Source organism: Roseivirga seohaensis (assembly GCF_001592945.1).
In the GTDB taxonomy this organism is placed as follows: domain Bacteria; phylum Bacteroidota; class Bacteroidia; order Cytophagales; family Cyclobacteriaceae; genus Roseivirga; species Roseivirga seohaensis.
In genome coordinates, this window is record NZ_LRPB01000002.1 from 57,672 (window position 1) to 173,014 (window position 115,343).

Here is a 115,343-nt window from a genome sequence, read left to right on the forward strand (position 1 = left end):
TTAGCGAGTTTTGGACGGAGCCAAGGGAGTTTACTTCTGCAAATTTGGGCGAAAATGAAGTAGACCTTTTTGTGTCAGATATGTCTGGGAATTATACTTCTACCAAAGCCAAACTGACGATTCTTCCATTTGATACTTCTTGCAAAAAAGAACTTTGGGCGGTTAAATCAGGCGATTGGAACGACCCAAATATTTGGTCGAACAAGGAAAATGGAGAAGCAATTGGTGTGGTGCCTTGCGAAAGTTCTACCGTGAATATTAAAGGCCAAAAAGTAAATTTTGTGATTGAAGGGGAGGTTGCCGTAAAAACGGTTAACCTTTTAGAAGGTAGCGAGCCTACAGAATTATATATTCAAGTGGGTAGTTTGAAAGTGAAAGAAGCGATAAGCGAAAAAGGAAACGTGACCCTGAAGCAAAGCGAAATAGGGAAATTGGAAGTGATAAAGGAGTAGTTTTAAACCACCAGACCCAATACTCAGTTGATTTCCGATAAACTCAAAGATTTTTTAGACGCTAAGGTTGAGCAATTCAATCAACCGAATTTTATTGAAAACGATCCAATCGTAATTCCTCATCAGTTTTCTAAAAAGGAAGACATAGAAATTACTGGTTTTTGGGCTTCTGTATTGGCTTGGGGTCAGCGTGTTACTATCATTAACAAGTGCAATGAGTTGTTTGGCCTGATGGATAACGCTCCGCATGATTTTATAATGAATCATAAGGATTCTGATTTAAAGCGTTTGCTGAATTTCAAGCATCGTACTTTCAATACCACCGATACGCTATATTTTATTGCCTTCTTTAAAGATTTCTACAGCCAACATGATTCACTTGAACAAGCTTTTTTGGCAGGAATAAAGCTTGGAGATACAGATATGGCCAACAGCCTTATTCACTTTCATAATACCTTTTTTGCTTTGCCCGATGCCCCTGAGCGCACCCGGAAACATATAGCCACGCCTGCCAGAAAATCAGCTTGTAAAAGGCTGAATATGTACCTGAGGTGGATGGTACGACAAGACGATAAAGGTGTTGATTTTGGGATATGGAAGAATATTTCACCAAGCCAATTGGTGTGCCCCTGCGATGTTCATGTAGATAGAATTGCTAGAAAATTAGGGCTAATCACCAGAAAGCAAACCGATTGGCGAACCGCCATTGAACTTACCGAGAACCTTAAAACGCTAAACCCGAATGACCCCGTGAAATATGATTTCGCACTTTTTGGTTTGGGGGTAATAGAAGGTTTTGAGCATGAGGTGATGCCGTTTTAGCCACATGTATTCTAGAGTTCGTACAGAACCTCTGTGTATAATTAAGTTTTCAGTTTAAATTAACGACTTATGTATGGCCTTAAGCAACTCTTTTTTTTGTGTATAACAATTCTTGGATTCCTTTCTGTTATATCTTGCTCTAAGTCGAATAACCCTTCGCAAGTGTTAAATACCGTGGAGATAGGGTCACAAGACGTGATCAAGACGTGGGATTTAGATTTTGAAAAAAATGATATTCAATTTTACCCCTTAGTGAATGATAAGCAATTGCTCATAGGCAATGTTCAGTATATGGATTTTTTAGGGACAAATGTGGTTTTGTTCGACAATCGTATTCACCAAATCCTGATTTTTAATTCGTCTTATGAGCTTATAAAAAGAATAGAGTCAAGAGGAGAGGGGCCAGGTGAATTCAAGTTTTTAGAATGCTTTTTTGTTGATAAGGAGAGGGGAGAAATAGTCATATTTGATTCGAGGCTATTTAAATTTTTGACTTATGATGCTAAAGGTCAGTTCATCAGAGAAAAAAAGGTGGAGTATTTTGCCAGAGACCTGTTCAAAGTTGGTAAGAAGTGGCTGATTAACAATGCTTGGAGTGATGATAAATCCAATCCTTACCAAATATTTGTCGCAGATGAGGACTTTGAAATCATAGATAAGCTTAAGCCTCAAGACAAAAGCATTGTTTCCACTATAGCTAACCCAGCCCCTTTCATAAAGACAGAGTCTAACGATATCATTTTTTACGAACCGCTTTCTGATACGATATATCAATTAAATTCTTCGTTGGATCAACTTATCCCTCTCCTTGTTTTCGATTTTCAAGGTTTGGAGTACACGGAAGACTTGCTGTATTCTAATCGTATTAGAGAATTTATTGACAAGGTAGGAAGCGGCAAATACAAAGGTTGGATCAGGGGTTTGTTGATTAGCGGTGATGATATGCTTTTTCAATTTTACGAGACAAACGGATCGAAGAAATTGAAAAACGTAATGGCATTGTATCAAGAAGAGCAACTAAAACTATTTTCTCAATTCACCATTGGTGGAGGCTTAAAGCTGTTTTATCCTAAACTAATAAAGGACGGTAGATACTTTAGTGTGCTGTCTTCTGAAACGATAGAGAACTTTAAGGAAGAGGATTTAGTAGGGGGTAATCTTTCCTTTGAGGTTTCTGAACTTCTGAAAAATGCTAAGAATAACGGTTATACATACATTGTTTCATTCAAATTGTGATTATTAGGGGGCGTCTTTAACTGTAAATTTTGGATATTATAACTTTCCTTTTAAACCCTTATTACACCCTAATTTTAGGATACCGCAATTAATATTTACTATTTTTGCACCATGTCTGAAGAAGCTGTGAACAAAGAAAATCAGGGGACGCAAAGGCAGAAATACAGCGAGAAAGAAGCCGCTCGTGTTTTTGATCAGGAATTCATGCCACATGTTAATTCCATGTACAATTTTGCGTATCGACTTACATTCGATGAGGATGATGCTAAAGACCTAGTACAAGATACTTATTTAAAGGCTTTTAGGTTTATCAACTCATTCGAGCAAGGAACTAATGCCAAAGCGTGGTTGTTCCGCATTTTGAAAAACAGCTTTATTAACGAGTTCCGTAAAAAGAGCAAGCAGCCCGCTAAGGTTGATTATAATGAAGTTGAGTCATACTACAATTCTGATGATGTAGATGAAAGCATCACCACCGATTTAAGGGTTGAAACTGTTCAACACATGATTGGTGATGAAATCACACTGGCAATGAACAGCATTCCAGTAGATTTTAGAACAGTGATTATTCTAAGTGATTTAGAAGGGTTTACCTACGAGGAAATGTCTAAGATTTTGGATATTCCAATTGGAACCGTTCGTTCTAGGTTGCATAGGGCAAGAAACATGCTGAAGGAAAAACTTTCTTCGTACGCAAAAGAAATGGGATATAACAAATAAAATGATAGCCATGAGTGAGTTCTCAGACTGGTTCAAAAATAGTTTCAAAGAGTGTTATTGTGACAGGGGTAACTTGGTGGATGAAAAGAGATTTTCTGAAATTATTCAGTTAGTGCTAGATAACGAAGCAGACGAAGAGTCGCGCGCCATCTTTGAAGAAAAAATTAGAACCTGTGTTAAATCAAACGGTAATTACGAAAGGGAAAAATGTGTGCAAGAAACCATAAAGCAAAAGCTTTGTGAACACAAGCAGGAAATCCCTGAAGACCTTGCCAATACCATAAAAAAGAGCATCGGTCTGTAACATGGGCAAAGGAAAAGCATTCATCTTCACCGCACCTTCTGGGTCGGGTAAAACTACCATTGTAAAGCACCTACTTGCAACTAACCCACAGCTAGGTTTCTCAATATCGGCCAGTACACGCGATAAACGCGGCCGTTCCGAAGAAAACGGAAAGGACTATTACTTCCTCAGCAAAGAAGAATTTCGTCAGAAGATTGAAGACGATGCTTTTGTGGAATGGGAAGAAGTGTATACCGGCAACTATTACGGCACTTTAAAATCAGAAGTAGAGCGCATTTGGGCCGAAGGTCGTCATGTGGTTTTTGATGTTGAAGTGAAAGGAGCCTTAAAGCTGAAGCAATATTTTGGCGATGACGCCCTAGCCGTCTTTGTTAAAGTGCCTTCTATGGAAGAACTAAAAAGACGATTAACAGGCAGAGGTACTGAATCGGCCGAAAGTCTTTCGCAGCGGTTTTATCGTGCGGAATTCGAAATGACATTTGAAAACAAATTTGATGTTACTTTAGTCAATGAAAACTTAGAAGAATCTTTTGCAAACGCAGAGATTTTAGTTTCTGACTTCCTAAACAAATAAGATTTTGCGCATCGGTCTCTTTTTTGGTTCATTCAACCCTATTCATATTGGTCATTTGGTAATTGCCGATGTTATGGCCGACCAGACTGATTTGGGTCAGGTGTGGTTTGTGGTAAGCCCGCAAAACCCTTTCAAAAGCTCCAAAACCCTCCTTCACGAATTCGACCGACTGAAAATGGTAGAATTGGCCGTGGCCGATAACTTTAAATTCCGGGCTTCTGATGTGGAGTTTCACATGCCCAAACCTAGCTATACAGCCGATACTCTCGCTTATCTTTCCGACAAACACCCCGAACACGAGTTTGTGTTGATTATTGGAGAAGACAACTTAGTGCATTTTCACAAGTGGAAAAACTATCAGGCCATTTTAGACAATTATGGCCTTTATGTGTATCCACGTCCGCAAGTAGATCGCTCTAAAATTAAAGTAGCGCACGAAAATATTAAGTATGTGGAATCGCCAATGCTAGACATTTCCGCTACATTTATTCGCGATGCCATTCGCAATGAACACTCCGTTCAATACCTTCTTCCAGAAAACGTAGCCGACTACATTCGCTTCAAAAAATTCTATCAATAAGAATTAGGGAAATGGGTTTAAGATTTTTTTTCAAACCCAGACGCCAAACTTGTTGTTCTTCACGTCTATTAACAAAGCAGATAATGAACCTAAGAAAAAGAGGTACTTTATTTGCAGGTCAACACAAAACTCAAACCATGTTAAAACAACAATTTTTTGTAGCCTTATTGCTGCTATTTTCATTCCCTTCAATGGCGCAAGGCATTAAAGGAACTATTAAAGACGAGAACGGAGAAGCACTTCCCTTTGCTTCTATTTATGTGAAAGAAGTCGGTTCGGGCACCTCATCTAACCTCGATGGCTTTTACGAATACCGACTTCAGCCAGGAAATTATCAAGTTACATACCAGTTTATGGGCTATGCTACCGTAATCAAGAATATAAAGGTAGGTGCTGGTTTCGAGACGGTCGATATCGTTATGAAGCCACAGGTCATCAATTTGGCATCGGTTACGGTGGAGGCTAATGCTGAAGACCCTTCTTACACGATTATGCGCAAGGCCATTGCCAAAGCGGAATATCATTTATTGCAAAACGACAGTTATTCGGCAGAGGTGTATATGAAGGGAACAGGCCAAATCACCAAAGTGCCTTGGCTTTTGAGAAAAACTTTTGAGAAAGAAGGAATTGATACTTCGCAAGTGTACACGTCCGAATCGGTTAGTGAGATCTATTTCGAAAGGCCGAATACCTTTAAAGAGAAGGTGATCTCGGTAAGAACTACGGGCCAAGAAAGCGATAATGCCAACCCAAACGCCTATATCAACAGCAGTTTTTATCTACCAGAAGTTGTGAATGCAGTTTCTCCTTTAAGCCCCCGAGCTTTTTCCTATTACAAGTTTAAATATGAGGGCAGCTTTAGAGAACGCGGCTATGAAATCAATAAGATTAGAGTAACGCCACGTTCCAAAGGCGATGATTTATTTGAAGGGGTGATTTATATCAGAGAAGACTTTTGGAACATTCACTCCCTCGATTTAACCACCAGCCTAATGGGCTTTCAAATTAGAATTGAGCAGATTTTCGCGCCTATAAAAGGCGAAATCTGGATGCCCGTTACGCAGAAGTTTGAATTCTCGGGTTCCATTTTTGGCTTGGCTGGCAGCTATAATTACTTGGCTTCGGTAAGTGATTACACCGTAACCGAAAATGAAGATTTAGACCCTTCGGTAATTCTTATCGATGAGAAAATAGAGGCTGCTCCAGAAGAAATCAAAGCCATTAAATCGGGTAATGTAGAAGAGGGCGTAAATCAAGTATTCAAAGAAGATCAAGAAGTTTCGCGCAAGCAGTTTAAAAAACTGATGAAGGAATACGACAAGGAAGAACGCAAAGAAGCCGGTGAAGTAGATGTAGTTTCTGATTACTACTTCAACATCGACTCTTTAGCCACCAAAAAAGATTCGTTGTATTGGGTAACCAGAAGGCCAGTGCCCTTAACGAAAAAAGAAATTGTGGGCTATCAGCGCGAAGACAGTACCTATTTTGCAGACAAGGCTAAAGCAGAAGCAGATACACTTCGACTAAAAAATGGAGCGAAATTTAAAATTGGAGATGTGCTTTTCGGCAGCTATTACAAATTGGGCGATCGATTGAGGTTTGATTTTGCGGGTTTTGTACCAAGACTTCGCTTTAATACCGTGGAGGGATTGAACCTAGATTTCACAGGTACATTTTCATGGCGACAAGATACCACAGCTCGTTTAAGAATTTCGCCTTTTGTACGCTATGGTTTTTCTGGAGAACAGCTTTATACCAAGGTAGAAAGCGTTTTTGGAATTGGTAAAAATGAACAGCGAGGTACTTTCAGAGTGCAAGGTGGAAATTACATTGAGCAGTTTAACCCTACTGCCATTGATGATTTGAGCAATTCGCTCTATAGCCTTTTGGCCGAAAAGAACTTTGCCAAATACTACGAAAAAACTTACGCAAATGTCAGTTTTGCCAAGCGTTTCCGCTACCGTTATACCATTGGCGCTAAGCTAGAATGGGCCAGCAGAAGTGAGCTGTTCAATACCACCGATTATAGCATTTTTGATGTAGAAAATCGTGAATATAAAACCAATCAGCCTACCAATAACGAAACCATTGTGGGCGGTTTTGTAGACAGTAAAGCCCTGATCTCTAGTTTTGCCTTTACTGTAAAGCCTTGGTTGAAATTCAGAAAATATAATGGCCGATTGATTCCTTTAGAGGATTCTTCACCAACCTTTAGGCTTTCCTACAAAAAAGCATTTAACGATGTTTTGGGCAGCAACACACAGTTCGATCAGGTAGAATTTGGCTTGAAAACCACCTTCGATTTAGGAGTAAGGGCAAAAATTGACATTGAAGGAGAGGCAGGTAAATTCTTCAATACCTCTCAAATGATTTTTACAGATTTTAAGCATTTCCAAGGTAACCGACTTCCTTTTAGTCCTATGAGTGTTACTGGAGGTTATCGACTGCTCGATTATTATAAATACAGTACTTCCGATGATTATGCTTCTATTTTTACGCACATCAGATTTAGAAAATTTGTGTTTACGCAGTTGCCAATGCTCAGATTAAGTGGGCTGAAAGAGAATTTGTTTGTAAACTATTTAGCCACGCCAACTTCTGATAATTACACCGAACTGGGGTATACCATCGATAATATTTTCAGAGTATTGCGGGTGGAGTTCATTCAATCATTTCAAGGCTGGAAAGCGAAAGATTTTGGTGTGCGCATAGGAGTAGCGGCAATTATCGGAAACAGCAATGATTAATAGGAGCTTTAGGCTTTTCTCTATATAAAAAAACCTTTTTCTAACCCACTAAACTTTGTAGTTTCGGCACCATAATAAAAAATCATGAAAGGACTATTAATAGCATTATTGTTGACAGTAGGAGTAGGATCGGCTTTTGGTCAGTATCAGGAAAAAGTACATTACACGGTGGTGTCTGAAACCGCTACTGTTGCCCCAACAGTAACTGAGTTTTTCTCAATGTATTGCGGTCACTGTTTTCAGTTTGAACCTATGATGCCACAACTGAAAGCGGGTTTGAAAATGGGTACAAAATTCGAAAAATCGCATGTTGATTACATCCCGCATGATAACCCAACAATGCAAGCAGGAATTGTTCAGGCATTTGTAATTATGGAGAATATGGGTGCTAAGGGCGCAGAATTACTTCAGTATTTTTTCGATCAAATTCATGTTAAAATGAGAACGGTTGACGACATGAGCACCCTTAAAAAGATGTTTGAAGAAAAGGGCGTGAGCAAGGCTGAAGTAGATAAATATTTTGCCGATAAAACCTTACAAGCCAAAGCCAAAAAAATGGCTAGAGAATGGGAAGCCAAAGGTATTGCCAGCGTACCATCTTTAGTAGTAAATGGAAAATACTTGGTGAATATGGGGAGCGTAAAAAGTCTTCCAGAATTACTGGCCCTTGTAAACTACTTGGTAGATAAAAAATAATTAGTAAGTCGTTAAGGTTTACTTGATAAGTTTAGCATCGGGTCTCTTTTAAAAAAAGGAGACCCGATCTTTGTTTATAGTCCACCCACAAAAATCCACTTGCACAATTCCTCAGCATGTTTCATCTTTCTTCAAACCTTACAACCATGAAGAAACTCCTTTTTCTATTATTCATTTCACTTCTTTATTCCTGTCAGCCCAAGGCTACCGATGAAGTAAGTCGGTGGGAAGCACAGGCAGACAATGTGACCATTATTCGTGACGATTTTGGTGTGCCACATATTTACGGTAAAACCGATGCAGATGCGGTTTTTGGCTTGCTTTACGCCCAATGCGAAGATGATTTTGCGCGTGTAGAACGTAACTACGTTTGGGCCACTGGCCGTTTGGCCGAAATGGAAGGCGAAGATGCACTTTACAGTGACTTACGCGCCAGACTGTACATGACAGTGGAAGAGGCCAAAGCCGCTTATGACGCTTCTCCAAAATGGCTTCAAGAACTTTGTGATGCCTATGCAGATGGAATCAATTATTACTTACACACTCACCCAGAAGTACAGCCTAAAGTGCTTACGCGTTTCGAGCCGTGGTTTCCGATGTTCTTTAGCGAAGGCTCTATTGGTGGCGATATCGAAAGTATTTCTACCCGCAGGGTGAAATCGTTTTACGAAAATGACCAGTCTTTGGCACTTACCGAATTTGGCGATGGCCTTACACACCCCGATCCTTATGAAGAACCAAAAGGGTCGAACGGTTTTGCAATTTCTGGCGAACATACCGCTTCTGGCAATGCCATGTTATTGATCAATCCGCACACTTCTTTTTACTTCCGCCCAGAGGTTCACGTAGTGAGCGAAGAAGGCTTGAATGCTTATGGCGCAGTAACCTGGGGGCAGTTTTTTGTGTACCAAGGTTTTAACGATAGAATGGGGTGGATGCACACTTCCACTGCGGTTGATTTTATTGATGAATTTGTAGAAGAGGTTTCGGAAGTAGACGGAAAACTGAAGTACAAGTACGGTGAAGAAATGCGCGATGTAGAGGTTTCGGAAGTGACCTTGAAATACAAAGAGGGCAACGAAATGAAGGAAAGGACTTTTCCGATGTACCGAACCCATCATGGGCCAGTAACTCATAAGTTAGACGACAAATGGGTAGTGACTAAAATCAATTGGGACCCTGTGAATGCGCTTACTCAGAGTTATACCCGCACCAAACTTAAAACCAATGAGGAGTTCAGAAAAATGATGGACATCAGAACCAACTCATCTAACAATACGGTCTATGCCGATGCCGATGGAAATATTGCTTATTATCACGGCAACTTTATTCCAAAAAGAGACCCTCAATTTGATTATTCTAAACCGGTAGACGGAAGTAACCCTGCCACCGACTGGCAAGGAAAACATACTGTTGACGAGGTAATTACAATTTTTAACCCTGCCAACGGATGGATTCAGAACTGTAACTCTACACCATTTACTGCCGCACTAGAGTTCAGCCCTAAAAAGGAAGATTACCCAGTGTATATGGCACCAGACGAGGAAAATTTTAGAGGTGTACATGCCGTAAAAGTATTGAAAGAAGCGAAAGATTTAACCCTAGACGGCTTAATCGAATTGGCTTACGATCCTTACTTGCCTGCTTTTGAAAAACTGATTCCGGGTTTGGTAGAAGCTTATGATAAGAGCGCAAACAAGAACCCAGACTTAAAACCTGCCATTGAGGTGTTGAGAAACTGGGATTTAAGAACTTCAAAGGAATCAGTGGCCATGTCTATTGCTTATTACTATGGTTCGCTTTACAGCAGAATGGGCAAAAACCCTGAGCGTTTAAGCGGAAATGAGCGCGTGGATTATTACGGAACAGGTTCACCTTTTTCTGAAAGGCTTGAGATTTTCGAAGCATCTATCAAAGAATTGGAAGATGATTTCGGAACATGGAATACGCCTTGGGGCGAAATCAATAGGTTCCAGCGATTGAATGGCGACATCGACTTGAAGTACGATGACAATAAAGAAAGTATTGCCATTGGTATGGCTTCCGCCCGATGGGGAGCGTTGGCCTCTTTTGGGGCAAGCAAAAAGGCGGGTACGAATCGTATCTATGGCTCTTCGGGCAATAGCTTTGTGGCCGTGGTAGAGTTTGGCGACAAAGTAAAAGCCAAGAGCATATTGGCAGGTGGCCAAAGTGGTGATCCAGCCTCTCCGCATTTCTACGACCAAGCCCAGCGTTATGCCGATGCCGAGTTTAAAGATGTAGCCTATTACAAAGAAGATGTAGAAGCCCGCGCTGCAGAAACCTACAAGCCAGGCAAAAGAAAATAGATTTGAATTTAGATGGATGAGATGAAAAGGAGCTGAAGGAATTCAGCTCTTTTTTTGTTGGTGAAAAGCACGGACAGAGGCGGAGCCAATCGGACCTATAACCCTGCCTGACGATAATTAGCGAGCCCCGTTTACTATCATTTGGACATAGGTGTCCGAGTTAAAGACAGCGATTTTTGATTTCTTATAATCTTTTGTGTTTCGGGTCACTATTGCATTGATCCCTTTTTCAGAAACAGCGACAGAGTGTTGAATGGCATCTTCGAAATCTTTGAATTCGCTCGTGACAGCGTTTGAAATATCCTTACCTGACACACTTAGCACCTCAACTATTTCTAGGAGTTCGCCAATGACGGCCCTTGTTTTTCTATCCCCAAGTTCTTTCCTTAAAATATAATGGACGTTGTTAAAGCATAATGAAGAAGTGTACACCTTCAATTCGTTCTTGTCGGCCAAGTCAAATAGGATAGATGCCGCGACCGCATGAGGTTGCCTGTCAATGAGCAAGTCAATAATCACATCGGTGTCAATAAATATTTTAGAGGCCATGTTTAGTGTTCCTAGCTTCGTTCAAAACATCCTTGTAATTGAAGTCCGAGTCTACTTTTAAAACTCCTCGTAGCTTTTTTACACGTGGCGATAATTGCTCCTTTCCATCTTCTGCTTTTGAGCCAGTGATGTATTTAAAATAATTCTCCACCATTTCAGATAGGCTTTTGCCTTTATCCGCAGCATACTTCTTGGCCTGTTCTATAACCTCCTTGTCTAGTGTAAGTGTTAATTTAGTACTCATGGCACGTGTGTTTATCCTGTAATCTATACGTGCAATTTAGTTAATAGTTCTTGTGAGTTCCAAATAGGGAGTAAGGATTAGTTTCTTTTTACCAACAGGGGCGGAAGTAATAGCCTCGAATCTTTATTAAACCTACCCTGCCTGCTTTCCTTCCTTGAGGTAACGAAAGGTCTAGAAGCTTAATCGTTGAAATTAGTAGAGTAATAAAAGCGAAGGATTGTATTAACATGGTTACCAAATGCTTGTACCTATCTTATCGGTTAGAAACCGACCTATCAATCCTCCCCGATACAATCGAGGAGGAGTTGGGAATTACAATTTAAGTATCATATAATCCTGAGGTGACTTAGTTATAAATCACTCTACTAAGTATTTAGTTGTAAATAAGAAAGTGCTTACGTAAATTGGCTTTTGGTTTAAAATCTCAAAATATGAAAGCATTCATTTCATTTAGTTTTATTGGGTTATTGTTGATGGGTTCGCCCAAAGAAATCGTGATGCGGCACGATGTAGACGATTCAGAATACGTGGCCTTGGGCGCAAAGTATGGTGGTTCGGCTGTGCGTTTAAATGCCGGTTGCGGCACATTTATTCAACCCAATTGGATCCTTACCGCAGGGCATGTTTTGGAAAGCCCAAGGGTGGGGGAAGATGTCACCGTAAACGGAGTAAAATACGCCATCAAAAGAAAAATCATTCACCCTGATTATAACCTCAGGGGAGCCGTCAATCATGACATTGCGCTGATAGAACTGGAAGAAAATGTACCCAATGTAGAGTTGGCCATTCTTTATGAAAAGTCGGATGAAGTAGGCAAAGAAATCATTTTTGCAGGCACGGGCTGGGCTGGCACTGGCGACAAAGGAATGGTAGACGGAGCCATTAACAAAGACCGAAAACTCAGGGCCGCCCAAAACTTAATTGATGGCACCAAACCTAGTTATATCCGCTTCACTTTTGATGCACCAGACTCAGAAAATGTACTTCCTTTAGAAGGCATCAGCGGCCCAGGCGATAGTGGAGGCCCAGCTCTTTGGTTCGATGGCGATCAGGCTTATATTCTGGGCGTAAGTTCCCATCAAGACGGTCGTGATACCGGAAAACCCGAAGGGGTATATGGCGTGTACGAATATTACACCCGAGTAAGCGAATACCTACCGTGGATCAATAAGGTGATGGGGAGTTGATTAGTCAAGCTTCCTGTCAATCCCCCAGCCCCCTTGGCCAAGGGGGATGTTGTGACGATATCTTTTCCTTCCAAACATATGGCTTTGGTTTCTGCGCAGATGTTATAAGCTTACTAAAGCTGCTCAATCGAAGCTTTCCCCCTTTATTAAAGGGGGGTAGGGGGATTTGCCTGCTTCACCGCCAACGCCCAATAACTATCATGGATTATGAGGTGATTTTTTAAGCTTCCGGTCAATCCCCCAGCCCCCCCCTCACCAAGGGGGAGGTGATGACGATGCCTGTTACTTTTAAATATATGTTCTTGGTGTTTCTGAGCAACGCAAATGTTTTAAGTTGACTGAAACTGCTCAATCGAAGCTTTTCCCCTTTATTAAAGGGGGGTAGGGGGATTTGCCTGCTTTACTGCTAATCTCCAATAATTACCAGATCAATGAGGTAATGGGGAAATTGATAATTCAATTTTTTGGTAAGTCCCCCTCCAACCTCCCCCACCTCGCTTTGCTGAAGCTTCGCGAAGGCAAGGGGGAAGGACAGACTATCGCCTACTTCACCATCAATATTCAAGCACCCCACACTCCCCACTACTCATAACCCAATACCCTTTACTCCTAACTAATAACTAATCCCTCTTAACTAATCATTTTGCTTAACAGCCCATAAAACCCTAATTTCCACTCATAAATTCAACGAACCCTAAGCCCCAAGTTCAATGCATATTAATTCAAAATTACCCAATGTAGGTACTACCATTTTCGCTACCATGTCTAAAATGGCGAAAGACTATAATGCTTTGAATCTATCGCAGGGTTTTCCTGATTTTCCAGTGTCGCCCGAATTGATTGAAGGCGTTCATCACTATATGAAGGCTGGTTTTAACCAGTACCCACCCATGACGGGTATGCCACAGCTGCGCGAAAGAATTGCCGAGAAAATCGAAAAGTCATACAGTGCAAAAGTGAATCTAGACACCGAAATTACCTTGACCGCTGGCGCCATAGAAGCGATCAATGCCACCATTACCTCCTTAGTAAACAAGGGTGATGAAGTGATTATTATGGATCCGGCTTACGATGCTTACGAGCCAATAATCACCCTGAATGGTGGTGTCACAATTCCTGTTTCGTTAAAGCAGCCCAACTTTGTCATTGACTGGGAAACCGTGAGGGAGAAGGTAAATGCGAAGACAAGAATGATCATCATCAACTCTCCGCATAACCCCACAGGCGCTATGATTGAGGCCAGTGACTTGGAGGTTTTAGCTGAGATTACGCGCGACACTAACATTGTCGTGCTTTCAGATGAAGTCTATGAGCATATTGTATTTGATGGGCGAGCGCACGAATCGGTTTTAAAGCATGAAGAACTGAGGCAGCGGTCGGTGGCTACGTTCTCTTTCGGAAAAACCTTCCATGCCACTGGCTGGCGCATTGGTTATATGGTGGCACCCGATTGGATTACTGCGGAGGTAAGAAAAGTACATCAGTACATGGCTTTTACGGTGCACACCCCCAGCCAATTGGCCATTGCCGATTATTTGGAAAACGCTGATCATTACAATAACCTTGGCGCTTTTTATCAGCAAAAACGCGACTTGTTTTTGGATTTGATCAAAGATTCTCGCTTTGAATCGCTGCCCTCTAATGGCACCTATTTTCAGCTGTTGAGTTATAAAAGTATTTCCGAAAAGCCAGATTTAGAAATGGCCGAATGGCTGACCAAGGAAAAAGGCATCGCCTCCATTCCAATTTCAGTTTTTTACGACACCAAAGAAGACAATAAAATGCTCCGGTTCTGCTTTGCAAAAAGTGAAGAAACCTTGATAAAAGCGGCAGAAATTCTTTGTGCGATTTAAAATATAGGATTACTTACTTGGGTTGTGAAGTCTCCATGCTTGATTGACAATGGCGAATTTTCTGCTTCGGAGAAAGTGTCTATGACCCCGAAACTTCGGGGCTTTCTTTCCCTGAGGTTACGAAGGGTCTAGAGTTTAATTATAGTTCCTTCGCTGTGTTTAGGATAGAAAACTATGAAGCAGTTATCAGTTGATCAAATGTGTGATTAACACAATTAAAGTGCTTTAAATTTTGGATTATTAATCGGTTCTATTAACTAAACTCCCCTTAACTTAGCCCCATGCAAGATCTACGAATTTCCCTTGTTCAAAGCGATATCCACTGGCACGAAATAGGCGCCAACTTAGCGATGTACGAAGAGAAAATCTGGAGCCTGAAAGGCAAAACTGATTTGGTTTTACTTCCAGAAATGTTTCAAACAGGCTTTTCAATACAAAACACTGAGCTAGCCGAGCCTATGAATTTCACCACCTTTAAATGGATGAAACAAATGGCATCTCAAATCGATGCCGTCATTGCTGGCTCATTTATGGTGAAGGAAGAGGGGAAAGTGTTCAATCGTTTGATCTGGATGCAGCCCAATGGCGAATGGCAGAAATACGATAAGCGCCATTTGTTCCGAATGGCCGATGAGCACGACCACTTTGATTTTGGTACCGAACGCCTCATTGTAGAATGGCGGGGCTGGAAGATTTGTCCGATGGTCTGTTACGATTTGCGTTTTCCGGTTTGGTCCAGAAACCGAAATTTAGAATACGATTTGCTCCTGTATGTGGCCAATTGGCCAGCCGTGCGTGTCAATGCTTGGGATACCTTGCTGAAAGCCAGGGCCATTGAAAACGTAAGCTATACCGCTGGGCTCAATCGAGTAGGAACAGATGGCAACGGAATTGAATACAACGGTCATTCAGGTGTTTATTCACCCAAAGGCGAAACCTTGGCGTTCTCTGACCCCGAAGCTTCGGAGGGAGAGATTATCACGCTGGCCTTAAGCCGAGAAGACTTGGATAATTTCCGAACTAAATTCCCTGCACACCTAGATGCCGATGATTTTGAAATCAAGAAGCCTGGATTATAATAATTCGACTGTTACGTCCTGAACCAGATTGATTCAATATTTAATAGCGGAGCTACTTTTATAGTCTCAACAATTGCTTAATCACCGTATAAAAACTGTTGTATGGTTTTTCATCCTGATCCCGAAGTTTCGGGAGAAGGATCTATAGATTTCGTAATCTGAATAAGTACGGCTAACTAATGATTTAGAAACCGACTAATTTGAACTAACGATTCCTCAACACCATCATACTCAAAAACCTCCTTCTTCATCATTTTTGCCATTTTATCAAACATTAAATGCTCTCCTTTAATCAAAATAAAAGGGGCAATGGCTTTGTACCGAAGGACTTTTTCAATCAAAGGAGCGCAGCTGCCGAGCTTCTCATTTTGATGACAATCCAAAAATAAAACTACCTTTTTGGCTTCCTGTAAAAACGAAACCCCTTGGCTAATCACAAAAGGTTCGGAGTGAGAGTCGGCTTCGAAAATCAGCGCATCGGGAAATTCCGTTTTCATCATTTCCACCCATTCGTTGCTGAATTGAATTTGTTCAATGGGCTTTATTTGAAGGTGAATGAACAGGGTCATTTCTGAACTAAAATGCGTTGCACTGTCGGTTTATTGGTTCCATTTGAAACCCGAATAAGGTAGACACCAGCGGCCAGTGGTTCCGTGTTTATTTCTTTTGAAAGTCCTGCTGAGATGGGCAGGTTAGAGAAAATCATTTCGCCTTTAATGCTGTACATTTCGGCCAGTGCATTAGTGTCCGTTCTAATATAAAAACTGCTAGTGGTGGGGTTCGGAAAAAGCGTAAGCTGTATGGCATTGCCTTCCGATCCGTTCTCTGCAATACTTTCATTTTTCAACACAGAAATTCCCCCTCGGTTATTCCCAATAAATAAGGTGGGTTTTCCATCACCAAAAAGATCGGCAGCTGTCATCCATGAAATTTGGCCAATGGCAGTAGTTGTTTTGTCATTGAGCAGGTCGTTGCTCAATATGTTTTTTGTGACTGAACTGGGAATAAAATCGGTATTGATTGTTCCTGAAAGAATACTGATTTGACCCGAAACATCAGTTTTGATCAATTCCGTTTCGCCATTATTATCCAGGTCTGTGATGATTATATTGGGGTATAAAGCTTCGAAATTTGCAGCAATGCCTCCGTAGTTCTGAATTACATCATCAAAAATGAAATTGCCCTTATTTACATAGAGATTTAAAGCGCCAAAACGTGTGCCCAGCAGTAAATCTAAACTTCCATTCTTGTTGACATCATAAAAATAAGCATTGTCATTTTCACCAATCGAAATCGAAATATCTACGGCACTGGCAAAGGAGAAATTTCCTTCGTTCAGTCGATACTGAAGTTTGGCTTCGTTACTCGCGGTGGTCGATTGATAAATAAGATCCTGTGTTCCATTTCCATCAATATCCGCAAACTGAATTTTGATGTTTCTGAGGTTCTGAGCTTTCAAGCCAAGAAAGTCATCGTCTATCAACTGAAAAGCAGGAGCAAACTTACCCCCCTTATTTTCAAATAAGTAAATTGAAGCGATAAAACCATTTGTAGTCACTTGGCCTCTGTTGCTGATAAAGAGGTCGTAGTCGCCATCGCCATCATAATCAGCAAAGGCGGGAAAGGTATTTTCGCCCAAATCGAGCATTTCGTTTTGCAAGAACGGTACTGAATTTCCAGAAAAGTCGGGTTGAAGATTAGTGCCTAAATTGGAATATACTTTAGATGTATTGCTGAAATCTACACTGTTCAGTACGTTGCCGTCCGCATTGCTCGAAACCAATAAATCCTTGTTTCCATCAAAATTAATATCCTCTAAAAATGCATTGGGGAAGATTTGAAAGCCAGCAGGATTGGGTGCAGGATAGCTGCTGAAGGAAGTCATTAAGGCATTTTGGGCATCGCCAACATTCTCCATATAATAGAGTGTTTGGCAGAACTCGTCAGAGGTGATCAGGTCTAAGTCCCCATCTCCTTCTGCATCGAATAGTAAAATGGTTTTTCCTCCTGCATGTTCCAATTCTGCAGGGCTGAAAATATCATTGCTGGTATTGGCCGCCCCACTAAAATTGCATGGAGCGCCAGAAAAGGCAAAATTATTACACTCGCATTCTGCGAATTCGCCCCATCTTCTGGTTTCACGTGTAAAAGTAAGCTCATCGCAATTATTATTGATTTCCATACTCGTGTTTTTATAGAAGTCAATCGTGCTCGCGGTGGTAAATCGGTAAGAAAGAATGTCTAGGTCGCCATCGCCATCAACATCAGCAATGCCCGGAATGTCGGAAGCGTTCACTTGAATGTTGATGCCAGCATCGAAGCGAAGAAAGTCTACCGCCTGTTCCCATTCTGGAAGGTTGCCTGAACTAATATTTTTGAAAACGGTAATTCCCTGAGGTACAGAAGTGAAAATATCCATTTTGCCATCACAATTATAGTCGGCTAAAATAAGCCAATGATTAATTTCGGTAGGGAAGAGGTTTTTGTATTCCGGAGCCCAAACAAATTCATTGTTCTTGGCCAAGTAGGTTGTCAGTTCGCCCGACATTCTGTGATAAACAATGAGGTCTTCAATGCCGTCACCATCCAAGTCCATTTTCTGAAACTGAGCAGAATTGATACCCCCTTCCCAAGCGCGGTCTAATGTTTCTCCATTTATGGTTAAAGGAATGTCATTTTCATAGCGAAATGAAAACTGCGCAAACAGATTTAAGTTGAAGAATAATAAAATTGCCGAAAAGAGAAATTTCATATCAAGGGTACTGCAAAGTTAAAGATTTCAACGATTGCTAATGTAGGAACGGCATAGCTCGACAATCTGTATTATCTTGTCGTGCAATTTGACTGACAAAGATTTCAAAACCTATGAACATCGCTTCACTTTACGAAAAATTTAAGGCCTCAACAGGTATCTGTACTGATACGCGGAAGATTGAAAAAGGGAATCTCTTTTTCGCACTGAAAGGCCCCAACTTCAACGCAAATAAATTGGCCGCACAAGCGCTTGAGCTAGGAGCATCTGCTGCTGTAATTGACGATGCTGAATACAATACGGACTCCCGCTGTGTGTTGGTAGACGATGCTTTGGAAACGCTTCAGGCATTGGCCAACTATCATAGAAAGCAGTTGAATATTCCTATTATCGCCATTACGGGGTCGAATGGAAAAACGACAACCAAAGAGCTAACAAGAAACGTTTTGGCTACGAAGTACAAGGTTTTTGCCACCATTGGTAACCTTAATAACCATATAGGGGTGCCGCTTACTTTGCTGAGCATTGGGCCTGATATTGAGGTGGCCATTGTAGAAATGGGTGCTAATCATGTGGGTGAAATTGCGGCTTTGTGTAAAATAGCAGAGCCCACTCATGGCTTGATTACCAATATTGGGAAGGCGCATTTAGAAGGTTTTGGAGGTTTTGAAGGGGTGATCAGAGGGAAGACTGAAATGTATCATTGGCTGATTGAAAGTGGAGGAACCATCTTTGTGAACTCTCAGAATGAAATTCTTTCGAACATCGCCCAGCGAAGAATTGAATCGCCCATTTACTATCCAGCTAAAGGTGATTATTTAGAGTTGAGTTTAATTGAAGCCAAACCGAATATTGTTTTCGAAGATGCTGATGGTGAGCGAACTACCACAACATTAAGTGGCGCATATAACTTTGAAAATATTGCTACTGCGCTTTGCGTGGGAAAATTCTTTGAAGTAGATATGGACAAAGCCAAAAACGCAGTGGCCAATTATACCCCAGATAATAATCGGTCTCAAATTTTAGAAAAGGGAAGCAATACCATAATTATGGATGCTTACAATGCCAATCCTACTTCGATGAAGGCGGCATTAGAAAATTTGAGCTTATTAGGTACTGATAACAAAATGGCCATTTTGGGCGATATGTTAGAGTTAGGAGAAACCAGCCTAGTAGAACATTCTGCAATTGGTACATTGACTTCGGAACTAGGAATAGCAGAGGTGATTTTTTGCGGACCACATATGAAGGCGGCTAAAGATGCAAATCCAAAAGCTTTGTATTTCGAAACAAAGGCGGCATTAAACAACCACCTAATGGCCAATACGATTGAAAACAGAACTATTCTTTTAAAAGGGTCTAGAGGGATGGGGCTGGAATCATTGTTAGATTTTATTGAGTAAAAAAATAGAGGAACGGCACCACCCGTTCCTCAACCTCAACCTAAGAAACTAGTGACATATAGCTTAACCATCTAATAATGCCACTTGTTAACATTCAGCGTTTAAACACTAAGGTGTCTGAACGCCTCTACTCATTATCTTCACTTTCTTCTCTTCAATTTTAAAATTGAGACCCATTGGGCTACAAACTAATTGAAGCGCTTCAGTTAAATTTTTGTTGTTGAAATAGCCTGTATAAGGCCTGTCTTGAATATCGTTTAAGTCAAATTCAAGACTTACATCATATTGCCTTTCTAATTCTTCAAAAACCTCCGATAGCATTACACTTTCAAAGTCGAAGTCGCCCCTTCTCCAATTATCTATATAAGAAGGGGAAATAGGTGCAACATTCTTAAATTTACCGCCTTTGGTGGCCAGAATTTGCCCTGGGGTAATTATTTGATAATCACCACTAGGCTTGATAATCACCTTTACTTTACCTGTTTTACAAGCTACTTCAAGAATATCTTTTCTTTCTTTAACATTAAAGCTAGTTCCTAAAACCACTACATCGCCAAGGTTGGTTTCAACGGTAAAGTCACTTCCTTTTTTCACTTCGAAAAAGGCTTCCCCACTTAACTCTAAAGTTCGTTCCTCCTGCCATTGCCTTTCCGAGAATGAAATTTTTGAGCCCGCGTTCAAGTAAACGATTGAACTGTCGGGCAAGTAAACGGTTTGCACCTCAGCAAATGAGGTTGCTATAATTGTTTGATTGGTACTTGTTGAGGATTGTTTGAAAATGAAAAATGCGCCAATGGCTAAGATTAATGAAGCCGCAATTCCCATCCAGTACGACCTGTAAAGTGGAATTACTTTTTGAGATTTTTCTTCTGAAATCTTTTTTTCAAGTTCGGCCCAAGCGTTATGCTTGGTTTTTTTACTAGGTGCATCAAAACCACTCGTTTTACTCAAAGCTTTGAGTAAAACCGAATCTGAGTCAATTGAATGCGCTTTTTGAAGAAATTCCTCCGTAGAAATTTCACCATTAAGCCACGCTGACTCGTGTTGATTAGTGTTTTGGTTTTGGTGCATTTGGGGATAATACACGTGTATAAACACATACCCTACCTTAAGGTCTAGAAAAAATTAAAAATAAAGGTTGAGAAATATCGATGGGGTGAAGTCAAGTAATACAATATCTCTATAAAGTTCACTTGGTTCTTCTCTGTTGTTAATTGCGCGTTCTATGGCGCTAACATTTAACCTTCGGTTCTGAATGTTTTTATGGTTGTAGGCATTGAGTATTGAAATGCCAAAGTCTCCTCTAACGTCTTCATTTTCAAATTTTAGGGCTGCAGAAATATCTAGCCTATGGTAAGTTGGTAGTCGTTCTACTGTTTTATTCAGGTTTAGAATTTCGTAATTAATTGCTGTGCCCCCATTGTCTCGAATAAAGTTGAGTTCAGGTTTGAAAAATGGCCTTCCGCTACCATATAGAAAAGTAGCAGACACATTGAATTTTTTAAACTCCAACACGTTAACAAATTTCGCCTCGTTACGCTGGTCTAACCTCGATGGAATACTTTGTCCATCATTAATCTGAGGATAAATACTACTCGATTTACTACGCGTATAGGATAACCAGCCGTGGTATGGCCCTACTTTTTTCTGGATCAGTACATCAAGGCCTCTGATTTTTTCTTCACCAACAGATTCTGTCACTAAGGGTTGAGTGTCATTTGGCATGTTTTGGTCAAACATGTGTGAAACTGTATACTCTACCAAGCCAGAAACATTTTTTTGGTAATACTCCATGTCTACCATAAAGCCATTCTTCGAGTAGTTTATTCCGCCAATCAAGTGCTCAGAGTTTAAGGCGCCAAATGCAGTGTTGCATGCTAAATTCCATCCATCCTGAAGGTTAGAGCGAGGGTCGTCATAGAGTACTTGTCTGGCCAGTTGGTAATATTGGCCATTCGATAATTTTAGTTTTATTGAAGGACTAATCTGATAGGTCAAGCCTAGTCGTCTGCCAAAGTAGTTTTTGTGAGTTAGGTTTGTAGCGGTATATCTGAAGCCCGCATTAAGTCGCAGTTTTTTATTAAGTCGCAGTTCATCTGAGGCATAAAGGGCGAAAATGCCACCCGATTGCTCGCGTTCCCCAAAAGGTAGTTGTATTTGCTCGTCAATGGTTACATCATTAATGGTGGTTATAGCCGACACGTTTAGGCCAAAATCGAGATGGTGCCTTTCTTTGAACTTAAGTTCATTTTTATAATTGATTTGAAAGTCTGATACATCATTGAGTCGTGTGGCACTATATGCATTTGTAACCTGACTGTTTTCATTTCGCTCTTCGCTTTCAAAAAGGTAATCGAAGTTATGTCCTGAGTACGCCACCTGAAAACTTGAGTAGTAATTTTTGCTCCAGTTTCTAGACCAAATGCCGCCTATACCAAGGTTTCCCCATTCTGCGATTTCGTCTGTATTTTCCGTTATTATACTCGTTCCAGAGCCTGTAATTTGATCGAAGTCGGTATAGAGTTCATCTCTGCCCCAGTACAACGAAAAACTGGCAATATCTCTTTTTGAGATGTTGTAGGTGGTTTTCAGGTTGACATCATAAAAATGGAAATTTGGTCTAAGCGAATTGTCATTTCCTTGGTCATCTACTTGGTTTGAGTTTTCTCGGTAGTTTTTGTAAAGCTTCTTAAATAGGCTACTTCTGATCACGTCAGTATAGGCTCTTCTTGTACTAAAGTGTATGGCACCTTTGCCTTCGTTTAAAGGAGCGTTTATGCTCATTCGTGCACTTAAAAGGTTTATTCCGAAAGAATATTCTGGTTTATTAAAGTTCCCAGATTTGCCAGTGATGTCTACTACTCCAGAAATTCGGCCACCATATTTTGGCCCAAAGCCCCCTTTGTATACTTGAATATCTCGAACTGCATCAGGGTTAATGGCGCTAAATACCCCAAAAAAATGATCGAGTCGATAAATAGTAAATCCGTCTAATAACACAAGATTTTGGCTTGATGGGCTATTTCGAATGCTAAGTTCTGATGAAGTTTCGTCTGTACCGCTAATTCCTGGCAACAGTTGCAATGACCTGAAAATATCTAATTCTCCTAAACTCGGTAGCGATGAGAGACTGTTTGGGTCTATAGAGATTTGGCTGATTTCTTCTCCATACTGAATTGTGTTGTCAGACCTAAGGTCAACAACCGTGAACTCAGCTAAATCTACAGTATTTTCGGCCATAGAAATACGGAGCGTCTGTTTGGATTTATTAGGGTCTAGTTTTACCGTGTTCTTTTTGTAGCCCAAATAAGTTACTTCTATTGTAGAGGTGTCGGTAGGTACCTGACTCAAAGAAAAGAAACCGTCTTTATTCGATATGGTTCCTCTGTTCTCTCCCGCTACTCTAATCAATGCATTTGGCAACATTTCGCCAGTTTGAGCATCTTGAATCATTCCAAAAACGGTCAGATCGAATAAGCTTGGTGTTTGAAGGTCAATATTAATTTGACCAGGTGTGAGAATTATTTTACCATTAAGTACTTGATAGTTTATTCCTTTTGAAGGAAGGATTTCATCAAGGAAAGCAGATAAAGACCTGTTGGTAAATTGGCCATCTATATTAATTCCAGTAACAAGGGCGTCATCATACGCTATTTTAACATCGTACTTATTTTTTAAAATGCGAATAACCTTAGATAATGAAGTCTGTTTGAATGTTTCATTAATAGAAATATCTGGTAGGGCTTGCGAGTAAAGCAAGCTATTTACAAATAGAAATAGGAGGAGGTAGATTATTTTTCGCACTACTTATTCTACAGTTACCTCTTTGTTGTTAATCTCGAAATCTAAGCCCATTGGCACAAAAACCAACTGCAGGGCTTCTTTTAAGTTGGTTCGACTGAAGAATCCGCTATAATATCTTTCTGCAATATCTGTTTTCACTTTTATTTTTATATCAAACTGTCTTTCCATTTCCTCTATTACCATTTTAAGAGGAGCGGTGTCAAAGTAGAAATCACCTGACCTCCAAGTAGCAATTTTGTCAATGTTGAATTCGCTTAAAATTAGCTTTTTATCCTTGAGAGTTACTTTTTGGCCGGGCTTTAGCTCAACTTGCTGGCCATTTGAAGTGACTAAAACCATGCCCGTAGAACACTCCACACTAAAATTTGAGCCTCTCGAAAAAACATTAAAGCTAGTTCCTAGTACTTGAACCGTTCCATTACTGGTCTCTACTAAAAATTCAGATCCTTCCGTAACCTCGAAAAAGGCCTCTCCTTCGAGCTTTACAACTCGTTTGTCATACCATGTTTGAGGATTGTAAGTAGAATAAGAAGACGAGTTTAATGTTAAACTTGAACCAATCGGTAAGATCATTCTTTCTACTTTTCCAAGTTCAGCTTTGTTGCGAACCATTTGGTTTTCACCTAATGGATTATAAAGGGTGAGATAACCAGCAATCAACATGGCTGCAATACCAGTGAACCATGCAACCCACTGACTTACTTTTTCCCTTGGTGGAATTAGAGCGCGTTCGTTATCTTCTTTTTGTTCTTCAATATTGCCTAATAACTGATTCCAGGCTTGATCTTTTGATTTCCCAATAGGCACAGCAAGGTTCGAGGAAAAAGCCATGGCCTTTTCTAGTTCTTCTCGTTCTTGGTCAGATGTTTTGGTGTAAAACCAATCCTCAATCGGGTCGTTGTGCTTCACAAATTCAATATAGTTAAATTTTGCGATTCACTTTATCCCGAAGAAAAGATAGTGCGCCATGCATTCGTTTTTCAACGGCTTTCACGCTTAGTTCTAATCTTTCGGCAATTTCTTTGTAGGTCAATTCATCAATGCGGTTCATTAAAAAAACATCCCTTTGTTTTTCGGGCATGGCCGCAATGGTTTGTTCGAGTTGCTGTTTAAACTCCTTTTCTTCTAATGCATATTGCGGTGATTGTTCATTAAAGCGGTCTTTGTTCTTTTCAGCGAAAGTGAACACTACTTTGTCATGTCGAAACTTGTTGAGCAGCATATTGCTCGCAATGGTATAGAGATAGCTTTTTACGGTTTCTTGATTGATCTCCTCGCGCTTGTCCCAAAGTTTCATAAAGACATCCTGAGTGAGGTCTTCAGCCAAATCAACATCTCCCGACTTGTAGTAGAGGAAATTCTTGATCGGGGTGTAATAGAGATCGAATATTTGTTTGAACTCTACAAGCGTCATGTTTTGGTGCGTTCTAGTTTAAGACCCGTGCGAAGTTAATTAAAATATGTGTTTTAAGGTGTTTAAGCCAGTTTTTTGATAGAATGAAAAATATTTCAATTTTATTTTGCTCTAGTGTTTGCAATAATGAAAACCCGTATTACCTTTGCATTCCCAATCAGAAAGGGCGCTTAGCTCAGTTGGTTCAGAGCACCTCGTTTACACCGAGGGGGTCGGGGGTTCGAATCCCTCAGCGCCCACTAAAAGGCAGTCAGAAATGGCTGTCTTTTTTTGTTTTTATGCACTGTGTTTATATTCTATATTCCCCTTCGGTAAATCGCTACTATGTTGGCGAAACTGCTTTTGTATCAGGTCGTTTGGAGAATTGAAAGGTTCTTGGTTACTGACAAATAACCTTAATCAGGTACTTTGTCTTCCCCTAAGTTATCAGTGATTTTTTCTTTTACCCTGGTGAAGGAGTAGTTAATGATTAAAATAATAAACGTGATGCCAACTGCGATAATGTACTTATGTAAAGCGGTGGCAATGCCAATTCCAAGGCAGTAAAGTAAGGTGGCCGCAGTAGTTAGTCCTTTTACTTTATCGTTGTTTTGCTTAATGATAGTTCCAGCACCAATAAAACTAATTCCAACAACAAGGGCTTGCAAAATTCTTATAGGGTCTGCTTTAACTGCTTCGTGAAGTTCATAATTATGAATAAAATCGACCAAGGGTAGCGATAACGAAACAATTAAACAGCTAAAGCCACCAACAATCATATTGGTTCTGAGGCCAGCAGGTTTATCTCGGCTTTCGCGCTCATAACCTACAATACCACAAAGTACTGTGGCAATAACAACGCTCAATAATATTTCTAATTCCTGATGATCAATCTCCATATTGTTTGAATTTCTACGCTTAAGGGGCTAGAAAAACAACTAAGGAGTATTATAGATTGTTGTGATCGATGTTATTAAAACTCCATGATTTGTCCTTCATAAGCAATCTTAAAACCTTTCTCTCTAACCAATTTCGATTCATCATTATCGCTGAAGTTCAGTGGATTGGTATGGTTAAAATGAATGAAATAAACTTTTGCCTTGTCTTCATCCGATAGTTTGCCAAACAAGCTCATACTTTCCTCAACAAAGGGATGTGGTATTTCACTCATGTCGCGCCCAGGTATTTCGCCATTTTTAAAGAAAGAAGCATCTAGTAGTGCCATGTCGCTTTTTCGAATTACTTCAATAATGTCTTGATTCCATTTACTCCACTTGTCAATATCTGGAATGAAAATGATGGACTTATCCTTGACTCTAATTTCGTAACCAACAGTTTCTGAAAACTCATCCCGGTGTGGAACGGTAAAAGGTGTAACGGAAACACTACTGTTCAATTGAATGGTAATGCTATCCTGTTGAGGTTTGATTTCAATATTATTTAAATCAACCAACTGGCTCCATGGCCCATTTTCTTCCAAGAAAGCCTTCATTTTGGGCATAGCATAAACAGGAACCCCCGAAGTGCCCATCACTTCTCTGCCTAAATGAATGAGCCCAGTGTAATGGCCAATATGCGCATGTGTTAAGAAAATTCCATCTAAAGGGTAATTGTTGGTTTGGGAAACATCATCCAACATTTGCAGCTGAAGTTTAAAATCAGGGGTAGCTTCAAATAACCAACGCTGTTTGGTGGTGGGATCAACAAGACCAAGCGCCACTGCATTCTTTGGTCGTGCCGTTCTTTCCTTTATTAATTCCCATTCTTGTTTTTGACCGGCCTGTGGGTAACCAGCATCTTGTGCGACACCCAAAACCACAAGAAAAGGATTATCGGTAGGGACTTCTCTTTGGTTATTCGTTTCGCTACAAGCAGTGAATAGGAATAAAAAAAGAGCCAAAAGAGGCTCAATTTTTAAGGTTGAATTTGGTGCTATTTTCATGGCTTAGCTTCCACAGCCTACACATTCAAAAGATGAATCCATAGGTTTTACCCCATTCAGTTTCATCGTTAAATTGTGTATTTGATCCTTAATGTCCATGTCTTTAAACATGTCTCCAGTAAGCTGCGCTGTCAGCGCTTGAATTTCTTGTTCTAGGCTTTCTTTTGTTATTTCCATTGTTCTTTTATGCTTAGGGCATTTGAATATAGGGCATATCTGAATAAAAACAAAAAAGTGTACCTTGACTTGTAACCTTTCTAAAAAGCTTAGGTTTCCCCCATTGAATTCTTAAAAAAGACGATTGGATTCTCTCTCTGACAACGCGTTAATGCTACAAGTAAAAGAAGGGCAGCTCGATAAACTCGGGTTGTTGTTCGAGCGATATAACAAGAGCCTGTATGGCTTTTTCTATCGCTTAACCCTTGACCGTGAGGTGAGTGAAGACTTAGTGCAAAATGTATTTCTGCGAATGATGAAATACAAACACAGCTACAAAGGAGACGGTCAGTTTAAAACCTGGATGTACCATATGGCCCGAAATCTTTTTGCCGACCACTACCGGAAAAACAAAAAGATGGGCTATAAAGAAGATGTAGAGGTGACTGATAAATATTTCAGAAATGAGAGTAATGCAGAGTCGAATAGAATTCAAAGGGAGGAAATGGATTTGCTGCAGCATGCCATGAATCAACTGACTTTCGAAAAGAAGGAAGTGCTTATTCTCAGTAAGTATCAAGAAATGCGATATAAAGACATTGCCGACTTACTGGGAATTACTGAAAGTGCGGTGAAGGTGCGAATCTTCAGGGCATTGAAGGATTTAAAAATGGTCTATATGCAGTTGGAGGCAGCTCCTTCTGCGCAATGAAACAACAAAATAGCTGAATGATGAAAGTGATAAAGTGTATGGTTTTGCTTGTGGCATTTTTGCCGGCCCTGATGGTTAAGGGGCAAAGCGAAACGGAAACAGTAAAGAAGAGCTTTACGGTGAAAAATGAAAAGGCAACATGGTTTGCTGTGTGCAATATTGAAGGAGATATTGAAGTAGAAGCACATGATGGCAACACCATAGAAATTGAAGTAGAGAAACAAATTTCAGGAAACCAATCAGAGATTAAACAAGGAATGGAAGAGGTGAAACTTGATTTTGCTCAAGGCGATGGTTTTGTGCGAGCCCGATTCACTACACCGAACAATCAAGTGAGAGAAAAGGATGACCCTTTGGCTTGCGGCTGGGACTGGAACCAAGATCGAGAACGAGTTAATTACAGGGTAAGGCTTGACTACAAAGTGAAAGTACCCAGAAACATTAGCGTAAAAATCTCTACTGTGAATAAGAGCGACCTCTACATTAAAGGTGTGAAAGGTGAAGTTTATGCCAATAATGTAAATGGAGATGTAAGGCTGATTGATGTAGAAAGCAATACCAAAGCCAGTACAGTAAACGGTAAAATAGAAGTGAATTACCTAAAAATGCCAACCGAGTTTGCTGAGTTCCAAACGGTGAATGGGGAGATTGAAATATTTGCTCCAGCTAATTTGGGTGCCATTTACAACTTCGAAAGTCAATGGGGAGAGGTGTACAGTGATTTCGAGTTTTCTCAAAAGATATCACCAAAACTAGTGGCCAATAAGGGCGAGCGCGGAGGTACAAAATATAAGATTGACAACTCCAATAGCTACCAAGTAGGAAACGGAGGGCCAGAGTTCTCATTCAAAACACTGAACGGAGATATTAGGGTGATGAAAGCTAAAAAGTAAATAAGATGGAAGAAATATATATGTCAATGATTACAGAGTTTATTGATGGCACACTTTCGCCTGAAAGGGAAAAGGAATTCCAACAATACGTTCGAGAAGGGCATATTGATATGGCTGAGGTAGAGGAAATGGCGAAACTTCAAGGAGTAATGCTGAACTCGTCCACCCCCGAACCTTCGTCTGCTTTGAAAGAAAACTTCTACCAAATGCTGAATGAGGCACAGGAAAAACAGCCTCAAGCCAATAATGGGTCTTCCTTATTAGAAAAAATAAAGAGTTTCCTTTTCGCTAACCAGTATGGCAGAATGGCCTTTGGCATTGGCCTGTTAGTTATCGGTCTTTTCTTCGGAACAACTTTGGGAAATAGCTCATATAAGGAGGAACTCTCAGACTTGAATGGTCAGATGGTGGAGATGCGAGAAATGATGATGATGGCCATGTTGGAAAAAGAATCAGTTTCGGACAGATTGAAAGGCGTGCAAATGTCGTCTCAGCTTTCTTCTTCCAATCAAAAAGTCATCGATGCACTTTTTCTTACCCTCAATAGCGACCCCAGTACGAATGTGCGGATTGCTGCCTTGAATACACTGGCAGAGTTTGCCAATGACCCTAAAGTAAGAGAAGGATTGGTGAACAGTATTTCAAAACAAAAGTCGCCTTTAATGCAAGTGAACTTGGCCGAATTGATGGTGAAGCTACAAGAAACAAAAGCGAAGGATGAACTGAACTCTATTCTGGAAAATGATCAAACGCCAGAAGATGTAAAAATGACGCTCAAAGCGAGCATTGAAAAAATTATTTAATCAAAGACTCAAAAGAACAAGTAATATGAAAAAGGTAAGTGTAATACTGTTAATGATTTTATCAGCTTTTAGCATGAATGCTCAAAAGGATAAGGTAGATGCAAAAATGAAGGTTAAAGTAACTCCAGATCTAAAGATGACGATGGGGCCAGATTTTGAAATTGATCTTGGTGCGCATATTGAGCAAGCCATGAGCAGCATCGAGGGCATATTTGAAATGAACTTTGGAGATGAAGAAGGGGCATGGAAAGAAGCGTACCAGCAAGACACCGAGGAACTTGAAATTCCTTTAAGCAAGCCGGGGGAGAAAGGAAAACTACAAGTTGAATCACATAATGGAACTGTTAAGATTTCAGCTTATTCGGGGCCTACGGTTAAGGTTAAAATGATAAAGTACAGTAAAAAGGTAGAACGTGAATCTAATGAAAATGGCATGCGCTTGTTGAGTAGCGGAGGATTTAATGTGGAAGCTGAAGAGCGAAATAACACTGTGAGAGTAGAAACAGAAGGCTGGAATAATCGAGTTGACTTTGAGATTCAGGTACCGACAAATTTTAGCCTTGAGGTAAAAACCTATAACAACGGAGCCATTGAAGTTGAGGGCGTAAATGGCGAGCACAGCATAGAAAGTTATAATGGGCCTATCACATTAAATAATGTAAGTGGTTCTGCGAGTGCTAGTACTTATAATGGAGAAGTAAAGGCTACTTTCAGTTCTGTTACTGCGAATGCACCAATGATTTTCACTACTTATAATGGCAATGTCGATTTGACCGTACCTGCTGGCACTAAGTTTAGCACGAGAATGAAAACCCATAGAGATATTTTTACTGATTTCGAAAATTTTGCTCTTCAAAAAACAACACCTAAAAAGAGTAAAGAAGGCAATGGTTATAAAGTTAAATATGAAGATTGGGTGGAAGGTAAACTCAATGGTGGCGGAGCCGAAGTAACCATGGAAACCAGAAACGGAAATATATATATCCGAAAAGGATAGCCGAAAAGAATAGTAATTTCAATCCTGTGAGTGTAAATTCACAGGATTTTTTTATTTTTACCTTCCTCAATTAATCTAAATACCGTCACATTCCTTTTTTCCATCGAGGAGAAATTGATTTTCCAAAACTAAAGTATGTACTGATGAAACGCACTGTAAAGATTTTTTTAATGTCACTCTTATGTGTAGTGTCTTTAAACCATGTTCTATCTGCCCAAAATGCAGATGCCTTGGTGACCAAACTGGCCAATAAGTATGGTAGTGTTCCTAATTACAAGCTCAATATTGTTTATGAAGCCAATAATGAGGACATGGGATTTAAAAATGTTCAGGAAGGAACACTGGTAGTAAAAGGTGATCAATATATTTTGAAATATGGGCCTAATGAAACTTGGCTAAACGATGGTAAAACGGAATATGTAGGAACCAAAGAGGAAGATCATTCCCAGATTCTATATTTCTGCCCTGGTAAGAACACAGAGGCTATTGTAGATTATGGCAACTTGTTGACTTTTTATGCCTATGAGCACAAAGCAACAATGGACGGAAACATGATTAAGTTAGTGCCTACTACTACTAGGCCGTATACAGAATTACACTTGACGGTGGATGGTGACAACCTCACTAAGATTTCAGCCATTGATAGCATGGGAACTGTTTATACATACTCACTTTCTGGTTTCAGCACTAGCATTGGTGATCCTAAGTTTGTTATCAATAAATGGGAATATGCTGAGACAATTGACGAGCGAAAGGATTGTAAGTAGCTTGCCCTAAAAGAGATATAAAAGACCGATTTATTTCGGTCTTTTTTTGTTTACAGTCAGCTCAAAAACATCGTGGCGCTGATAATGCCCGGTTACATCCAAAGCCAATCGTTCTTCATAACATTTGTTAAGGTCTACTTCTGCAGTGAATATACCTTCAACACCCCATTGAGGAGCTAAAATGGTTTCTCCACTTGGCCCAAAAATACAGCTGCCACCATTCAAAATCATATATTCGGGTTTGCCTTCAAATTCTGGGGGAAGTTTAAGCTCAGAAGGAATGTCTTTCACCCGCATAATTTGGCCAACACCAACTGCAAAACAACGGCCTTCAAAAGCGTATGAACGTGTAGCCACCTGAAGCATGTCGTGCACTTTTGGCCAAACTGCCACGTGGATATGCTCGCCCGAATTATGCATGGTTTGGCGTGTTAGTGGCATCCAATGCTCCCAGCAAATCAATCCACCAATTCTACCAAAAGAAGTGTCTACAGCTTGTAATCCTGCACCATCACCATGGCCATAAAGTAATCTTTCCGTATGCGTTGGCATAAGTTTTCGGTGATGGTTGGCCAGTTCTCCTTTTTCATTCCAAGTGAGAAGGCTGTTGTAAATTGTGCCATTTCCAATTCCCGAACCTACTTTTTCATTGATACCCATCACTACCACTACGCCTAACTCTTTGGCCCATTCCCCAATTTGTTTTACCTCAGGCCCATTTACATCTAAACTATGTGCATGTGTTCTGGCGAAAACGGTTTTCGTAGCGGGGAAGTCCCAACGGGCGTACTCATCGCAGTAGTCAATCCAAGCGGGGTAGCCAGTAAACCAAGTTTCTCCAAAAGTGACAAGCTGAGCCCCTTTGGCAGCAGCTTCTCTTAAAAGTGCTTCCACCTTTTGCATGGATTTCTCAACGTTTAGGTATTCTGGTGCAGCCTGTACAACTCCGATGGTTACTTTCTTATTCATGCTGCCATATTACACAATCGCTGAATAAAATGTAAGAGTGGATCATTGGAAAGGAAAAGGTTACTATTAGTTTTTATCATGTTGTCATTCAGTTGACTAAGAATAAGGTTGGCAAGATGCCAAAACGCTAATTGTCACTCGGCACAGCCGAGCGACTGTTAGGATGTTTACGCTCAGAACAACAGTCGCTCGCTTGTAGCGAGTGACGGATGTCTTTTAATGCCTTGGGGCTTATATTAACTAAATAGTTGGCAAAATTCCGACAAACTATCTTATCACCCGGCACAGCCGAGCGACTGTTCTGCAATAAAAAAGTCAAGCCTTTCGACTTGACTTTTGATCTTATTGTTAACCGATGTGACTAGTTGGACTATCACTCGGCATAGCCTAGCGATTGTGGCTGTGATAATGCTCAGAACTCAGTCGCTCGCTTGCAGCGAGTGACCGATAGCTTTTAAAGCCTTGGGGCTTATATTAACTAAATAGTTGGCAAAATTCCGACAAACTATCTTATCACTCGGCACAGCCGAGCGATTGTTCTGCATAAAAAAAGTCAAGCCTTTCGACTTGACTTTTGATCTTATTGTTAACCGATGTGACTAGTTAGACTATCACTCGGCAAAGCCTAGCGACTGTTAAAATATTAATGCTCAGAACTCAGTCGCTCGCTTGAAGCGAGTGACGGGTAGTTTTTAAAGCTAGGGTTTATTATATTCAAAGAATACTTTGATTAAATCTATGTCAGAATTAAGGAAGTCGAATACTGATCTGCCCTACTTTATTACACTAACCGTTGTAGATTGGATTGATATATTTACTAGGCAGGCCTATTGCGATAAAACTGTTGAGAGCCTTAACTTTTGTATTAAGAATAAAGGTTTGATAGTTTTTGAATATGTAATTATGCCCAGTCATATTAATATGATTGCTCAATCTTTAGATGGAAATTTGAATTTCATATTACGTGATTTTAAGAGCTTTACTGCAAAACAAATCATAAAGGAAATAGGAGAGAATCAGCAATATGAGAGTCGTTCGAAATGGCTTTTGCATATGTTTGAGTTCAATGCGAAATACTATCGGCAGAATGCAAAATATATGTTCTGGCAAAAAACTAACTACCCAATCGAACTTAATTCTGCCCATATTCAATACCAGAAAACTGAATACATTCGAAATAACCCTGTTGAAGCAGGCTTGGTGACGGATGGGGAGTTTTGGCAGTATTCAAGTGCAAACCCCAATTCACCACTGAGAACTAGCAGAATGTAATGTTGGCAAGATGCCAAAACGCTAATTGTCACTCGGCACAGCCGAGCGACTGTGGCAGTGGGTATGTTCAGAGTAGCAGTCGCTCGCTTGCAGCGAGTGACCTATAGCTTTTAAAGCCTTAGCCGGGGCTTATATTAACTAAATAGTTGGCAAAATTCCGACAAACTATCTTATCACCCGGCACAGCCGAGCGATTGTTCTGCATAAAAAAAGTCAAGCCTTTCGACTTGACTTTTGATCTTATTGTTAACCGATGTGACTAGTTAGACTCTTCTTCAGTTTTTCCTTTTGACTTAATTTCTTCAGCCATTTCCTGAATTTCGTCAACATTTTTACCTTTCAAATATTCAGGTAATTGCATTCCAGCCATATTAAACATCTCTTGTAAAGGAGGTACTGATTTGTAAAGTCCAGAAATAAAATTGGCTGTTGAGTTTTTGCCATCAGTAGTGTTACCGCCTTCCCAAACAGTTACTTTATCAATCTTAATGTTCTTGATGGCTTCGGTTTGTAGTCTCACGAGCTCAGGTAGTTTGTCAGCAACTAATAGAAGTACAGCATCTCTTGAGTTTTCGCCAGCGGCTTTCACAATTTGCTCTAAACCTTGAGCTTGTTTAGTAAGTACTTCATAAATACCTTTTGCTTCGGCTTGTTTCATATAGAGAATTGCATCTGCTTCACCTCGCGCTTTTCTTCTAATCATTTCCGCTTCAGCTTCAGCGGCAATTTCTACTCGCTGCTTATCAATTTGAGCTGGGATTACAACATCAGCGGTTTGACTTGATTTATCTCTTTCTGCTCTGGCGTTTTCTGCTTGTTGTTCTGCAGCGTAGGCTTCTTCTAAGGCTCTGGCTGCCTGTACTTTTTCAGCAGCAGTAGCAATTTTTCTAGCTTCAGCTTCTTTTTCTAAACGAAGTGCATCGGACTGAGCTACTTTAATTTTTGCTAAGTTTTCTCCCTCAACGGCACTTGCGTCAGCTGCTGCTACTTGAGTACGTTGATCTTGGTGTGCGTTGGCCTGGCCAATCAAACCATCACGGTCTTTTTCGGCTACGCTTTTAATTGCATCGTTAATGGCTTTTGCTGCGGCTTCTTTACCTAACGCTTCAATATAACCCGACTCATCCTTAATGTCGGTTACGTTTACGTTGATCAGCTTTAAACCAATTTTTTTCAATTCCGCTTCAACATTAGAAGCTACATTGGCCAAGAATTTATCTCTGTTAGAGTTAATTTCTTCAATATCCATAGTAGCAACCACCAAACGCAACTGACCGAAAATAATGTCTTTGGCTAGGTCATGAATGTTTTGTTGAGAAAGGCCTAAAAGTCTTTCGGCAGCATTGGTCATTACACCTTCTTCGGTAGAAATACCCACTGTAAACCTTGAAGGAACGTCTACACGAATGTTTTGTCTACTTAGTGCATTGGTAAGATTGACCTCAATAGAAATAGGAGTGAGGTCTAGAAAGGCATAGTCTTGGATGACAGGCCAAACAAATGCCGCACCTCCATGGATACACTTTGCAGAGCGGCCAGTATCGGTACCTGCATTGTTTCCTACTCTTCCGTAGACTACTAGAATTCTATCTGAAGGACATCTTTTGTACCTCTTAAAGAGGCCAATCAGCATAACAAAGATAAAGACCGCTACAACGGCAATTAAAATGATAAAAGTTTCGCTCATATTGATTAGGTTAATTTTTAGACACTAAAAGTATATTGTTGTTGATGACGTCTTTTACGTTGACAACCGAGCCCATTGGGATGTCTATTTCGTCATCGGTTATGGCTTCTAGCTCTCTTAAAGAGCCCTGCACCTTAATCAATACTCTACCTACATTACCTCTTTCTGCTGAGATACGCATATACACTTCACCAATTCCGCCTTTTGCGTTATTGATATTCATGGTGCCGCTGTCGGTTAGTTTACTGAAAAAGTAGAAAAGTGAGGCCATTATGGTCATCATAATTAGGCCTGATACTGTAGCGATGATTAGCGTTGTAAGGCCGCTATAGCCCGAATCTATTGATGCAATTCCTGCCCAAGAAAAAATGGTAAAGAAACCAATAAAGTTTTTTAGGGTGAAAAACTGGAAGCCCGCACCGCCATCATTGTCTACGTCAAAATCTGGGTCTCCATCAACATCTACTTCACCTCCCACAAAGGTCAAGATCATTTGGATAATGAAAATGATGGAAAATGGAATGGCCAAACCCCAATAAATTTTATGGGTAGTTTCAAGGGTATCCCACCATTCTGAAAAATTAAAAGACATAGCAATAGAATTATATGTCTTAAATTATTGATTTATTTTTTTAGTGTATTCAGCTTTTTGTCGAGGTGGTTTAAAACTTATGGTGAAAGGTTAGTTGGGAGGTTAACCACTTTCAACTTTACTTATTGAGCGTAAACTTTACATCTTCATTTATAATCTCAGAAAGCACTTCAAGTTCGCCAGCATTATACAGTTCTGCTATATTCATAATGTCCATGCGCTCATCTTCGGGCTTTAAATTTACGTAGTCTTGAATCAGAACTCCATCAACTCTTCGTGCATTAATTGCTTCGCGAAAACGCATTCCTCCTCCATCGGTATGGTATAAATAGGCCAAATAGTCCATGCTATAGTCTTCTTTATCGAACCAATAAAGAAATACATCATCAAAATCTTCACCGCCACCTTCTTGGGCAAAAGTGACTTTTACCTCGTAATAGGTTTTGCCCTTCATTTCTTTTTCGCCCACATAAGTTTTATTTACCGCGGCATCATTTAACCCAAAGGGTAATCGAAAAAAGTATATCACGGAGTTAACAGAACGGGTATAAGCAGCTCTTTTCTCTTCAGTAATTTCTGTGGTGTCGCCATCAGTTAGCCTTACCAAACCATTATTATTCATTACATCGAAAACAGTTTGGCCAATACTGTCGGTTTGGGTGCGGGTGTATTCGAAAATACCTTTATGGTTGGTATAGGTATAGTCAATATTTCTAAAGGTGAGTGAAAACTCGGCATCGTTTAGGCCTTCCATACCATGAAATGCAATGGCTTTATCTACAATTTCTTGAACTTTAGATTTGGGGTCAGCTTTCTCCGTTTTTTGTGGCGAAGAACAAGCCATGACAAAGGCAGATAGAAGTAGGGCAGATGTTTTAAGGTTCATTTATTTAATATTATGAATGGACTTACGGCTAAGATATAACAAAGTTAGTGATCTCAGCCTGAATCCATACATCTGGTAATTTACCTGACCTTTGCAATCCAGTTGCACATGCTTTTGCCCTACATTTGCATTTAATGAAACTTATAACGCTCTTTTTGGCGCTTACCATTTTCGGGTTGTCTACTTTCCCTTGTGGGGATGGAGCGCCTGTAAGCGGAGAAGTACAAATAGAAGCTTCCGTTTCATACCTGGAGCTAACAGCTGCCCCATTGCCTCACTTAGATTTATGTTCTCCGTTTTGCAGTTGCCATTGCTGTCATACCCATATGGCTACTTCAATTGTAGCTGGTTTTGTATTTGAAAAGCCTTCAATATTTTATCAAGAAGGTGTTAGTAAGGGTGTGGTAGCGCCTGATTTTGGCTTTTTTCAACCACCCAAGCTTTAGCATTTCATATCGATTTTATGTTTCTACATACAGTAGTGTGGTAGAGGCATACTTCAAATTTCATTAAGAATTTTTCAAATTTTTGAGCAGTAATCTATTGTCTTGGTTAAAACAAGGCTGATTATCGGCATGCCCGATTTTCATTAGATCCATTCGCTCAAAGCAAATCATCAATGTAAAAGCATGGATAAACTCATTTCATTTTCCATAAAGAATAAGCTGATCATTGGGTTGTTTACCCTAGGTCTGATTATTTGGGGTGGTTATTCATTAACTCAACTCCCCATAGATGCAGTGCCCGACATCACAAACAATCAGGTGCAAGTCATTACTACTTCCCCAGCTTTAGCAGCAGAAGAAGTAGAAAGGCTAATTACTTTTCCTATTGAAATTACAATGGCCACCATACCTCAAATTGAAGAAATAAGATCTTTTTCAAGGTTTGGTCTTTCAGTAGTTACTATTGTTTTCGAAGAGAAAGTAGATGTTTATTGGGCACGGCAACAAGTAAACGAACGACTGGTTGAAGCCCAAGAGCAAATTCCTGCTGGGGCTGGAACGCCAAGTATGGCACCAGTAACCACGGGTTTGGGCGAAATTTATCAGTATGTGGTAGAGCCTAAGCCTGGTTATGAAGATAAATATGACGCCAGAGAATTACGCAGTATTCAAGACTGGATAGTGCGAAGACAACTGCTGGGGACACCCGGAGTTGCTGATGTAAGTAGTTTTGGTGGCTACTTAAAGCAGTTTGAAATTGCTATTGATCCAGACCGCTTGAAAAGCATGAATGTTTCCATTGCCGAAATTTTTAAGGCACTGGAAGACAATAACCAAAACACGGGCGGTGCTTATATAGAAAAGAACGAAACAGCACTTTTTATTCGAAGTGAGGGGTTGGTGAATGATTTGGATGACATTCGGAGCATCCTCATTAAGAACAACAATGAAGGAATTCCAATCCTTATTAAGGATGCCGCAAAGGTACAACTAGGAAGTGCGGTGCGCTACGGAGCAACAACTCGCAATGGTGAAGGCGAGGTGGTCAGTGCTATTGTTATGATGCTGAAAGGTGAAAATTCGGCAGAAGTAATCAAGAATGTTAAAAATAGGATTACCGAAATTGAAAAAACACTTCCAGAAGGTGTAGAGATTAGACCTTTTTTGGATCGAAGTAAATTAGTAGATCATGCCATTGGCACTGTGACCAAGAATCTTATTGAAGGAGCCTTAATTGTAATTTTCATTCTCCTTTTGCTGCTTGGCAATTTTAGGGCAGGCATTATTGTGGCTTCTGTAATTCCACTGGCTTTGCTCTTTGCTTTTTCCATGATGAACCTCTTTGGGGTATCGGGCAACCTGATGAGTTTAGGAGCTATTGATTTTGGTTTGATTGTAGACGGAGCGGTGATTATTGTAGAAGCCACAATGCACCATTTAACCAAGCTTAAGGTTAATCGAAAACTCACTCAGTTTGAAATGGATGATGAAGTTTACAAGGCCGCTAGTAAAATTAGAACCTCAGCTGCCTTTGGTGAAATCATAATCCTGATTGTATACTTACCAATTTTAGCATTGGTGGGAACAGAAGGTAAAATGTTTGGCCCAATGGCCCAAACCGTAGCTTTTGCTATTCTTGGAGCATTCATTCTTTCACTTACCTATGTGCCTATGATGTCGGCTTTGGTGATGAGTAAAAAGCCGAGCCAAAAGAAGAATGTTTCTGACCATATCATGGCTTTTCTACACAGACTTTACGATCCAGCGATTCGGTGGGTAATGCACAAACGCCCATTGATTATCGGCTTTTCTGTACTGTTGTTTTCGGCTTCATTATGGGTGTTTTCTAATATGGGAGGTGAATTTATTCCTACGTTGGAAGAAGGTGATTTTGCGGTTGAAACGAGAGTGTTAACGGGCAGTTCGCTTCAAACTACAATTGAGGCAACAACTCAAGCAGAGAAAATCCTTCTCGATCAATTTCCAGAAGTAGAACAAGTAGTGTCAAAAATTGGAGCAGGGGAAATTCCAACAGACCCAATGCCACCCGAAGCTGCCGATATGATGATCATTTTGAAAAACAAAGATGAATGGACTTCAGCCACGGACAGGGAGGAACTGGCCAATAAAATGGGAGAGGCCTTGGAGGTAATTCCCGGAGTAACTTTTGGTTTTCTTCAGCCCATTCAAATGCGCTTTAACGAATTAATGACTGGCGTTCGGCAAGATGTGGCCATTAAAATTTATGGTGAAGACTTAGACCAACTTTCAGCATATGCCAATCAAATTGGCGAGATCGCCAATACCGTTGAAGGTGCAGTGGATCTGTATATTGAAGAGGTTACTGGGGTTCCTCAAATCATAATTGACTATAAAAGAGACCAGTTGGCAAAATATGGTTTGAGCGTAAAAGAGGTTAATCAAACCGTACAGACAGCATTTGCTGGAGCCTCTGCAGGCGTGGTTTATGAAGGAGAGCAGCGCTACGATTTGGTTGTACGACTTGAGAAATCTAAACGTGAGAACCTATCGGATGTAAGCAATCTGTATATAAGCCGGGCAGATGGACATCAAATTCCACTTTATCAAGTGGCCGATGTGCAAGTAAAAGAAGGCCCTTATCAAATTCAACGAGATGATACACGCAGAAGAATCATTGTCGGTTTTAACGTAAGAAACCGTGATGTACAGAGCATAGTCACCGAAATTCAGGAAAAAGTAGACACCTCTGTTGAACTAGCAACGGGTTATACAATCACCTATGGAGGCCAGTTTGAGAATTTGGTTGAAGCCAAGAAGCGTCTAAGCCTGGCGGTTCCATTGGCTCTACTCTTAATTTTTGTGTTGCTATACTTTACGTTCCGTTCAGTAAAGCAGAGCCTTCTGATTTTTACCGCTATACCACTTTCAGCAATAGGCGGAATTTTTGCTTTATCCCTTAGAGGAATGCCTTTTAGTATTTCGGCCGGGGTTGGTTTCATTGCTCTTTTTGGGGTAGCAGTGCTCAACGGAATTGTATTGATTGCTGAGTTCAACAGCCTTAAAAAAGAAGGAGTTACCGATGTTTTTGAGCGAATTTATAAGGGTACATTCGTAAGGCTTCGCCCGGTAATTATGACGGCCTCTGTAGCTTCTTTGGGCTTTCTTCCAATGGCGCTTTCCAATACCTCGGGAGCCGAAGTACAAAAGCCACTCGCCACTGTAGTGATTGGCGGTTTGGTTACGGCCACCTTCCTTACTTTGGTAGTGCTGCCTATTTTGTATTACTATTTCGAACGAACGGTAAAAGTAAGAAGAAGTGCCGTGGCTTTGTTCTTTGTTCTAGGGCTTGGCATGTTATCACCTGTCAATATTCAAGCGCAAGAAAGACCATTGGTTTTTCCATCCGTTGACTCAGCCATAGCCACAGCCATTAAAAACAACCCAACTTTAAGAGCTGCCCAAATAGAAACACAAGAACAGCAAACCTTGCGCAAAGGCAGCTGGAATTTGTCGAAGACTAATTTTGGCTTAGAGTACGGCCAAACCAACAGTGATTTTAACAATGACAGCCGTATATCCGTCAGTCAGAGCTTTGCTTTTCCAACCCTATATACCAACCAAGGCAAATTGGCTGAGGCAAGAATAAAAGGTAGTGAATGGATGGAAACGGCTACCCAAAACGAACTGGTACAACGTGTTAAATCTACTTGGTTTGAATTGTGGAAGGAGAAAAACAAACGAGATTTACTGCTTGAGCAAGACCAAATTTATGAGCGTTTTGTGCGCGCAGCAGAACTACGTTTTAAAACAGGCGAAAGTAATTTGTTAGAGAAAGCTACGGCAGAAGCGCAAGTGGCAGAAATCAAAGTGCTGATTGCCCAAAATGAGGCCGATATTCAGATTTTAAAGCATCAGCTAAAAGCTTTACTCAATGTGTCGGAAGAAATTGAGATTGCTGAGGGTGATCTTGATCAGCGAAACATTGAAGCAGTACTAGCATCATCCCAAATTTCAAATAACCCCACCTTGGCTTGGTTTAAACAGCAAATAGAAATAGCTGAAAATGAAAAGCAGGTGGAGCGTTCAAGGATGTTGCCCGAAATCAACCTCGGCTATTTCAACCAATCGTTTAATGGGCCTGGCGAAACGCGTGCTGGTGTGCCTACCAACTTCAGTTCGAGCGATCGTTTTTCAGGGGTTCAAATTGGTCTTGGCATTTCACTTTTTGGAATGAAAGCGCAGCGTGCCAATGTAAAAGCTGCAGAGTTGAGAAAGGAACAGTCTGGTGCCTTACTCACTGCCAAAAGCAATGAACTACAGAGTCAGCTCAGCTCTCTTTTTCAACAATATCAAAAGGCATTAACAAGTCTTGAATATTACGAAAAGGAAGCTTTGCCACAATCGGAGCTTATTTTGAAGCAGGCACAAAGGGGATTTGAGAGCGGTGAAATTGGTTACGTAGAATACATTGACGGACTCAACAGAGCGCTTTCCATTGGTTTCAATCACTTAGAAATCCTTAATCAGTACAATCAAATTACTATTCAAATTGAATTCATTTCTGGGGTTCAATAATCAAAATATATACAGATGAAAAAGACGACAAATAAATATATCAGAAATGCATTCCTCTTAGCACTTGTTGTGCTTACCATGGCATGCGGTAACAATTCAGTTGAGTCTATAGAAATTGGAGGAGAAGAAGGCGAAGAGCACCTTGAACTTACACAGGCCCAATACGATCAGGCCGATATTCAAATAGGGAGTATCAAGAAGCAAATTATTGGTTCGGAATTAAGCGTAAATGGAGTGATTGACGTACCGCCACAAAGTAATGTTTCGATTAATATGCCCTATGGTGGTTTTGTGAAATACACAGAAATGTTGCCCGGCACACAAGTGAAAAAAGGTCAGTTATTGGTGGAAGTCGAAAACCCAGAGTTTATCCAATTTCAGCAAGAGTATTTGGAGAGCATGGCCAACCGCGAATTTCTAAAAACTGAATTCGATAGACAGGAAGCCCTTTATGGGGAAAATGTAGCATCAGGTAAATCTTTTCAGCAAGCTAAAAGTACGTACCTAATGAATGAGGCCAAACTTAAAGCCATGGAGCAGCGGCTAAAACTCATAGGCTTTTCACCAGAGAAAATTGCTGGGGGCGAAGTAGCTTCTTCCGTTAAAATATATTCACCAGTGTCAGGCTCTGTGCGCGATGTGTACACCAACATTGGTAAATATGTGTCGCCTCAAGATGCCATCATGGACATTACAAATGCTGAAGATTTACACGTTGAACTCACGGTGTATGAAAGTGATATTCCTAAAGTGAAAAAAGGTCAACGTATTCGTTTTAACCTTACCAACTCAAACGGGCCAACCCTCGATGCTGAAGTGTTTTTGGTGGGCAGCGGGGTGCGAGAAGATCGCTCTATGACCGTGCACGGTCATATGGAAGAAAAATATGAGGGATTATTGCCCGGTATGTATGTTTCCGCCAATATTGAATTAGGCAGTCATGAGGCATGGGTAGTGCCAGACAACACCATCGTGCGTTTTGATGGTAAACATTATGTATTTGCTTATGGTGAAGAAAAAGAAGAGGCTGGTACCACTATGCACGAATTTGAAATGCTAGAAGTGGTAAAAGGCAATACGGAGGAGGGCTATACCGAAGTTACTTTTACTGACCCTTCTATCGAAATGTCGGAAGTGCAGTTAATTATTAAAGGCGCTTATGCCTTATTGGGAAAAGCAAAGAATAGTGAGGGCGGAGGTCATGGTCACTAAGAACTGATTTATCCTTCGTTCCATTTTGACGAAAATTGATAAGCCACGCTCCAAAATTAATGAAGCGTGGCTTTGTTTTTTAATGATGTTCAGAATGCCCAAAATCAATGATCACCCCAAAGTTCACCACAAAACCTTCTAGTGGTGCCCAGATGTCTAAATCAGATGGACTCATGTTTGAACCTAAATCGATGTTTTCGAATTTAGATTGACGTGTGTCAGAGAAGTTTTCGAAGTTACTGTAGAGGCTGATGTGCTTGAATTTACGTAACACCATTAGACCCGTAATCCAGTAATTATCCGTTCTGGTCAAATCTCTTCTGTATTGTTCGCCAGTGTAGTAAGCCTCTAGCCCAATTCTCCATTTCCCTTCTTCTTCATATACCAAAACAGCCCCAATGTTATGCTTGGCCGTCAATGGCTTTTGGTCATCGCGGTTATCAAACTTCTCTTTTGCGTCTATTAAGGCATAGTTGAAGAACAATTTGAAATCATTGTAGGTCAATTTTAGGTTAGTTTCCAATCCCTGAGAGCGCATATGGTCGCCAGCATTTTCAAACCTAAATGAGTTTGTAAGCGGAACTTGACGAAGCGCCAATGGGTCGTTTAGTTGGGTATAGAAAAACAACTGATTTACACTGAAGGTCCAACGTTCGCCAATGGCAGTTTTGTAGTTGATATCGAAGTTTCCACCAAAAGATTTTTCGGCATCAAGGCTGGTTAAGTTCGAAGCATCCAAGCCTCTGAATGATAATCGCTCGGTATCTTCTGTAAAGATGGTTGGCGTTTTGTATCCAAGCCCACCGCCTAGTCGGTATGAGAATTTGGAAGCAGGATTGTAGAAAAGTGCTACTCTGGGAAGAGCAAACCAACCATAATCATTGTTATGGTCAAGCCTAACTCCTGATTCAATAGAGAATGTTTCTGAAACTTGTTCTACTTGTTGAATAAAAGCACCAGCTGTAATTTGCTCGTAATTACGGTTATTGTTTGTTCCGCTGTCTTCCGTAAAGTTGTCAGAATAAAGATTTGCGCCTACAATCCATCTGCTTTTGTCTCTTCCGAAAGAATAGGCTGCCTCGCTGAAAGTGGCGTATTGCTGACCATTAAACGTCAAGCTTGGCTCCTGAATAGTGCGGTCAAAACTCAACAAACTGTTTTTGATCGTGAACGACCTGTTCGCATCCCAATTCTTCTCATAACTCAACTGGTAAGAAAGCCTATTGGTGTTATTCTCTTGTAAATAAGCGTTTGCGTTACTTTGTTCCGCATCAATAGCGTCTAAATTTCCACCCAGTCGATCTTCGAAAGTACCACTTAGAGCCAGTCTGATTTTACTGTCTGCACTTGGGTAATAAAAGAAAGTAGGGTTGAAGGTTAAGGCTTTTGATTCAGGGATGTCGGAGAAGTTGTCATCATTTACATCGTAAGCGTTTTGTAAACCTCCAGAAGCAAATAAGCTCATTCCGAATTTATCATTTCGTTTGGCGTAAAAGGTGTTCACGGTTGTGCCTCCGGCCGAAGTTTGATCTAGCATTAACCTAAACCTTGCTTCATCTTCGGGCTGAATACTTACCAAGTTTACCAAACCCGCAATGGCACCACCACCATACAAAGTGGCATTACTGCCTTTAATAACCTCAACTTGTTTTAGGTCTAAAGGTGGAATTTGCATAATGCTTAACCCACCAGAAAAACCACCATAAAGTGGAAATCCATCTTTTAAAAGCTGAGTGTAACGTCCGTCTAAACCTTGAATTCTGATGCTCTGATTGGCCGAGCTTGGTGAGGTAATTTGCATTTGAATGCCCGTGCTTTCGCGAAGCAGCATGGCAATGTTGGCCGATTTCATCACTGCTTTTTCTTCCAACTCCTCTGTTCCTAAAAACTCGATTCGGGTTGGTATTTCTTCAATGCTTCTACTAGAACGGGTGGCTGTAACAATGGCTACTTCCTCATGCTCTTCAGTAGCCGATTCCATCATGATTTTGATGGTTTCGTTACCTACTTCACTAAAAACATAAGTGTTGGTTTGTGTTTCATAACCTACAAAAGAGAAACGAACTTCTACTTGTGTTCCATTTAAATTGGTGAGCGTAACAAACCCTTGACTATCCGATATTCCGCCTTTGGTAGTGCTTACAAAAGCTGTAGCTCCGACAAGTGGTTCGTTGGTTTCTTCATCAAAAACCTGAAACCTAATGCTGTTTTGACCAATGGCCATATGGGTGAAAAGCATCATTAATACAGATGCTAAAAAGAATCTTTTGATCATTTTTTAATTGAATTTGAATTGAAAATCTAACTGTATTCTGAACGAATACTAGATTTTAGGAGGCTGCCAAATTTCAAATAGCGGAGGGGTAATACTTCCCGATACTTCAACTATGAAATCAACAGGTGGGTCGTTTTCTGGCATTTCTAGAAATACGTAGGTTGAAGTGAGTGGAATGTGACAGCAGGCACAGGCACAAAAAGGAGTGCAAGTGTCTGTTTCTTCATGCGAATCTATTGGCTCAGATTCTGCGTGAATTCCATTCTCGTTTGCACAGTTATCTTCTTCCCAACCTTCGGCACAGGGCATAAGGCTAAAAAAGAGAATTAATAAGGCCATGAAGGTCTTTGACCACTGCATGTCACAAATCTAATTCAAGATACCTTGCAATAGTGTTTCAAATGGATATTTATTTAGTTGAACTTAATTATTTCAACCTTCTTTATTGCTGATCTGTTTTTTCAGAAGCTGTGCATTTACTGCACATACAATGGTGCTTAAACTCATTAGTGCGGCCCCCACGGCTGGACTAATCATAATGCCCTGGTTAAAAAGTGTTCCGGCAGCCAATGGTATTGCTACCACATTGTAGCCAGTGGCCCAAACCAAGTTTTGTATCATTTTACGGTAAGTTGCTTGTCCAAATTCTATCAAACGTGTGATGTCTTTAGGGCTACTTTCTGTTAAAATAATATCTGCTGTTTCGGCAGCCACATCGGTACCTGACCCAATTGCTATTCCTACATCGGCTTTGGCCAATGCCGGTGCATCGTTTACTCCATCGCCAGTCATTGCTACAAAGTTTCCTTTCTGTTGAAGCTCGGTTATGATTTCGGATTTCTGATGTGGCAATACTTCACTGTAATAACCATCAAGCCCTAATTGATCGGATACAGACTTGGCGGTTTGGCTGTTATCGCCAGTGGCCATATAGGTTTTAATTCCTTTTTTCTGAAGAAGATGGATGGCATCTTGACTTTCATCTCTAATGCTATCGGTCAGTTTAAGGTAACCTGCTAAAGTGTTTTCCTTTAATATAAAAACTACAGTTTCAGAGGAATTGTCAAATGCTTCATTCGGTATTTCAAGACCAACTTCCTTCAAGTATCCAGGGCTAACTATTTTGAATTGTATGTCATCAATTAGAGCTTCAACCCCCTTTCCTTTTTCTGCCTTAAAGCTGCTAATGGAAGGCAAGTTGAGTTTTTGTTTTTTGGCGTGCCTCACAATACCTTTAGCAATAGGGTGCTCCGATTCTTGCTCTATTGCTGCGGCAACAGTTAACAACTCATTTTTGTCTATGTTGCTATCCATTACACAGATTTCTTTCACACCAAATTCACCTTTGGTCAAAGTGCCTGTTTTATCAAAAACAATGGCGGTAATCTTTCTTGAGTTTTCAAAGGCAGTTCGGTTTCTGATCAACAGGCCGTTTTTGGCTGAATAGGTAGTTGAAATGGCTGATACCAAAGGCACAGCAAGCCCCAAGGCATGGGGACATGTAATGATCATGACCGTGACCATGCGTTCCAAAGCGAAGTTGAAATCTTGATCGCTAAAGAACCACCAATAAATCAGGGTGGTTAGACCGCCAATTATAGCCACATAGGCTAAGGCTCCAGCTGCCTTATCTGCTAGGTTTTGTGTTTTCGATTTTGTTTGCTGTGCTTCCTTTACCAGTTTAATTACCTTGTTCAGATAGCTGTCTTCGCCAGCGGTATTCACTTTTACTTTAAGCGATCCATCAATATTGATTGCACCTCCGATCACTTGATCATCAATGGTTTTACTAACAGGCTTACTTTCACCAGTAAGTGCGCTTTCATCCAATTCGCTTTCACCTTCAACAATAAGCCCATCTGCTGGGATTTTTTCTCCGGGTTTAATAAGTATAATATCTCCTTTGTGTATCTCATTCAGTTTAATGTCTTTAACCCCATCTTCTGTAACTAAATGGGCTTCAGAAGGCATAAGCTCGGCCAGCTTTTCTAACGCCTTCGAAGCACCCATTACAGATTTCATTTCGATCCAATGACCCAAAAGCATAATATCTATTAGGGTAACCAATTCCCAGTAGAATACTTTTCCTGATAAACCGAAAACAACTGCTGTGCTGTATGCCCAAGCTACGGTGATGGCTATGGCTATTAGTGTCATCATGCCAGGCCCTCCCTTCGAAAGCTCATCTTTCAAGCCTTTTAAAAAGGGCCACCCTCCATAAAAGAAAATGAATGACGATAGGGTTGCTGAAACATAAGAAGCACCAATGAAGGTAAATTCAAACCCAAAAAAACCTTGAATCATGGGAGAAAGCACCAAAACGGGGATACTGATTAAAAGACAGATGTAAAAACGTCTTTTAAAGTCTTCAATCATACTTCCATGATCGTGACCACCATGACCATGCCCAGCTTGACTATGGTGGTCTTGATGATTTTTATGCGCGGAATGATCATGATGCGCATGATGATTTTCGTGATTCTTATGTTCCATAACTCAAGAATTAAAGTTTAATTATATCAACATAAATGCCGCCATTGCCACCATGGTAACGTCTTCGACAACAGTTACTGTGCTCATAGGAAGGTTGAATACATCGCCAAGGCAAGCGCACTTAATTTTTCGTTTGTTCAAGTTACTTTTTACTACTCCAATAGTGCTTACGCCCAGTACTATTACAGTGGTCCAATTGGTAATGTTGGGATTCCAATTTGTAAGATAAGCCAAGCCCAAGACCAATTCAACAAAAGGATAGATGTAGCCCCATCCTTTCCATTTTTCAGCAACTATATCATACATTCTATATGAATCGGCAAAACCTTGAAGGTTGAGTAGTTTAAAAAAGGAGAAAACAATAAAGAAGCCTGCCATAAAATAGCGCATCCATAGCATTCCAGAAAATGAATCTAAAGGGGTTTGGGCCAAAACGCTTACTCCTGCTATAAAAGCAACAATTAAAAGAAGGGGCTTATAGGTGGTAAAAAAGCCTTTTGGTTCTTCTTCCATGGTCATTGTGCTCATGGGGTTTGAGTGTACTTCGGAGATGGTATAATTACCTTTTTCTGATAGTGCGGATTGAAATTGAGCGGTGTTAACATGACTATTCATTTTGATGGTTGTTATTCCATCTGCCAAGTTTATGTTGGCTTCTGTTACTTCAGAGAAAGCTTCTAAAGTTCTACGCACTTTGGCTTTGCAGCCTTCACAAGTCATTCCGGTAATTTGATATTGATGTTCCATTTTTGATTTAGAATTTGTTGGAACAAAGGTGGCGAAGTGGAGAAAATGATGGCGTACACAAAATCAGATTAGATGTACACTTTTTCTAGCTAATGGTAATCTATAGATTTCCGAAGTCCTAACTTTTTAAACTCCGATGGTGTCATACCTGTGGTTTTTTTGAATTGTGCCGAAAGGTATTGCGCACTGTTATACTCCAGCTGGTCAGCTATGATGGCCAAGCCCAGCTGATCATAAATGATGAGCTCTTTGGCCCGCTCAATTTTTTGAAGAGTAATGTATTGGCCAATGGTTTTTCCTTCTAAAGAAGAAAATAATTCATTCAGGTAAGAGTAGTCATACCCCATTTTTGAAGATATAAAAACGGAAAAATTCTCATTCTCTTGCTTTAAACCTACGCCATGATGAATTTCATTAATAATGAGACTTTTGATTTGCGTTACTCGTTCTGATTTTTCATTGTCGAGTAACTCAAAACCAAGTAATTGGAGTTGGTTAGCAAGTCGCTGTTTTTCTTCATCTGAAATAGGAGACGCGAGTTCTACTTCTCCAAGTTGGATGTGGCTTACTTGAGTGCCAAGTGTATTAAAAACTGCGTTTTCTACTGCTTTAATGCAGCGATTACATACCATGTTTTTTATGTGCAGTTTCATGATCCCAATTTATTAAAATGGAATGGCATATTTGGGTGTTCTGTGGTTTTTTCTCCCTTAAACATGAGGTTCGTTTTCTACATAAAAACTGAAGGAGTGTGGAGAGATTGCTTAGGAGTTGCTTCTTTCAATAATGATGATTTCGGCATGGTTTTTTGGTTTGAGTGTTTGATAGATAGGTTGTTTTAACCTGCTGTTTTTAAGCTAAATCATGTTGTTATGAATAACCCAAACCAAAAATCATCACCCTACATAAAGTTTTTATTTATGATGCTCGTCTCATTTATGATGATGTACGGAATCATGTTTTTAAACGTGGCCGAGATAGACCACATTTTGTTAAGCACCACCCGAACTTACATGAGTTTACTGATGGTAGCTCCAATGGCTGTTAGTATGATGTTGTTTATGTGGGGAATGTATGAAAACAAACGACTTAATACGGTGATTATTTCAGGGGCTGCAATCGTGTTTATTGTTGTATTAACTGCATTGAGAACGCAAACTCCAATTAAGGACGTACAGTATATGAAGGCCATGATTCCTCACCATTCTTCGGCCATCATGGTAAGTGAAAATGCAACGTTTGAAGATCCTGAAACTGCTGAATTGGCAAAGCAAATTATTGAGGCCCAAGAGAAAGAAATTGCTCAAATGAAAAGAATCATTGAGCGGTTGGAAAAATAACTTGGTAATTTTGGGATAAAGTAGAGCAATCTACTTTATCCCGAATTTTTGAGATTGATTTTACTGATTGATAGTTTCTTGAACACTTCCACAATGAAGCATTCTATCACCGAAATATGGATTGTTTACTTGCTCTTCGGCTGCTAACCAATAGGCTCCTTTGTTGTTAAAGGCCATAGGACAATACTGCTTGTAGAGCACAGTTTCAGAACCGCCTGCTTTTACAATTGAATACATATTTACAGATAGGCCTTCGAATGCAATGCGTTGAGCCGCTACATCGGTGCTGGCGGCTATGGTTTTCAAATCCGCTGTTAAAGCGTCATTGTTATTCACTTCTAAAAATGCTTTGGCTGCTGTTTGCGCTTGTGCAGGATTAGTGGCTACAAGGGCATCTTTTAGAGCCAAGTAGTTTTCTACCAAGTTTACTTTTGCTGTTGATTTTTCTTCTTTGTTTCCACCGCAGGCAACCACTGTGGCTACCAATGCGATTAATATAATTGCTCTTTTCATGTTCTTTTTAGTTAAAAGGAAATCAGCAATCAGTGTATCAGTTTTTGATTGCTTTTTTCCAAGTATGATTAATTGTTGTTTTCGTTTATTTCTAAAGTCTATTATCTAGCGTCTAATGACCAATCACCGACTCCACACTTCCGCAGGTCAGCATCATGTCTCCAAAGTATGGGTTAATAATGTTCTCGTCTTTGCTTATCCATGTTGCTCCTTTGTTGTCGTTTGCCATAGGGCAAAACTGAACGTAGAGTGGATTGTTAATGTCTGTGCCGAACGACTCAATGGCATTGATTAGGGCTTTAGAAAGATTAATGAATTCTAGCCTTTGTTGGTCTCTGTCGTTACTTCCTTCTATTTTTTTAAGGCTTTCATCCATTGGGTTCAGCATGGCCATCCAGTGCGTATGGGCTTCACCTTTGGTCAGGCTCATATTTACTTTCGAAAGCTGCTCCTTCATTTTCACAGCTGCACTTTTAATGCTATTTGCCTCACCTTTTACCATTTTATCCTTTAAGTCGATATAGGCTGTGGCTACTGCTCCAAGCTGTTTTTGGAAAGGAGCCACCACAAGACTTTTGAAATCTTTTGATTCGGGTAAAGTGACTACAGGAAAACCAGAGCTAGAGGCTTCTGCTGTATTTTTTCTAGGATTCATCATGCTTATTTTGCCTTTGAGCTGCGACTCAGAGTCTAAAGTGAATGCGCCATTGGTGACCACTTCGTCACCGATAGACAGGCCAGATTTTACTTGATAATAGTCGCCTGAAGCATCGCCTAAGGTTACTTCATTCAACATAAAGTATTCGTTGCCTTCTTCATTCACTTTGGTGTAAACTACAGAACGTTCGCCTGTCCATAAAACAGCTGATTTAGGCACCATCAGACCACCACTTTCTGAGTTCATGGTTACTTTACCTTTCAAGAAAACATCAGGCTTTAGTGCCCCATTCGCGTTATTAACATCTACCCGAACTTCTACAACTCTGCTGTTTGCATTTAACACCGGCTCGATAAAAGCTATTTTTCCTGAAAATTGCTGGCTAGAAACTGACCTTGTGGTGAAGTCAATTTGCTGACCTACACTTAAATTTTTTAAGTCTCTTTCATATACTTCAAAAACAGCCCAAACTTTAGTTAGGTCAGTGATTTCCAGAAGCACTCCACCTTCATTAAGGTGGTCTCCATTGCTTACCATTTTCTTGGTTATAATTCCATCATAATCAGCAAGTAAATCGAAGGTACGCATGGGTTTATTAGAGCTTTCAATTTTCTGAATCTGCTCCATGCTCAACTTCCAATGGTGAAGTTTTTTACGCGCAGCTTCGAGCAAAATAGGGTTTGAACCTTCTACCTTTTTGGCTTCAATGAGTTCTTCTTGCGCAGTAACCAATTCGGGCGAATAGAGTTCGGCTATTTTGTCGCCTTTGCGTACGGTTTCACCCTCAAAGTTTTTGTACAGTTTTTCAATTCTGGCAGCAAAATGAGTGGTTTGTACATTTACTCTGCGTTCGTCTGCTTTTACTTTTCCGTTCAATACTAACCCTGTTTTAGTATTTCCGCTTCCAATAATGGAGGTTTGAATATTGGCCAATTGAATTGCTGCATTCGACATTTTCAGCATTTTCGGATTGTCGCTACCGCTTTCTTCCTTTAAAGGAATTAAATCCATACCGCAGAAGGGGCAATCGCCTGGTTCTGGCTGCCGAACTTGAGGATGCATTGAGCAGGTCCATAGCCCAGAAGCGGTTTGCTCTAACTTATGACCTTCACCTTCATGCCCATCAAGCTGGACAGTGGGGTTGGGGCTTCCTCCTAAAAACAGTGCTCCAATAAGTAGCCCTAAACCGAGGGTTACTAAGCCTGTTATTACTATTGATCTGTTTATTTTCATCGGCTTATAAATTAACTTTTGCTGTTCTCACCATTGAAGTCTCACCAATTTCTGTCCACGAAACATAAACATCTTCCTTGTTGCTGGTGAGCACAGGAAATCCGCTGCTTCTTGATGAGGATGATTTGGCTACTTCCATTTTTTGAAGCAACTCTCCTTTTTGATTGTATTGTGCTAACATGATTTGTGCTGCGTCATTCTTGGTTTCCATATAGCTTACCAATACCGTTTGGTCTGGCAGCATAGTAGCATCTACTCTTCCGCTTGTTATTTTTTCACTCACTACAATTGGGGCTGAGAATGTAGCGCCTGCATCGGTTGAAATGGCAAGTTTAACAGTAGGAACGCCTCCGCTGGCGGTAAACCAAGCTACTGCAGTGTTTTGACCGCTTGAGGTAACTGATGGGCCATTTACTGGGCAACCTGCTATTTTCCAATCGTCTGCATTAATGATTTGTGGTGCTGTCCATTCGCCATTCACATAGCGTACAATCGACATGTCCCTGATTTCTTCTTCGGAACGATTTCTATAAACTACTACAGGGCCGTTGTCTGTCATGGTAACAGATGTTTGGCAACAATCGCATACACGATTGTCTAACTCCCATTCTTCTAATATCTCTCCTGTTCTATCAAAAATAGCGGCCCTTAGCGTCATGGCTCCACCTCCCATTGAATGGCCATCTGCACTTTCGTGTCCTTCACCTTTGGTAAACCTTCCGTCAAGCCAAGTCGCTATCATTCTGTCCTTATCAATAGGCATCATGCTCACGAATCCATGTTCTGCGGCTATGTTGTCTTTGTGTGGAATAAACGATTCCATCCAGTTATTTCCAGAATTACTAGCTGTGGTGATATGCACATCGTAATCGTAAGTACTCTCGGTTCTTTTTTGTAGCCAATGTGCGGCCATCCAGTCTTCATTGACAGCAATGGAAGGGAAATCGGCCCAGTTCAAAAACCAGTTGCCTCCTTCTGCTATCTTTTTAGGAGAAGTCCATTGGCCATTTTCTAATTTAGAAAACGAGAGAATCGCTTTTTTTTCTTTTTTCTCAACCCACGATAAATAGACGTTTCCTGCTTTGTCAGTAAAGAGGTTTGGTTCTTGGCTTCCTTCTGCGGCAGGACTATCAATATTGGTAACTGTAGGCTCTACTTCCTTTGCCGACTGGCAGGAAGAGGCTGCAACAATTGCAATGATTAAAATTGAGTAAATCTTTTTCATGGTTTAATTTTTAAGGTGGGATTTGAACAATGAAATATTTTCTGGGCTGTCCCATTCTTTGGCGCCCATGTGTTCGTAAACGAGATTACCTTTTCCGTCTATAATGTATGAGGCTGGAAGAGAGTATATATTGAGCGCTTCAAGCCCCATTCCTAACTTGGCAAAATCGAATGTGTAATCATTTTTTGCAATGAAGCTTTCTATTTTATCATGCTCTTCATTAGAAACAGCAATGAATACATAGCCTTCGTTTTCCAATTTTGCTTTAGCCCTTTCTATTGAAGGCATTTCTTTCAAACATGGGCCACACCAAGTGGCCCAAACGTTTACAAAGGCCATTTTTCCGTTTAAATCTGCTACGGTCAGTGCTTTACCGTCCATGGTTTTTAAATCTAGCTTATCGAAAAATGGCTTCTCTTCTTTAGCGTTATTGCAGCCTACAAGTAGTCCGATAAGACCAAAACTCACTATATATCGAATGTAGGTCATGATGTAGCTATTTTGAATGATACTTTTATTTCAGCCCAACTGATTGAAATTTCTCCGGTATTGTTATCTACAGAATTAACCTCGTAGAGTAAATGTTCCTGAATAGTTTCTAGTTTTTCAGGCACCAGCTGTAGTCTTAAAACATCCTTAGCTTGGTCATAGTTGTCGGCCAAATGCTGGTTGTAATCGGTGTTTATGATCAACGTCCATTCATTTTTGTCCGGTATGGTAAACAAGGCGTATTTGCCTTTGCTTACCTTATTTCCATTAAGCTCAACATCGGTAGAAAATTCTATAGAAGTGGCACTGTGCGCTCCTGTTACCCATACTTCATTATAGGCAACCAAGCCTCCATAAATATTTCTTCCTCTTACTCCTGGTGAATAATAGTCTATTTGTACCTGAGTGTTTCCAATCGTGTTTTTGGCGGAAGCTGCTGGGCTTTTGGGCTTAGCTACTTCTTCACTGGCTGTAGGCTCTTTAAGCTCTTCAGCCTGCTTCTTTTCTCCAGCGCATGCATAAAGCATAAAACTTAGCGCAATGCTAAAAAGTAAGGTTATAGTTTTCGGTTTCATTTGAATTGGTTTAAGGTTGAACCAGTGAGGTACTCTCTCTTGTAAAGCGCCTCTCTGTGTTTGATTTTAGATTTGATTTTGGTTAGCTGTAACTGCAATAGCTTTTGTTGCGTGGCCAATAAGTCTTCGAAATTACGGTTGTCATTAGTGTATTCACTGATCAGAATACTCAGTAAAGTCTGTGTTTTATTTACCTCACTATCAATTTGATTCAGCTCTTTAAGTGCCGTTTGAATATCAAATTCAGTAGTGTTCCAGGTGTTTCGTAGCTGATTTTGTAAACCGTAGTACTGTCCTGCAATCACTTCTTTTTTAAGCTCGGCTTCTTTAATAACAGATTGATTCTTCTTACCGAAAATAGGTAAGCTAACAGTTAACATGGGTATTAACACATCTTTACCGTTATCGGCCATGGTCATGTCTTTGCGCTTGTTTACCATCACATAATCTAAGCCTACACCTATATTGGGTTTTCTTTTGAGCTGGGCAAGAATAACCTCGCTGTCTACGGCTTCTAAATTTGCTTGCGCGGCCTTAATTCCTGGTTGATTAACCAATACTGAGTCTAATGAGGCATTATGCTGGCTATTAATTTCCAACGACTCGTTGATAATTACCTCGGTATTTAAGTCGCGGTTCAGTAAGGTATTGAAATCTCCAAGTAGGCTAGCTTTTTTAAGCTCAAGTAATTCTAGTTTCGTCTGCGACTGTTCAATGGTAATCTGAACTCTCACCAAGTCTGTTAATGAGACTAAACTAGATTCGTATTTTGTTTTGGTAATGGGCTCGTAAGAGCGAAGTATACGGAGGTTTTCTGTAGTAATCCTTATTTCTTCTTGAACCTCAAAAAGAAGCAGCCATTTTGTTTTCACGTTAAGGAAAAGAAGATTTTTAGCTTCTTCAAACTCTTCGAACCGAGCTTTGGCAATACTTGTTGCTGCTTGTTCTTTGGTTTTGAGTGTACCCATCCACGGAAACATCTGTGAGATGGACAATTTAAGCTGTTGAGCACCTACACGGGTTTCTACTGGAGAAATGAAATAACCAAAACTTAAATTTGGGTCTGGTAAAACCCCTTGTTGATTAGCATTTTCTAAGGCAACTAAGTATTGATTGTATTTGGCTTTTAGAGCTGGATTTTGCTCTGCGGCAATCATGAGGTAATCATTAAGAGGGGATTGAGCCCGAAGGCCCATTCCCATCAATATCCATACACCACAGATATAAAAAATGTTTTTTCTTAAGCGAAAATTAACAACGCTTTTTAGTTGATATTCAATAGTTTGAATGTTTGAAAGTAACTGAAAACTCACTAACTGAATAAGCTTAATGGTAAGAGCGGTATATTTGTTTAATTGATATATTAAATTGTATGATGGCTGGTTCATAGCGATTTCATTTTTAATGTTGATCGGAACTGTGCATCCTTGTAAAAAGAGTAAAGTACAGGTACCACGAACAGTGTAATTAAGGCAATAAGCATTCCTCCAAAGGATGGAATCGCCATTGGGATCATCACATCAGCCCCCCTTCCTGAGGAAGTCAAAACAGGCAATAATGCTAGTAGGGTAGTGGCGGTTGTCATTAAACAAGGGCGTACTCTTCTTTTACCAGCTTCAATTACCAAGGCTCGAATTTCATCTTTATTTAGGTTCTCCTTTCCTTCAAAAGATTGGGTTAGGTAAGTGGCAATTAAAACACCATCGTCCGTAGCAATTCCAAACAGCGCAATAAAACCTACCCAAACCGCTACACTTAAATTGATTGGGCTGATTTGAAACAGCTCTCGCATATTGGTGCCGAACAAACTGAAGTCGAGGAAGCCATCCCAACCATATAGGCCTAACATTAGGAATCCTCCGCCAAAGGCTACTGCAATTCCAGAAAACACCATAAGCGTAACAGGTACCGATTTGAATTGAAAGTAGAGGATTAGGAAAATAACGGCCAACACAATTGGAATAACTATGGCAAGCCTAGCTTCTGCTCTTTGTTGATTTTGATAATTTCCAGCAAACTTGAATGATACCCCAGCTGGAACTTTCAGTTCACCGCTTTCAATTTTTTGGTCGATTAAGTTTTGCGCTTGCTCCACCACATCAGTTTCGGCATACCCCGTGTTCTTGTCGAATATCACATAACCCACAAGAAAGGTGTCTTCACTTTTAATCATTTGAGCGCCTTGAGTGTACTCTATACTGGCCAATTGCCCAAGAGGAATTTGGCCATTTGAAGGGGTTGGAATCAAAATGTTTTTGAGTGCCTCAGGGTCATCTCTTAATTCTCTAGGGTAACGAACTCTGATCGGATATCGCTCTCTACCTTCAACGGTTTTGGAGAGTTCCATGCCTCCAACCGCTACTTGTAAATATTGCTGCACTTGTACAACGCTTAAACCATAAAGTGCCAGTGCTTCCCGATTTAAGTTGATCAGCAAATAGGGTTTTCCTACAATTCGTTCAGCAAAAACCGATTGCGTTTTTACCGAAGGCACTTCTTTCAGAATATCTTCAAGCTGTAGACCGAATGCCTCAATGGTAGCCAAATCTGGGCCTTTTACTTTTATGCCCATAGGCGCTCGCATGCCGGTTTGCAACATCACAAGACGAGTTTCTATGGGTTGTAATTTTGGGGCTGAAGTAACGCCCGGTAAACGAGTAGCTTCTACAATTTCATTCCAAATATCATCTGGGGAAGAAATATGGTCTCGCCACTGGCGAAAGTATGAGCCATCTTCATCGGGAATTAAGTTGCCTTTTTCATCGCGTATAAATTCTCCATCTTCCTTCTTAAAGCGAAGCCTTCTTCCGTTTTCATCGGTGAGGTATTCACTTTTGTAGTTGATGATGTTTTCGTACATCGAGATGGGGGCAGGGTCTAAAGCACTTTCGGTTCTCCCCAATTTCCCTACGACAGATTCGATTTCAGGAATAGCAGTTACCGCCATGTCTAGAGTTTTGAGCACTTCAAGATTTTGCGCCATTCCTGCGTGAGGCATACTAGTAGGCATTAGAAGGAAAGAACCTTCGTCTAATGAAGGCATAAACTCTTTTCCAATACCTGGGAAAGTATGACTCAGGTTTGAATAGGTTTTGTTCGTGCGAACTGAGTCACCGAAAGTGGCGGGAATAAAGCCAAACACCTTATCAAACCCCTGCCAAATGGTGATTCCTAATAAAACAATGAAAGTCGGTACAAGTAGAAATTTCAACCTGTTTTGTAAACACCAATCCAGAATTCTTGGGTAGAAGTGAATAAACAGATTAAAAAAGCCTAAGGTGATTCCAATTATGAGCGCAACGAAAATAAAGTTGACCAAGCCACTTACTTGAGCCCCAAGTGGCATCCATTCTTGACTTAGTAGTATAGTAATGGTCAATAAAGAAATGGCAATAGTCCCGTATTTCAAGAAGCCAAGAGAGGGAACAAAATGGCGAATGATATTTAAAATACCGAAGGCAATCAATATCCAGCCGGCAAAAGAATAGGATAGAGTTAAGGCCCAAACTCCAAAAGCAATTAGCCCAATGTTGAGTGCTAACTTTAGGTTTTTGCCTTTAGGTTTAAAGCCAATGCACCAATAAGCCATTGTGGGCAGAATGATTAGGGCAACAATGATGGCCGCAATCAGCGCGAAACTTTTGGTGTAAGCCAAAGGAGAGAATAATTTTCCCTCCGCAGCCTGCAAAGTGAACACGGGAATAAAACTGACAATTGTAGTTAGAACAGCTGTGATAATGGCCGATGCAATTTCTTGACTAGCCTCTAAAATTGTTTTCAAAAGCGGCTGATCCTTCTTCTCATTCAAGTGTTGCGTAATGTTTTCGGTGAGCACAATCCCCACATCCACCATAGTGCCAATGGCAATGGCAATTCCTGATAGCGCCACAATATTGGCATCTACACCAAAATAGCGCATGGCAATAAAACACATGAGTACAGCAATGGGAAGCAAGCTGGAAATCAGAATTGAGGCTCTTAGGTTAAAGAGCATCACCAATACCACCACAACCGTAATTAGAATTTCCAGCGTTAACGCTTCTTCTAAAGTGCCGATGGTTTCCTTAATCAACTTGGTGCGATCGTAAAAAGGCACAATGGTAAGTTTGGAAACGGTGCCATCTTCCAATGTTCTTGAAGGAAGGCCTTGACTGATTTCTTCAATTTTTAGCTTCACATTATCAATCACTGCCATTGGGTTAGCTCCATAACGAGCCACTACCACACCGCCCACAGCTTCTGCTCCCGATTTATCCAAAGCACCTCTTCTGGCCATTGGCCCTAAAGAAACATGGGCCACATCTTTGACGAGAATTGGTGTATTCGAATTTGATTTTACAACCGCATTTTCTAAGTCAGCAAGACTTTTAACATAGCCTAACCCTCTTACTAGATACTCTGCTCGGTTAATTTCTAAAGTTTTTGCTCCAATATCTTGGTTCGATTCCTTTACAGCCTTGACCACTTCATCTAAAGAAACACCATAACCTTCCATGGCATTTGGGTCAATGTCCACTTGGTATTCTTTGACAAAACCACCCACAGAAGCAACTTCCGATACACCTTCGGCTGAGGCCAGAGCATACCTGACAGTGTAGTCCTGAACCGTTCTAATTTCTTGTGGATCCCACCCGCCAGAAGGGTTGCCATTCTCGTCCCTTCCTTCAATTGTATACCAAAAAATTTGACCCAACCCTGTAGCGTCAGGCCCTAAGGCAGGCTGTACTCCATCAGGTAAAAGGCCTTTGGGCAACGAATTCAGTTTTTCTATAATTCTACTTCTGCTCCAATAGAATTCTATGTCCTCATTGAAAATGATGTAAATGGAAGAAACTCCAAAAATTGAGGAACTCCGAATGGTTTTCACCCCTGGAATACCCAATAAGGAAGAGGTAAGCGGGTAAGTGATTTGGTCATCAATGTCTTGTGGCGACCTTCCAGCCCATTCGGTAAAAACGATTTGTTGGTTCTCACCAATATCAGGAATAGCGTCTACGGGTACAGGGTCTTTGGGTAGGTTGATATCCCAATCGAATGGTGCTGTTACTAAGCCCCATCCCACAAAGGCCACCATAAAAAGAAAGGTGACAAGTCGGTTTTCTAAAAAGAATTTAATTAGTCTATTGATCATTGAAATGTGCGTTACAATCAGAAAATGACGGTTTTGCCCAAGGGAAGGGCAGATCAGCACAAATCAATTCAATTAGATTTTATTCCAGATTAAAAATGGAATAAGATGGCTTTCTAAAAAGGCACAGCTAAATCTAACCTATGATAAGGCTGATTAAGACTGTAATGCCGCAGGAATTTTAAGAGAATGGTATGCGATATAGAGGTCAAGTTTGGGGACATCGGGTGGGCCTGTGTTCTTAACTTCTACTTTTTCTTCTTTCTCGTCCATAACAACAAGTAACTCGCTGTATGGCACTTCATAAAGAAGATGATAATTGGCATTAGGAATGCCGTTAAGTGCGGAGGCCTGTTGTGTGTCTTCGATTTTGGTTAAAGACCACTCATCCTCACAACAGTCTTTCATGCTTTTATGCATTTCGGCAGACATGTTGCACTTTTTTTCCTGTTGTTTGAATAGTGCAGTCTCCTTTACTCTACCCATGCATACATGCTGACCAATCAATATTCCTGTGCTGGCTAGCAAGTAAAGTGTAGTGAATAATATGGTAACTGATTTTTTCAAGCTGGCCAAATATACGGAAGTTTTAGAATATGGTTTAATTAATAGCAAATCTCCTTCTATCCGATACTGTTTCCATTGTTTAAATGGGCTTACTACTTTTCCATTGATCAACCATATTAGTATATCATGAATAAGAAAATTTTACTTACACTAATGGTCTTTATAGGGCTGTTAGGCTCCGTTTCTGCCCAAAAAATCGATATGTCACTTTTGGAAGACATGAAGCCAAGGAGCATTGGTCCAGCTGGAGCAAGTGGTAGGATAACCGCCTTTGATGTAGAGCTAAATAACCCCGATATAATTTACGCTGGCACAGCTGCTGGCGGTTTATGGGTGTCTGAAAATGGAGGTTCCACTTGGGATGTGTTGTTTGATGACGGCAAGTCAGCATCAATCGGTGCTATTGCCATTAATCAAAATAATCCGAATGAAATTTGGGTAGGAACTGGCGAAGGAAACCCACGAAATAGCATGAACAATGGTGCTGGAATTTATAAGACCATTGACAAAGGAAGAACTTGGGAATTTTTAGGATTAGAAAAAACGAACGGTATTCACAGAATTATCCTCAACCCTAATAACCCGAAAATAGCAGTAGTTGCAGCTACAGGTACACCTTGGGGTGAAAATCCAGAACGAGGTATTTATAAAACCACAGATGGCGGTAAAACCTGGAATAAGACTTTGTACATAGATGTAAAAACAGGAGCTGCCGACTTGGTGGTCGATCCTTCAAATCCAAATAAACTCATTGCTGCCATGTGGGAACACAGAAGATGGCCTTGGTTTTTTAATTCAGGCGGACCTGGTTCTGGTATATTTGTGAGTTTAGATGGCGGAGACACTTGGAATAGAAGAACAGCAGAAGACGGTTTGCCAAAAGGCGATTTAGGTCGTATAGGTTTGGCTTTTGCCCCTTCAGATCCCAACAGAGTTTACGCATATGTAGAATCAAAATCGAATGCAATTTTCCGTTCAGATGATGGCGGTTTTAATTGGAGACAGGTTTCGAAAGATGGAGACAGAAATATAGGTGGAAGACCTTTTTACTATGCCGATATCTATGTTGATCCGATTAATGAAAATCGAATTTACAGTATCCATTCTACCGTTACGGTTTCTGAAGACGGAGGAAAAACTTGGGGCAGTTTTGTTTCTGGCGGAAGAGTACATACCGATCACCACGCATGGTGGATTCACCCAAAAGACCCTTCTTATATTTTAGATGGCCATGATGGCGGACTTACTTATACCAGAGATCGAGGTAAGAACTGGCATTTTGTAGAGAGCCTTCCGCTTACACAGTTTTACCATGTTCGAGTAGATAATGACATCCCTTATAATATTTATGGCGGAGCGCAAGACAATGGTTCTTGGAGAGGCCCAAGCCAATCGTGGTTCAGAGGCGGAATACGTAATTTTTACTGGCAACGATTGAGTACCGGTGATGGCTTTGACATGGCACCCGACCCAAGAGATAACCGCTACGGCTGGTCAATGGGGCAGGGCGGAAACTTGAATTATTATGATCGAGTAACGGGCTTAATGAATAAAGTTCGTCCGGTTCATCCAGAAGGTGTTGCTTTACGCTTTAATTGGAATGCGGCTTTAGAAGTAGATAAGATTGATGAATCTGTCGCTTATTACGGGAGTCAGTTCTTACATAAAACCAACGACCGTGGTGCATCATGGGAAATCATTTCTCCGGATTTAACTACTAACGATCCTGCTAAACAAGATTACAAATCAGGAGGACTTACTTATGATAATACTGATGCTGAAAACCACACAACGATTACGGCTATTGGGCCAAGCCCGAAGCAAGCAGGTGTAATTTGGGTAGGTACAGATGATGGCAATGTTCAAGTGACCCAAGATGGAGGTAAAACCTGGAACAATGTTGTGAGCAACATGAAAGGACTTCCTGCCAATGCTTGGATTACTCAAGTTCAACCTTCTGAATACGATGCCGCAGAGGCTTTCGTGGTTATAGATAACCACAGAATGCATGACTGGACGCCTTATGTTTATCATACCAAGAACTTTGGCCGTACCTGGACGAGGCTTGTGGATGATACCGATATGAGAGGCGCAACCTTGAGTTTTGTACAAGACCCAATTGAACCAAAATTGATGTTTACAGGCACTGAGTTTGGTCTTTGGGTAAGTATAGATGCTGGTGCAACTTGGTCGCAATGGACCAATGGTTACGGCACACTTCCAACTCAAGACATGGTGATTCACCCTAGAGAACACGATTTGGTGATTGCTACTTTTGGCAGGTCTTTCTGGGTATTGGACGATATTCGTCCGCTACGGGCAATGGCGGCCATGGGAATGAAAAAATTACTTGATAAGCAGGTACAGGCTTTCGATGCGCCAGATGCATACAAGGCATTTATTGGTGAGTCTTTTGGCTACCGCGCCAACCTAGTTGGTGATGCCATTTTTGAAGGCGACAATCGCTCTCCTAATGCCATGATTTCTTTCTACTTTAAAGGAAAAGACGATAAAACAGAGCGCGTTAAGGTTGAAATTCTTGATGATAAAGGAGTGGTGGTGAAAACCATAAATCAAAACGCAAAGAATGGTTTGAACCGATTAGAGTGGAGGCTAGATTCTGATGGGGATCCATCAGCAGGTCGTTTTTCTCGTGGCCCAGATGTTTTTCCAGGTACTTACACCATTCGCGTAAGCTATAAAAACGAACAAAGCGAAGCCAAAGTGAATGTTTTTGCAGACCCTAGAATGGAAGTGAACATGCAAGATATGATTGCCAAAAGAGCGTTTATGGAGAAGTATAATCAGTTACAGAGTAAGGTAAACTCCATGACCACCGATTTGCGAAATGCAAAAACGGCTATTGAAAAAGTGAATGCAAGGGTGAGAGAAGAAGAAAAATCGGTGGCAGACCCAGTGATAAAACGTGGGCAAGAAATGATTAAAGCCATTGACGAATTGTATTACCAAATTAACAGCAAGCCTGCACCTCAAGGAAGTTACAGTGATGGAACCGTGCTTTCAGCTAAACTAGGCTTGGTAAGAGGAGCCATGCAGTCGGTACAATTGCCAATCACTAAAAACGATGAAACTGCCATGAGGCTCATCGAAGCTGCTATTCCTCCAATGGAAGCCAAGGTAAAAGCGCTTTTAGCCAATGACTTTGCAGCATACAAAAGCTATGTGAATGGTTTGGGACTAAAGTTGATTTCTGAAAAGTAGTTTGAGGGATGCTTAAAAAATAAAAGGTCGAGAGCTAATAGAAGCTCTCGACCTTTTTGTTTTAGTTAATTACAGAGTTTAACGGATATAAAAACTAACTCCTAAATTAATATTGCTCATGTTTAGATTCAAGCCGTAGTTTTTATTTTCGGTTTCAACATTACCGAATTTTGTGGTTTCTTTAGAATAGTTCAACATTCCCCAGTTCATATCTAATGCAAATTTAGGAGACAAGAAGTAAGTCATTCCTGGAGCAAGCCTTACATCGAATGAGTTAATATCGGCATCGCCTCCACCTACTTCTCTATTCCCAAAACCAAAAGTTAAAGAAGGCTCTAAGTACAGATAGAAGTTTTCAACCATAGGTTTGTGAAAACGTGCGTAGGCACCAAGGTTGAACCTATCAGTTTTAGATCCATTAAATTTACCGCTTGTGTACCCAACAGTACCTCCTAAACTTGTTGTCTCCGATACGAAAACACCAGCTTTTGGTAACAGCGAAAAACTAGATGTTTCTGTACCTGCATTGTTTGTTTTTTGAATCCCAACATTTCCAGTTATCTGTATATCTCCTTTTTGAATTTGGGCAAAAGCCATGGTGCTGACCAGAAGAATTGCCATTGTAAAAATTAACTTTTTCATGATTTTGTTTTTGAGTTTTAAAAATGATTTAACCTTTAGACAATTTGTAAGCATTGATAATCTTTCATTTAATGCTACTGGGTAAATAATTATTTTAGCGGAAGTAATTGTCTATTAACAAGTATTTAAATTAAAAGTAGATCAATTAATGATTTGAGTTTGCTTTGATTTAAAAGCCTGTATTTTTAGTTATTGGAGTGCTTTTGTCTTAAGAAAATCACTTTCATTAACCGTAGCTTTTTCGCTGGTATCGGCATCCATATAGATTTTCCAAGTGCCATTCACTTTTTTTAAGGTGACATTAAACTTGCCATAGTGGTGTTCTGGGGTATAGCCATTATAACGTGTAAGCCTATAGATGCCTGTTTCATAAGCCCAATCTCCTTTTTGTACTCGATTAATAAAACCGAACTGAATCCGCTGTTTGATTTTGCGCTCATTCCATAAGTTGAACATATTGAGATTAGAATCTTTGTACTCCCTGCCTATTAGTATTTGATTTTGATCAATGGGTATTCTGAGCACATCATCTGTATGGATGTAATTGAAAAGACTGGCATTCAAATCCTGATAAGCCTGCATAAAGTTATACCAAACGTCTTTGTTGATTTTTTCTTGTTCCGACTGTGCAAATGTATTGGTGCAGCACATAACAAGCATGGCTCCGAGTAATATCTTCTTCATAATTTAATGACCTTACAAATGCAACGGAGAGGAATCTGGAATCTTGCTTTGATCGTTGGCTTTTAGGAAATAAAAAGCCAGAGTCATTTAAATAACTCTGGCTTGAAAGTCGGATTTAGTAAATACCTAGCGCTTTTGTAGCAATAAACTGTTTGATTTATCTTTCAATAAACTTGGGTTTTGAAAGAGCAATACGGCTTGGTTATATACCTCGTTAGTCTGATTGTAAATTTTGTAAAAGGCGTTATCGTCATAAATATCGCGGGCCAATTGAGCTTTAATTAAAAAGACTAAAAACGCTTTCGATTTATTGTATTCTCTTTCTCTGAACCTAACCCCGTTGGTTTTTCCAATTTCAATTACTTGGTTCAGCATGTCTTCGGTAACTTCAAATTCTTTATTGAATTTTTCAAAATCCCAATCGTTTAAATACTTGTGGTTGTCTCTGTAGTCTAGCGTAAATTCTTTTACAGAATTGCTTGAGAATAATCGGTTTACATAGGCCGTAGCGTAAGTCGTATCTAATGGAACAAAGTAGTCGGGCATAATTCCGCCACCGCCATAAACAGTTCTTCCTGAAGTGGTTTCGTAGGCCAAGTCTTCATTAAAATGCACGCTGTCTTGACTGAAAAGTTCACCAGAAACAAAGCGTTGATAATAATCAGACGCATAAGCTTCTTCGCCTTCACTATAAGGTTTTTGAATAGAACGACCACTTGGAGTATAATATCGGGCAATGGTCATTCGTAATTCTGAACCATCTTTGAGGTCGAAAGGCAATTGCACCAAACCTTTGCCGAACGACCTTCTTCCAATAATCAAAGCTCTGTCGTTGTCTTGCAAAGCGCCAGCCACAATTTCCGAAGCAGAAGCACTTCCTTCGTTCATGAGTACAGTAACCGGTCCTTCTTCAAAAATACCTCTTTTGGTAGCTCTTGCTTCAGAATCATATTTCGACCCTTGCCCTTTCTGACTTACAATTAATTTGCCGTCTGAGAGTAGTTCGTCAGAAATGCCAATGGCAGCACTCATATAGCCACCACCATTATTCTGTAAGTCCAAGATCAGCTTTTGCATGCCTTGTTCCTTCAGGTTTTCTAGTGCCGATTTAAATTCAGCATAAGTATTCTCGGCAAACTTATTCACCTTAATGTACCCAACTTCATCATCAATCATATAACCCGCATCTACAGAATATTGCGGAATGGCATTTCTGATTAGATTAAAATCGAGTAGCTCATCTTCTCCTTTTCTTAAAACAGTAATGACCACCTCTGTACCTCTTGGGCCTCTGAGTAAGTTAAAAACTTGGTTGTTGTCCATTCCGATTCCGGCAATGTTTTCACCATCCACTTTTATGATTTTATCTCCAGCCAAAATCCCAGCTTTTTCTGAAGGCCCACCGGCCAAGGGAGTCACAACATATAGAGTATCTCTAAGTAAATTGAACTCAACTCCAATACCATCGAAGCTTGCGCGCAATTGGCTTTCGGCAAGCTCTCTGTCTTGTGGAGGAATGTAAATTGTATGTGGATCTAACTTATCTAGCATTTGACTGATAGACTCTTCGAGCAATTCTTCTGTATCTACCGAGTCTACATAGTCATGTTCTATGTAGTCCATAAGTTGCGTGAATTTTTGAATAGAAGCGCTGTATTTGCTATTTACTCCTGGGAAAGAAAAGCTTGAACCAATCCAGATGCCTAAAACAACGGCAGCAGCAAGTAAAAGGGGTAAACGTATTTGACTTTTAGAATTATGGGTATCACTCACGGTGTTGTAAAATTTTGAATTCGGTAAAATTAACTATTTAGGTCAAACAAAATATTCCGTTTGAGCATAGTAACATAGAAACGAAATGCGTTGGTTTGTGTTTAAATTAAAATTTAAGCGTGTATATCGATATATAGATCGCTCAAAAATTATTATTTTAGCTGAATAGTCAATTTCAAATGCAGGGTATACAAGAACGAACGATCAATGATTTAGTGGCCGAAAACCATGTCAGGGCTTCGGTACTGTACTACTTCGGGGTAAATTTTTATGATAACGAGGAACGTACTTTGAAAGAAGTATGCACTTCTTGCGGCTTAAATATTAAAACGGTAATTAAAAGTTTAGAGGCTGAACCAAAGAAAACCGATGTTAATGAGCTCAGGCTAATGGCCTATCCAATCGACCTTGTTGTAGAATATTTAAAGCATTCTCACTCTGTATTTGTAAAAAAGCGTTTGGCTTACATTGCTCAGTTAATTGACAGTTTGGGAGCGGTAAACTATCGTTACCAAAGTTTGGCTAACGACCTAAAAACGGTATTTCCTTTATTTGTAGAAGACTTTATTCATCATATTCACGAAGAAGAAGATTCACTTTTTGTTTACATTCAACAGCTTAGAGATTTTCTTTCGGGAGAAAACCATGGCACCAAGCTATTCTATACCATGGAAAAAATATCCATTCATGAATTTGCAATAGACCATGAAGAGCATGAACATGAAATGGATGGGCTTCGAAAAATCACCAATAATTACACTTATTGCGAAGAAGCCGATTTGCATATTAAAGTGCTTTATGAAGAGCTGAAATCCTTTGAAGAGGATTTACTTTTACATGCTAAAATTGAAGATGACATTCTTTTACCAAAGGCACTTCAATTAGAAAAACTGGTTAAACTTCGTTTTTACGATATTATCAAACAGAATTAATGGGTAGAATCCTCGCCATAGATTATGGCAGAAAACGCGTTGGTTTGGCCGTTACCGATCCACTTCAAATTATCGCTTCTCCTTTAGAAACCGTACACAGTAAAGATGTGATTCAGTACTTAAAGGATTACGATAAGGTTGAAAATCTGGAAGCAATTGTGTTAGGAATGCCCATGAACTTGAATAACCAACCTACAGATGCTACTCTAGGTGCAAAACAATTTGAGAACCTACTTAAAAAGCATTTTCCAGAAAAACCCGTTTATTTGCAAGACGAAAGATTTACCTCCAAAATGGCCATGGATGCGATGATTGCCGGAGGGATGAAAAAAAAGGATAGAAGAGAAAAAGGGAATGTAGATAAAATAAGCGCGACCATTATTTTACAATCCTTTTTGGAAAGCAGATAGCATGATTTACCCAATAGTAGCTTACGGAGACAATATTTTAAGAAAAGAAGCTGAAGAATTTCATCGAGATTCTGAAGACCTTACCAAGCTAGTTGAAGCTATGTACGACACCATGAACAATGCGAATGGTGTGGGTTTGGCAGCTCCACAAATAGGGTTGTCTAAAAGACTTTTTATAATTGATTCTACTAAAATGGAAGAGGAAGAAGGAAAAGGCATTAAGCGCGTTTTCATTAATCCTGAAATTCTAGATGAATACGGTGAAGAATGGAGTTTTGAAGAAGGCTGCTTGAGTATTCCAGATGTGCATGGCGATATCCTTCGTCCTGAAAAACTTACCATTCGCTATTTCGATGAGTTATGGAACGAACACGAAGAGGAGTTTGACTCTATGACCGCCCGAGTAATTCAGCATGAATACGACCACCTCAATGGCGTTCTTTTTACAGACTACATAAAAGGGTTGAAAAAGCAGATGCTTCGAGCAAAATTGCTCAATATCTCAAAAGGCTCGGTAAAAGCAGATTACCGAATGCGATTCCCAAGTAAGAAGTAATTCAGCGTTTAAAGAGAAACCCTTTAGGATTTTACCCAAGTCGGACGGCACGTCAGACTTGTGTACTGGGTAGTGAACTACGAATATTTGCTTAAAAAAATGGAGGCTTTAAGTACTATAATATCAGGTCTGACCTTTGGTGCCGACCTTGCAATTATTGAGAATACGCTCCTCCATCAAAGTAGGAATGCACGTCAGACTTAGATATTAGCTTTAGTTAAATAAAGCCTTTCTTGATTCTTCATGAATCGCCACTCCGTAGGAATCTTCTACAAAGGTTTTTTCATTCACATTAATGAGATTAAAGGCAATCTCCTTATTACAAAGCGAGCCGTTTCTCATGAGTGAATAATCCCTGAAAGATGAAAACTCCCAATCTTCCATTTTACCGACCAAGCCAGCTTTCCAGGGGTTTTGGTGGGTGTATTGAAAACAGATAAAAGCTTGATTCGAATCAACCATTAATTTGGATTTAGTTTTTTGCCGAAATAATGATCCTGAACGATCATGCTTTTTATTAAAGCCTAAAGCATATTGACTCAGTAGTAACCTAAAGCTATTACTAAGTCGGGTAACTTCTATATTTCCTTGCTTAACAAGCTCAGTTGACTTTTCTGTTACATTAAGAAGAAAATGGAAATGGTTTGGCATCAGGCAATAGGCCAAAATATCACAATGGGGTTTTACAAATTGTCTCACCTTTTTTAAGAACATTAGATAGTCATTGTAACCTTCAAAAATAGCTTGTCTATTGTTTCCTTGGTTGTAGACATGATAGATGTTGTCTGATTGTAATTCCATAATCCTTCAAATTATGAATATTCCTTAAAAGATATAGGCCTTTATGTTTCAGATCATTCGGTCTGACCTACGGTGCCGACCTAACTCAGAATTAGATCAAAGTCGGACGGCACGTCAGAACGGGGGGCTAGGCAGGCGACTAAGAGTGTTTTTCAAAAAAAATCAGGCTTGAAACACTGTAGCGTTAGGCTGACCTTCGTTGCTGACCTGACAGCAGGTGGGTAATACTATTACCAATTAAAAGTTCGCCCCGTTCGAACCACGGATTATGACTAATATAATTACAAGCTTTGTTCAGAAGCATTAATCCCTATTTTTGTGGATTCCTTAAAACCATAAAACTGGATTATGCAGCAACTCAACAATTTTCTTTCTACAATAGATAGCTACATTGGTAGTGCAGGATGGTTCCCTTTCGCTTTATTGGGCGTGGGTCTGTTTTTCACTATTTATCTAAAATTCCCTCAAATAAGATATTTCCGATTTGCTTTTAAGGTAGTACGTGGAAAATTTGACCGTGCAGGAGATCAAGGAGATACTTCTCACTTTCAGGCTTTGACTACAGCACTTTCAGGCACTGTAGGTACAGGTAATATTGCAGGTGTTGCGCTAGCTGTTCATTTAGGTGGGCCTGCAGCACTGTTCTGGATGGTGGTTACTGCCGCTATTGGTATGTGTACCAAATTTGTGGAAGTTACGCTTTCTCATAAATACCGTGAAGTAGCCGAAGATGGTACGATGGCTGGAGGGCCGATGTACTACATGAAAAACAAGTTGAATATGAAGTGGTTGGCGGTTGTATTTGCCATTGCTACTGTTCTTTCTTCTTTCGGAACGGGTAATATGCCTCAAATCAACAGTATTTCTTCTGCCTTAAAATCTACTTTCGCTATTGAGCCTTGGATGACAGGAGCCGTTTTATCACTTATTTTGGCATTTGTAATTATTGGAGGAATCAAAAGAATTGCATCAGTTACTGAAAAGCTAGTGCCAGCTATGGCCATTGTATATTTCTTGGGTTGTTTTTCCGTAATTTTTGCAAACATCGGAAACCTGATACCGTCTATTGCTTCAATCTTTTCGAGCTTGTTTACAACTACAGCCGCTACTGGTGGTTTCTTGGGAGCCACGGTAATGTATGCTTTCAATGTAGGGGTAGGTAGAGGTTTATTCTCAAATGAAGCGGGTCAGGGTTCTGCGCCAATTGCGCACGCATCGGCCAAAGGACACGAGCCTGTGTCTGAAGGAATGGTTGCTATTTTGGAGCCGTTTATCGATACCATTGTTATTTGCTCTATCACTGGCCTTACGCTGCTTTCTTCAGGCGTTTGGCAAGAAAAACACCTAAATGATTTTGCAGTAACCGATATGTCGATTCTCGCTGGGCATGATTATACTGATGATAACAAAGCAGGACGAGTAGCATTGAAAGAGCACTTGTCTGGTGAAAATCCACTACCCGTATTTGATGGTATGCTTCAGGTAGAAAATGGAAAAATAACCAGCAATGTTACGGTAATTCACGCTAGGTCTTTAGCTGAAGATATCGTTGTAAATGAATCTTTTGGAGGTGCACCGCTCACGGGTGAAGTGGAAATATCTAATGGAAAACCGGTAGACGGAAGTATTTCTTTCTACGGTAAATCACTAATTCACAGTGTTCCGCTTACGGCCATTGCCTTTACCAAAGGTTGGTTTGGTGAATACGGACAGTACATTGTGTCTATTGGGATTTTATTGTTTGCTTTCAGTACAGCAATTTCATGGTCTTACTATGGAGATAGAGCCATGACATTCTTATGGGGTTCTGGTTCAGTTAAATATTATAGAATTGTGTATGTGGCAGGTTTCTTCATCGCTGCTATTGCAGATACTACTATTATATGGACAGTGGCCGCTATTGCCATTGCCGTAATGACCTTGCCTAACTTATTGGGTATTTTCTTACTGAGAAAAGATATGAAGAACACCATTGCGGATTACTGGAAAGGAATGAAAGAAGAATTCCCGGATGAGAAAACCCCTGAATAATTATTCAGTTTAAAAAATTATAGGAGCCGTCTTAATTAAATTTGAGACGGCTCTTTTTGTTTCATTCCATTAAATTGCGACATGAAAATTTGCTTTGCCACAAATAATAAAAATAAGCTTGAGGAAATCTCTCAGATTTTAGGAGACCAATTTGAACTAGTTTCTTTAGAAGAAATTGGCTGTACCGAAGAGCTGGAAGAAACCCAAGAAACCCTTGAAGGAAACTCACTGCAAAAAGCTGCCTATGTTTTTGAACATTATGGCATTCCTGTTTTCGCTGACGATACTGGGCTAGAAGTGAATGCCTTAAATGGCGAGCCAGGCGTTTATTCTGCTATGTATGCTGGGCCCGAAAGAGATTCAAGTAAGAACATGGCAAAAGTGCTGGAAGGACTGAAAACGGCTAATGATCGCTCTGCAAAATTTAGAACAGTAATTACCTATATGGAAAATGGTGAGCCTATTCAGTTTGAAGGAATTGTAGAAGGGGATATTACCAAAGAGGTTAGTGGTAAAGGTGGTTTTGGCTACGACCCTATTTTTCAACCAAAAGGCTATGATAAAACCTTTGGTGAATTATCGTCAGAAATAAAGAATACAATTAGCCACAGAAAAAGAGCCTTCGATAAACTTATTATTTTTTTAAAAGGCAAAGAAGGTAAATCAGTTTAGGTTACTATTTTTGCAAAATGTCTGAAAATAAGCCGTATATCATTGGAATCACTGGAGGGAGTGGATCGGGAAAAACACGTTTTCTTCGTTCGTTAATCGAAAGCTTCGATTCAGGTGTTGCCAGTATTTCTCAAGATGATTACTATAGGCCACGTGAACATCAACTGGTAGATAAAAACGGAGAATTCAATTTCGATAGACCAGAGTCTATTGATTATGAGCATTTCGCAAGTGACCTTTTGGCTCTAAGCAAAGGCAACGATGTTGAAAAACAGGAATACACCTTCAATAACCCGAATATTCAACCCAAAAACATACTGATAAAGGCTGCGCCAGTAATTTTGGTGGAGGGAATTTTTATCTTTCACTATCAAAAAATTTCTGAATTAATAGATCTAAAGGTCTTTGTAGATGCGAAGGACTATATAAAACTCCAGAGAAGATTAACGCGCGACAGGGTAGAAAGAGGGTATGATGCTGATGATGTGCTCTATAAATATGAGAACCATATTATGCCATCGTATCAGAAATATATCGAACCACATAAAGAACATGCAGACATTGTAGTACCTAATAATACTGACTTTGGAGTAGCATTAGATGTGCTTAAGGCATTTATTCAATCGAAAATAAATGAGTATACTGTATGATTCTAAAGTCTATTCTATAAATTTGACACGCTAAATGAAAATGTCACCAAAAATATCGGGCATCAAAAGTACCCTCTTCTATATACTAGGGGTGCTAGTGGCTGTATTTGTCGTGGCACAAGAACTAATAACCTATCAGGGTTTAAAGATTGAATTTGCGTCAGAAGCTACAGATCAGCAGCAAAACGATGATCAAGGCGATGAAAAGGAAGCGGTATATGAATATACTTGCGAATTGGCATTACCATCTACGGTAGTTCAGCTTCAAGCGTTTATTCCTGTTTTTATAGGAACAGTAATAAGAGAATCGGAAGACAAGGAGATTCAATACCCGAGCGTTCCTTTGTACGATTCACCTCATTATAAAACTCTTTTCCGAAAGAAAATTTCCCCGAATGCCCCATAGGCTTTCTTTTGTTGCATCAAAATGATGCGATAACCCCTCACGAATACAATAAACTTTATTATATCAGGAGTGCCTGAAATTGGTGGTCATTCATTTGATAACTAACTCAGAAAACCTTCAAACGATTAACTAACATACACTAAAATGAAAAATAAGAATACCATAGTCTTTTTGACAGTGATCATTACGGCTCTGTGTCTTTACTACTTAGGAATCACCTTTTTTTCAAGAGGAATCCAACAAGACGCAGTTAATTATGCTAAGAATGAAGCGGGTGTAATAGACCAGCAAAAGAAACAATCATACCTTGACTCTATTTGGAGAGAGCCTGTGCTTAATATTCTAGGTGCAGAATTTACCTACCAAGAAATCAAAGAATATGAGTTGAACCTTGGTCTCGATTTACAAGGTGGAATGCATGTTACTTTAGAAGTTTCTCCAGTAGCGATTATTGAAGGGCTTGCAGGAAACAGCAAAGATCCACAGTTTAGAGAAGCATTAGCAAAGGCCGATGAAGCGCATAAAACAAACACTCAAACACCATATGCTAGTTTGTTTGAAACAGCATATGCCGAAGTTACCTCAGGTGGCCAGTTAAGTAAAATATTTGCGAACGCTGCTAATAAAGGTAGAATTGAATTTGGATCTACCAATGCAGAGGTAATGAAGGTTATTAACGAAGAGGTGGATAATGCCATCGATCGTGCCTTCCAAATTCTTAGAACTAGAATTGATAGATTTGGCACATCACAACCAAACATTCAAAGACTTCAAGGAACAGGTAGAATTCAAATTGAATTACCAGGTGTAGATAACCCGCAAAGGGTAAGAAAACTATTACAAGGCGTTGCGAAATTGGAATTCTGGGAAGTATACGATCCAAGTGAAGTTGCTCCTACTCTTTCAGCGATTAACGATGCGCTTTTAAAAATTGAGGCTGCAGATAAGACAACCAAGCCTACAACTGATTTGGCTTCTGAATTGAAAGCTGAAAGTGCTGAAGGACAAGAAAACTCTCTTGAAAATGAATTGTCGGGCGACACTACCAATACTGCTGAAGAAGAATTGGCTACTCCAGGTCAATCAAAATTCTTTGCTCTAATGAAGCAAGGCCCATCTAATGGCTTTTTCTACGCTTTAGAAGATACTGCCCAAATTAATAGGGTGCTTAAGAACCCAAGTATTACAAGGTTATTCCCAAGTACTTTAAAATTCTTATGGGATGTAAAACCAGCTGAAGGAACTGAATTGCTAGAGCTTTATGCCATTAAAATGGGCAGAGGAGGAGAGTCTCCTTTAACAGGTGAAGTAATTACTGATGCTCGTCAGTCGCTAGATGAATTTTCTAGACCAGCGGTAAGTATGCAAATGAACGCTTTAGGGGCGAAGAAATGGAGAAATATTACTGGTGCAAACATTCAAAGAAGAATAGCAATTGCCCTTGATAACTATGTTTATACTGCACCGAATGTTAATCAAGAGATTGCAGCAGGTAACTCACAAATCAGTGGAAACTTCACTATCGAAGAAGCAGAAGATCTTGCAAACATTCTAAAAGCAGGTTCACTTCCAGCACCAACAAAAATTGTAGAAGAAGCTGTGATTGGCCCAACTTTGGGTAAAGAAGCTCAAAAGCAAGGAGTAACTTCAATTTTAGCTGGTTTGGCCATTGTGGTTATTTTCATGATATTCTATTATGCTAAAGGAGGAATCGTAGCGAACGTAGCTTTGCTTTTCAACATCTTCTTTATTCTTGGAATCTTGGCCAACCTAGGTGCGGCCCTTACTTTACCAGGTATTGCAGGTATCGTGTTGACCATTGGTATGTCGATTGATGCGAACGTACTTATTTTCGAAAGAATTAGGGAAGAAATGCGAAACGGTATTCCTGTTTTGCAAGCCATATCTTCGGGTTACCAAAAAGCTTACAGCTCTATTATTGATGCCAACGTAACTACATTCCTAACAGGTGTTATTCTTTACGTTCTGGGTCAAGGTCCATTGAAAGGATTTGCCGTAACCTTAATGATCGGTATTATCTGTTCATTCTTCTCAGCGGTATTTATTACTAGAGTTATCATTACCTACATGACCAAGAAAGGAAATGATAGTAAACTTAGCTTTGATACTCCGTTGTCAAAAGGTTGGTTAAACAATGTTCACTTCGATTTCTTAGGTAAAAGAAGATTGGCATATGTAATGTCGAGCATTGTAATTGCAATCGGTATTGTATTGATGGCCACCAATGGATTGAGACTTGGTGTAGACTTTCAAGGAGGTCGTTCTTATGTAGTGAATTTTGATGAGGCAATGACTGCTTCTGACATTAAAACATCACTTTCTGGAATGGAAACTTTCGCTAATTCAGGTATTGAAGTGAAAACTTACAATACTCCGAATATGCTTAAGATCACTACCTCATATATGATCGAAGATGAGTCGGTAGAAGCTGATGCTGCCGTTAAAGCAGCATTGACAGATGCCTTGAGTCAAATTACGAATAAGACATTTGTGGATGGAACGGTTGATAATGTTGAAGCTGGCCAGTTTATCATTGGTGGTTCATCTAAAGTATCTCCAACCATTGCAGATGACATTAAGAATTCATCTCTTGAATCATTCGGTTTGGCTATTTTAGCCATCTTCTTCTATATCCTTATTAGGTTCCGAAGATGGCAATTCTCGCTAGGTGCAATTATCGCCTTGATCCACGATTCATTAATCGTATTATCTGCCTTTGCTATTGCGGGCTTATTCGGAATCAATTTCGAGGTAGATCAGGTATTTATTGGTGCCTTGCTTACCATTATGGGTTATTCAATAAACGATACCGTGGTTGTATTCGATAGAATTCGTGAAAATTTACAGCTTAAGGGTTCTAAAGACCTAGTGGGTACTTTCAACGAGTCGATCAACAGTACCATTAGCCGTACATTGATTACTTCGATGACTACTTTGATTGTGGTAGTTGTCCTATTCATCTTTGGTGGAGAGGTACTAAGAGGCTTCTCTTTCGCTTTCATGATCGGTATTATTGTAGGTACTTATTCTTCAATCTTTATCGCATCACCAATTGTGGTTGATTTGTCTAAAAAGACTTTAGGAAAGGCTGCTGATAAGGAGCAGGAATACGCTAGAGCAAAGGCAAGTGCCAAAGCTTCGGCCACTGCGAATCAGTAAAGTTAATAGTCCGAATACATAGAACTTAAAGGAGTCTCATCGAGGCTCCTTTTTTTATGTGTATGTCGTTACATTCTTCATTAACTTTGAAATATGAAATCTAAGATAGAGAAGCGAATAATGGTAGTTCTAGTGATCGTCACTAGTATCTGTTTGGTGCTACAATATGTAGTAGGAGTCGATAACTTCTCTGATCCCGTGATGGCCAAATACTGGATAGAAATGGTTCTTTACCCTTCAGTATTGGCAGTGTTGATCCTAGGTTGGCGTCTCACTTTAGATAAAAAAATAGAGGGGAAAGAGCAGCGTAAAAAGAGACATGAAGACTTAAAACGCGAACATTGAATATAGATATCTCAACTCCAGCATTACTTTTTCCTGCCATTACGCTTTTGCTTTTGGCTTTCACTAACCGTTTTGTAGCCTTAGCTACCCTTGCGCGTGGTTTACGGCAAAGGTATTTAGATCATAATGATCCGCCCGCAACAATACTTGGTCAGATTAAAAATTTAAAAGTGCGCCTTTTGCTAATTCGGAACATGCAGGCGCTCGGAATCGCTAGTTTTTTTTGCTGTGTGCTAAGTATGGTACTTATGTACTTGCGCGAACAACAAACTGCCGACCTTGTGTTTGGAGCCAGCCTTTTTCTTCTACTTGCTTCACTAACACTTTCCTTTATCGAAACCCAGATTTCTACCAAAGCCCTAAATTTAGAACTTAGCGATTTAGAGAAAAAGTCTATCAAGAAGGTATAGAGTGCTTTTTTAGCCTGATTGAATTCCTGAAACCGTATTAATCTCTCATTTCTTGTGTCTTATAAACCATTAAGGCCAGAAGCGTATTAGCTATTCTCAATACTTGCTTAATCAGGGTTTGACTCCATGTTTTTTGCGTGATTGAAAATTTGTGCTCATTTTTTTGATTAAAATACTTGTCTAAACAACTATTTTAAGTATATTGAATTAGATTTACCATCTACTTATGGATTTCGGTAAGACTCTCTTTCACCTGAATAGCAATCTTGGCTATAATCTTTATCGCACTTACCTACTCTTTCATAGAGAGTTGATAAGGGCGCTGAAGGGATATTCGGTTACTCCTGAGCAATGGCAGGTATTGATTATGCTTTGGAATCACGGAAGTGTAACTCCAACTGAAATCAGTCGGGTTACACTTCAGGATTTGCCTTCAATTTCTCGCATGCTAGTGCGTATGGAGCGTAATGGTTGGATTGTAAAAGAAGGGAATGAAGCAGACGGAAGGTCTTTTCGGGTAAAACTTACTCAGCGTGGTGTGGAGAGTAAGGCAGAAATGATGAAGTCTATGGAGGTGCACTTTGCTAAATTTCTAAAGAGTGTGCCCGCACAAACGAATTACAGTATTAAGCAAGAGCTAGTAAAGCTGCGCACAATGCTAGGAGATTACACACCCAAATAATGACAGACGGTCAGGTCATTTTGGAGCTGGTTCAGCTTCAAGTCTCTAATGTTTAGGTTGAAACGGAGATAATCCGGTTAGGAACATAAGGTTCCTGACCGGGAAATGACTCGAATAAAAACATTTGCACTTCCTCCCTTTTCATCATAGATTCCGATCCTAAAAATTACTCACTTGATAGATTTAAGAAGCGATACTCTGACAAAGCCTACACCTGAAATGCATGCTGCTATGATGGCCGCAGAAGTAGGCGATGATATGTTTGGCGAAGATCCAACCGTAGCTGCTTTAGAAAAAAAGGCTGCCAATATGTTTGGGATGGAAGCTGCACTCTATTGTGCTTCTGGCACCATGACCAATCAAATTGGAATCCGGTTACACACCACTTTACAAGACGAGGTAATCTGCCATAAGTATTCGCATATCTACCTTTATGAAAGCGGTGGAATTATGTCGAACTCTGGGGTTTCTGTTCGCTTGCTAGAAGGAGACCAAGGTAGAATTACGGCCAAAGATGTGAAGGCGGCCATTCAGCCAGACGACATTCATTCACCGGTTTCGCGAATGGTTTCGCTAGAGAACACCATGAATAAGGGCGGGGGAAGTTGTTATGACTTTGACGAAATTTTAGCCATTAAAAAAGTGTGTACCGAAAATGGTTTGGCCTTCCATTTAGATGGCGCCAGGCTGTTCAATGCCTTGGTAGCTAAAAACCAGAAGGCAGAAGATTACGGCAAAGCTTTCGATACGATTTCAATTTGTCTTTCAAAAGGTTTAGGCGCTCCGGTGGGTTCTCTATTGTTGGGATCTGCTGATAAAATTAAACGAGCCAAACGTGTGCGTAAGGTAATGGGCGGGGCTTGGCGACAAGCGGGATACATTGCTGCGGCTGGTTTGTATGCTTTAGAAAACCACATTGATCGCTTGGCAGAGGATCATAAAAACGCCCAAATTATAGCCGATACTTTGCAAGGCTTAGATTATGTGGAAGAAATTTACCCTTGTGAAACAAACATCTTGATTTTTAGAATAAGTGACAGATATACCAACGAATCCTTTTTAGCGAAACTTAAGGAGCATGGGGTTTTGGCTTTTGGTTTTGGCCCTCAGCTTATTCGTTTTGTAACCCACTATGATTTTACCCAAGACCATTTGACAGACCTTTTACAGGTTTTGAAAAAGCTATAAGAGCAGAGTTTGAGAAAATACTCAAACTCCTTTTAAGTAAATTTTGATCAGATTACGATGGTGATCTGCATGATGAATTGTGAAATACATCATTTCACGTACAGTGATTTTACCTAATAATGGATGGGGAAGAATGAACTCGTCTAGTTGTGCTTCGGTCCATTTATCGAGTTTTTGGTTAATGGATTCGATATTGCTTTGAAGCTGACTGATGAGTTTTGCTTTTTTATTGAAATCAACTTTTTGAGGAGAAAAAGCAGCACTTGCTACTCCACCCAAACTCAGTTTTTCTTTATAGCGCTCTACCAATTGGTCAAAGGTTTTTGAAGAGCGATTGGCTTTGCCAAACTTAAATTTGACCAGAAATTTAGGTAAACCCATAGCCTGATTTAACGGAGAAGTACTTTTTATCAAATGTTCCATTTGCTGCCCAGCCGACCACTTACCTTCTGGGGCATATTCAAACTCATCTTTAGTGAGTGAATTACAGCTGTTTATAAAGTTTGAATAAGCAGTGCCAAGCCTATTTTTAATTTGATCTTTTTCCATTGTTCTTGTCCTTAGAATGAAGGTAGAACATCTTTCTGTGATGGGCAAAAAAGAAAACCGAGTCATCCTTCTGATTGCTCGGTTTTTCAACTAACTAAAACACTTTGTTATATACCACTTTAACTTACGATGTATTGTTCACTAGTGGATTTAGCAGAATGGAAAATAATTTTAAGTTTCTTTAAACCAATTATTAAGGTTGTTGCGATTGCTTTTATAAGCTTTTTTTGAAGTCTCCAATTTCTCATTTCTCTATCTTTGCGCGATGTTTTTAATCAGGCTTATATCATTGCTTCCGTTTTGGTTTTTGTACGCACTTGGGAAGGTGATTTCTTTTTTGCTCTACTATACTGTGGGCTATCGCAGGTCTGTAATTCGTGAAAATTTAAGCAAAACATTCCCAGGCTTATCGGATAAAGAACGCTTCAAAGTTGAAAAGGCATTTTATATTCAATTCACTCAGGTTTTTATTGAGTCGATTAAGGCTTATCGTTTTAAAAGGAAGGATTGGGAAAAGCGTGTGCCGCTAGTGAATGCTGAGGCGATGCTTGAATATTTAGATCAAGGGCAACCAGTGATTCTACTTTCGGGCCATACTGCCAATTGGGAGTGGCCAGCTTTTTCTATTGGGCAACAGATAGGGTATCCAATGGAGTTTCTTTACAAGCCAGTTAAAAACCCAAAATTTGATCAGTTAATGATCAACTTGAGAACTCGTCATGGAGGCCGTGCGCTACCCAAGGATTCCGCATTAAGGCAAATCATTAAGCGTAAAAATGAACCAAGAATCATAGGTATATTGGCCGATCAGCTGCCTTCAATTGGAGCAGATAAGTATTGGATTGACTTTCTTAATCAGCCTACGGCTTTTTATACTGGGCCTCAAAAGATTGCTCAAATAGTGAATTATCCAGTCTTCTATTCGGCTACTAGAAGAACATCAGAAGGACATTATGAGGTTGAGTTTATTCCCGTAATGACCCCGCCATACCAGAAAGGAGGGCAAGAAATTGTTCAGAAATTTGCGGAACTGCTTGAAGAAACCATTCGCCAGAATCCTTCCGATTATTTATGGTCACACAAACGCTGGAAATACGATCAGGCTAAAGAGAGGTTGGTTTTAGAAGGGACACCAAAAGATTAATTACGTTCGGCTCATGTGGTATAATTATTTAAATATAATTATCTTGATTATATTTAAATTTTGCTTGTCAATGATCCTTAAGGTTTGAGTTTATGTATAACTCAAGGGCGTTGTGAGGACATGTTTTGCTAAGGCATCCCCATTGCTTTGTTGATATGTAGATCAGGACTCTTAGTCATTCTTTAATCGTTTCTCATGAAAAACGTTTTGTTATTTCTTCTCATCAGCGTTCTATTGTTTTCCTCATGTAGTAAAGATGCACGAGTAGAATTTGAAGATGAAATAAAGGAGCCGCAATTGGTTCGAGACAGCATTTCCGATTTTGTTATTGAGTTAGATAATTTTACTCCTTTAAATCTTAGGGCTATTCGCTATTTAGATGATGGGATTGACGAGTTCCTATTCTTCCTAAACCCTAATAATAATTCGATTTACAAGTATTGGTTGAATGATGGTAATCGATTTGAGAAAATTGCCTTTGACATCATTGGACCAAGGGGTGTTGGAGAACTTAGCGGCTTTGATGTTCATGGTAGTGACACACTCTTGTTGTTAGCACGTTATGCCTATAAATTAACCCTAGCATCTCAACTGCAAAATGACCTCCCTAAACTTCAAACTTTTAGATTATTGGGTGATGCAAAGAGTATTGACATGACCCCATATGCTACTACGGAAGCTCCAATGGTGATTGAGGATTCAATTTTATCAATTCATAGTGTGCCATTTTTTGAGCGAGACAGGTTAAGCTATTTTGAAGCGGGGAATAGCCTAGTACGACTTTCCTTGAAAGACTCTACTTTCAATACGAGCAATATTTATTCAATTCAATATAAAAAACGGTGGTCGCATCCATACGCTAGTCCTAGCTCTACGTACAATTCACTTCTAAAGCAAAGAGTAATTACTTTACCTGCCGACAAAGATTTGTATACTTTGGATTTGAATGGACAAATTAGGTCGACCAGTTCGAGTCCAAAAAGTATAAGAGATATTGAGTCATACAATGGAGATTTTAAAGATTCTAAAAAGTCGCAGTTACATGCAAATTTGAATCCTTCATACATATCTATTCTGTATGATAAATATAGAGATGTATATTATAGAATAGTGAAGGTGCCTAATTATAAGGCTATTGAACTTGGGGATAAATCAAAGTATCCGGCAATGCCGAATGTCGTTTTAGTCTATGATGCTAATTTGAAACTTATATCAGAAACACCATTACCGTCCAGCTTTAATGTAAGGATGTCATTCGTGGGCAGGTCGGGTTTATATTTTGCGCAACCTGTGATAAAGAATAGGCGAATAGATGAAAATCATTTAAGGTATGTTTGCTTTAAATTAGAGGATAAATGAAATATTTAGCTAGTATTTTTTTGTTTGCTCTTTTTTCTTGCTCTGGTAAAACGGATAATTGTACTGACTTAAGTGCTCTTCCCAATGAGGGGCGTGACATTGATTATGTAATAATAATTCCGATTGAGGATGGTTGTTCGTCTTGTGTTTTGGAAGCTAAGAGTTTTGTGATTAATAATTCGGAGGCAGAGAATTTGGGTGTTTTTTTATGGTCTAGGACTCATAAATTAAAAGGTGCGATTAAAAATGCAGAGTTTAATGAAATTGATTTTGTGCAGCCAATTGTAGGAGATGACTTCGAAAACATGCCTTTTCCAATTCTAATGAATGTTTCCCAGAGTGAATGCCAATCGATTACCCTCGATGCATCTAACATCAAAACTGAGTTACTTAATCTTCAAATGAACTTGAAGGGACTTTAACCGAGTCTATATTACTCATCCCTTAATGCCTCAACTGGATTTCTATAAGCCGATTTTAAAGATTGAAAACTGATAGTTCCCCACGCTATAAGTAAAGCGGAACCACCAGCAATAATAAATACCGTAGCGGTTATTGGGGTTTGGTATGCAAAATCGGACAACCAAGTTTTTACTGCATAATAGGCCAAAGGCGTTGCAATTAGGATTGCAATGATTACCAATTTGGTGAATTCACTACTGAATAGAAGCACAATGTCTTTTACGCTAGCACCCAATACTTTTCTTACCCCTAATTCCTTGGTACGCTGCTCTGAAGTAAAGGCTGCCAGTCCGAATAAACCAATACAGGCAATTGATAAAGCCATTACCGTAAAGATATTGAGCACAGATGTCATGCGTTGCTCGGTACGGAAACTGTTTTCAAAGTCTTGATCCATAAAGCTGTATTCAAATGGAAGCCCAGGTTTTATGGAGGCCAATTCACTTTTCACTTCATCTAATAGCTTAGACATTTTCTCTCCAGAATTTACCTGAGTTGGATCAACCCGGGCAGAAAGGTAGGAGGTGCCAATATTGTAGAGTTCACCATTGCCTTTATGGGCAATCATTAATGGACTGATGCTCATTCTTAGGCTGTTGTAATTAAAGTCTTCTACCACACCAATCACCTCAAACTTTGGGCTCTCTGAACCTGGGAAGGTAAGGTGTTTACCTAGTGGGCTATCATTGTCGTAGGTTTCGGGGCCACCAAAACCTAAGGCTTTTGCACCAGAAACATTCAGAATAATGGCGTACTTGTCGCTCGCCATGTTATCGTCAAAGTTCCGTCCTACAATAAATTTCGGATTTAAAAGGTCGATGTAGTCTTCGTCTACAAGCAAACGATTAAGAGTAGTAGGGTTATTTTCGGGGCCTTCGGCTTTGTATTTATCTTCATTATAAATATTTGGGGCTACTAAATCTGAATAACCTACCTGGGTAAATGCGGAGTTTTGTTGCAATCTGTTTTGCAAAGCCACAATACTCGAAGGATCCATGAGCTCCAGATTATGTACCTGAAGAATATTTTCTTTTTCGAAGCCAACATTGTAATTGGCGGTATAGGTCAGTTGCTTCTGAACAAAGAATGTGGTGATAATAAGGGCTACGGAAATGGTGAACTGAAAAACGACTAAGGTATTCCTAATTCCTTTTCCTCTAAAGCCATTGCTTACTTTGCCTTTTAAAGCCTGAATGGGCTTGAAAGAGGAAAGATAAAAAGCAGGATAGCTGCCTGCTATAAGTCCCAAACCCAAAATGAAAACTAACAATCCAGCCAAAAACACGGGGTTGGATATTGCGGTTTGTAGGGAAAGCGTTTTGTTGGCAATTGTGTTGAACGAATTGATAAAGAGTTCACAAAGAATGAGTGCAATCGTGGTGCCAGCTAAAACAAAAATTACAGATTCGAAAATGAATTGGTTAGCGATTGATTTTCGTCCAGAGCCCAACACTTTTCTAACGCCAACCTCTTTTGCTCTTCCAGCCGAACGGGCGGTAGAAAGGTTCATGAAGTTGATACAGGAAAGCATAAGCACTAAGATTCCTACAGCACCAAATATTTTAACGTAAGCGATATTGCCTGAAGGCCCTATTCTATTTCCTGTAATTGGAGAATACAAGTAAGCTTCGCGAATGGGCTGCATGGTGAGTGTCCATTTTTTACCATCAGGAACAAATTCCGCATAAGATTCGCCAAAGGCACGTTCTACGGCTGGAGCCGCCCACTTTGGAGGAATGGCCTGTAGTTTTTCATTGATTTTTGAGAGATCGGCACTGGGAGCGACTTTCACATAAGTCACAAAGGTTGTCCAAACCCATGTCCATTGGCGTGCTTTGATATGACGGTAAGTACTCATGGAAGTCATCATATCGAACTGGATATGAGAGTTAGAAGGAATATCTTCCAGCACTGCCGTTACTTTAAACGACCCAGCGTTTTCGCCTTGTCTTACTTCTAAAATTTTACCCATGGCGTCTTCTTCCCCAAAATACTTGGTGGCCATGCTTTTGGTAATGATAATGCTCAAGGGTTCTACTAAGGCCGTTTCAGGGTTTCCTTCTAAAACAGGAAAGGAGAATAGGTTGAAGAAATTAGCTTCGGCTGAATAAACTCTTGCTTCTTTAAACGAAACAGGATCACCATTTTTTGGCTCATAAGTGACTAAGTTCTCACCAGAATCATGAATGCGCAGTACCTCCGTAAATTCCGGAATATCTTCGCGAAGTGCTACCGCTACTCCAGGGGCAGTGGAGGCAAACTCCGCATCCCAATCGCCCCAAATTAAGGGTTGGTTAATTCGATATACTTGATCGGCATCTTTGTGGAAGTTGTCATACGACAATTCTTCTTGAACATAAAGGCTAATTAGTAGGCAGGCGGTAATGCCAATGGAGAGCCCAAGAATATTGAGAATGGTGAATTGCTTGTTTGCGATGGCGTTGCGCCAGGCAACCTTGAACATATTCTTCAGCATGGGAATGAATTTAGGTATTTCTGTTGGTTTGTTTCCAAATCGAGTGCCAAAAGAAAGTAGGTGTTTAGGGGCTGAAATAAGTCTTTTTGAAGCTTCTAGCTTTTTGTTTTGTGCCCTAGAGAACAGTAGTGTTCGGTGGCGGACGGTGGGAATGTGTTGAAGTAAGGAAGTATTGAAGTGTTTGGGTGTTGAAGTGTTAACGTTAAAATAACTGTCGCAGGTTTTCCAAACCTGTGACGCTTTATGGATTTTAGGACTCTATCCGTTTAATGCGGAAGTGCTTTATTTTCTAGGAATTGAGTTTTAATAATTGGGACAGAGTCCCTTTTTAATAAGTAGTCACAGGTTTGGAAAACTTGAGACAGAAGAGCTCTACTAATAAAAAAAGATGACCTACCATAAAGCAGAATCAAAAATCATTGGCTGCTTCGTTTAGTCACATTGTGCTTATCTAGCATTTTTTTAATTTTCTCTTCTTTACCAGAAGTCCATCTCTCAAGAATTTTACCTTCAGGAGAAATGAGTAAGTAAGTTGGCAACACGTTTATTCCATATTTCGAGAATATTTCCTTTTTATTTTCAGCTTCCCATAAAACTGGCCAGGGTAAGTTTATTTCTCTTTTCTCAGCTAGACTAGCCCAGCCTTTGTAGTTATAATCTTCATTGAATGTCAAGACACTAAGGTTATCGTATTCTGAAACAATCTCTACCATTCTGGGGTATGCTATCCAGCACCAGCCACAACTGGTAGATGCAAAATCAAGGATTAAAAAATCTCCCCTCAAGTTATTGGTATTAACTTTTTGCCCATCTATCGTATTTGCAACGAAATCCATCATCTGATCACCTTCTTTTAATTTTGCGCCTTTGTCAAGTTCAAGTAAGTTGAGGTTATATTTGGCGGTTTTCTGTATAGATTCTGGAGTTTTTGCAAGAAGCCTTTCTGTATCTTTTGGAAGCAATAAGTTACTTCTTGAGGCTAAAAAATTATGCGCCACTTTGTGATCAATGTTTTTCTCCAGTATTTGAGCTTTCTCTTCCTTATTGGCAGCTAATAGGCTATCCCATAACATTTGAGAAGGAGACCCTTTAGAAATAATACCACCTACAAAGCCAGATTTAGGTATATAAACTTCAATGTCGTTATTGTCGATCCATATAGATTGGATTCTGCTCTTATAAACAACTGTCATTAATTCTGGTGAGTTGAGCTTTCTCGATATCGTTATCTCAGGTTTATCTGTAGGTAAGTTGAACTGGCCTTCACTAAAGTCGATCCTTATTTGGTCTTTGTCCTTAAAACCATCGAGTTTGAACGTTAGCCTTAAAGAATCTTGAGCGTTAAGACTAACGAATGAAGCAAAGAGAAGAGTGAATATTAGGTGTGCTCTCATGATAATTATTTCAATATTAGTCTAATATAAACCATATTTATTGTAATAAAAAGATGGTTTAGTTAGAGGTTGTTTCACCTATGTGTAATCACGAACAATCAGAGGTTTTTCGAACCCGTCACTATGGGGTTTAGCACTCTGTCCGTTTGGCACCAAAGCAATTGATTGTTTTTCGGGGGTAAGTTCTTTTTAACGGGACAGAGTCCCTTTTTAATAGATGTCACAGGTTCGGAGAACCTGCGACAGGAGAGTGAGTTTGCAAATCCACCCCAGCCCCGCCAGCGGGGTATATTCGAGGTTTATTAAAGTGTTGATGTTCAACTCTAGCAGTCATGTTGAGCTTGTCTTTAGCCATATCTATAGATACAAAAAGCCTCAATCCATTGCTGAATTGAGGCTTCTGATTTGATATATGTTGTCTAGAATTACTCGCCTAAAATGGCTGTACTTCTTTTGATGAAATCGGTAAGGGCTTTGCCTTCTAACAAGCCTTGAGAAAGTAAAGCCAAATCGAATGCTTGTTTTGCCAAACCTTCTTTGTCGCCTTCTTCTGTAGCTTTGATGATTTTATCTACCAATTTATGGTTTCCGTTTACGGTTACATTGTAGTTGTCTGGCATTGAACCGAACATATTGAAACCGCCACCGCCTGTTGCTTGCATGTCTTTCATTCTTCGCATAAACTCAGGCATGGTTACAGAAACTGGAGCATCTGATGGCGCTAAAGGCTCAACAGCAACGGTATACGCTTTGTTATTGATCGCCTTATCGAAGATGCCTTTTACGGCTTCTTTCTGCTCGTCATTAATCACCAACTCGCGCTTCTCATCTTTGTCAATCAGCTTGTCGATGTTGTCGGCATCCACACGTTTGATTTGCGTGTTCTCCAGCTTGGTTTCCATGTGGTTAATAAAGTGGCTGTCGATTGGAGTATCCAGCACAATCACATCATAACCCTTGTCAACGGCATCTGTAATAAACGTATCCTGCTTGGCAACATTGGTAGCATAAAGCCAAATTTTGTTTTTGTCTTTGTCTACTTGGTTGGCTTCAATGTGCGCTTCGTACTCCTTCATTGTAAAGTACTTGCCCGCAGTGTTTTTCACCAATACAAAGTCTTTTGCTTTGTCGTAGAATTTCTCGTCAGAGATCATTCCGTACTTCACAAAAAGACCGATGTCTTCCCATTTGCTTTCGTAAGATTCACGCTCTTTTTTGAAAAGCTCGCTCAGTTTGTCAGCCACTTTTTTAGAAATGTAAGTATTGATTTTCTTCACATTTCCGTCCGATTGTAAGTAGCTACGCGAAACGTTCAATGGAATGTCAGGCGAGTCAATTACACCGTGAAGCAACATCAAGAATTCAGGCACCACATCCTTCGTTTCGTCAGTAATAAATACTTGACGAGAGTAAAGCTGGATTTTGTTTTTCTGAATTTCGAAATCCTTTTTCAGTTTAGGGAAGTAAAGAATACCTGTAAGTTCGAACGGATAATCTACGTTGAGGTGAATCCAGAACAATGGCTCTTCAGAGAATGGGTAAAGCTCTTTGTAGAAGTTTAAGTAGTCTTCATCCGTTAAGTCATTTGGTGATTTCGTCCAAAGTGGCGTAGTGTTGTTAATGATGTTATCCACCTTAATCGTTTTCCACTTCTTCTTGCCCTCTTTGTCTTCACCGTCTTCAACCTGCTTGTCTTTCTCTCCAAATTTCACTTCGATAGGAAGGAACTTGGCGTATTTGTCTAGCACATTTTGAATTCGAGACTCTTCCAAAAATTCTTCAGAATCTTTGTTCACGTGAAGCGTGATGGTTGTACCTCTTTCTTTTCTTTTGCCTTCGGTAATTTCGAATTCCGTAGAACCGTCACAGATCCATTTGGCTGGTTCTGCACCTTCTTGGTAAGAAAGGGTGTCAATCTCTACATTATCGGCTACCATAAAGGCAGAGTAGAAACCCAAACCAAATTTACCGATGATTTCTTTGGCATCGCCCGCATCTTTAAACTTCTCTACAAATTCAGTGGCACCAGAGAAGGCAATTTGGTTGATGTATTTTTTGATCTCCTCAGCCGTCATCCCGATTCCTCGGTCGCTTATGGTAATCGTCTTTTTCTTTTTGTTTACGCTTACTTCTACCCTTACCTCTCCGAGGTCGCCTTTGTATTCGCCTAATGCGGCAAGGCGTTTCATTTTCTGACTGGCATCAACTGCGTTCGATACCAATTCTCTTAAAAAGATCTCATGATCTGAATAGAGAAACTTCTTGATGATTGGGAAAATATTCTCGGTGTGAATCGAGATTGTACCTTTTTCTTGCATGGCTTATTGTCAGTTTTTTTAATCCAAGTGCAACAAGACAAAGGCCATACCAAGCAGGAAGGGGTGACAGGGTGGCAGAATTGGCTGAGCGTAATGGGAATTTTGAACTCAAATACCACAAATACATAGCATGATTAGAAAATAGAAATGAGCAAATTATTAATTAAAATAAATATGGATTTATATGGTATTGCTTAACTTGAGGCATAGTTGATTCTTGAAAAAAAAAGCATAATGTATTTAGTAATCAATAGAGTCAGGTTAATAACTAACTCAAATAAAAAATATTTTTTAATCCTGTTTTTGCTGCTCTTCTGGGCTTGTTCAACACAGAAGGAAAATGTAAATGGTGATGCCTTAGGTAAATTTGAACTTGAGAAAGTAGGGGAAAAGGTTTTTTATTTGGACAGTACGTTGGCTCCCTATAACCAGTCCATCTTAACTTTTGAACAGGACGGAACTACCAAACTGTCCATCTTTAATCATTTGAATGTTAGTGTGAACGTTTTTAACTACTCCACAGGCCAAGTAGAAAAGCAGATAGGCTTTCTGAAAGATGGACCGGACGGAATTGGTTCACTTATGAATATGGGGCACTTCATTCAAAACTCAGATTCCATATTCTTTTTCAATCATTGGCAAAGCAGGGTACACTTAATGAATGCAAAAGGTGAGAAGTTACGTTCCTATGATGTTGGAATAGGGAATGATAGTGAAGAACAGTCGAAACAAGGGTTTCACATGATGGTGTCACCCCTTTCCCAAGCTTTTAAAAATGGTGATCGTCTTTTTATTTCTGTCCAGAATGCAGGAGCAAATCCTTTTGATGATCAGCGACTGATCTATATGATTGAGTTGAATTTGAGGACGGGAGAACGAGAGTACCATTCGCTTCCTCAACCTTTAATGTTGAATAATTTCTGGGGAGTTTATACTCCATTTTCCTCTTCTTTGGCATTTAACCCTAACACTCAAGAGTTCAGTTTGAGTTACACTAAAAATCCAGAAGTGGATATTATTTCGATTTCAAATTTGGATAGCATTCAAGAAAGTAAGTCGGTAAAATCTGAATACATGAGAGAGATGAAGCCGCTCCCTAAGCGTAACGATACGCCCACTTTGTATGGCTATAGTTTTAAAGAGCTTGGCCCTCTCACCAACATGGAGGGTTTTTATATGAACTACATTTATGACCCTTATAAGGATGTTTATTATCGGGTAGCGCTTCATGAAAGAACGCCTGAACAATATGAAAAAGGTAAAAGTGGTTTTAGGCTTTCAATAATTGTAGTAGACTCAAATTTTGAGAAGCTTGATGAACTTGAATTGACTGAAGGGTTATATGAATATCAAACTTCCTTTGTAAGCAGAGAAGGCCTACACTTGGCACGCCAAATTGATTATCAGCCTGATGAGGATCAGTTAGTATTTGATGTGTTTGGAATTAAATACAAGGATTATCATCAACCATAGGACTATGAATTATAAAACTTGGTGGCTCTTCCTAATCACATTGGCCGTTTTTAGCTGCTCAAAGCCTGAAGTTAAAAACGAAAGATTTGTTACGATTAACGCTGCTAAACCCAATTTGAAGGAGCCAGTGGCTAGTCAGCAGCTCTTTAAGAGTGTGCAAATTGTTTCGCTAGAGACCAACGATAAGTTACTTATGGCGGCCGCTAATCAAGTTAAATTTTTTGAGGATCAGTACTTTGTACTGGATAGACAGATACAGAAACTATTCGTATTTGATTTGCAAGGCAATTTTAAGTATCAAATCGGTACAGAAGGAGATGGGCCAGGAGAGTACCGGGAAATTGTTGATTTTGATATCGATGAGATTTCAAAGAAACTCTATATGTTTTGCCCTGAACAATTGGCCATTCAAGTTTATACCACATCGGGTGAGCATATAGAAAGAATAAAACTAGATTTCTATTCGAGTCGATTTAGCCTACTTGGTAATGATAAGCTCGCTTTTTATACCAATTATAACCCTAGCGATGTTTCAGGTTATAACAATGTTTTGATTACAGACATGAAAGGTAAGGTGTTGAAGAAATACTTTTCTTATCCTAAATCAATCCAATCTTCTGTAGGATTTTCTGGGCTTTTTGCAGGAAATGGTGATTCAGGATTTTATGCCCATGCTTTTTCTGACACTTTACATCTGCTGAATATCGAAACCGGTGAAATCGATCAAAGTATCAAGTTCGATTTTGATGGTAAAGAATGGCCGCATGGATTTAATTTTAATAAACTGGGCTCGATAGATATATCCTGGCTAAACACATCCTTTTTTTACAATGACCACTTTCTCTTTCAGGGTATAATGCATGAAAGAAGAAATCGACATTTGATTTACAATAGGAAGAATGGTCATGCCTTTAATGAGAATGACGTATCGGAAGACCTCCTATTCAAAATGATAAACGCCCCAAAAACAGTGCTGCCAGATGGAACTTATGTTTCGAGTCTATCTTCACTAGGTATCGGTGTATTGAAAAAAGTATACTCTGAAGAGTGGGAGCAATTTGTGGTGAATTACCCTGAGTTAGTACCACCTCTATTAGCGTTAGAGCAAGAACAAAACCCTGTGCTAATTCTGTTTAAGCTAAATAGTGATTTATAGTCCCACCTACTTATACATCACCACCCGGCCTTTGGTTTGGGCGGCTAGTTCGGGGTTGATAGGGTCAGAGTAATCAATTCTATAAATGTAGGTGCCAGCGGGGAGGTCTTTTCCATCTTGCGTGCCGTCCCATTCTCCACCAGTTTCTGAGATGAAAATGGGCTGCCCCCATCGGTTGAAAATGGTGATTTGATAATTGACAATGCAAGGAGATATCGGCTTGAAGGTATCGTTAATTCCATCGCCATCTGGAGTAAAAATATTTGGAACAAATAGCTTAGGGTAAGTTTCTTCCTTTTTGATTTCTTTAGAAATAGTATATCCATTGGCATCAGTTACAACTACCTGATAAGTTCCTTTGCCCACATCATAAATGGTTGGGGCATTTACGTTTGGTTGTGTCGACCACTGATAGGTATAAGGTTCGGTACCGCCAGTTACACTAATCGTTATGGTTCCGTCTTGTTGCTGTGGACAAATGGCGACATTGTCGCTTACCCTTAACTGAAGCGGAGCGGGGTCTGCTAGTTCCACATAATGATTCGAAGTACAGCCATTTTTGTCTGTTACTACTAAAGTATAAATACCAGCAAAGAGCTTATCAAATAGAGGTTCTGATTGTGTTACATCGTAATTGCTGGCGCTAGTGCTAGCGAAAAGATGATAGGTGAAAGGAGCAGTGCCTCCTTTGGGAATTATGCTCACAATACCGTCAGCTTCTCCGTTACAAAATTTAAATTCTTGCACATCGGCTGTTAAAAGCTGAGGAGATGAGATATCAAAGGTTTGGGTTAAGCTACAGCCAATTGCGTCTGTTACAGTTACTTCATATTCTCCAGCGGCCAAATCGCTTATATTCGGTGTTAAATCTTTACCATTGCTCCAGGAAATGGTGTATGGTGCTTTTCCTCCTTGAATGGATACGCTGGCTTTGCCGTCATCGGCTCCAAAGCATGAAAGGTCAGTGGTTTGAATGTCGAAGGATATATCTTCGTAAACCAAAACATTTAGTGCTTCGGAAGTTCCATAGCAAGAGTTTTGAAATAGGGTATAAGATATCTTGCCGTTTGGTTCTGTCCAATTCACTTCAATTTGATTCGTGTTTTGGCCGGAAGTAATTGTGCCACCTACTATGTGCCATTCAAAAGTAGCGCCTGTAATATGTGGAGTATAATAAGTTTGGTTGGCTTTTTCTTGAAAGCATACTTCGGTACTACCAAAAGGTTTGTCAGGACTTAATTCGTCTTTGGCTTCCAATACTACTGGCAGCTCAATCACGGGAATAGTACAGTTAAACACATCCGACACATATACCCTCACTTTGGCTTGCAGGTTGGGAGCTCCCCAGTTTATGGTTACTGTTTCTTGGTTATCAGGGCCTACAATTGTGCCTCCTACCACTTCCCAATTATAGAAATAGTCACCGTCTTTTATGAGAGTGTAAACCATATTTTCAGAGAAAGGGCATAGTGAAGTAGGTCCCTCTATACGCTCGGCTTTTATTTCATGTACTTCTACTTCCCGAATTAGAGTGTGGGTAGTTAAACAAATATCTTCATCAGTAAATACCTTGGCCGAAATTCTGTACAGTCCGGCTTCACTATAGGTTTTATTTACATTGATCCCTTCAGCCGTAGTACCATCACCAAAATCCCATTCAATGTGGTTGTATGTGCTTTCAAGCCCTGGCTTGAGATAGTTTAAGTTGAATTCTAATTCAGTATTTAGGCAGGCGTCTTCTCGTATCAATCCTAACTGCTGATCGTTGATGGCTACTTCGAAATTCAGGTTATTTAAGTTCTGAAAAGGGTTTTGTCCATAGCTTGTACTTGGGCCAAATCCGTATTCTGTAACCGTAAATTTACCTGTGCCGGCTTTCAGTCGATAGGCTACACCTGGTGTTACTGCTACGGTGGCATAAGAGAAGCCACTACCTCCTATTTCTGTAAAATTAACTGCGCCAGGGTTTGGCGAAATACTAAAATTTGGCGCATCGGCAGTAGGGATAGCGATATTTAAAAACTGATTAACGATGTCTTTGGTCTCCACAATCTCGACTACAGTTTCTTCAATGCCTTGCTCAAAAGGTGATAGGGTAATTGAAAAAGGAGAGCCCATAGCATTACCTAAGACGGGAGGTGTGAATGCATCGCAACCATCTTGCGCTGATGCTTGCTGCGTGACTAAAATGGGTTTGTCGGCCTTAATATATAATGGATCGTCATCTGAAAGCATAAATGTTTCTCCCTTCTCAAAAACCTTTGTTGCTGTACTGAACTGATTGGTTACTTGTATTGTGGTGTTGTTTTCAGTTGCCATATAGCTGTATGAGAATTTTTTTTCTTCTCTGCCCAGTAGGCGGGTTAAAACGTATTCTGTGCCAATAGTAGATAAGGGCGAGAGAGATTCTACAATATGGCTGGCAGCAGAAGGAAATGGACAGTGACCGAATGAACGCTTTTGACTTCCGGTATAAACAATTACAGGGTTACAGTAAATAGGAGGAAGCCCTACTCCGCCAGGAGGTGGAGGTGGCCCATTGCTAGGAACGATAGTTTGATCTTTTGATACAATGATTTCTAAACCGGAAAGGTCACTGGTTGATTCGATGGTATAGGTAGACATGGCATCGAGAAACAAGGCTTTTTCAGTTCCATCGGGGTGAATTATTTTCAGTACGGTTTTGCCGCCAGTAGCTATAATATTCACTTGACTAGTGTAGGGAGGATTAAGGCCTCCTTCCCAATCATCGGCAACGATATAGTGATGCCCCGCTGAAATTAAAGGAGTGGCAATGGTAGCATCGGCACTGAAGCTGCCTGAATTACTAAAAGCAAAGATGACTTTATTGTCGGAAATTACTTGGGCTGAGGCATTGACATTAGCGCCATTAGACACAGAAGTTGTAATAAGTCGGGCTTGTTCTGAAGTTAACTTAAAGCTTGACTGGCCAACAGGAAGGTTGTGGGTTACGTTTTGTTTATTGGCAAAGTTGATTTCAACTGTACTTGGTTTTTCGGCTCTAAAATGGAAATAAACCTCTTTTTGAGGTTCTTCATGCGGAAACAGACTTACATAGAATTCTCTACCCCAACTGTCATTCTGCGCAAAAGCAGTATGGTTTAAAAGGAGTAGAAGAAACAATACATATGTTTTCCTCAATAATAGCACTAGTAGAATCCGATTGAACTGATAAAGATATGGAATCGACCGTCATCTCAAAACAATATTATTTGATTGAAAAATACTTATGAGAAGGTGGTGAGTAAAAAGAAAGAAATACAAGGTCTAGTTTTAGCGTGAGGTTGGCTCGTTATTATATCATCATATAAAACAGTCGGAATCTTTTGGTTTACTTAATAACCCCATATTTCTGGAGTATGGGTATTACCTTTTCCATCGGTAATTGTTGAATCGTATGCCCATCTTTTCCTTTAGAGGTTTCGGCCATAAATAGCGAATTAATAATGGCTTCTTCTGTCGCCTCAATTGTTGCCATGAAAATAGAGCTCATGTGGTCATTTCTTAGTACATCACCTGTGTCAAACTTCTCTCTAGTTTGATAAGGAATTCGCATGGATTCTGCCGTAGAGGCTGCTATAACATAATCGCCACTGCCATTTGAGGCGATGCCTCCTGTTTTTGCCAAGCCCATCATGGCTCTTTTAGCGACTCGTTCTAGTTGGCGAGCGTCTAGTGGGGCATCGGTTAATACTACAATCATGCAGGAACCATCGCTTTTTTTGATCGCACTTGAAAATGGATACTGCTCTAACTCTTTTCCAACTGGTGCGCCATTGATGGTGAGCACACCTCCAAAATTGGTTTGCACCAAAACACCTACGGTATATCCACCCAAGGATTCTGGTAATTTTCTTGACGAAGTGCCGATTCCCCCTTTAAAACCAAAAGCGACTGTGCCTGTTCCAGCGCCAACATTTCCTTCAGGAACGATGCCTGTTTTTGCATTTTCAATAGCGGCAATCACATCATTTTCAGAAACATGCATTCCTCGAATGTCATTTAAGTAACCATCATTGGTTTCGCCAACAATTGCGTTTACCGACTGAACATTTTCATTTCCTTCTAAAGCCAACGTGTATTTTACGGTGCCCTGTATGCCCATGGGAACACTCAATGTGTTTGTAAGAATAATGGGCGTTTCTAGGTTTCCTAGTTCCTGCACCTGACTGATACCGGCCAGTTTACCAAAGCCATTTCCAATGTATATGGCGGCAGGCACTTTGTTCTGAAATATATTTCCTGAATGGGGTAAGATAGCGGTTACGCCAGTTCGAACACTATCACCTTTAATGAGTGTTTGATGACCAACTTTTACCCCTGGCACATCCGTAATGGTATTGAGGTTTCCACTTGCCATTACCCCAATTTCAATTCCGTAGTCTCTTGCCCTTTTCTTTTCTTGAGCATTAGAAAAAGTAAAAAGAAATAGAAATGATAGGGCGAAAATGTAGCGTGTCATTCCCGAAAATAGTAATTATTTACGGACTAACGAACTACGGTTATTGCTCCTCTTTGTTCAAACTCACCTCTTTCTGGTTGGAATCTACTTCTGAATTTAATCACATAGGGATAGGTGCCTATTGGAACCAGCTGACCATTAAAAGTACCATTCCATTGAAACTCTAGTGCGCTACTTTGGTAAATCAATTCTCCCCAACGACTGTAAATGAAAATCTGGAAGTCGGAGACAAAACCGTTTGGAACCACTGAAAACACGTTGTTTGGCGGATTGCCCTCTGGTACAATTACGTTTGGAGCCAAAATAACTGGATCACAACTTTCAATAATCTCCATTTGATCCACTCTTACACAGCCAGTAGCTGTAGTCATAGTTACTTGGTAAATACCTGGCGCATCAACGGCCAGGTCTTGGCCTGAATGGGCTAAAGGTTGTCCATCTAAAGTCCACTCATAAGTTTCAAAACCAATACCAGCCGTGACTGTAAGTACATTAGAAGAGGTTGGGCAATAGTATTCCAAGTCAGGCAATAACCCTTCTGGAATAGCACTTCTACGAATCAAAATACTTCTTTCAATTGAGCAACCACTGTTGTCGCTAATAGTAACTGTATAGGATCCTTCTTCATTTACTACCAACGGGTTGCCAGTTCCTGCGGCTTGACCATTACGAGTCCAAGTAAAATTAGTGGCATTTCCAGATAAAACATCCACAGTAAGTGTTATTGGCTGGCCATCATCACAAGCTGGGCTTGAGCTTAAAGTAGCCTCCAATTCTTCAGGGAAATCAATGGTTTCTGAGTCGGTTCCGGTACAAGTTAAATCTCCTGCTTCTCTTACGGTTACATCATAAGTGCCGTCAGCGGTTACAGTAATTCGTTTCGTGTTTTCACCTGTCGACCAAGCGAAGTTGTAGGTAGTGTTGGGTTTTTCATTATTGATTTGCGCTTCCAAAACCAAAGTGCCATCACAAAGGTCTCCAACCTGAATAATTTCTACATCTGGCTGAACGGTGAGCGTTACAATAACCGACTCAGAAGTAGGGCAAGCTACACCTGGAGCATCTGCTGTAACGGTATAGGTGCCCGATTCGGTAGCGTTAATGACTGCACCATTTAACGTAGCTCCACTTGGGCTTAGCCAAACATAACTTGTTCCATCAGTTGAACTTGCTGTCAACGTTGTGCTTGGGTTTACATCACATACCTCTGTAGTTCCAGATATTTGCAGGTTTTGAACATCTGTTGGTTGGTTTACCACAATACCCGAAGCGGTAGCAGTACAACCCAAAGCTGTCGAGGTTACTTCAATATTATAAGTACCGCCTTCAAGACCTGAAATTACAAAACCATTTGCCGTAGCATTTCCTGATAAAGGTGTAAATCCTGTTTCATCTCTTGTCAGTACATAGCTTACAGGGAAAACACTAGCATCATCTAAAGTAATGGTAATGCTCCCATCGGCAGTATCGCATGAGGCATCAGCCGTTACCACGGGTTCAATAATATTGAAGTTGTTGTTCTGAATTTCAATGCCTGTAAGTTCATCTGTACAGTTTGTACTATTGTCTGTTACACTAACAGAATAAATACCTCCGTCTAAACCCGTTACTGATACATCATTTGGTCCGTTTACCGAACTGTTTTGGGCTACTGTAGCGCCAGAGGCATTACTTACGGTATAGCTGTAACTTCCTGTTCCTGCGATATTGAATACAAATTCGCCATCAGGAGTTGGCCCTACTTGTGGGCAACTAGCATCTTGAGAACTCACTAATGACAAATTTGGTGATCCATTAATGGTAACTACAGTCGAATCATTGGCAAAACAGCCTGGTTCAATTGGGTCTTCAATAGAAACTACATATGTGAATATGCCCGGAACACTACTGTCTACCTCTGCAGTTCTTTGGTTTGGTAATGTAGTTGTTGAATTGTCAGGGTTAATTCTTGTCCAAATGTAGTTGTTGGCGTTCACGTTTGAATCTAAGGTCAGCGACTCGCCTTCACAAAGATTGGCGGTTTCGGGCAATTCAATTTCGAAAGGAGGTGCAGCGTAAACTTCGGCACTGGAAACACAACCCCCGCCACCAATACTGGTAATGGTGATGGTATAAATTTCTTCTTCAGTCACCGAATAATATCTTGAGTTACTTACTACTGCGCCTTGGCTGTTCGTCCATTCAAAACTTAAAGTCGGATCGTCAGGGCCACCGTCTAAGGCATCTAAATCATGGCTAGAGCCTTCGCAAAGCACAACGGCTGTAGGTACGGCTGGCCTAGGTGGAATATCAAATACATCAATGGTTTGAACGAATGTAGTATCGAAGCCACAGCGGTTAGAGATGTTCAATGAAATATCAAATCTTCCTGCTTGGCCTTGAGGGAAAACATATGCTGTATCTTGACCAGAAGCACTAAATACAGTGGTGTTCGCATCGTCAATGATCGTCCATAAGAACTCGTCAATATCAGAAGTTCCTACTCCCGAAAGTTCAATTCTCTCTTCTACACAAGTGCTGTCTGGAGCCGACATTGAAGGTTCCATTGGAGGGTTCACATTATTCTGAACAAAATTAGGTAGCCCTAATCGCGAATTGCCTGTAGTTAATGGAACTTGCATTTGGTTGAAAGAAGAAACCGCGGCAGTGTCTTCATTCACATTAATGGAACCAATAAATGGCGTTCCTGCTGGGTTGCCCGGAATTTCCATGGCCACATACAATTGTCCATCAGGGCCTGTTTGAATGGCACCGTAGTTTACGGTAACAGTAGAACTGGTTGAAATATCGGTTTTAGAAGCCAGTCGCGTAACTTCAGTCGAAGCAGAGTCAATTCTGTATTCTAATATTCTGCCTCCTGGTGCTCCGCCATTGCGGTTGTTCATGGTAGCAAAAAGCTTGTCGCCTCCTGTTGAAAAATGGACGTCATAAACTTGATCGTTTAGCGCTGGTCCGCCTTCTCCTAAATCAATTTTATACAATAAATCAGTTACTTCTCCAGTATTGGCATCAAAACTGAAAAGCTCTACATAGTCTTCATTACCTTCAATCAAAGCAACAGCAATACGTAAACCATCACCCGAAAACTTCATTCCTGCTTGACCGCTTAAAGCATCGTTAATGCTGTGAACAGACCCAACGGAAGATAAGATTGGTTGCCCAATCCCTTGGTTTGTAATGGGGTATGCTCTAAAGGTATTTGTACCATACTCATGCGCCATTAACCAGTAACCACCAGCACCTTCTAAGGCAATCAGTTTTTCTGTGCTTCTGGTAAAGAGTACATTGTCTTTTGAAATTACTGCACCTAATCCGTTGTCTTCTTTGAGGTCAACAACAGAATATTTGAGCATATAGGTGTTGTCACCATGCACTTCTTCTGTTGTAAATACATAGAAGAGTGTTTCGTCATCTTCAAACGGAACAATGACCACAGCTTGAGTAGAGGTAGAATCGCCACCAATTTCAGTTCCGTTTGGCATTATGCCATTGTCAGCATTCCATACCGTTGTTCCATTGGTATAGAAGAGTACTTGGCCGTTGGCATCGGATATGGTGGAGGTGCCTTCTGGTGCGTTCATGGCGTGTGCCGTTGTAATACTTCGAGGAGGCGGAGCCAGCCCATCTACTTCATTAAAGTCTATTCCCGCGCCATTCCCAAAATACCAAATATTGGCCGTTGGGTTTTCGTCACCATATACTTTTACTTCAACCGTTTCGTAAATCGGGCAACCTGTAGTAGGGGTAATCACGACCCAGTAATTGCCAGCGTCTGTTACGTCAATAGAAGAAGTGGTTTCTCCTGTGTTCCATCGGTATTCAAATGGGCCGCCAGTTGCTCCGCCTTGCTGGCCTTGACCACCGCTCTGAGGTTCAGCGTCTAAGGTTAAGGTTTCTCCTTCACAAATAGTGGTGTCTTGAAGCGATACCTGAATGTCGTTTTCCATGATTTCACCCATGAGGGTATTGGACATTACTGTGCCAATGCCATCAAATTCTACGGTAAGAGTGGCCATGTACATTCCGGCTTGATCAAATGTAAAAATAGGAGCAATGGCATTTGAGGTAATTCCAAAAGGCTGAATATCCCAAGAATATGAAGTTGGAATAGCTGTCGAGGGGTCAATATTGACAAAGAATTGAACAGGAGTGTTCATGCAGTAATCTCCATCATCTGAAATAGTAACCGTTGGGCCAATAGCTGCAGGTGGCATAAACTGTTGGAAATAATCAGAAGCAGGGTCTGCTCCTTCAAAAAGTGATGGCTCGTAGTCTAATGCAGTAAGCGCACTATCAGGTTGGTTAATTCTAGCCAATAACCTAGGGCCAGCTGCGGTTTCTTTATATATATGGTAGAGCGAACTGTCTGGTGCAAGCATTACACTTTGGCTCGCGCCTATTGGATTACTGAAAACGGGCTCTACTGAAGCCATAGGGTCAGATAAATCTATTCTGTATAAGTTGCCAGAAGTTGAATTAGCTAAGTTTCTACTGAAATAAAGTTTGGTTCCGTTATTCGACCAGCCAATAGAACCAGTTAGGCTTTGGTTCGGAACAAACGAGTTGGCTACCGAACGGTTGAACATCAGCTCTGAGGTGTCGCGGTTAAAATCTAAAATTTGAATATTGACATTATTGCTAGGTCGAACTGCAATTTGGGTACCCATTGGGTTGAGTGATAAATGAGCAGCCTGAACATTGGCTGTTAATACTGTTGGTGCGCCTTGTGGGTCGAATGGCTGACCTGCTACCGGTATTTCGTGGATTTCGAAGTTTCCGTTGGTGCTATTCTGAGTTACCAACCAAAACTGGGTCATATCGCCTGAAGCTACGGTAAGCATACCATCGCCTCGGCTAATAATTCCTGTTGGTTGATTTTTACTTCCAATTACAACAGCTCCAGCAGGAGGGCCAACTGCCCTGTTTCCTTGAGCACTCATGTCCACCAAAGTGTACAGAATTTCACCTGTTAGATTACGATGAAAAACGTAATAGCGTGATTCATTTCCCACACCTGGTACTGGGCTTAAAGCCAACGGTTGAATGGCATTTGGGTCTGTGGTTATGCCAGTTCCATTTTCCATAATGGCATGGCTGGCGTCATAAATATTGATTCCGTCTGAGTAAAATAATAGGTCTCCAGTAGTTGGGTCGGTGGCGGTTAGCTTTTCACCTGCATTGGTTTGAGCTATTTTTCCGTCTGCTATAAAAGATCTTGCGGCTTGTTCTTTACCAAAAATAAGGGCTTGGTCATTGTTGGAGAAATACCAATTATGACGTGTAAAGTTCTGAGCTTGTGTCAGTACCGAGAAAGTGATTCCTAATAAAAGGAGTAAAATGCGAGTTTTTCTTACCACGCTAAATGATGTCTAGTAATAAAACACTGGAGCTAAAATATAACCCTATTACGTGGTTAACGGAGTTTTTATTATATTCATCGCTCCTTAAAGTCAGCCCTAAGATAAGGGAATTCTCTTAGTAAGGTAAGCTTTGAGTGTTGGGTTTCGAGGAAAAAAAATAACTTTACGTTTCACAATAGTTTGAGGGTACTCAAGCGTTAAAGGTTAAAAGTTTAAATGCGCAAAACTTTATTTTTGTTGATTGCCATTTTGGGAATAGGATTGGGAGAGGTTAAAGCTCAGGATCCGCAGTTCTCACAGTTCTATGCTGCACCCTTGTATATCAACCCTGCTTTTACTGGTGCTTCGGGGTTTACCCGCTTGGGAATTAACTACCGAAACCAATGGCCATCACTCGATGCCTCATTTGTAACCTTTTCATTTTATGCCGATCATTATTTGGAAAAGTATAATAGTGGTGTAGGGTTTATTGTAACTACTGATCGTGAAGGTGTTGCTGGTTTACAAAGCACAAATGTAGGGCTTACTTACGCTTATCAACTGAAAGTTTCTGATAATCTCGTTTTTCGTCCGGGTATTCAAGCCAATTATTTTATGCGGAATGCCAATTTTTCAGACCTTGTTTTCGCCAGTCAGATTAACCCAGTTACTGGCTTTGACCCTAATTTACCAGGCGACCCAAGTGTAACGGGCAGTAATTTGAATGTTAACTATTTAGATCTTGGAGTTGGGGGAATTCTGTATTCAAGAAATTTATTTCTGGGTGCTTCTGTTCAACATTTAACAGAACCAAATCAGTCGCTTTTAGATGGTGATAGCCCATTGAATCAGCGTGTTAGTATTCATGGAGGGTATAAAATTATGCTGAAGGAAGGAGCACTAAGAAGAGACCTTACCTATACAAGAAAGGAAAGAAGCATTACTCCAATTTTTCAATACAAAACTCAAGGAGAATTTAGTCAGTTAGATGCCGGTTTCTTTTTACACTTAGAGCCAATCAATTTGGGTTTACAATACAGAGGATTGCCAATTAAAACTTTCGAGAACTTCCCTAATAATGAGGCGTTAATTTTCTCTTTTGGAGTTACTACTAGTGATTTTAATTTTGGCTATAGCTACGATTACACGCTCTCTGAATTGAGTAATGCGAGTGGAGGAGCTCATGAAATCTCCATATCTTACTTATTTCAATGGGGTAAACCTTTGAGGCTTCCGCGCGACCAGTGGAGCATTCCTTGCCCGAAAAACTAAATTAGCATGTCTTCGGTACAGCTACTATACCTGATTATAGGAATTGTTTTGGTTGATTATTTCTTTGATCAATTACTCGATTTCCTCAATATGAAATCAGCTAAAAGTAAATTACCAGAGGAATTCAAAGATATTTATCCCCCAGAGGAGTACGCTAAATCACAACGATATTTAAAAGCCAGATCGAAATTCTCATTTCTTACCACCGCGTTTAGTACAACACTTACTGTGTTGATTCTTGCTTTTGGGCTTTTCGGAGATTTACATATTTGGCTTTCGGCCCATTTTACAAGCCCAATGCTGCATTCGTTGGCTTTTTTTGGTGTTCTGTTTTTGGTTTCTGACATTATTAATATACCCTTTGAATTGTATTCTACTTTTGTGATTGAAGCAAAGTTTGGCTTCAATAAAACTTCTTTGAAAACATTTTGGGCAGATAAGCTAAAGGGCTATTTGTTGGTCGTTATTTTAGGTGGAGGTCTGGGCTATGTGTTGCTATGGCTAATTTTTGAATGGCAAGAGCAATTCTGGATTTATGCGCTAATCGTTATTACGGCATTCTCACTATTTATGAGTGTTTTTTATACATTACTTATTTTGCCTTTGTTCAATAAACTGACTCCTTTGGTCGAGGGCGAATTGAAGGATAAGATTAACGCCTATGCCGAACGCGTTAAATTTCCTTTAGATAATATTTTTGTAATTGATGGCTCTAAAAGGTCTAGTAAGGCAAATGCCTTTTTCTCTGGAATGGGGAAGAAAAAGAAAATTGTGCTTTACGATACGCTCATTGAAAAACAATCAGATGAAGAACTTGTGGCTGTTTTGGCACATGAAGTAGGCCATTTTAAAAAGAAACATGTTATGGTTGGCATGGCTATATCTGTAGTGCAAATGGCGATAACATTATATGTTTTATCTCTTCTTATTTTTAATGAAAATCTTTCCATGGCCTTGGGTGCAGAAGATCTATCGGTTCATTTAAACCTTGTTGCATTTGCGCTGCTTTATACGCCAATTTCGAAACTCACTGGTATTTTAATTAATATGATTAGTAGGAAGAACGAATTCGAAGCAGACGCTTATGCTTCCACAACCTACAATCCTGTTCCACTGCAGTCTGCGCTAAAGAAACTTTCAGTAGATAGCCTTAGTAACCTTACACCGCATCCTGCTTATGTTTTTGTAAACTATTCACATCCTCCATTACTTGAGCGATTAAAGCATATGGATAAGTTCAAAAAACCAGAATAGTCTTTATTTAAACAGGCTCGGGGATGGCTTTGTAATCAGGAAATCCGAAAAGTTAAACCCGCTATTCCCAGATAGGCTCAGGTCTGTCATTGGTAGTCCAACTGGGGCATCGGGGTAATAGGCCAAGCGAATTTCAATGGCCTTAAAAGTAAGGTTGTCATTTCTAATCCTAAAGCCTAAACCCATTCCGGATTGAGCCTTTTCGCTAAAAATATTTTTACTACCATTGTTTACCATGCCAAGGTCGTAAAAACCAAAAACAGCTAATTTAAAGTCAGCGGCTTCAAATGGGGTAAAGCTTACCGTTTCAATATTAATTAAGAAACGTTGAGTTCCTCTAAGTGTATTACTTTTCAAACCCCTTATGCCATTTCCGTCTCTTATATCAATGTACTCGTTCGAAAATCGGTCGATGCCGTAGGTGTAATTTACATTTATGAATTGCCTGAACTTCCATCGGTTTAGGTCAATTAATGAGCTGAAAAAACGGAAATCAGCTTTGAATACACCTTGTTCAAAAATTTTATTTTTAAGGAAACTTTCTAACGAAAAACCTCCTAAGAAATAGCCTAGGTTGCCCATATATCCTCCTCGGCCAGCTTTCCCGCCAAGAAAATAGCGGTGACCAAATTCTGCCCATTCATAACCTCCTAGTAATTCAATTTGATAGCCATAAGGTATATCCTCAGTTCTTCCATAGCCAAAAATGAGTTGATCCTTAAAGTATCTTCTTTGCGAAATTCCTACAGAGCCAATGGCTAAAGTTCGGTTATGGAATGGTTGATTAAGTTCAGTATCAACTTCTGGTCTGAGCGTAAATTTTATGTTTGAAATTCTTCCTGAAACAATAAGCCTTGTTCTTTCATTTCGAATAGGGTCTTTTAAGTTGAGAGGGAAAGCCCTAGCTAGCCAAAAATCTTGAAAGTCATAACGTTGGTTAATTGTTTGAAAGTCATACTCTTCGTCTGAAATGATATTGGATAGTTCAGTAAAACGAAGTCTTTGGTTCGTAAATTCAATACCACCTGCAAACTTAATTTTTGGTGAAATAAATTCACGCTGGAGTTTTACGCTGCTAAAATCTTGGTTTACCGTATTGGCGTAATTGGCTTCAAAGGAAATAAAAGAACGCTTAATATTGGGCACTCGATAACGTATCTGATAACTGTACCTTTGGTCTGAACTTTGGTCTACGGAAAAACGATTGTCTATTTCGTGCCCAGAACCAAAAATGTTTTTGTGGTTTACCCTTAAAACCCCCGAGTCAAAATCGCGTGCTTCAATGTCAAAAGATAAGGCCAAAACGTCTTTCGTTATTATCTCTACATCAACAATTTCGGGGTTATCCTCTCTTGGTTTTAGGTAAATTCGTGCATCTTTAATATAGGGTAGCTCACGAAGAATCCTTTCATTATCAGCTATAATTAGTGGGTCGACTATATCACCACTAGAAAAAAGCAGGTTGTTCAGAATTACCCTTTCTCTGGTGTTAAAGTTTACTGTATTACCGGTTTTTTGAATAAAGGATTTTGGCTTCTCATCGGGTTTATCCATTCTAGTTCCTAAAGCTTTGAGCTTAATAAGCTCAATGTTTCCTATGGTTTTTCCATTATAATTTTTAAATGGATTTTCACTTATAGAAAACTGAGTGGTGTCGAGCTTGAAATCATCAGAAGGCAGCGAAAACAAAAGGTTGAAAAGCTCTTTTGTTATTTTTCGGTTAGACCATTTGCCTTGAAGGCGTTGATAAAAATTGCCCCTAACTTTGTAAAAGGCAGTATCGGGTAAAATTAAAATAGTGTCTTTATCGAAAGTATATCGTACATCTTTTAAAATAATGGTGGTGTTTTTGGGTAAGGGTATAGTATCATAGTTTATTTTTTTCTGTTGGGCATATAGCGAAACAGAAGACCAGAAGGTCAGGCAAAGAATGATAATATAGTGTTTCTTGAATTTGATAGCTTGTGATGTTAGAACGCACCTCTCTTAATATAATTGAAATTAGGGGATATCTGATTGAATAGAAAAGGAGATGTTTTGATATCGGCTTTTAAAGAAAGTCGATATCAATATTGCCTGGGTATTTCATTAAATAGCTTAGGCCGTCCTGTGGTTTCATTCCTTCATAAAGAATTTTATAAAGGGTGTCTGTAATCAAAGGTTTAATCCCTTGAGCATCTGCTAATTGCTTAATGATTTTAATCGTGTTTACACCTTCAGCGGTTTCCTCCATCTCGGCAATGGCTTCATCCATGCTTTTTCCTTGCGCCAATTTAAAACCAATAGTGTAGTTTCGGCTGGTTTGACTCGAAGCGGTGGCAACCAAGTCGCCAATGCCTGCTAAACCAATGAATGACGATATTTCTCCACCCAAGGCTTTTCCCAAGTAGATCATTTCAACTAAACCTCTGCTGATCAATAATCCTTTAGCGTTATCGCCAAAACCTAAACCAGAGATGATACCTGAAGCAATAGCAATTATGTTTTTAAGTACTCCGCAAAGTTCGACTCCCTTCAAGTCTTGATTTCCGTAAACTTGAAATTTTTCTGATCTGAGTAACCTTTTGCCCTCATTAATTACCTCATTGAATGGCGAAGCAATTACAGTAGCTGCTGGGTGACCTAAAGCTAATTCTTTTGCCAAATTAGGGCCTGCCATACAACCTACACGTACCACTACACTCTCTTCCCTTATTACCTCACTCATGGTTCTAATGCATGATCGATCCATTTTGAAATCGGTTGGTGTTTCGTGAGGTAGAATTAAATCTAAGCCTTTGGTGCCATGAATGAGTACATGGTATGGATGTAGAAAAGGAGCGAACTGGCGCATCATTTCCCTGAAATTAGATGAAGGAACTACAGGGAAAATAACGTTACACTTTTGCGCAACTTCTTCTAAACTATTTGTAACGGTTATGTTTTCGTGGAGGTGTTGTCCGTTCGAAATTCTGGTCGACTTAATTTTTTCGACTGTTTCAGCATTTCGGGCATATAATAATACCTTGGAATTCTTTGAAAGAATATTTGCTACGGCTGTTCCAAAACTGCCTGAACCAATAACTCCAACACATTCTTTAGACATATTTCTCAAGATTATAACCTACTAAACGGTTGTGATAGTAAAACAGCAAATTTAAATCTTGGGTATAAATATCTCCCTTCTTATTCTTTATCAGCGGACGCTTGGCATGGTACATACCCACGTTGGCCAAACCGTGTGCAATAATCTTATCAGGGTCTCCGGTAAGGTAAGGAGAAACACTAACTTCTCCCTTATTATACATTTCATGAACTCTTCTTAAAACTGTTTGGAAAACCGTCTTAAATTCCTCATAAGGAATGATTTGGTCTTCTTCCGGAATTCTCAAAAAGTTATATAAGTCCAGTTTATTGAATTTCTTTTGAAGCATTTCAAAGGCTACAAATGCCACCAAATGACTGGCAAAAACCTTATTGATTCGATGGAATTCTTCAACTATTCTATCACTCAACATGCGGGTATATTCATCTTCGCGTTGCTGGTCGTGCGAAATGATTTTTCCGTCTTTAGTAAAGTACTCTTGAGTATCTATTTGACGGCCACTTTTGTCATAACTATTGCCATCTGTATCTACATAATTCCCCAGCACATCTAAACCTCTTCCGATGGACACTGATATGTCGGAACCCTTGGTAAAGAATTTAAGCAAGAAGGCAAAGATTTTATATGAGGTAGAGTACTCATCGTTTTCTACATAGTAGCGCTCTTGCCCTTTTAGTCTTAAGTATTCACGAATAAGAGAAGGCGCCTCAAGCACAAAATTGTAGTTTAAAGTTACCGGAACAATAAATATTTTGTGCAGACCGTCTCTTTTCCCTTTCTGATAGTTGACACGCTGAGCTTCAATAGCTGTGCTTAAAAGGCCAAGTTTCAATCTCTTTTCTATTTGTCCTGAGCGTGAACGGGTTCCGCCAGGGAAGAAAAGGCTATGGCAACCTTTCTGAATTGCAAGACTAGAATAACTCTTTAGGGTTTCTAAATAGAGTAGGTTTTTCTTTCTTCTGTCTACTTTATAGGCCCCAAGGCTTTCCATAAAATAGGCAAATATTTTTATGTTGAAGAGGTTTAAGCCAGCACCATAAATAAAAGCAGGCAAGCCCAAAGCACTAATTACCCAACCTATTAATATAGAATCAAGATTACTGAAATGGGTAGGCACCATAATGATCGTTCCTTTTTTGGCCAAGGTGCGTAATTCCTCTACTTCTCCAGTAATATGAATTTTATCTTGAAGCGAATATCGAGTACTGAAAATCGACCAAAAACCTCGGGCACGAGATGCGTTTAAAAGCCTAGCAAAACCAAAAGTAACAATGGAACGAGCCATTCTGTACCTTGACTTCTTGAAGTTTCCAGCAATTTCACTGGCGTAGCGCTCTATAATTTCTGAAAGTATATCTTCTAAAGTCTCATCAATGTCTTCCTTGTCGTCATTTGTCGATATTTCAAGAAGTCTATCTTTGATGGATTGAAGAAAGTCAGCTTCGTCTGGTGGGTCAACCGCCCATGGATTTCTTTTTACCCTAAGCTTTTCTCTAAAAAGAGTGGTTTCAATTTCCTCAATTAAGCTTGAACGCTTTGGGGTGAGTTTTTTTATACGCTTAATACTTTCAGCGGTCACTTCCTTAATAAAAGCATCCCTGTTATTGCTCAAGCTCACGACCGGCCACTCGTCAATTCCTCCCGGAACCACCTGGTCGTACTTCTTCTTTACGTAGTCTTTGCCGATTGGCTTCATTCAGTTTTTAAAAACCCCAAAGATATGATAAAAATTCTTCCGCTAGCTTCCGCTGTTAACAAAGTAAGGAATTCAGCGCATGCGCCAAACCCAATACTTCATTTTTACTATTAAAACTATGTAAGCAGATTCTCAAGCGTTCTTCCCCTTCTTTTACCGTAGGCGAAAGAATTGCACGAACATCGAATCCCATTTCTTGAAGTTGCTTTGACGTAGATTTTGCTTTTAAGTTGCCTTCGGTAATTACCACTTGTATAGCGCTAGTAGATAAATAACGCGGAGGTCTTTGTGTCTTAATTGCTTGGTTGAAGGTGGAAATGTTTTCTTTTAAACGAATAGCCAAATCTGGGTGGTTGGTTAAAAACTGGAAAGCTTGCTGTATTGATAAAAACTCAAAAGGAGAGGGTGCGGTAGTGTATATAAATGGTCGCGAATAATTGATCATATAATCAATTACTGTTTGGTTTGAAGCTATGCAAGCACCATGAATGCCCATTGCTTTACCAAATGTGTATACAACCGCATACACTTGTTGTGTTAGATCTAACTCTGCTACTAAGCCCGCCCCATTTTTACCAAATACACCTGTGCTGTGTGCTTCGTCTACAATGAGTTTTGCATTGTATTTTTCTGAAAGTTCACAGAGTGCTTTTAGTGGAGCAAAGTCACCATCCATAGAGTAGACGGCTTCGCAAGCGATATAAACCTCACCTTCACTTAATTTTAATTTTCGCTCAAGATCGGCCAAGTCGTTATGCTTAAAAGGCATTGATTTGGCCAAACTCAATCGGCTACCATCTTTAATGCATGCATGTGAAAGCTCATCATATAGAATAGTATCGCCCCTTTGAGGAAGGCAAGAGAAAAAGCCAAGGTTAGCAGTATAGCCAGAGTTAAAAACCAGACTGGCATCATAACCAAAAAGCTTGGCTAGTTCTGATTCTACCTCGGTGGCTAAGGCTGAATTTCCCGTCAATAGCCTTGACCCAGTTGATCCATTTTTATCCGCTAGGCTTTCATAGCTGTTTAGAATTCGGTTTTTTAAATCTTCAGACCTCGCAAAACCTAAATAGTCGTTTGAGCTGAAGTCTATCAGTTTTTCATTCACTAATAATAAACTGCGTTTATTGCCCAGCAATGCTCGTTTATTTAATTGTTCCTCAATTCTTAAATTCTTTTTTTCCATTTGCCAATAATACGCTGGCTAAAATTATAAATAATTGAGACTTTAGCGCCTCAAATTAAATATCACTGTAATCAAGTCGATTCTTATTTTTTTCTCACTGCTCTTTACGTTGCCAATTTTAGGGCAGGTAGACTATCGTAAATCTGAATTTTCATTCACCACCGAAAATGATGTTTACTTACTGAACAGGGATGACGAGTACTATTCTAATGGGTTTCTTTTTCATTATAGATATGTTCCCAAAAAACCTGATTCTTTAAACACAAAAGAAATTATAGATATAAGTCTTACGCATAAGTTCTATACGCCTGACGATTTGCTTTATGATGAAATCTCTGAATTGGATAGGCCATACGCAGGCTTGCTCTATGCTGGAATTTCAAAGTCTATGTTCAAGAATGATTATTCACGATTTAAATATGGTTTGGAGTTAGGTACAACGGGCAAAGCCTCGGGAGCAGAAGCTTTGCAGAAGTGGTATCATAATGCCGTGGGGTTTAAGCAACCAAGAGGATGGCAGCATCAAATTAGAACGGCTTTGGTTTTAAATGCCACTGCTGAATATAATCGGCAGTTTAGTTTGGTGCCGAAAAGTATGGATTTCATTAGTTCATCATCAGCATCATTAGGAACAGGTCATACGAACATTGCCCAGAATTTCGATTTTAGGATGGGGCTATTGAACGTTTTGAACAAGTCGCCATTTGCAAATGCTATGATTGGCGAAAATAGCCAAGGCCTAGAGCGGGTAGGCTATGTAGTTTTTGGTTACGGAGTGTCCTATGTTTTCCATGACATTACAGCTTCGGGTAGTTTATTCAATAATAAAAGTCCGCATACAGAAAGGCAGATGCCTTGGGTGAGTACTTTTAGGGTGGGTTGGGCTACTGGTAATGAAAAAGCGACATTTAAAATTATGTTTCATTGGTTGAGTAAAGATGTACAAACAGCAAAAAATGACGCTTATATTTCTTTCGTTTTTGATTTTAGACTAAAAAACAAGGACTAAGAATAAGTTCAGCGTAAAATTTTTAAACAAAGGGCTTCTACTTTTCTTATCAAATAAAACTGCCCTCACTTTGCCGTTGAAGCATTACCTGTTAATATTGTGGCATTCTACTGATATGGCGTTAAAGCTTTCCGAAATACAGGCCCCCATTGCTAGTGAAATGACTGAGTTCGAACAGAAATTCAGGTCATTCATGAAGAGTAAAGTATTTCTGCTCGACCAAATCATGAGTTACATTGTAAAGCGCAAGGGCAAGCAAATGAGGCCTATGTTTGTGTTTTTGGCAGCAGGGGTTACAGGAAAAATATCAGATAGAACTTATAGAGGCGCCTCGCTAATAGAATTACTTCACACCGCCACTCTGGTTCACGATGATGTAGTAGACGACTCAAATTACAGAAGAGACTTTTTTTCAATCAATGCCCTTTGGAAGAATAAAATAGCCGTTTTGGTAGGTGATTATTTACTTTCGCGCGGTTTACTGCTTTCCGTAGATAATGAAGATTTCGATTTTCTAAAAATTGTTTCCCGAGCGGTGCGCGAAATGAGTGAAGGTGAATTGCTTCAAATGGCCAAAGCCAGGAACTTAGATATTACCGAGGATATCTATTATGATGTAATTCGTCAGAAAACCGCTTCGCTTATTGCCTCATGCTGCGCTGTTGGCGCTACCGCCTCCAATGCTTCTCAAGAAGACATAGAAAAAATGCGAGAATTTGGCTTAAAAGTCGGAATGGCTTTTCAAATCAAAGATGACCTTTTTGACTACGGTACTGAAGAAGTGGGTAAGCCCCTAGGTATTGATATTAAGGAGCAGAAAATGACATTGCCGCTGATTTATTCTTTACAAAACGCCAGTAGTAGCACCAAACGAAGAATAATCCGAACCGTGAAAAGCAAAGGAGATCATTCAAAAAAGGTGAATGAAGTAGTTGCTTTTGTAAGAGAAACTGGCGGAATTGAATATGCCCAAAAAGTAATGAATCAGTATTACCAAGAGGCAATACAAATTCTGGAAACATTTGAGCCAAGTATTTACAGAGATTCTCTTTCTCAGCTAGTTACCTACACAATAGAGCGGTCTAAATAAAAAAAACAACGCCATATTTTGAGATATGGCGCTGTTCAGTTAGTTAGTAGTAAATTTGTTTTTTGCTATAGCCCAATAGTAAAATTACGCTATGGCAGATGCTAAAATAACAACCTGTCGGAGAAAAGACCTTATATAAAAGCCGGTTTTTTTTTAAAAAAAATCACCAACCACTTTCTGCACCAATGAAAAAATTAAAAATAATTGAGTTGGCTTCCGTTCTAGCTGGGCCTAGTGTTGGGCAGTTTTTTGCAGAATTGGGTGCAGAGGTAATCAAAGTAGAAAGCTCTAAAACTGGCGGAGATGTTACTCGGTCATGGCTGTTTAAAGGGGAAAAGTTAAATGGCAGTGTTTCGGCATATTTTACTTCTGTAAACTGGGGTAAAAAATCTTTGTCCATTGATTTGAGTAACCAGAAAGAAAGGGCAATAGTCTATAAGCTTGTCAAGAATGCAGACATGGTAATTGCTAGTTATAAACCTGGTGATGCCGAAAAATTGGGTGTAGACTTCAACACTCTAAAAAAGATTAACCCAGCGCTTATTTATGGTCAAATTACAGGATATGGCCTAAACACTTCAAAAGTGGGTTATGATGCTGTTATTCAGGCAGAATCGGGATTTATGAGCATTAATGGTGAGCAAGGGGCTGCTCCGTTAAAAATGCCTGTCGCTCTGATTGATGTTTTAGCAGGGCACCAACTGAAAGAGGCACTGTTGGTAGCTCTTGTTGAGCGTATGGAAAGTGGTAAAGGAAAGTTTGTTCAAGTGGCTTTGATTGATGCTGCCATCAGTGCTTTGGTAAATCAAGGTGCAAATTGGTTGGTAGGAAAAAATGAGCCAAAGTCAATGGGTAATCTTCACCCAAATATTGCACCTTATGGCGAACTTTTTGAGACCAAAGATTGTCGCCAATTGCTGTTGGCTATTGGAAATGATAAGCAATTCTACAAGCTATGTAGTGTTCTGAGCATTAATGAGATGGATGGTTTTTCGACCAATCAAGAAAGAGTAGTAAACAGAGATGAATTGAACAGAATTCTAGCTGATAAAATCCGACTATGGCCTTCAGGTGAATTAATGGAATTGCTGGTCAATCAGCAGGTGCCAGCTGGCTTGGTGAATACCATAAATACTGCCCTAGATGAAGGCGAACCTCATTGGTTTTTAGAAGCCGAAGGCATTACAGGTTTACGCTCTTTTGTGGCTTCGGGCTTCGATCGCCTTTCGCTGAGCCCGCCTCCCCAATTAGGGCAGCATAATCAAGAAATTCTGGATGGTTTGAATTGACTTCTTCCACCGAGCCTTATTTTACCGCAAACGAACGTTTTTTAGTGATTTTTCTCCCACTTTACTCCACATGATCTAAAATCGGGTTGGTTAAGCCTTTTTTTATGTCCATTTGGTCATTTGTTCTTGCCTTTAAAAAAAACTCACGCATGTTAATTTTGTACCTAAAATCCATTTTTAAGCCTAGTTTTCCGAACAGCTAAAGCCTTTCTTATTCATCAGAAATGGACTTTTTACCTCCTTTATCTTTCTAGTGATATTTTTCGATCACACTTGTTTTTCTGTATGGAAAAAGATACTTTTCATAAAAAGTGGGGAAAAGTGAGGAAAAGTGGTGAAGTGTGGGAAAAAATCTTACTTTTGTAAAGGTTCAGGTGTGTAATGGCTTTTTTTACAAGTGAATATGACTGTAAGCTCGATGTAAAGGGCAGATTGGCTTTACCTTCAAAGGTAAGGGCTGCACTGCCAGATAATGCATCAGAAGAGCTTGTGCTAAGACGAGGTTTCGAGCCTTGCTTGGTGTTATATCCTATGCTTGAGTATAAAAAGATCTATGCGAAGATAAAGGGACTAAGCGAATTCAGTGAGGAGTACCGCAGGTTTCAGAGAACTTTTTTTAGGGGAAATGTAGACGTTGAGTTAGACGGAGCAGGAAGAATCAATATCCCTAAAAAGATGATGGAATATGCGGGGCTTGAAAAAGAAGTTGTGTTGGTAGGGTTGGGAAATAGAATCGAAATCTGGAATCCTGACCAATATGAGGAATACCTCATCCAAGACGCAAGTGAGTACTCCAAGATGGCGGAGAAATTTTTGGCAGACGAATAAATAAACTATGTCAGAGTATCATGTGCCAGTTATGCTTAAAGAATGCGTTGATGGCCTCTCTATCAAGCCGAATGGAATCTATGTAGATGTCACCTTTGGAGGTGGCGGACATTCAACCGAAATATTAAAGCATTTAAATAGTGAAGGCAGGCTCTTTGGTTTCGATCAAGACGTTGATGCTAGGGCTAATGCTGAAAAAATAGACAATCGTTCTTTCACATTTGTACAAGCCAATTTTAGGCACATCAAGCGATACCTCAAGTTGTACGGGGTAAAGCAGGTAGATGGGATTTTGGCGGACTTGGGAATTTCATCTCATCAAATTGATGAGCCAATGCGTGGGTTTTCTACCCGTGCAGAAGCTGATTTAGACATGAGGATGGACTTGAATGGTTCGCTTACTGCTGCCGATGTGGTGAATGAGTATTCAGAAGAGCAATTACATAAGCTTTTGGGTATTTACGGAGAGGTGAAAAATGCAAAAACTTTGGCTGCGGCTATTGTTTCGGAGCGTTTTTCCAATCCTTTCAAAACCACCAAAGACCTGATTCAATTATTGGATCGATTGGCGCCAAGGCATAGAGAGTATAAATATTATGCTCAGGTTTTTCAGGCCATCCGCATCGAAGTAAACGATGAGATGGGAGCATTGGAGGATTTTCTAGAGCAGTCGGCTGAGGTAATTAAGCCCGGGGGGCGCTTGGTGGTAGAGTCTTATCATTCGCTAGAAGATCGAATGGTGAAGAACTTTATTAACAAAGGGAAGGTGTTTGGCGAGGTTGAAAAAGACTTCTTCGGAAATCAGTTGAAACCATTTAATGCGATCAACAGGAAGCCGATTGAAGCAAATGAAGAAGAGTTAAAAGTGAATAACAGGGCAAGAAGTGCAAAACTTCGTATTGCCGAAAAAATATAAGTAAAGAAAGTGGCAGCGAATAAATTCAAAGCGAAAAGAGATGAGAAATCCGGCACAGCAGGTGGTGGCTTATTTGGTCTTTTGTCGAAGCTGAAAATAGCTGGAAACTTAGAAACGGGGCTTCCAGTGAAGCACCTGCCGAAAGTAGCTTTCGCACTAGTGTTGGGTGTGTTTTATGTATGGAACAGCCATTATGCTGAAAAAGCAAATAGAAATATTAAGAAACTAGAAACAGAAGTTGAGGATTTAAGGGCCGATGTTACCACGCTAGAGGCAGATTATATGTATAGCAGTAAGCAGTCGGAAGTAGCCAAGAACGTAAAGAAACTAGGATTAGAAGAAAGTAAAGAACCGCCATATAAAATTGTTGTAGACGAAAGTGAATATTAAGCAGTCGATATTACTGAGAGTAAGAATAGCTTTTTTAGCTGTGATTGCCTTTGTCTTGGTAGTAATCTACCGGATTGCAGACATTCAGTTTGTTCAAGGCGATGATTGGCGAAAACAAGCACAAGAAATTGGGTTGGATTATAAAACAATTAAAGCCACCCGTGGAAGTATTTATGCTGATGGTAACGACCTGATGGCGACCTCACTTCCCTTTTACAAAATTGCATTCGATCCTTCGCTTGCAAACGATAATACCTTTAAAACAGGTATTGACTCCCTTTCACTACTATTGTCGAAATTTTTTCGAGATCTCTCTCCTGGCGAATACCGGAAGAAGATCTCGGAAGCTCGACAGTCTCGCAAACGATATTTGGTTCTAAACAACCGCCTCATTAACTATCAGGATAAGGCCATGATGGAAAAGTGGCCGATTTTTCGGGAAGGCCAAATGATTGGGGGAGTAATATTTGACAAGGAGGATAGGAGACATCGTCCTTTTAAAGCTTTAGCCCAACGTACAATTGGCGGTTTAAATATAGATGGTGTGGCTACTGTAGGAATAGAAAAAAGCTTCGATCATTATTTGGCAGGTCAAGATGGAAAAGGCTTGTATCAAAGAATTGCAGGCGGTAACTGGATGCCAGTAAATGTAGCTTCAGATGTTAAGCCTAGAAATGGCTATGATGTGTACACTACTATCGATATCAACCTTCAAGATGTTGCTCAAAACTCACT

General features: G+C 40.0%; 94 protein-coding genes and 1 tRNA gene (2 of these 95 cut by a window edge). 52 read left to right on the plus strand and 43 right to left on the minus strand.

Annotation, left to right across the window (positions count from 1 at the left end; translation table 11 throughout):
* The 10 genes from AWW67_RS01295 to AWW67_RS01340 form a co-directional block, all read left to right on the plus strand.
* A protein-coding gene (locus AWW67_RS01295; RefSeq protein WP_062299686.1) for a hypothetical protein crosses the window boundary here: on the plus strand, positions 1-452 show its 3' end. It extends 1,507 nt beyond the left edge of the window; the window shows 452 of its 1,959 coding nt (coding positions 1,508-1,959); its start codon lies off the left edge, out of view; it ends in the stop codon at positions 450-452.
* Positions 453-479: 27 nt separating this feature from the next.
* Positions 480-1,274, plus strand: a complete 795-nt coding sequence (locus AWW67_RS01300) for a TIGR02757 family protein (protein ID WP_375596900.1) — start codon at positions 480-482, stop codon at positions 1,272-1,274.
* Between the two features lie 174 nt (positions 1,275-1,448).
* Complete coding sequence (locus AWW67_RS01305; RefSeq protein WP_221405243.1) at positions 1,449-2,510, plus strand: DUF4934 domain-containing protein; 1,062 nt, start codon at positions 1,449-1,451, stop codon at positions 2,508-2,510.
* Between the two features lie 111 nt (positions 2,511-2,621).
* Positions 2,622-3,230, plus strand: coding sequence for a sigma-70 family RNA polymerase sigma factor (locus AWW67_RS01310; RefSeq protein ID WP_053224980.1), 609 nt, complete (start codon positions 2,622-2,624; stop codon positions 3,228-3,230).
* A 10-nt stretch (positions 3,231-3,240) separates the two neighbouring features.
* Positions 3,241-3,534 (plus strand): hypothetical protein, encoded by a 294-nt coding sequence (locus AWW67_RS01315; RefSeq protein WP_132644114.1) that lies wholly within the window; start codon positions 3,241-3,243, stop codon positions 3,532-3,534.
* A 1-nt stretch (position 3,535) separates the two neighbouring features.
* A complete protein-coding gene (gmk, locus tag AWW67_RS01320) occupies positions 3,536-4,108 on the plus strand; it encodes a guanylate kinase (RefSeq protein ID WP_053224978.1) in 573 nt (190 codons plus the stop codon).
* 4 nt (positions 4,109-4,112) lie between these two features.
* On the plus strand, positions 4,113-4,688 hold the full coding sequence (nadD, locus tag AWW67_RS01325) for a nicotinate (nicotinamide) nucleotide adenylyltransferase (RefSeq protein WP_062299692.1): 576 nt from the start codon (positions 4,113-4,115) through the stop codon (positions 4,686-4,688).
* Between the two features lie 83 nt (positions 4,689-4,771).
* Positions 4,772-7,435 (plus strand): DUF5686 and carboxypeptidase regulatory-like domain-containing protein, encoded by a 2,664-nt coding sequence (locus tag AWW67_RS01330; protein WP_062299693.1) that lies wholly within the window; start codon positions 4,772-4,774, stop codon positions 7,433-7,435.
* A gap of 84 nt (positions 7,436-7,519) precedes the next feature.
* Complete coding sequence (locus tag AWW67_RS01335) at positions 7,520-8,131, plus strand: thiol:disulfide interchange protein DsbA/DsbL (RefSeq protein ID WP_062299695.1); 612 nt, start codon at positions 7,520-7,522, stop codon at positions 8,129-8,131.
* 146 nt (positions 8,132-8,277) lie between these two features.
* Positions 8,278-10,458 (plus strand): acylase, encoded by a 2,181-nt coding sequence (locus AWW67_RS01340; protein WP_062299834.1) that lies wholly within the window; start codon positions 8,278-8,280, stop codon positions 10,456-10,458.
* A 117-nt stretch (positions 10,459-10,575) separates the two neighbouring features.
* On the opposite strand, the gene AWW67_RS01345 is transcribed toward AWW67_RS01340, so the two are convergent.
* Positions 10,576-11,007, minus strand: a complete 432-nt coding sequence (locus AWW67_RS01345) for a PIN domain-containing protein (protein WP_062299697.1) — start codon at positions 11,005-11,007, stop codon at positions 10,576-10,578.
* Positions 10,997-11,251: a DUF6364 family protein gene (locus AWW67_RS01350; RefSeq protein ID WP_062299698.1), complete on the minus strand. Its 255-nt coding sequence runs from the start codon at positions 11,249-11,251 to the stop codon at positions 10,997-10,999. Before AWW67_RS01350 ends, AWW67_RS01345 begins: the two co-directional genes overlap by 11 nt.
* Positions 11,252-11,682: 431 nt before the next feature.
* Between AWW67_RS01350 and AWW67_RS01355 the strand changes: the two genes are divergently transcribed.
* The 3 genes from AWW67_RS01355 to AWW67_RS01365 all read left to right on the plus strand — a co-directional run bounded on the left by AWW67_RS01355 (position 11,683) and on the right by AWW67_RS01365 (position 15,370).
* Positions 11,683-12,438, plus strand: a complete 756-nt coding sequence (locus tag AWW67_RS01355) for a S1 family peptidase (protein ID WP_141655350.1) — start codon at positions 11,683-11,685, stop codon at positions 12,436-12,438.
* A gap of 710 nt (positions 12,439-13,148) precedes the next feature.
* Entirely contained in the window at positions 13,149-14,291 is a 1,143-nt protein-coding gene (locus tag AWW67_RS01360) for a methionine aminotransferase (RefSeq protein WP_062299701.1), read from the plus strand.
* A gap of 281 nt (positions 14,292-14,572) precedes the next feature.
* Positions 14,573-15,370, plus strand: coding sequence for an amidohydrolase (locus AWW67_RS01365; RefSeq protein WP_062299703.1), 798 nt, complete (start codon positions 14,573-14,575; stop codon positions 15,368-15,370).
* A gap of 176 nt (positions 15,371-15,546) precedes the next feature.
* On the opposite strand, the gene AWW67_RS01370 is transcribed toward AWW67_RS01365, so the two are convergent.
* Positions 15,547-15,939 (minus strand): hypothetical protein, encoded by a 393-nt coding sequence (locus tag AWW67_RS01370; protein WP_062299704.1) that lies wholly within the window; start codon positions 15,937-15,939, stop codon positions 15,547-15,549.
* Positions 15,936-18,122: an FG-GAP-like repeat-containing protein gene (locus AWW67_RS01375; protein WP_062299706.1), complete on the minus strand. Its 2,187-nt coding sequence runs from the start codon at positions 18,120-18,122 to the stop codon at positions 15,936-15,938. Before AWW67_RS01375 ends, AWW67_RS01370 begins: the two co-directional genes overlap by 4 nt.
* A 113-nt stretch (positions 18,123-18,235) precedes the next feature.
* Between AWW67_RS01375 and AWW67_RS01380 the strand changes: the two genes are divergently transcribed.
* Positions 18,236-19,525: a UDP-N-acetylmuramoyl-tripeptide--D-alanyl-D-alanine ligase gene (locus AWW67_RS01380; RefSeq protein ID WP_062299708.1), complete on the plus strand. Its 1,290-nt coding sequence runs from the start codon at positions 18,236-18,238 to the stop codon at positions 19,523-19,525.
* A 108-nt stretch (positions 19,526-19,633) separates the two neighbouring features.
* On the opposite strand, the gene AWW67_RS01385 is transcribed toward AWW67_RS01380, so the two are convergent.
* Genes AWW67_RS01385 through AWW67_RS01400 form a run of 4 tightly spaced genes read right to left on the minus strand, consistent with a single transcriptional unit; the run spans position 19,634 to position 24,743 of the window.
* Complete coding sequence (locus tag AWW67_RS01385) at positions 19,634-20,596, minus strand: FecR family protein (RefSeq protein ID WP_062299710.1); 963 nt, start codon at positions 20,594-20,596, stop codon at positions 19,634-19,636.
* Positions 20,597-20,650: 54 nt separating this feature from the next.
* Positions 20,651-23,284 (minus strand): carboxypeptidase-like regulatory domain-containing protein, encoded by a 2,634-nt coding sequence (locus AWW67_RS01390; protein WP_062299711.1) that lies wholly within the window; start codon positions 23,282-23,284, stop codon positions 20,651-20,653.
* Between the two features lie 48 nt (positions 23,285-23,332).
* Positions 23,333-24,238: a FecR family protein gene (locus AWW67_RS01395; protein ID WP_062299713.1), complete on the minus strand. Its 906-nt coding sequence runs from the start codon at positions 24,236-24,238 to the stop codon at positions 23,333-23,335.
* Between the two features lie 13 nt (positions 24,239-24,251).
* Positions 24,252-24,743, minus strand: a complete 492-nt coding sequence (locus AWW67_RS01400) for an RNA polymerase sigma-70 factor (protein WP_062299714.1) — start codon at positions 24,741-24,743, stop codon at positions 24,252-24,254.
* A gap of 164 nt (positions 24,744-24,907) precedes the next feature.
* Here AWW67_RS01400 and AWW67_RS01405 point away from each other — a divergent pair.
* A tRNA-Val gene (locus AWW67_RS01405) sits at positions 24,908-24,982 on the plus strand.
* 156 nt (positions 24,983-25,138) lie between these two features.
* On the opposite strand, the gene AWW67_RS01410 is transcribed toward AWW67_RS01405, so the two are convergent.
* The 3 genes from AWW67_RS01410 to AWW67_RS18940 all read right to left on the minus strand — a co-directional run bounded on the left by AWW67_RS01410 (position 25,139) and on the right by AWW67_RS18940 (position 26,841).
* A complete protein-coding gene (locus tag AWW67_RS01410) occupies positions 25,139-25,621 on the minus strand; it encodes an MgtC/SapB family protein (RefSeq protein WP_062299717.1) in 483 nt (160 codons plus the stop codon).
* A gap of 74 nt (positions 25,622-25,695) precedes the next feature.
* Positions 25,696-26,664: an MBL fold metallo-hydrolase gene (locus AWW67_RS01415; protein WP_062299719.1), complete on the minus strand. Its 969-nt coding sequence runs from the start codon at positions 26,662-26,664 to the stop codon at positions 25,696-25,698.
* A gap of 3 nt (positions 26,665-26,667) precedes the next feature.
* Positions 26,668-26,841, minus strand: a complete 174-nt coding sequence (locus tag AWW67_RS18940) for a hypothetical protein (RefSeq protein ID WP_176699979.1) — start codon at positions 26,839-26,841, stop codon at positions 26,668-26,670.
* A 124-nt stretch (positions 26,842-26,965) separates the two neighbouring features.
* Here AWW67_RS18940 and AWW67_RS01420 point away from each other — a divergent pair, with 124 nt between their 5' ends.
* The 5 genes from AWW67_RS01420 to AWW67_RS01440 all read left to right on the plus strand — a co-directional run bounded on the left by AWW67_RS01420 (position 26,966) and on the right by AWW67_RS01440 (position 30,992).
* On the plus strand, positions 26,966-27,532 hold the full coding sequence (locus AWW67_RS01420; protein ID WP_062299721.1) for an RNA polymerase sigma factor: 567 nt from the start codon (positions 26,966-26,968) through the stop codon (positions 27,530-27,532).
* Between the two features lie 17 nt (positions 27,533-27,549).
* Positions 27,550-28,425, plus strand: a complete 876-nt coding sequence (locus AWW67_RS01425) for a DUF4097 family beta strand repeat-containing protein (protein WP_062299722.1) — start codon at positions 27,550-27,552, stop codon at positions 28,423-28,425.
* Between the two features lie 5 nt (positions 28,426-28,430).
* Positions 28,431-29,228: a HEAT repeat domain-containing protein gene (locus AWW67_RS01430; RefSeq protein WP_062299724.1), complete on the plus strand. Its 798-nt coding sequence runs from the start codon at positions 28,431-28,433 to the stop codon at positions 29,226-29,228.
* A gap of 25 nt (positions 29,229-29,253) precedes the next feature.
* Positions 29,254-30,225, plus strand: coding sequence for a DUF4097 family beta strand repeat-containing protein (locus tag AWW67_RS01435; RefSeq protein WP_053224955.1), 972 nt, complete (start codon positions 29,254-29,256; stop codon positions 30,223-30,225).
* Between the two features lie 143 nt (positions 30,226-30,368).
* Positions 30,369-30,992, plus strand: coding sequence for a hypothetical protein (locus AWW67_RS01440; protein WP_062299725.1), 624 nt, complete (start codon positions 30,369-30,371; stop codon positions 30,990-30,992).
* Positions 30,993-31,022: 30 nt separating this feature from the next.
* On the opposite strand, the gene AWW67_RS01445 is transcribed toward AWW67_RS01440, so the two are convergent.
* The gene (locus AWW67_RS01445) at positions 31,023-31,961 is read right to left on the minus strand and encodes a carbon-nitrogen hydrolase family protein (protein ID WP_062299727.1); all 939 of its coding nucleotides are present in this window, start codon (positions 31,959-31,961) and stop codon (positions 31,023-31,025) included.
* A gap of 738 nt (positions 31,962-32,699) precedes the next feature.
* On the opposite strand from AWW67_RS01445, the gene AWW67_RS01450 reads away from it, so the two are divergent.
* A complete protein-coding gene (locus tag AWW67_RS01450; RefSeq protein ID WP_062299728.1) occupies positions 32,700-33,233 on the plus strand; it encodes a hypothetical protein in 534 nt (177 codons plus the stop codon).
* A gap of 259 nt (positions 33,234-33,492) precedes the next feature.
* Here AWW67_RS01450 and AWW67_RS01455 read toward each other — a convergent pair whose 3' ends face one another.
* From AWW67_RS01455 to AWW67_RS01465, 3 genes are all read right to left on the minus strand, one after another.
* Positions 33,493-34,920, minus strand: a complete 1,428-nt coding sequence (locus AWW67_RS01455; RefSeq protein ID WP_062299730.1) for a flotillin family protein — start codon at positions 34,918-34,920, stop codon at positions 33,493-33,495.
* A gap of 10 nt (positions 34,921-34,930) precedes the next feature.
* Positions 34,931-35,512, minus strand: a complete 582-nt coding sequence (locus AWW67_RS01460; protein WP_062299732.1) for a hypothetical protein — start codon at positions 35,510-35,512, stop codon at positions 34,931-34,933.
* Between the two features lie 118 nt (positions 35,513-35,630).
* Positions 35,631-36,398: a DUF6503 family protein gene (locus AWW67_RS01465; RefSeq protein WP_071387024.1), complete on the minus strand. Its 768-nt coding sequence runs from the start codon at positions 36,396-36,398 to the stop codon at positions 35,631-35,633.
* 134 nt (positions 36,399-36,532) lie between these two features.
* Here AWW67_RS01465 and AWW67_RS01470 point away from each other — a divergent pair, with 134 nt between their 5' ends.
* The 3 genes from AWW67_RS01470 (at position 36,533) to AWW67_RS01480 (ending at position 42,613) form a co-directional block, all read left to right on the plus strand.
* On the plus strand, positions 36,533-36,844 hold the full coding sequence (locus tag AWW67_RS01470; RefSeq protein ID WP_062299735.1) for a DUF6660 family protein: 312 nt from the start codon (positions 36,533-36,535) through the stop codon (positions 36,842-36,844).
* A gap of 183 nt (positions 36,845-37,027) precedes the next feature.
* Positions 37,028-41,401, plus strand: coding sequence for a CusA/CzcA family heavy metal efflux RND transporter (locus AWW67_RS01475; RefSeq protein WP_062299736.1), 4,374 nt, complete (start codon positions 37,028-37,030; stop codon positions 41,399-41,401).
* A gap of 15 nt (positions 41,402-41,416) precedes the next feature.
* Positions 41,417-42,613, plus strand: a complete 1,197-nt coding sequence (locus AWW67_RS01480) for an efflux RND transporter periplasmic adaptor subunit (protein WP_071387025.1) — start codon at positions 41,417-41,419, stop codon at positions 42,611-42,613.
* A 79-nt stretch (positions 42,614-42,692) separates the two neighbouring features.
* Here the strand turns inward: AWW67_RS01480 and AWW67_RS01485 are convergent, their stop codons facing one another.
* The 5 genes from AWW67_RS01485 to AWW67_RS01505 form a co-directional block, all read right to left on the minus strand.
* Positions 42,693-44,888 carry a TonB-dependent receptor gene (locus AWW67_RS01485; RefSeq protein WP_260311219.1) on the minus strand — a complete coding sequence of 732 codons (2,196 nt, stop codon included), beginning with the start codon at positions 44,886-44,888 and terminating at the stop codon, positions 42,693-42,695.
* Positions 44,889-44,936: 48 nt separating this feature from the next.
* Positions 44,937-45,248, minus strand: coding sequence for a hypothetical protein (locus AWW67_RS01490; RefSeq protein ID WP_062299738.1), 312 nt, complete (start codon positions 45,246-45,248; stop codon positions 44,937-44,939).
* 72 nt (positions 45,249-45,320) lie between these two features.
* Positions 45,321-47,381: a copper-translocating P-type ATPase gene (locus tag AWW67_RS01495; protein WP_062299739.1), complete on the minus strand. Its 2,061-nt coding sequence runs from the start codon at positions 47,379-47,381 to the stop codon at positions 45,321-45,323.
* A 21-nt stretch (positions 47,382-47,402) separates the two neighbouring features.
* A complete protein-coding gene (locus AWW67_RS01500; protein WP_062299741.1) occupies positions 47,403-48,128 on the minus strand; it encodes a heavy-metal-associated domain-containing protein in 726 nt (241 codons plus the stop codon).
* Positions 48,129-48,217: 89 nt separating this feature from the next.
* Positions 48,218-48,781 (minus strand): helix-turn-helix domain-containing protein, encoded by a 564-nt coding sequence (locus tag AWW67_RS01505; protein WP_062299743.1) that lies wholly within the window; start codon positions 48,779-48,781, stop codon positions 48,218-48,220.
* Positions 48,782-49,000: 219 nt separating this feature from the next.
* Between AWW67_RS01505 and AWW67_RS01510 the strand changes: the two genes are divergently transcribed.
* Positions 49,001-49,468 (plus strand): DUF305 domain-containing protein, encoded by a 468-nt coding sequence (locus AWW67_RS01510; RefSeq protein WP_062299745.1) that lies wholly within the window; start codon positions 49,001-49,003, stop codon positions 49,466-49,468.
* Between the two features lie 60 nt (positions 49,469-49,528).
* Here AWW67_RS01510 and AWW67_RS01515 read toward each other — a convergent pair whose 3' ends face one another.
* The 8 genes from AWW67_RS01515 to AWW67_RS01550 form a co-directional block, all read right to left on the minus strand.
* A complete protein-coding gene (locus tag AWW67_RS01515; RefSeq protein ID WP_062299746.1) occupies positions 49,529-49,981 on the minus strand; it encodes a DUF3347 domain-containing protein in 453 nt (150 codons plus the stop codon).
* 112 nt (positions 49,982-50,093) lie between these two features.
* Positions 50,094-51,872, minus strand: a complete 1,779-nt coding sequence (locus AWW67_RS01520) for an efflux RND transporter periplasmic adaptor subunit (protein WP_062299748.1) — start codon at positions 51,870-51,872, stop codon at positions 50,094-50,096.
* A 4-nt stretch (positions 51,873-51,876) separates the two neighbouring features.
* A complete protein-coding gene (locus AWW67_RS01525) occupies positions 51,877-53,097 on the minus strand; it encodes a hypothetical protein (RefSeq protein ID WP_062299749.1) in 1,221 nt (406 codons plus the stop codon).
* Between the two features lie 3 nt (positions 53,098-53,100).
* Positions 53,101-53,586: a TlpA family protein disulfide reductase gene (locus tag AWW67_RS01530; RefSeq protein ID WP_062299750.1), complete on the minus strand. Its 486-nt coding sequence runs from the start codon at positions 53,584-53,586 to the stop codon at positions 53,101-53,103.
* On the minus strand, positions 53,583-54,161 hold the full coding sequence (locus AWW67_RS01535; protein ID WP_053224936.1) for a DUF2911 domain-containing protein: 579 nt from the start codon (positions 54,159-54,161) through the stop codon (positions 53,583-53,585). The genes AWW67_RS01530 and AWW67_RS01535 overlap by 4 nt, the downstream gene beginning before the upstream one ends.
* A complete protein-coding gene (locus AWW67_RS01540) occupies positions 54,158-55,549 on the minus strand; it encodes a TolC family protein (RefSeq protein ID WP_062299752.1) in 1,392 nt (463 codons plus the stop codon). The genes AWW67_RS01535 and AWW67_RS01540 overlap by 4 nt, the downstream gene beginning before the upstream one ends.
* Positions 55,546-59,292 (minus strand): efflux RND transporter permease subunit, encoded by a 3,747-nt coding sequence (locus AWW67_RS01545; RefSeq protein WP_062299753.1) that lies wholly within the window; start codon positions 59,290-59,292, stop codon positions 55,546-55,548. Before AWW67_RS01545 ends, AWW67_RS01540 begins: the two co-directional genes overlap by 4 nt.
* 153 nt (positions 59,293-59,445) lie before the next feature.
* Positions 59,446-59,856 carry an HYC_CC_PP family protein gene (locus AWW67_RS01550; protein ID WP_141655352.1) on the minus strand — a complete coding sequence of 137 codons (411 nt, stop codon included), beginning with the start codon at positions 59,854-59,856 and terminating at the stop codon, positions 59,446-59,448.
* Positions 59,857-59,982: 126 nt separating this feature from the next.
* On the opposite strand from AWW67_RS01550, the gene AWW67_RS01555 reads away from it, so the two are divergent.
* A complete protein-coding gene (locus tag AWW67_RS01555) occupies positions 59,983-63,078 on the plus strand; it encodes a VPS10 domain-containing protein (protein ID WP_062299756.1) in 3,096 nt (1,031 codons plus the stop codon).
* A 78-nt stretch (positions 63,079-63,156) separates the two neighbouring features.
* Here AWW67_RS01555 and AWW67_RS01560 read toward each other — a convergent pair whose 3' ends face one another.
* The 3 genes from AWW67_RS01560 to AWW67_RS01570 all read right to left on the minus strand — a co-directional run bounded on the left by AWW67_RS01560 (position 63,157) and on the right by AWW67_RS01570 (position 66,177).
* Positions 63,157-63,720 (minus strand): outer membrane beta-barrel protein, encoded by a 564-nt coding sequence (locus tag AWW67_RS01560; protein WP_082793956.1) that lies wholly within the window; start codon positions 63,718-63,720, stop codon positions 63,157-63,159.
* A gap of 189 nt (positions 63,721-63,909) precedes the next feature.
* Entirely contained in the window at positions 63,910-64,404 is a 495-nt protein-coding gene (locus AWW67_RS01565; protein WP_062299759.1) for a Cif family virulence factor, read from the minus strand.
* 126 nt (positions 64,405-64,530) lie between these two features.
* On the minus strand, positions 64,531-66,177 hold the full coding sequence (locus tag AWW67_RS01570; protein WP_062299761.1) for a S41 family peptidase: 1,647 nt from the start codon (positions 66,175-66,177) through the stop codon (positions 64,531-64,533).
* Between the two features lie 179 nt (positions 66,178-66,356).
* Here AWW67_RS01570 and AWW67_RS01575 point away from each other — a divergent pair, with 179 nt between their 5' ends.
* The 3 genes from AWW67_RS01575 to def are packed head-to-tail and all read left to right on the plus strand — an operon-like array spanning position 66,357 to position 68,075.
* The gene (locus tag AWW67_RS01575; protein WP_062299762.1) at positions 66,357-67,109 is read left to right on the plus strand and encodes a hemerythrin domain-containing protein; all 753 of its coding nucleotides are present in this window, start codon (positions 66,357-66,359) and stop codon (positions 67,107-67,109) included.
* On the plus strand, positions 67,109-67,519 hold the full coding sequence (gene ruvX / locus AWW67_RS01580) for a Holliday junction resolvase RuvX (RefSeq protein WP_053224927.1): 411 nt from the start codon (positions 67,109-67,111) through the stop codon (positions 67,517-67,519). The genes AWW67_RS01575 and ruvX overlap by 1 nt, the downstream gene beginning before the upstream one ends.
* A gap of 1 nt (position 67,520) precedes the next feature.
* Entirely contained in the window at positions 67,521-68,075 is a 555-nt protein-coding gene (def, locus tag AWW67_RS01585; RefSeq protein ID WP_053224926.1) for a peptide deformylase, read from the plus strand.
* 213 nt (positions 68,076-68,288) lie between these two features.
* Here the strand turns inward: def and AWW67_RS01590 are convergent, their stop codons facing one another.
* The gene (locus tag AWW67_RS01590; RefSeq protein ID WP_062299764.1) at positions 68,289-68,876 is read right to left on the minus strand and encodes a transposase; all 588 of its coding nucleotides are present in this window, start codon (positions 68,874-68,876) and stop codon (positions 68,289-68,291) included.
* A 348-nt stretch (positions 68,877-69,224) separates the two neighbouring features.
* Here AWW67_RS01590 and AWW67_RS01595 point away from each other — a divergent pair, with 348 nt between their 5' ends.
* The 9 genes from AWW67_RS01595 (at position 69,225) to AWW67_RS01635 (ending at position 78,440) form a co-directional block, all read left to right on the plus strand.
* Positions 69,225-70,907 (plus strand): alanine/glycine:cation symporter family protein, encoded by a 1,683-nt coding sequence (locus tag AWW67_RS01595; protein ID WP_062299765.1) that lies wholly within the window; start codon positions 69,225-69,227, stop codon positions 70,905-70,907.
* Positions 70,908-70,988: 81 nt separating this feature from the next.
* A complete protein-coding gene (gene rdgB / locus AWW67_RS01600; protein WP_062299767.1) occupies positions 70,989-71,579 on the plus strand; it encodes an RdgB/HAM1 family non-canonical purine NTP pyrophosphatase in 591 nt (196 codons plus the stop codon).
* A 17-nt stretch (positions 71,580-71,596) separates the two neighbouring features.
* Positions 71,597-72,229: a uridine kinase gene (udk, locus tag AWW67_RS01605; RefSeq protein ID WP_053224922.1), complete on the plus strand. Its 633-nt coding sequence runs from the start codon at positions 71,597-71,599 to the stop codon at positions 72,227-72,229.
* Between the two features lie 40 nt (positions 72,230-72,269).
* Entirely contained in the window at positions 72,270-72,635 is a 366-nt protein-coding gene (locus AWW67_RS01610) for a hypothetical protein (RefSeq protein ID WP_053224921.1), read from the plus strand.
* Between the two features lie 144 nt (positions 72,636-72,779).
* Entirely contained in the window at positions 72,780-75,815 is a 3,036-nt protein-coding gene (gene secDF, locus AWW67_RS01615; protein WP_062299768.1) for a protein translocase subunit SecDF, read from the plus strand.
* Between the two features lie 93 nt (positions 75,816-75,908).
* Complete coding sequence (locus AWW67_RS01620) at positions 75,909-76,160, plus strand: hypothetical protein (RefSeq protein ID WP_062299770.1); 252 nt, start codon at positions 75,909-75,911, stop codon at positions 76,158-76,160.
* Positions 76,157-76,570, plus strand: a complete 414-nt coding sequence (locus AWW67_RS01625) for a DUF2721 domain-containing protein (RefSeq protein WP_053224918.1) — start codon at positions 76,157-76,159, stop codon at positions 76,568-76,570. The genes AWW67_RS01620 and AWW67_RS01625 overlap by 4 nt, the downstream gene beginning before the upstream one ends.
* A gap of 226 nt (positions 76,571-76,796) precedes the next feature.
* A complete protein-coding gene (locus AWW67_RS01630; protein ID WP_062299772.1) occupies positions 76,797-77,252 on the plus strand; it encodes a MarR family winged helix-turn-helix transcriptional regulator in 456 nt (151 codons plus the stop codon).
* Between the two features lie 174 nt (positions 77,253-77,426).
* Positions 77,427-78,440 (plus strand): threonine aldolase family protein, encoded by a 1,014-nt coding sequence (locus AWW67_RS01635; protein WP_082793949.1) that lies wholly within the window; start codon positions 77,427-77,429, stop codon positions 78,438-78,440.
* A gap of 21 nt (positions 78,441-78,461) precedes the next feature.
* Here AWW67_RS01635 and AWW67_RS01640 read toward each other — a convergent pair whose 3' ends face one another.
* Positions 78,462-78,989 (minus strand): DinB family protein, encoded by a 528-nt coding sequence (locus AWW67_RS01640; RefSeq protein ID WP_062299774.1) that lies wholly within the window; start codon positions 78,987-78,989, stop codon positions 78,462-78,464.
* Positions 78,990-79,254: 265 nt separating this feature from the next.
* On the opposite strand from AWW67_RS01640, the gene AWW67_RS01645 reads away from it, so the two are divergent.
* The 3 genes from AWW67_RS01645 to AWW67_RS01655 all read left to right on the plus strand — a co-directional run bounded on the left by AWW67_RS01645 (position 79,255) and on the right by AWW67_RS01655 (position 81,914).
* A complete protein-coding gene (locus tag AWW67_RS01645; RefSeq protein WP_062299776.1) occupies positions 79,255-80,133 on the plus strand; it encodes a lysophospholipid acyltransferase family protein in 879 nt (292 codons plus the stop codon).
* Positions 80,134-80,328: 195 nt separating this feature from the next.
* The gene (locus tag AWW67_RS01650; protein WP_062299778.1) at positions 80,329-81,492 is read left to right on the plus strand and encodes a DUF4221 family protein; all 1,164 of its coding nucleotides are present in this window, start codon (positions 80,329-80,331) and stop codon (positions 81,490-81,492) included.
* Positions 81,489-81,914 (plus strand): hypothetical protein, encoded by a 426-nt coding sequence (locus AWW67_RS01655; RefSeq protein ID WP_062299780.1) that lies wholly within the window; start codon positions 81,489-81,491, stop codon positions 81,912-81,914. The genes AWW67_RS01650 and AWW67_RS01655 overlap by 4 nt, the downstream gene beginning before the upstream one ends.
* A gap of 11 nt (positions 81,915-81,925) precedes the next feature.
* Here the strand turns inward: AWW67_RS01655 and AWW67_RS01660 are convergent, their stop codons facing one another.
* From AWW67_RS01660 to htpG, 3 genes are all read right to left on the minus strand, one after another.
* A complete protein-coding gene (locus AWW67_RS01660) occupies positions 81,926-84,430 on the minus strand; it encodes an ABC transporter permease (protein WP_062299781.1) in 2,505 nt (834 codons plus the stop codon).
* Between the two features lie 416 nt (positions 84,431-84,846).
* A complete protein-coding gene (locus tag AWW67_RS01665; protein ID WP_062299783.1) occupies positions 84,847-85,824 on the minus strand; it encodes a TlpA family protein disulfide reductase in 978 nt (325 codons plus the stop codon).
* Between the two features lie 425 nt (positions 85,825-86,249).
* A complete protein-coding gene (gene htpG, locus AWW67_RS01670; RefSeq protein ID WP_062299784.1) occupies positions 86,250-88,142 on the minus strand; it encodes a molecular chaperone HtpG in 1,893 nt (630 codons plus the stop codon).
* Between the two features lie 303 nt (positions 88,143-88,445).
* Here htpG and AWW67_RS01675 point away from each other — a divergent pair, with 303 nt between their 5' ends.
* Together AWW67_RS01675 and AWW67_RS01680 are read left to right on the plus strand one after the other, a co-directional pair.
* Complete coding sequence (locus AWW67_RS01675) at positions 88,446-89,615, plus strand: DUF4221 family protein (RefSeq protein WP_176699980.1); 1,170 nt, start codon at positions 88,446-88,448, stop codon at positions 89,613-89,615.
* A 4-nt stretch (positions 89,616-89,619) separates the two neighbouring features.
* On the plus strand, positions 89,620-90,771 hold the full coding sequence (locus AWW67_RS01680; protein ID WP_062299788.1) for a DUF4934 domain-containing protein: 1,152 nt from the start codon (positions 89,620-89,622) through the stop codon (positions 90,769-90,771).
* A 6-nt stretch (positions 90,772-90,777) separates the two neighbouring features.
* Here AWW67_RS01680 and AWW67_RS01685 read toward each other — a convergent pair whose 3' ends face one another.
* The 3 genes from AWW67_RS01685 to AWW67_RS01695 all read right to left on the minus strand — a co-directional run bounded on the left by AWW67_RS01685 (position 90,778) and on the right by AWW67_RS01695 (position 100,611).
* Complete coding sequence (locus AWW67_RS01685; RefSeq protein WP_141655354.1) at positions 90,778-93,915, minus strand: T9SS type B sorting domain-containing protein; 3,138 nt, start codon at positions 93,913-93,915, stop codon at positions 90,778-90,780.
* 208 nt (positions 93,916-94,123) lie between these two features.
* Entirely contained in the window at positions 94,124-95,254 is a 1,131-nt protein-coding gene (locus AWW67_RS01690) for a P1 family peptidase (RefSeq protein ID WP_062299791.1), read from the minus strand.
* A gap of 26 nt (positions 95,255-95,280) precedes the next feature.
* Positions 95,281-100,611 (minus strand): T9SS type B sorting domain-containing protein, encoded by a 5,331-nt coding sequence (locus AWW67_RS01695; protein ID WP_062299793.1) that lies wholly within the window; start codon positions 100,609-100,611, stop codon positions 95,281-95,283.
* 219 nt (positions 100,612-100,830) lie between these two features.
* Between AWW67_RS01695 and AWW67_RS01700 the strand changes: the two genes are divergently transcribed.
* Both AWW67_RS01700 and AWW67_RS01705 read left to right on the plus strand, forming a co-directional pair.
* Entirely contained in the window at positions 100,831-101,865 is a 1,035-nt protein-coding gene (locus tag AWW67_RS01700) for a PorP/SprF family type IX secretion system membrane protein (RefSeq protein ID WP_062299794.1), read from the plus strand.
* Between the two features lie 6 nt (positions 101,866-101,871).
* The gene (locus tag AWW67_RS01705; protein ID WP_062299796.1) at positions 101,872-103,119 is read left to right on the plus strand and encodes a M48 family metallopeptidase; all 1,248 of its coding nucleotides are present in this window, start codon (positions 101,872-101,874) and stop codon (positions 103,117-103,119) included.
* Between the two features lie 3 nt (positions 103,120-103,122).
* Here AWW67_RS01705 and AWW67_RS01710 read toward each other — a convergent pair whose 3' ends face one another.
* The 4 genes from AWW67_RS01710 to AWW67_RS01725 form a co-directional block, all read right to left on the minus strand.
* Positions 103,123-104,808, minus strand: coding sequence for a BamA/TamA family outer membrane protein (locus AWW67_RS01710; RefSeq protein ID WP_062299798.1), 1,686 nt, complete (start codon positions 104,806-104,808; stop codon positions 103,123-103,125).
* 361 nt (positions 104,809-105,169) lie between these two features.
* Positions 105,170-106,204: an NAD(P)H-dependent glycerol-3-phosphate dehydrogenase gene (locus tag AWW67_RS01715; RefSeq protein ID WP_176699981.1), complete on the minus strand. Its 1,035-nt coding sequence runs from the start codon at positions 106,202-106,204 to the stop codon at positions 105,170-105,172.
* Positions 106,197-107,900, minus strand: coding sequence for a 1-acyl-sn-glycerol-3-phosphate acyltransferase (locus AWW67_RS01720; protein WP_053224903.1), 1,704 nt, complete (start codon positions 107,898-107,900; stop codon positions 106,197-106,199). Before AWW67_RS01720 ends, AWW67_RS01715 begins: the two co-directional genes overlap by 8 nt.
* A 55-nt stretch (positions 107,901-107,955) precedes the next feature.
* Entirely contained in the window at positions 107,956-109,086 is a 1,131-nt protein-coding gene (locus AWW67_RS01725) for an aminotransferase class I/II-fold pyridoxal phosphate-dependent enzyme (protein ID WP_062299799.1), read from the minus strand.
* A gap of 97 nt (positions 109,087-109,183) precedes the next feature.
* On the opposite strand from AWW67_RS01725, the gene AWW67_RS01730 reads away from it, so the two are divergent.
* The 7 genes from AWW67_RS01730 to AWW67_RS01760 form a co-directional block, all read left to right on the plus strand.
* Complete coding sequence (locus AWW67_RS01730; protein WP_375596901.1) at positions 109,184-110,095, plus strand: lipid A deacylase LpxR family protein; 912 nt, start codon at positions 109,184-109,186, stop codon at positions 110,093-110,095.
* A 115-nt stretch (positions 110,096-110,210) separates the two neighbouring features.
* Positions 110,211-111,185 (plus strand): polyprenyl synthetase family protein, encoded by a 975-nt coding sequence (locus AWW67_RS01735; protein ID WP_062299838.1) that lies wholly within the window; start codon positions 110,211-110,213, stop codon positions 111,183-111,185.
* 185 nt (positions 111,186-111,370) lie between these two features.
* Positions 111,371-112,474 (plus strand): CaiB/BaiF CoA transferase family protein, encoded by a 1,104-nt coding sequence (locus tag AWW67_RS01740; RefSeq protein WP_062299803.1) that lies wholly within the window; start codon positions 111,371-111,373, stop codon positions 112,472-112,474.
* Positions 112,475-112,855: 381 nt separating this feature from the next.
* Positions 112,856-113,302, plus strand: a complete 447-nt coding sequence (gene mraZ, locus AWW67_RS01745) for a division/cell wall cluster transcriptional repressor MraZ (protein WP_053224899.1) — start codon at positions 112,856-112,858, stop codon at positions 113,300-113,302.
* A gap of 7 nt (positions 113,303-113,309) precedes the next feature.
* The gene (gene rsmH, locus AWW67_RS01750) at positions 113,310-114,218 is read left to right on the plus strand and encodes a 16S rRNA (cytosine(1402)-N(4))-methyltransferase RsmH (protein WP_062299805.1); all 909 of its coding nucleotides are present in this window, start codon (positions 113,310-113,312) and stop codon (positions 114,216-114,218) included.
* Between the two features lie 9 nt (positions 114,219-114,227).
* Positions 114,228-114,608 carry an FtsL-like putative cell division protein gene (locus AWW67_RS01755; RefSeq protein ID WP_053224897.1) on the plus strand — a complete coding sequence of 127 codons (381 nt, stop codon included), beginning with the start codon at positions 114,228-114,230 and terminating at the stop codon, positions 114,606-114,608.
* A protein-coding gene (locus AWW67_RS01760) for a PASTA domain-containing penicillin-binding protein (RefSeq protein WP_062299807.1) crosses the window boundary here: on the plus strand, positions 114,598-115,343 show its beginning. The gene runs 1,360 nt beyond the window's last position; 746 of the gene's 2,106 nt are visible here — the first part of the coding sequence; the start codon lies at positions 114,598-114,600; its stop codon lies beyond the right edge, outside the window. The genes AWW67_RS01755 and AWW67_RS01760 overlap by 11 nt, the downstream gene beginning before the upstream one ends.

Excerpts from the sequence above, each read along its gene's own strand:
- AWW67_RS01310 (WP_053224980.1), top strand. The coding sequence starts at position 2,622 with ATGTCTGAAGAAGCTGTGAACAAAGAAAATCAGGGGACGCAAAGGCAG.
- AWW67_RS01315 (WP_132644114.1), top strand. The coding sequence starts at position 3,241 with ATGAGTGAGTTCTCAGACTGGTTCAAAAATAGTTTCAAAGAGTGTTAT.
- gmk (WP_053224978.1), top strand. The coding sequence starts at position 3,536 with ATGGGCAAAGGAAAAGCATTCATCTTCACCGCACCTTCTGGGTCGGGT.
- AWW67_RS01330 (WP_062299693.1), top strand. The coding sequence starts at position 4,772 with ATGAACCTAAGAAAAAGAGGTACTTTATTTGCAGGTCAACACAAAACT.
- AWW67_RS01335 (WP_062299695.1), top strand. The coding sequence starts at position 7,520 with ATGAAAGGACTATTAATAGCATTATTGTTGACAGTAGGAGTAGGATCG.
- AWW67_RS01340 (WP_062299834.1), top strand. The coding sequence starts at position 8,278 with ATGAAGAAACTCCTTTTTCTATTATTCATTTCACTTCTTTATTCCTGT.
- AWW67_RS01345 (WP_062299697.1), bottom strand. The coding sequence starts at position 11,007 with ATGGCCTCTAAAATATTTATTGACACCGATGTGATTATTGACTTGCTC.
- AWW67_RS01350 (WP_062299698.1), bottom strand. The coding sequence starts at position 11,251 with ATGAGTACTAAATTAACACTTACACTAGACAAGGAGGTTATAGAACAG.
- AWW67_RS01355 (WP_141655350.1), top strand. The coding sequence starts at position 11,683 with ATGAAAGCATTCATTTCATTTAGTTTTATTGGGTTATTGTTGATGGGT.
- AWW67_RS01360 (WP_062299701.1), top strand. The coding sequence starts at position 13,149 with ATGCATATTAATTCAAAATTACCCAATGTAGGTACTACCATTTTCGCT.
- AWW67_RS01365 (WP_062299703.1), top strand. The coding sequence starts at position 14,573 with ATGCAAGATCTACGAATTTCCCTTGTTCAAAGCGATATCCACTGGCAC.
- AWW67_RS01370 (WP_062299704.1), bottom strand. The coding sequence starts at position 15,939 with ATGACCCTGTTCATTCACCTTCAAATAAAGCCCATTGAACAAATTCAA.
- AWW67_RS01375 (WP_062299706.1), bottom strand. The coding sequence starts at position 18,122 with ATGAAATTTCTCTTTTCGGCAATTTTATTATTCTTCAACTTAAATCTG.
- AWW67_RS01380 (WP_062299708.1), top strand. The coding sequence starts at position 18,236 with ATGAACATCGCTTCACTTTACGAAAAATTTAAGGCCTCAACAGGTATC.
- AWW67_RS01385 (WP_062299710.1), bottom strand. The coding sequence starts at position 20,596 with ATGCACCAAAACCAAAACACTAATCAACACGAGTCAGCGTGGCTTAAT.
- AWW67_RS01400 (WP_062299714.1), bottom strand. The coding sequence starts at position 24,743 with ATGACGCTTGTAGAGTTCAAACAAATATTCGATCTCTATTACACCCCG.
- AWW67_RS01410 (WP_062299717.1), bottom strand. The coding sequence starts at position 25,621 with ATGGAGATTGATCATCAGGAATTAGAAATATTATTGAGCGTTGTTATT.
- AWW67_RS01415 (WP_062299719.1), bottom strand. The coding sequence starts at position 26,664 with ATGAAAATAGCACCAAATTCAACCTTAAAAATTGAGCCTCTTTTGGCT.
- AWW67_RS18940 (WP_176699979.1), bottom strand. The coding sequence starts at position 26,841 with ATGGAAATAACAAAAGAAAGCCTAGAACAAGAAATTCAAGCGCTGACA.
- AWW67_RS01425 (WP_062299722.1), top strand. The coding sequence starts at position 27,550 with ATGATGAAAGTGATAAAGTGTATGGTTTTGCTTGTGGCATTTTTGCCG.
- AWW67_RS01430 (WP_062299724.1), top strand. The coding sequence starts at position 28,431 with ATGGAAGAAATATATATGTCAATGATTACAGAGTTTATTGATGGCACA.
- AWW67_RS01435 (WP_053224955.1), top strand. The coding sequence starts at position 29,254 with ATGAAAAAGGTAAGTGTAATACTGTTAATGATTTTATCAGCTTTTAGC.
- AWW67_RS01440 (WP_062299725.1), top strand. The coding sequence starts at position 30,369 with ATGAAACGCACTGTAAAGATTTTTTTAATGTCACTCTTATGTGTAGTG.
- AWW67_RS01445 (WP_062299727.1), bottom strand. The coding sequence starts at position 31,961 with ATGAATAAGAAAGTAACCATCGGAGTTGTACAGGCTGCACCAGAATAC.
- AWW67_RS01450 (WP_062299728.1), top strand. The coding sequence starts at position 32,700 with ATGTCAGAATTAAGGAAGTCGAATACTGATCTGCCCTACTTTATTACA.
- AWW67_RS01455 (WP_062299730.1), bottom strand. The coding sequence starts at position 34,920 with ATGAGCGAAACTTTTATCATTTTAATTGCCGTTGTAGCGGTCTTTATC.
- AWW67_RS01460 (WP_062299732.1), bottom strand. The coding sequence starts at position 35,512 with ATGTCTTTTAATTTTTCAGAATGGTGGGATACCCTTGAAACTACCCAT.
- AWW67_RS01465 (WP_071387024.1), bottom strand. The coding sequence starts at position 36,398 with ATGAACCTTAAAACATCTGCCCTACTTCTATCTGCCTTTGTCATGGCT.
- AWW67_RS01470 (WP_062299735.1), top strand. The coding sequence starts at position 36,533 with ATGAAACTTATAACGCTCTTTTTGGCGCTTACCATTTTCGGGTTGTCT.
- AWW67_RS01475 (WP_062299736.1), top strand. The coding sequence starts at position 37,028 with ATGGATAAACTCATTTCATTTTCCATAAAGAATAAGCTGATCATTGGG.
- AWW67_RS01480 (WP_071387025.1), top strand. The coding sequence starts at position 41,417 with ATGAAAAAGACGACAAATAAATATATCAGAAATGCATTCCTCTTAGCA.
- AWW67_RS01485 (WP_260311219.1), bottom strand. The coding sequence starts at position 44,888 with ATGATCAAAAGATTCTTTTTAGCATCTGTATTAATGATGCTTTTCACC.
- AWW67_RS01490 (WP_062299738.1), bottom strand. The coding sequence starts at position 45,248 with ATGCAGTGGTCAAAGACCTTCATGGCCTTATTAATTCTCTTTTTTAGC.
- AWW67_RS01495 (WP_062299739.1), bottom strand. The coding sequence starts at position 47,381 with ATGGAACATAAGAATCACGAAAATCATCATGCGCATCATGATCATTCC.
- AWW67_RS01500 (WP_062299741.1), bottom strand. The coding sequence starts at position 48,128 with ATGGAACATCAATATCAAATTACCGGAATGACTTGTGAAGGCTGCAAA.
- AWW67_RS01505 (WP_062299743.1), bottom strand. The coding sequence starts at position 48,781 with ATGAAACTGCACATAAAAAACATGGTATGTAATCGCTGCATTAAAGCA.
- AWW67_RS01510 (WP_062299745.1), top strand. The coding sequence starts at position 49,001 with ATGAATAACCCAAACCAAAAATCATCACCCTACATAAAGTTTTTATTT.
- AWW67_RS01515 (WP_062299746.1), bottom strand. The coding sequence starts at position 49,981 with ATGAAAAGAGCAATTATATTAATCGCATTGGTAGCCACAGTGGTTGCC.
- AWW67_RS01520 (WP_062299748.1), bottom strand. The coding sequence starts at position 51,872 with ATGAAAATAAACAGATCAATAGTAATAACAGGCTTAGTAACCCTCGGT.
- AWW67_RS01525 (WP_062299749.1), bottom strand. The coding sequence starts at position 53,097 with ATGAAAAAGATTTACTCAATTTTAATCATTGCAATTGTTGCAGCCTCT.
- AWW67_RS01530 (WP_062299750.1), bottom strand. The coding sequence starts at position 53,586 with ATGACCTACATTCGATATATAGTGAGTTTTGGTCTTATCGGACTACTT.
- AWW67_RS01535 (WP_053224936.1), bottom strand. The coding sequence starts at position 54,161 with ATGAAACCGAAAACTATAACCTTACTTTTTAGCATTGCGCTAAGTTTT.
- AWW67_RS01540 (WP_062299752.1), bottom strand. The coding sequence starts at position 55,549 with ATGAACCAGCCATCATACAATTTAATATATCAATTAAACAAATATACC.
- AWW67_RS01545 (WP_062299753.1), bottom strand. The coding sequence starts at position 59,292 with ATGATCAATAGACTAATTAAATTCTTTTTAGAAAACCGACTTGTCACC.
- AWW67_RS01555 (WP_062299756.1), top strand. The coding sequence starts at position 59,983 with ATGAATAAGAAAATTTTACTTACACTAATGGTCTTTATAGGGCTGTTA.
- AWW67_RS01560 (WP_082793956.1), bottom strand. The coding sequence starts at position 63,720 with ATGAAAAAGTTAATTTTTACAATGGCAATTCTTCTGGTCAGCACCATG.
- AWW67_RS01565 (WP_062299759.1), bottom strand. The coding sequence starts at position 64,404 with ATGAAGAAGATATTACTCGGAGCCATGCTTGTTATGTGCTGCACCAAT.
- AWW67_RS01575 (WP_062299762.1), top strand. The coding sequence starts at position 66,357 with ATGCAGGGTATACAAGAACGAACGATCAATGATTTAGTGGCCGAAAAC.
- ruvX (WP_053224927.1), top strand. The coding sequence starts at position 67,109 with ATGGGTAGAATCCTCGCCATAGATTATGGCAGAAAACGCGTTGGTTTG.
- def (WP_053224926.1), top strand. The coding sequence starts at position 67,521 with ATGATTTACCCAATAGTAGCTTACGGAGACAATATTTTAAGAAAAGAA.
- AWW67_RS01590 (WP_062299764.1), bottom strand. The coding sequence starts at position 68,876 with ATGGAATTACAATCAGACAACATCTATCATGTCTACAACCAAGGAAAC.
- AWW67_RS01595 (WP_062299765.1), top strand. The coding sequence starts at position 69,225 with ATGCAGCAACTCAACAATTTTCTTTCTACAATAGATAGCTACATTGGT.
- rdgB (WP_062299767.1), top strand. The coding sequence starts at position 70,989 with ATGAAAATTTGCTTTGCCACAAATAATAAAAATAAGCTTGAGGAAATC.
- udk (WP_053224922.1), top strand. The coding sequence starts at position 71,597 with ATGTCTGAAAATAAGCCGTATATCATTGGAATCACTGGAGGGAGTGGA.
- AWW67_RS01610 (WP_053224921.1), top strand. The coding sequence starts at position 72,270 with ATGTCACCAAAAATATCGGGCATCAAAAGTACCCTCTTCTATATACTA.
- secDF (WP_062299768.1), top strand. The coding sequence starts at position 72,780 with ATGAAAAATAAGAATACCATAGTCTTTTTGACAGTGATCATTACGGCT.
- AWW67_RS01620 (WP_062299770.1), top strand. The coding sequence starts at position 75,909 with ATGAAATCTAAGATAGAGAAGCGAATAATGGTAGTTCTAGTGATCGTC.
- AWW67_RS01630 (WP_062299772.1), top strand. The coding sequence starts at position 76,797 with ATGGATTTCGGTAAGACTCTCTTTCACCTGAATAGCAATCTTGGCTAT.
- AWW67_RS01640 (WP_062299774.1), bottom strand. The coding sequence starts at position 78,989 with ATGGAAAAAGATCAAATTAAAAATAGGCTTGGCACTGCTTATTCAAAC.
- AWW67_RS01645 (WP_062299776.1), top strand. The coding sequence starts at position 79,255 with ATGTTTTTAATCAGGCTTATATCATTGCTTCCGTTTTGGTTTTTGTAC.
- AWW67_RS01650 (WP_062299778.1), top strand. The coding sequence starts at position 80,329 with ATGAAAAACGTTTTGTTATTTCTTCTCATCAGCGTTCTATTGTTTTCC.
- AWW67_RS01655 (WP_062299780.1), top strand. The coding sequence starts at position 81,489 with ATGAAATATTTAGCTAGTATTTTTTTGTTTGCTCTTTTTTCTTGCTCT.
- AWW67_RS01660 (WP_062299781.1), bottom strand. The coding sequence starts at position 84,430 with ATGCTGAAGAATATGTTCAAGGTTGCCTGGCGCAACGCCATCGCAAAC.
- AWW67_RS01665 (WP_062299783.1), bottom strand. The coding sequence starts at position 85,824 with ATGAGAGCACACCTAATATTCACTCTTCTCTTTGCTTCATTCGTTAGT.
- htpG (WP_062299784.1), bottom strand. The coding sequence starts at position 88,142 with ATGCAAGAAAAAGGTACAATCTCGATTCACACCGAGAATATTTTCCCA.
- AWW67_RS01680 (WP_062299788.1), top strand. The coding sequence starts at position 89,620 with ATGAATTATAAAACTTGGTGGCTCTTCCTAATCACATTGGCCGTTTTT.
- AWW67_RS01690 (WP_062299791.1), bottom strand. The coding sequence starts at position 95,254 with ATGACACGCTACATTTTCGCCCTATCATTTCTATTTCTTTTTACTTTT.
- AWW67_RS01700 (WP_062299794.1), top strand. The coding sequence starts at position 100,831 with ATGCGCAAAACTTTATTTTTGTTGATTGCCATTTTGGGAATAGGATTG.
- AWW67_RS01705 (WP_062299796.1), top strand. The coding sequence starts at position 101,872 with ATGTCTTCGGTACAGCTACTATACCTGATTATAGGAATTGTTTTGGTT.
- AWW67_RS01715 (WP_176699981.1), bottom strand. The coding sequence starts at position 106,204 with ATGTCTAAAGAATGTGTTGGAGTTATTGGTTCAGGCAGTTTTGGAACA.
- AWW67_RS01720 (WP_053224903.1), bottom strand. The coding sequence starts at position 107,900 with ATGAAGCCAATCGGCAAAGACTACGTAAAGAAGAAGTACGACCAGGTG.
- AWW67_RS01725 (WP_062299799.1), bottom strand. The coding sequence starts at position 109,086 with ATGGAAAAAAAGAATTTAAGAATTGAGGAACAATTAAATAAACGAGCA.
- AWW67_RS01735 (WP_062299838.1), top strand. The coding sequence starts at position 110,211 with ATGGCGTTAAAGCTTTCCGAAATACAGGCCCCCATTGCTAGTGAAATG.
- AWW67_RS01740 (WP_062299803.1), top strand. The coding sequence starts at position 111,371 with ATGAAAAAATTAAAAATAATTGAGTTGGCTTCCGTTCTAGCTGGGCCT.
- mraZ (WP_053224899.1), top strand. The coding sequence starts at position 112,856 with ATGGCTTTTTTTACAAGTGAATATGACTGTAAGCTCGATGTAAAGGGC.
- rsmH (WP_062299805.1), top strand. The coding sequence starts at position 113,310 with ATGTCAGAGTATCATGTGCCAGTTATGCTTAAAGAATGCGTTGATGGC.